The organism is Bradyrhizobium sp., assembly GCF_004799405.1.
Lineage (GTDB): Bacteria > Pseudomonadota > Alphaproteobacteria > Rhizobiales > Xanthobacteraceae > Bradyrhizobium.
The window spans coordinates 1-114,552 of the sequence record NZ_SSMW01000080.1 but is presented as its reverse complement, the minus strand read 5'-3'; the positions used below and the strand labels follow the sequence as shown (position 1 = coordinate 114,552).

Annotated in this window: 105 protein-coding genes, 1 pseudogene and 1 riboswitch (1 of these 107 only partly in view); of the genes and pseudogenes, 50 read left to right on the top strand and 56 right to left on the bottom strand. The window is 63.2% G+C overall.

All coding sequences use genetic code 11. The features are described 5' to 3' along the window. The 3 genes from E7813_RS12760 to E7813_RS12750 all read right to left on the bottom strand — a co-directional run. A protein-coding gene (locus tag E7813_RS12760; RefSeq protein WP_291574385.1) for an Hsp33 family molecular chaperone crosses the window boundary here: on the bottom strand, nt 1–805 show its 5' portion. It extends 200 nt beyond the left edge of the window; only the first 805 of its 1,005 coding nucleotides appear in the window; its start codon is at nt 803–805; the stop codon falls past the left edge of the window. Nucleotides 806–994: 189 nt separating this feature from the next. Beyond that, the gene (gene argF / locus E7813_RS12755) at nt 995–1,933 is read right to left on the bottom strand and encodes an ornithine carbamoyltransferase (protein WP_291574384.1); all 939 of its coding nucleotides are present in this window, start codon (nt 1,931–1,933) and stop codon (nt 995–997) included. After that, entirely contained in the window at nt 1,930–3,141 is a 1,212-nt protein-coding gene (locus E7813_RS12750) for an aspartate aminotransferase family protein (RefSeq protein WP_291574383.1), read from the bottom strand. Before E7813_RS12750 ends, argF begins: the two co-directional genes overlap by 4 nt. A 437-nt stretch (nt 3,142–3,578) precedes the next feature. Between E7813_RS12750 and E7813_RS12745 the strand changes: the two genes are divergently transcribed. Continuing rightward, a complete protein-coding gene (locus E7813_RS12745; protein ID WP_291574382.1) occupies nt 3,579–4,088 on the top strand; it encodes a GcrA family cell cycle regulator in 510 nt (169 codons plus the stop codon). 120 nt (nt 4,089–4,208) lie between these two features. On the opposite strand, the gene phoB is transcribed toward E7813_RS12745, so the two are convergent. From phoB to E7813_RS12690, 11 genes are all read right to left on the bottom strand, one after another. Then, nucleotides 4,209–4,913: a phosphate regulon transcriptional regulator PhoB gene (phoB, locus tag E7813_RS12740; RefSeq protein WP_291574381.1), complete on the bottom strand. Its 705-nt coding sequence runs from the start codon at nt 4,911–4,913 to the stop codon at nt 4,209–4,211. A 60-nt stretch (nt 4,914–4,973) separates the two neighbouring features. Continuing rightward, on the bottom strand, nt 4,974–5,690 hold the full coding sequence (phoU, locus tag E7813_RS12735) for a phosphate signaling complex protein PhoU (RefSeq protein WP_291574380.1): 717 nt from the start codon (nt 5,688–5,690) through the stop codon (nt 4,974–4,976). A gap of 12 nt (nt 5,691–5,702) precedes the next feature. Further along, nucleotides 5,703–6,524 carry a phosphate ABC transporter ATP-binding protein PstB gene (gene pstB / locus E7813_RS12730; protein WP_291574379.1) on the bottom strand — a complete coding sequence of 274 codons (822 nt, stop codon included), beginning with the start codon at nt 6,522–6,524 and terminating at the stop codon, nt 5,703–5,705. Further along, entirely contained in the window at nt 6,521–7,366 is an 846-nt protein-coding gene (pstA, locus tag E7813_RS12725) for a phosphate ABC transporter permease PstA (RefSeq protein ID WP_291574378.1), read from the bottom strand. Before pstA ends, pstB begins: the two co-directional genes overlap by 4 nt. 4 nt (nt 7,367–7,370) lie before the next feature. Beyond that, a complete protein-coding gene (gene pstC, locus E7813_RS12720; RefSeq protein WP_291574377.1) occupies nt 7,371–8,369 on the bottom strand; it encodes a phosphate ABC transporter permease subunit PstC in 999 nt (332 codons plus the stop codon). Nucleotides 8,370–8,576: 207 nt separating this feature from the next. Next, on the bottom strand, nt 8,577–9,587 hold the full coding sequence (gene pstS, locus E7813_RS12715; protein WP_291574376.1) for a phosphate ABC transporter substrate-binding protein PstS: 1,011 nt from the start codon (nt 9,585–9,587) through the stop codon (nt 8,577–8,579). Nucleotides 9,588–9,726: 139 nt separating this feature from the next. Then, the gene (locus E7813_RS12710; protein ID WP_291574375.1) at nt 9,727–11,025 is read right to left on the bottom strand and encodes an ATP-binding protein; all 1,299 of its coding nucleotides are present in this window, start codon (nt 11,023–11,025) and stop codon (nt 9,727–9,729) included. A gap of 33 nt (nt 11,026–11,058) precedes the next feature. Beyond that, nucleotides 11,059–12,114, bottom strand: a complete 1,056-nt coding sequence (locus E7813_RS12705; RefSeq protein WP_291574374.1) for a lysylphosphatidylglycerol synthase domain-containing protein — start codon at nt 12,112–12,114, stop codon at nt 11,059–11,061. A gap of 263 nt (nt 12,115–12,377) precedes the next feature. Further along, the gene (locus E7813_RS12700) at nt 12,378–12,893 is read right to left on the bottom strand and encodes a DinB family protein (RefSeq protein WP_291574373.1); all 516 of its coding nucleotides are present in this window, start codon (nt 12,891–12,893) and stop codon (nt 12,378–12,380) included. A gap of 37 nt (nt 12,894–12,930) precedes the next feature. Beyond that, entirely contained in the window at nt 12,931–13,227 is a 297-nt protein-coding gene (locus E7813_RS12695; protein ID WP_291574372.1) for a hypothetical protein, read from the bottom strand. Between the two features lie 5 nt (nt 13,228–13,232). Further along, nucleotides 13,233–14,624, bottom strand: coding sequence for an OmpA family protein (locus tag E7813_RS12690; protein ID WP_291574371.1), 1,392 nt, complete (start codon nt 14,622–14,624; stop codon nt 13,233–13,235). Between the two features lie 165 nt (nt 14,625–14,789). Here E7813_RS12690 and E7813_RS12685 point away from each other — a divergent pair, with 165 nt between their 5' ends. Together E7813_RS12685 and E7813_RS12680 are read left to right on the top strand one after the other, a co-directional pair. Beyond that, nucleotides 14,790–15,848, top strand: coding sequence for a polysaccharide deacetylase family protein (locus tag E7813_RS12685; protein ID WP_291574370.1), 1,059 nt, complete (start codon nt 14,790–14,792; stop codon nt 15,846–15,848). 99 nt (nt 15,849–15,947) lie between these two features. Further along, nucleotides 15,948–16,748, top strand: coding sequence for an SDR family oxidoreductase (locus tag E7813_RS12680; RefSeq protein WP_291574369.1), 801 nt, complete (start codon nt 15,948–15,950; stop codon nt 16,746–16,748). Nucleotides 16,749–16,904: 156 nt separating this feature from the next. Here the strand turns inward: E7813_RS12680 and boxB are convergent, their stop codons facing one another. From boxB to E7813_RS12655, 5 genes are all read right to left on the bottom strand, one after another. Further along, entirely contained in the window at nt 16,905–18,341 is a 1,437-nt protein-coding gene (gene boxB / locus E7813_RS12675) for a benzoyl-CoA 2,3-epoxidase subunit BoxB (RefSeq protein ID WP_291574527.1), read from the bottom strand. Nucleotides 18,342–18,416: 75 nt separating this feature from the next. Next, nucleotides 18,417–20,105 carry a 2,3-epoxybenzoyl-CoA dihydrolase gene (gene boxC / locus E7813_RS12670; protein WP_291574368.1) on the bottom strand — a complete coding sequence of 563 codons (1,689 nt, stop codon included), beginning with the start codon at nt 20,103–20,105 and terminating at the stop codon, nt 18,417–18,419. 151 nt (nt 20,106–20,256) lie between these two features. Then, on the bottom strand, nt 20,257–20,778 hold the full coding sequence (locus E7813_RS12665; RefSeq protein ID WP_291574367.1) for a DUF309 domain-containing protein: 522 nt from the start codon (nt 20,776–20,778) through the stop codon (nt 20,257–20,259). A 24-nt stretch (nt 20,779–20,802) separates the two neighbouring features. Then, nucleotides 20,803–21,621, bottom strand: a complete 819-nt coding sequence (locus tag E7813_RS12660) for an alpha/beta hydrolase (RefSeq protein WP_291574366.1) — start codon at nt 21,619–21,621, stop codon at nt 20,803–20,805. 247 nt (nt 21,622–21,868) lie between these two features. Next, nucleotides 21,869–23,425, bottom strand: a complete 1,557-nt coding sequence (locus E7813_RS12655) for a benzoate-CoA ligase family protein (protein WP_291574364.1) — start codon at nt 23,423–23,425, stop codon at nt 21,869–21,871. 122 nt (nt 23,426–23,547) lie between these two features. On the opposite strand from E7813_RS12655, the gene E7813_RS12650 reads away from it, so the two are divergent. From E7813_RS12650 to E7813_RS12635, 4 genes are all read left to right on the top strand, one after another. Continuing rightward, a complete protein-coding gene (locus tag E7813_RS12650) occupies nt 23,548–23,868 on the top strand; it encodes a DUF3658 domain-containing protein (RefSeq protein ID WP_291574362.1) in 321 nt (106 codons plus the stop codon). Then, complete coding sequence (locus tag E7813_RS12645) at nt 23,865–24,758, top strand: helix-turn-helix transcriptional regulator (RefSeq protein WP_291574360.1); 894 nt, start codon at nt 23,865–23,867, stop codon at nt 24,756–24,758. Before E7813_RS12650 ends, E7813_RS12645 begins: the two co-directional genes overlap by 4 nt. A gap of 52 nt (nt 24,759–24,810) precedes the next feature. Continuing rightward, on the top strand, nt 24,811–26,166 hold the full coding sequence (locus tag E7813_RS12640) for an aromatic ring-hydroxylating dioxygenase subunit alpha (RefSeq protein ID WP_291574358.1): 1,356 nt from the start codon (nt 24,811–24,813) through the stop codon (nt 26,164–26,166). A gap of 70 nt (nt 26,167–26,236) precedes the next feature. After that, nucleotides 26,237–27,673 (top strand): glutamine synthetase family protein, encoded by a 1,437-nt coding sequence (locus E7813_RS12635; protein ID WP_291574356.1) that lies wholly within the window; start codon nt 26,237–26,239, stop codon nt 27,671–27,673. A 225-nt stretch (nt 27,674–27,898) separates the two neighbouring features. Here E7813_RS12635 and E7813_RS12630 read toward each other — a convergent pair whose 3' ends face one another. The 6 genes from E7813_RS12630 to E7813_RS12605 form a co-directional block, all read right to left on the bottom strand. Beyond that, nucleotides 27,899–28,618 (bottom strand): ABC transporter ATP-binding protein, encoded by a 720-nt coding sequence (locus tag E7813_RS12630; protein WP_291574354.1) that lies wholly within the window; start codon nt 28,616–28,618, stop codon nt 27,899–27,901. Continuing rightward, nucleotides 28,611–29,378, bottom strand: coding sequence for an ABC transporter ATP-binding protein (locus tag E7813_RS12625; protein ID WP_291574352.1), 768 nt, complete (start codon nt 29,376–29,378; stop codon nt 28,611–28,613). The genes E7813_RS12630 and E7813_RS12625 overlap by 8 nt, the downstream gene beginning before the upstream one ends. Continuing rightward, on the bottom strand, nt 29,371–30,318 hold the full coding sequence (locus tag E7813_RS12620) for a branched-chain amino acid ABC transporter permease (protein WP_291574351.1): 948 nt from the start codon (nt 30,316–30,318) through the stop codon (nt 29,371–29,373). The genes E7813_RS12625 and E7813_RS12620 overlap by 8 nt, the downstream gene beginning before the upstream one ends. Then, nucleotides 30,315–31,232 carry a branched-chain amino acid ABC transporter permease gene (locus E7813_RS12615; RefSeq protein WP_291574349.1) on the bottom strand — a complete coding sequence of 306 codons (918 nt, stop codon included), beginning with the start codon at nt 31,230–31,232 and terminating at the stop codon, nt 30,315–30,317. The genes E7813_RS12620 and E7813_RS12615 overlap by 4 nt, the downstream gene beginning before the upstream one ends. Before the next feature lie 318 nt (nt 31,233–31,550). Then, entirely contained in the window at nt 31,551–32,723 is a 1,173-nt protein-coding gene (locus tag E7813_RS12610) for an ABC transporter substrate-binding protein (protein ID WP_291574347.1), read from the bottom strand. Nucleotides 32,724–32,992: 269 nt separating this feature from the next. After that, nucleotides 32,993–33,697, bottom strand: coding sequence for a hypothetical protein (locus E7813_RS12605; RefSeq protein WP_291574345.1), 705 nt, complete (start codon nt 33,695–33,697; stop codon nt 32,993–32,995). On the opposite strand from E7813_RS12605, the gene E7813_RS12600 reads away from it, so the two are divergent. Next, entirely contained in the window at nt 33,696–33,863 is a 168-nt protein-coding gene (locus tag E7813_RS12600; protein WP_291574343.1) for a hypothetical protein, read from the top strand. The genes E7813_RS12605 and E7813_RS12600 overlap by 2 nt on opposite strands. A 244-nt stretch (nt 33,864–34,107) precedes the next feature. Here the strand turns inward: E7813_RS12600 and E7813_RS12595 are convergent, their stop codons facing one another. Then, on the bottom strand, nt 34,108–35,049 hold the full coding sequence (locus tag E7813_RS12595; RefSeq protein WP_291574341.1) for an IS1595 family transposase: 942 nt from the start codon (nt 35,047–35,049) through the stop codon (nt 34,108–34,110). A 214-nt stretch (nt 35,050–35,263) separates the two neighbouring features. Between E7813_RS12595 and E7813_RS12590 the strand changes: the two genes are divergently transcribed. Together E7813_RS12590 and atzF are read left to right on the top strand one after the other, a co-directional pair. Then, on the top strand, nt 35,264–36,544 hold the full coding sequence (locus E7813_RS12590; protein ID WP_291574339.1) for an NAD(P)/FAD-dependent oxidoreductase: 1,281 nt from the start codon (nt 35,264–35,266) through the stop codon (nt 36,542–36,544). Nucleotides 36,545–36,855: 311 nt separating this feature from the next. Further along, complete coding sequence (atzF, locus tag E7813_RS12585) at nt 36,856–38,652, top strand: allophanate hydrolase (RefSeq protein WP_291574336.1); 1,797 nt, start codon at nt 36,856–36,858, stop codon at nt 38,650–38,652. 40 nt (nt 38,653–38,692) lie between these two features. On the opposite strand, the gene E7813_RS12580 is transcribed toward atzF, so the two are convergent. From E7813_RS12580 to E7813_RS12545, 8 genes are all read right to left on the bottom strand, one after another. Next, a complete protein-coding gene (locus E7813_RS12580; protein ID WP_291574332.1) occupies nt 38,693–39,430 on the bottom strand; it encodes a GntR family transcriptional regulator in 738 nt (245 codons plus the stop codon). Further along, on the bottom strand, nt 39,427–39,843 hold the full coding sequence (gene hpxZ, locus E7813_RS12575; protein WP_291574330.1) for an oxalurate catabolism protein HpxZ: 417 nt from the start codon (nt 39,841–39,843) through the stop codon (nt 39,427–39,429). The genes E7813_RS12580 and hpxZ overlap by 4 nt, the downstream gene beginning before the upstream one ends. A 13-nt stretch (nt 39,844–39,856) precedes the next feature. After that, nucleotides 39,857–41,314 (bottom strand): AtzE family amidohydrolase, encoded by a 1,458-nt coding sequence (locus E7813_RS12570; RefSeq protein ID WP_291574328.1) that lies wholly within the window; start codon nt 41,312–41,314, stop codon nt 39,857–39,859. Continuing rightward, nucleotides 41,262–41,444, bottom strand: coding sequence for a DUF4089 domain-containing protein (locus E7813_RS12565; RefSeq protein ID WP_291574326.1), 183 nt, complete (start codon nt 41,442–41,444; stop codon nt 41,262–41,264). The genes E7813_RS12570 and E7813_RS12565 overlap by 53 nt, the downstream gene beginning before the upstream one ends. Nucleotides 41,445–41,454: 10 nt before the next feature. Beyond that, a complete protein-coding gene (locus tag E7813_RS12560; RefSeq protein WP_291574324.1) occupies nt 41,455–43,179 on the bottom strand; it encodes an ABC transporter ATP-binding protein in 1,725 nt (574 codons plus the stop codon). Nucleotides 43,180–43,189: 10 nt separating this feature from the next. After that, a complete protein-coding gene (locus tag E7813_RS12555; RefSeq protein WP_291574322.1) occupies nt 43,190–44,101 on the bottom strand; it encodes an ABC transporter permease in 912 nt (303 codons plus the stop codon). Nucleotides 44,102–44,111: 10 nt separating this feature from the next. Then, nucleotides 44,112–45,125, bottom strand: coding sequence for an ABC transporter permease (locus tag E7813_RS12550; protein ID WP_291574320.1), 1,014 nt, complete (start codon nt 45,123–45,125; stop codon nt 44,112–44,114). A 70-nt stretch (nt 45,126–45,195) separates the two neighbouring features. After that, nucleotides 45,196–46,815 (bottom strand): ABC transporter substrate-binding protein, encoded by a 1,620-nt coding sequence (locus E7813_RS12545; protein WP_291574318.1) that lies wholly within the window; start codon nt 46,813–46,815, stop codon nt 45,196–45,198. A gap of 527 nt (nt 46,816–47,342) precedes the next feature. Between E7813_RS12545 and E7813_RS12540 the strand changes: the two genes are divergently transcribed. From E7813_RS12540 to E7813_RS12520, 5 genes are all read left to right on the top strand, one after another. Beyond that, complete coding sequence (locus E7813_RS12540) at nt 47,343–49,088, top strand: DUF3369 domain-containing protein (RefSeq protein ID WP_291574316.1); 1,746 nt, start codon at nt 47,343–47,345, stop codon at nt 49,086–49,088. Then, the gene (locus tag E7813_RS12535) at nt 49,085–49,822 is read left to right on the top strand and encodes a response regulator (RefSeq protein WP_291574314.1); all 738 of its coding nucleotides are present in this window, start codon (nt 49,085–49,087) and stop codon (nt 49,820–49,822) included. The genes E7813_RS12540 and E7813_RS12535 overlap by 4 nt, the downstream gene beginning before the upstream one ends. Nucleotides 49,823–50,030: 208 nt before the next feature. Continuing rightward, nucleotides 50,031–50,642, top strand: a complete 612-nt coding sequence (locus E7813_RS12530) for a sigma-70 family RNA polymerase sigma factor (RefSeq protein ID WP_291574312.1) — start codon at nt 50,031–50,033, stop codon at nt 50,640–50,642. A gap of 338 nt (nt 50,643–50,980) precedes the next feature. Then, the gene (locus tag E7813_RS12525; RefSeq protein ID WP_291574309.1) at nt 50,981–51,574 is read left to right on the top strand and encodes a L,D-transpeptidase; all 594 of its coding nucleotides are present in this window, start codon (nt 50,981–50,983) and stop codon (nt 51,572–51,574) included. A 54-nt stretch (nt 51,575–51,628) separates the two neighbouring features. Then, nucleotides 51,629–52,666 carry an amino acid ABC transporter substrate-binding protein gene (locus tag E7813_RS12520; RefSeq protein WP_291574526.1) on the top strand — a complete coding sequence of 346 codons (1,038 nt, stop codon included), beginning with the start codon at nt 51,629–51,631 and terminating at the stop codon, nt 52,664–52,666. A 164-nt stretch (nt 52,667–52,830) separates the two neighbouring features. Here E7813_RS12520 and E7813_RS12515 read toward each other — a convergent pair whose 3' ends face one another. Next, nucleotides 52,831–53,970 carry an acyl-CoA dehydrogenase gene (locus tag E7813_RS12515; RefSeq protein ID WP_291574306.1) on the bottom strand — a complete coding sequence of 380 codons (1,140 nt, stop codon included), beginning with the start codon at nt 53,968–53,970 and terminating at the stop codon, nt 52,831–52,833. Nucleotides 53,971–54,001: 31 nt separating this feature from the next. Next, nucleotides 54,002–55,186, bottom strand: coding sequence for an acyl-CoA dehydrogenase family protein (locus E7813_RS12510; RefSeq protein ID WP_291574304.1), 1,185 nt, complete (start codon nt 55,184–55,186; stop codon nt 54,002–54,004). Nucleotides 55,187–55,343: 157 nt separating this feature from the next. Between E7813_RS12510 and E7813_RS12505 the strand changes: the two genes are divergently transcribed. Both E7813_RS12505 and E7813_RS12500 read left to right on the top strand, forming a co-directional pair. Continuing rightward, a complete protein-coding gene (locus E7813_RS12505) occupies nt 55,344–55,889 on the top strand; it encodes a carboxymuconolactone decarboxylase family protein (protein ID WP_291574302.1) in 546 nt (181 codons plus the stop codon). 65 nt (nt 55,890–55,954) lie between these two features. Next, nucleotides 55,955–56,449: a VOC family protein gene (locus E7813_RS12500; RefSeq protein ID WP_291574299.1), complete on the top strand. Its 495-nt coding sequence runs from the start codon at nt 55,955–55,957 to the stop codon at nt 56,447–56,449. On the opposite strand, the pseudogene E7813_RS12495 reads toward E7813_RS12500, so the two are convergent. From E7813_RS12495 to E7813_RS12475, 5 genes and pseudogenes are all read right to left on the bottom strand, one after another. After that, a pseudogene (locus E7813_RS12495) lies at nt 56,400–57,648 on the bottom strand (MFS transporter). The gene E7813_RS12500 and the pseudogene E7813_RS12495 overlap by 50 nt on opposite strands. Before the next feature lie 84 nt (nt 57,649–57,732). After that, nucleotides 57,733–58,095: a nuclear transport factor 2 family protein gene (locus E7813_RS12490; protein ID WP_291574297.1), complete on the bottom strand. Its 363-nt coding sequence runs from the start codon at nt 58,093–58,095 to the stop codon at nt 57,733–57,735. Nucleotides 58,096–58,127: 32 nt separating this feature from the next. Next, nucleotides 58,128–59,372: an MFS transporter gene (locus E7813_RS12485; protein WP_291574295.1), complete on the bottom strand. Its 1,245-nt coding sequence runs from the start codon at nt 59,370–59,372 to the stop codon at nt 58,128–58,130. A 112-nt stretch (nt 59,373–59,484) separates the two neighbouring features. Further along, nucleotides 59,485–60,168, bottom strand: a complete 684-nt coding sequence (locus E7813_RS12480; RefSeq protein ID WP_291574294.1) for a DUF938 domain-containing protein — start codon at nt 60,166–60,168, stop codon at nt 59,485–59,487. 20 nt (nt 60,169–60,188) lie between these two features. Continuing rightward, the gene (locus E7813_RS12475) at nt 60,189–60,563 is read right to left on the bottom strand and encodes a metalloregulator ArsR/SmtB family transcription factor (RefSeq protein WP_291574291.1); all 375 of its coding nucleotides are present in this window, start codon (nt 60,561–60,563) and stop codon (nt 60,189–60,191) included. Nucleotides 60,564–60,740: 177 nt separating this feature from the next. Here E7813_RS12475 and soxC point away from each other — a divergent pair, with 177 nt between their 5' ends. From soxC to E7813_RS12415, 12 genes are all read left to right on the top strand, one after another. Further along, entirely contained in the window at nt 60,741–62,027 is a 1,287-nt protein-coding gene (soxC, locus tag E7813_RS12470; RefSeq protein WP_291574289.1) for a sulfite dehydrogenase, read from the top strand. Beyond that, entirely contained in the window at nt 62,011–62,685 is a 675-nt protein-coding gene (locus E7813_RS12465; RefSeq protein ID WP_291574287.1) for a cytochrome c, read from the top strand. Before soxC ends, E7813_RS12465 begins: the two co-directional genes overlap by 17 nt. Nucleotides 62,686–62,719: 34 nt before the next feature. Continuing rightward, on the top strand, nt 62,720–63,076 hold the full coding sequence (gene soxX, locus E7813_RS12460; RefSeq protein WP_291574285.1) for a sulfur oxidation c-type cytochrome SoxX: 357 nt from the start codon (nt 62,720–62,722) through the stop codon (nt 63,074–63,076). A gap of 29 nt (nt 63,077–63,105) precedes the next feature. After that, on the top strand, nt 63,106–63,600 hold the full coding sequence (soxY, locus tag E7813_RS12455) for a thiosulfate oxidation carrier protein SoxY (protein WP_291574284.1): 495 nt from the start codon (nt 63,106–63,108) through the stop codon (nt 63,598–63,600). 26 nt (nt 63,601–63,626) lie between these two features. Then, a complete protein-coding gene (soxZ, locus tag E7813_RS12450) occupies nt 63,627–63,938 on the top strand; it encodes a thiosulfate oxidation carrier complex protein SoxZ (protein ID WP_291574282.1) in 312 nt (103 codons plus the stop codon). Between the two features lie 19 nt (nt 63,939–63,957). Beyond that, nucleotides 63,958–64,824: a sulfur oxidation c-type cytochrome SoxA gene (gene soxA, locus E7813_RS12445; RefSeq protein WP_291574280.1), complete on the top strand. Its 867-nt coding sequence runs from the start codon at nt 63,958–63,960 to the stop codon at nt 64,822–64,824. 8 nt (nt 64,825–64,832) lie between these two features. Then, nucleotides 64,833–65,156 carry a hypothetical protein gene (locus E7813_RS12440; RefSeq protein ID WP_291574278.1) on the top strand — a complete coding sequence of 108 codons (324 nt, stop codon included), beginning with the start codon at nt 64,833–64,835 and terminating at the stop codon, nt 65,154–65,156. 27 nt (nt 65,157–65,183) lie between these two features. Further along, nucleotides 65,184–66,929, top strand: coding sequence for a thiosulfohydrolase SoxB (gene soxB, locus E7813_RS12435; protein WP_291574276.1), 1,746 nt, complete (start codon nt 65,184–65,186; stop codon nt 66,927–66,929). Nucleotides 66,930–66,994: 65 nt separating this feature from the next. Beyond that, complete coding sequence (locus E7813_RS12430; RefSeq protein ID WP_291574524.1) at nt 66,995–67,411, top strand: hypothetical protein; 417 nt, start codon at nt 66,995–66,997, stop codon at nt 67,409–67,411. Nucleotides 67,412–67,424: 13 nt separating this feature from the next. Next, nucleotides 67,425–67,877 carry a DsrE family protein gene (locus E7813_RS12425; protein ID WP_291574274.1) on the top strand — a complete coding sequence of 151 codons (453 nt, stop codon included), beginning with the start codon at nt 67,425–67,427 and terminating at the stop codon, nt 67,875–67,877. A gap of 53 nt (nt 67,878–67,930) precedes the next feature. Then, nucleotides 67,931–68,401, top strand: coding sequence for a heme-binding protein (locus tag E7813_RS12420; RefSeq protein WP_291574522.1), 471 nt, complete (start codon nt 67,931–67,933; stop codon nt 68,399–68,401). Nucleotides 68,402–68,463: 62 nt separating this feature from the next. Next, entirely contained in the window at nt 68,464–69,504 is a 1,041-nt protein-coding gene (locus E7813_RS12415; RefSeq protein WP_291574272.1) for an MBL fold metallo-hydrolase, read from the top strand. Between the two features lie 113 nt (nt 69,505–69,617). On the opposite strand, the gene E7813_RS12410 is transcribed toward E7813_RS12415, so the two are convergent. The 3 genes from E7813_RS12410 to E7813_RS12400 form a co-directional block, all read right to left on the bottom strand. Then, nucleotides 69,618–70,418 carry an ABC transporter substrate-binding protein gene (locus E7813_RS12410; RefSeq protein WP_291574520.1) on the bottom strand — a complete coding sequence of 267 codons (801 nt, stop codon included), beginning with the start codon at nt 70,416–70,418 and terminating at the stop codon, nt 69,618–69,620. Between the two features lie 61 nt (nt 70,419–70,479). Beyond that, entirely contained in the window at nt 70,480–71,262 is a 783-nt protein-coding gene (locus E7813_RS12405) for an ABC transporter ATP-binding protein (RefSeq protein WP_291574271.1), read from the bottom strand. Further along, on the bottom strand, nt 71,259–72,284 hold the full coding sequence (locus E7813_RS12400; RefSeq protein WP_291574517.1) for an iron ABC transporter permease: 1,026 nt from the start codon (nt 72,282–72,284) through the stop codon (nt 71,259–71,261). Before E7813_RS12400 ends, E7813_RS12405 begins: the two co-directional genes overlap by 4 nt. 153 nt (nt 72,285–72,437) lie before the next feature. After that, a riboswitch (cobalamin riboswitch) is annotated at nt 72,438–72,637 on the top strand. Nucleotides 72,638–72,750: 113 nt separating this feature from the next. Between E7813_RS12400 and E7813_RS12395 the strand changes: the two genes are divergently transcribed. The 3 genes from E7813_RS12395 to E7813_RS12385 all read left to right on the top strand — a co-directional run bounded on the left by E7813_RS12395 (nt 72,751) and on the right by E7813_RS12385 (nt 75,715). Then, nucleotides 72,751–74,991 carry a TonB-dependent receptor gene (locus E7813_RS12395; RefSeq protein WP_291574269.1) on the top strand — a complete coding sequence of 747 codons (2,241 nt, stop codon included), beginning with the start codon at nt 72,751–72,753 and terminating at the stop codon, nt 74,989–74,991. Between the two features lie 208 nt (nt 74,992–75,199). Then, on the top strand, nt 75,200–75,433 hold the full coding sequence (locus tag E7813_RS12390) for a transcriptional regulator (protein ID WP_291574267.1): 234 nt from the start codon (nt 75,200–75,202) through the stop codon (nt 75,431–75,433). Then, nucleotides 75,434–75,715 carry a hypothetical protein gene (locus E7813_RS12385; RefSeq protein ID WP_291574265.1) on the top strand — a complete coding sequence of 94 codons (282 nt, stop codon included), beginning with the start codon at nt 75,434–75,436 and terminating at the stop codon, nt 75,713–75,715. It abuts the gene before it with no gap. A gap of 7 nt (nt 75,716–75,722) precedes the next feature. Here E7813_RS12385 and E7813_RS12380 read toward each other — a convergent pair whose 3' ends face one another. Beyond that, nucleotides 75,723–75,965, bottom strand: coding sequence for a hypothetical protein (locus tag E7813_RS12380; RefSeq protein ID WP_291574263.1), 243 nt, complete (start codon nt 75,963–75,965; stop codon nt 75,723–75,725). A 75-nt stretch (nt 75,966–76,040) separates the two neighbouring features. On the opposite strand from E7813_RS12380, the gene E7813_RS12375 reads away from it, so the two are divergent. After that, nucleotides 76,041–76,229, top strand: coding sequence for a hypothetical protein (locus tag E7813_RS12375; protein ID WP_291574261.1), 189 nt, complete (start codon nt 76,041–76,043; stop codon nt 76,227–76,229). On the opposite strand, the gene E7813_RS12370 is transcribed toward E7813_RS12375, so the two are convergent. Continuing rightward, the gene (locus E7813_RS12370; protein WP_291574259.1) at nt 76,224–77,477 is read right to left on the bottom strand and encodes a hypothetical protein; all 1,254 of its coding nucleotides are present in this window, start codon (nt 77,475–77,477) and stop codon (nt 76,224–76,226) included. The genes E7813_RS12375 and E7813_RS12370 overlap by 6 nt on opposite strands. 181 nt (nt 77,478–77,658) lie before the next feature. Between E7813_RS12370 and E7813_RS12365 the strand changes: the two genes are divergently transcribed. Continuing rightward, nucleotides 77,659–78,927: an MFS transporter gene (locus E7813_RS12365; RefSeq protein ID WP_291574257.1), complete on the top strand. Its 1,269-nt coding sequence runs from the start codon at nt 77,659–77,661 to the stop codon at nt 78,925–78,927. 57 nt (nt 78,928–78,984) lie between these two features. Further along, complete coding sequence (locus E7813_RS12360; protein WP_291574255.1) at nt 78,985–80,703, top strand: amidohydrolase family protein; 1,719 nt, start codon at nt 78,985–78,987, stop codon at nt 80,701–80,703. Nucleotides 80,704–80,867: 164 nt separating this feature from the next. Here the strand turns inward: E7813_RS12360 and E7813_RS12355 are convergent, their stop codons facing one another. Then, nucleotides 80,868–82,139 carry an MFS transporter gene (locus E7813_RS12355; RefSeq protein ID WP_291574253.1) on the bottom strand — a complete coding sequence of 424 codons (1,272 nt, stop codon included), beginning with the start codon at nt 82,137–82,139 and terminating at the stop codon, nt 80,868–80,870. Between the two features lie 232 nt (nt 82,140–82,371). Here E7813_RS12355 and E7813_RS12350 point away from each other — a divergent pair, with 232 nt between their 5' ends. From E7813_RS12350 to E7813_RS12330, 5 genes are all read left to right on the top strand, one after another. Then, nucleotides 82,372–83,145, top strand: coding sequence for a class I SAM-dependent methyltransferase (locus E7813_RS12350; protein WP_291574252.1), 774 nt, complete (start codon nt 82,372–82,374; stop codon nt 83,143–83,145). Nucleotides 83,146–83,185: 40 nt separating this feature from the next. Beyond that, complete coding sequence (locus E7813_RS12345; RefSeq protein ID WP_291574249.1) at nt 83,186–83,839, top strand: ABC transporter ATP-binding protein; 654 nt, start codon at nt 83,186–83,188, stop codon at nt 83,837–83,839. Further along, nucleotides 83,836–86,298 carry an ABC transporter permease gene (locus E7813_RS12340; RefSeq protein ID WP_291574246.1) on the top strand — a complete coding sequence of 821 codons (2,463 nt, stop codon included), beginning with the start codon at nt 83,836–83,838 and terminating at the stop codon, nt 86,296–86,298. Before E7813_RS12345 ends, E7813_RS12340 begins: the two co-directional genes overlap by 4 nt. Beyond that, complete coding sequence (locus E7813_RS12335; protein WP_291574243.1) at nt 86,288–87,376, top strand: lipocalin-like domain-containing protein; 1,089 nt, start codon at nt 86,288–86,290, stop codon at nt 87,374–87,376. The genes E7813_RS12340 and E7813_RS12335 overlap by 11 nt, the downstream gene beginning before the upstream one ends. 80 nt (nt 87,377–87,456) lie before the next feature. Continuing rightward, complete coding sequence (locus E7813_RS12330) at nt 87,457–87,849, top strand: MAPEG family protein (RefSeq protein ID WP_291574240.1); 393 nt, start codon at nt 87,457–87,459, stop codon at nt 87,847–87,849. 46 nt (nt 87,850–87,895) lie between these two features. Here the strand turns inward: E7813_RS12330 and E7813_RS12325 are convergent, their stop codons facing one another. The 3 genes from E7813_RS12325 to E7813_RS12315 all read right to left on the bottom strand — a co-directional run bounded on the left by E7813_RS12325 (nt 87,896) and on the right by E7813_RS12315 (nt 93,515). Next, entirely contained in the window at nt 87,896–89,086 is a 1,191-nt protein-coding gene (locus E7813_RS12325; protein WP_291574238.1) for an ABC transporter substrate-binding protein, read from the bottom strand. A gap of 113 nt (nt 89,087–89,199) precedes the next feature. Continuing rightward, on the bottom strand, nt 89,200–92,361 hold the full coding sequence (locus E7813_RS12320) for a multidrug efflux RND transporter permease subunit (RefSeq protein ID WP_291574236.1): 3,162 nt from the start codon (nt 92,359–92,361) through the stop codon (nt 89,200–89,202). Beyond that, nucleotides 92,358–93,515 (bottom strand): efflux RND transporter periplasmic adaptor subunit, encoded by a 1,158-nt coding sequence (locus tag E7813_RS12315; protein WP_291574514.1) that lies wholly within the window; start codon nt 93,513–93,515, stop codon nt 92,358–92,360. The genes E7813_RS12320 and E7813_RS12315 overlap by 4 nt, the downstream gene beginning before the upstream one ends. A 303-nt stretch (nt 93,516–93,818) precedes the next feature. Between E7813_RS12315 and E7813_RS12310 the strand changes: the two genes are divergently transcribed. Beyond that, nucleotides 93,819–95,606, top strand: coding sequence for an acyl-CoA dehydrogenase family protein (locus E7813_RS12310; RefSeq protein ID WP_291574234.1), 1,788 nt, complete (start codon nt 93,819–93,821; stop codon nt 95,604–95,606). 191 nt (nt 95,607–95,797) lie between these two features. Here the strand turns inward: E7813_RS12310 and E7813_RS12305 are convergent, their stop codons facing one another. Then, nucleotides 95,798–96,796, bottom strand: coding sequence for a LacI family DNA-binding transcriptional regulator (locus E7813_RS12305; protein WP_291574233.1), 999 nt, complete (start codon nt 96,794–96,796; stop codon nt 95,798–95,800). A gap of 107 nt (nt 96,797–96,903) precedes the next feature. Between E7813_RS12305 and E7813_RS12300 the strand changes: the two genes are divergently transcribed. The 9 genes from E7813_RS12300 to E7813_RS12260 all read left to right on the top strand — a co-directional run bounded on the left by E7813_RS12300 (nt 96,904) and on the right by E7813_RS12260 (nt 107,458). Next, nucleotides 96,904–97,773 carry a phytanoyl-CoA dioxygenase family protein gene (locus E7813_RS12300; protein WP_291574230.1) on the top strand — a complete coding sequence of 290 codons (870 nt, stop codon included), beginning with the start codon at nt 96,904–96,906 and terminating at the stop codon, nt 97,771–97,773. Between the two features lie 106 nt (nt 97,774–97,879). Then, on the top strand, nt 97,880–99,223 hold the full coding sequence (locus E7813_RS12295) for an MFS transporter (protein WP_291574227.1): 1,344 nt from the start codon (nt 97,880–97,882) through the stop codon (nt 99,221–99,223). Nucleotides 99,224–99,225: 2 nt separating this feature from the next. Beyond that, entirely contained in the window at nt 99,226–100,098 is an 873-nt protein-coding gene (locus E7813_RS12290) for a sugar phosphate isomerase/epimerase (protein WP_291574224.1), read from the top strand. A 35-nt stretch (nt 100,099–100,133) separates the two neighbouring features. After that, on the top strand, nt 100,134–101,684 hold the full coding sequence (locus E7813_RS12285; RefSeq protein WP_291574223.1) for an AMP-binding protein: 1,551 nt from the start codon (nt 100,134–100,136) through the stop codon (nt 101,682–101,684). A gap of 197 nt (nt 101,685–101,881) precedes the next feature. After that, nucleotides 101,882–103,471, top strand: a complete 1,590-nt coding sequence (locus E7813_RS12280) for an ABC transporter substrate-binding protein (RefSeq protein ID WP_291574220.1) — start codon at nt 101,882–101,884, stop codon at nt 103,469–103,471. 125 nt (nt 103,472–103,596) lie between these two features. Next, the gene (locus E7813_RS12275) at nt 103,597–104,544 is read left to right on the top strand and encodes an ABC transporter permease (RefSeq protein WP_363331174.1); all 948 of its coding nucleotides are present in this window, start codon (nt 103,597–103,599) and stop codon (nt 104,542–104,544) included. Between the two features lie 18 nt (nt 104,545–104,562). After that, complete coding sequence (locus tag E7813_RS12270; RefSeq protein WP_291574214.1) at nt 104,563–105,456, top strand: ABC transporter permease; 894 nt, start codon at nt 104,563–104,565, stop codon at nt 105,454–105,456. Then, nucleotides 105,456–106,469, top strand: a complete 1,014-nt coding sequence (locus tag E7813_RS12265; RefSeq protein ID WP_291574211.1) for an ABC transporter ATP-binding protein — start codon at nt 105,456–105,458, stop codon at nt 106,467–106,469. The genes E7813_RS12270 and E7813_RS12265 overlap by 1 nt, the downstream gene beginning before the upstream one ends. After that, nucleotides 106,466–107,458: a dipeptide ABC transporter ATP-binding protein gene (locus E7813_RS12260; RefSeq protein ID WP_291574208.1), complete on the top strand. Its 993-nt coding sequence runs from the start codon at nt 106,466–106,468 to the stop codon at nt 107,456–107,458. The genes E7813_RS12265 and E7813_RS12260 overlap by 4 nt, the downstream gene beginning before the upstream one ends. Before the next feature lie 94 nt (nt 107,459–107,552). Here the strand turns inward: E7813_RS12260 and E7813_RS12255 are convergent, their stop codons facing one another. The 5 genes from E7813_RS12255 to E7813_RS12235 all read right to left on the bottom strand — a co-directional run bounded on the left by E7813_RS12255 (nt 107,553) and on the right by E7813_RS12235 (nt 114,089). Then, nucleotides 107,553–109,535, bottom strand: a complete 1,983-nt coding sequence (locus E7813_RS12255; RefSeq protein ID WP_291574206.1) for an acetyl-CoA carboxylase biotin carboxylase subunit — start codon at nt 109,533–109,535, stop codon at nt 107,553–107,555. Continuing rightward, on the bottom strand, nt 109,532–111,148 hold the full coding sequence (locus tag E7813_RS12250; protein WP_291574203.1) for an acyl-CoA carboxylase subunit beta: 1,617 nt from the start codon (nt 111,146–111,148) through the stop codon (nt 109,532–109,534). Before E7813_RS12250 ends, E7813_RS12255 begins: the two co-directional genes overlap by 4 nt. A gap of 227 nt (nt 111,149–111,375) precedes the next feature. Beyond that, nucleotides 111,376–112,242, bottom strand: a complete 867-nt coding sequence (locus E7813_RS12245) for a 3-keto-5-aminohexanoate cleavage protein (protein WP_291574200.1) — start codon at nt 112,240–112,242, stop codon at nt 111,376–111,378. A 39-nt stretch (nt 112,243–112,281) separates the two neighbouring features. After that, nucleotides 112,282–112,932 (bottom strand): glutathione S-transferase family protein, encoded by a 651-nt coding sequence (locus tag E7813_RS12240; protein WP_291574197.1) that lies wholly within the window; start codon nt 112,930–112,932, stop codon nt 112,282–112,284. Nucleotides 112,933–112,952: 20 nt separating this feature from the next. Next, a complete protein-coding gene (locus tag E7813_RS12235; protein WP_291574195.1) occupies nt 112,953–114,089 on the bottom strand; it encodes an acyl-CoA dehydrogenase family protein in 1,137 nt (378 codons plus the stop codon). Nucleotides 114,090–114,552 lie beyond the last annotated feature (463 nt).

Here is a 114,552-nt window from a genome sequence, read left to right as displayed (position 1 = left end):
GAAACAACCGGTAGAGCAGCCGCTCGCCCGACAGATCCGGATCGATCAGCTCGACATCCTCGACGGTCGCGATCAGCGACTGGCCTTCGATCCAGGCATCGTCTTCCGCCACGGTGTGGGTGACGGCGCCCTCCGGCGCATCGCCGGGGTGCAGGTCGGCCTGGCGCGCCCGCTCCGGCGCCTTCGGCAAGAATTGCAGCAGCATGCCGCCGGCGCGCCAGCGGTGTCTGGGGCCCTGGCCGCCGCCGCGCCATTCCTCGCCGACCGCAAGCCGCACCCGGGTCGGAATTTGTTCGGAGCGCAGAAAATATTCGTGCGCGGCGTCTTCCAGGCTGCCGCCTTCGAGCGCCACCAGTCCCTGATAGCGGCTCATGTCCGGGCCCTGATCGATGGTCATGGCGAGATGGCCGTGCCCCAGCAGCGCGCCGGAATCCTGACCGTCCTTGAGCCGCCTGGCATCGAAGCGCGCATAGGCGCGTAGGCGATCCGGCGCCTGGAAGTCCACGATCAGGAACGACACCGGGCCATCGGTCTGGGTCTGCAGGATGAAGCGGCCCTCGAATTTCAGCGACGAACCGAGCAGAGTGGTCAGCACGATCGCCTCGCCGAGCAGCTTGCCGACCGGGGCCGGATAATCATGCCGCGTCAGGACGTCGTCGAGTGCGGGACCAAGCCGGGTCAGGCGGCCGCGCAGATCGAGCGAAGCGACCTCGAACGGCAGCACCGCGTCATCGACCGGAACGGCCGACGGCGCACGGATCGGCGTTTCAAGGGAGATTTTCGTGTCCGGGGAGGGTTGGGTCATGGCGCTTTATCTGGGGTCGGCGGGCCGGAATCGAAAGGGGCGAAACCTGTCTCAACGAGTCGTCCCTGCGAACGCAGGGACCCACAATCCCGGGCGTCGATTGTGAAAAAAGATGTCTACGACATCGCGAAACCGCGAGATCACGCGGTATGGGTCCCCGCCTTCGCGGGGACGACGATGTCACTTGCATCACGCCACCGCGTCGAAGCACCAGGCCAGGATGCCCTTATGCGCGTGCAGACGGTTCTCGGCTTCGTCGAACACCACCGACTGCGGGCCATCGATTACCTCGTCGGTGACTTCGTGGCCGCGATGCGCCGGCAGGCAATGCATGAACAGCGCATCGGGTTTTGCCAGCGACATCAGCTTGGAGTTGACCTGATAGGGTTTCAACAGGTTGTGGCGGTTCTCGCCATCCTTGTCGCCCATCGAGACCCAGGTGTCGGTGACCACGCAATCGGCGCCGCGCACCGCCCGTTCCGGATCGCTGCCGAGCATGACCTTGGCCTTGGTCGCGTTGATCCAGTCCTTCATCGCCTTGTTCGGCTTCAGCTGCGGCGGGGTCGCGACATTCAGCCTGAAGTTGAACCGCTCCGCCGCATGCGCCCATGACACCAGCACATTGTTGTCGTCGCCGCACCAGGCGACGGTGCGGCCCTCGATCGGGCCGCGATGTTCCTCGAACGTCATCAAGTCCGCCATCACCTGGCAGGGATGCGACCGCCGGGTCAACCCGTTGATGATGGGCACGGTGGCAAAGGCGGCGAGCTCCAGCAGCGCCTCGTGATTGAGAATACGGATCATGATGGCGTTGACGTAGCGCGACAGCACCCGCGCGGTGTCGGCGATGGTTTCGCCGCGGCCGAGCTGCATTTCCGCGCCGGTCAGCATGATCGACTCCCCGCCGAGCTGGCGCATGCCGACGTCGAACGATACCCGGGTGCGGGTCGAGGGTTTTTCGAAGATCATCGCCAACGTCTTGCCTTCGAGCGGCTTGACCGGCTTGGCGCCCGAGCTTTTCTGCGCCTTCAGCTTCGCCTTCATGGCGACGCTGGCGGCGAGCATGTTGCGCAGCTCCTTGGTCGGAAGCTCGTTGATATCGAGAAAGTGGCGAAGGGCCTGGCTCATTGCCCCGCCGCCCGTTTCAACGCATTGCCGGACAGCGTCACGCAGGTGCGCTCGAGCCGCTGCACGGCCTGCTCGATCTCGGCTTCGGTCACGATCAACGGCGGCAGGAACCGCACGACGTTTTCGCCGGCGCCGACCGTGAGCAGCTTTTCATCGCGTAAAGCGTTGACGAGATCGCCCGACGGCACCACGGCCTTGAGGCCGATCAGCAGTCCCTCGCCGCGCACTTCGGCAAGCACGCCGGGATGGCGATCGACCACGGAGGCGAGCTTCTGCTTGAGCAGCAGTGACATCTTCTGCGCATGCTCGAAGAAACCGGGCTTGAGCATCACGTCGAGCACGGCGTTCGCGGCAGCTATCGCCAGCGGATTGCCGCCGAAGGTCGAACCGTGCGAGCCCGGCGTCATGCCGGCTGCGGCGTCAGCCGTCACCAGGCAGGCCCCGATCGGAAAACCGCCGCCGAGCGCCTTTGCCAGCGACATCACGTCGGGTGTAACGCCGAGACGCTTGTAGGCGAACAGGTCGCCGGTGCGGCCCATGCCGGTCTGCACCTCGTCGAACATCAGTAGCAGGCCGTGCTCGTCGCATAGCTTGCGCAACTCCTTAAAGAACGCATGCGGCGCGGCGCGCACGCCGCCTTCGCCCTGCACCGGCTCGATCAGGATGCCGGCGGTCTGCGGCCCGATCGCCTTCTTGACGGCGTCGAGATCGCCGAGCGCGACCTGGTCGAAGCCATCCATCGGCGGCCCGAAACCCTCGAGATATTTCGCCGACCCGGTCGCGGCCAGCGTCGCCAGCGTTCGCCCGTGAAACGCGCCGTCGAAGGTAATGATCCGGTAGCGCTCCGGATGGCCTTTGGCGGCGTGATGTTTGCGCGTCACCTTGATCGCGCATTCCATCGCCTCGGCGCCGGAATTACAGAAGAACACGAAATCGGCGAAGCTTTGCTCGCAGAGTCGTGCGGCGAGCTTGTCGCCGTCCGGGCTCTTGAACAGGTTCGACATGTGCCACAGCCTGGTCGCCTGTTCCTGCAAGGCCGCCACCAGATGCGGATGGCAATGACCGAGCGCGTTGACGGCGACGCCAGAGGTGAAATCGAGATAGCGCTCGCCATTGGTCGCGATCAACCACGCGCCCTCGCCGCGCTCGAACCCGAGGTCGGCCCTGGCGAATACGGGGAGCAGATGCGACGAAGCGCTCTTGGTCATGGCGATCACTGAAGGTTGGGGCCGGTTTTCGATACGCGCATTGCCGCGGGGTCGCATCGACGATCAGCCCGGAAAAACAAAACGTGCCGCCTTTTCAGGGCGGCACGTGGGATTCATTCTAGGCGGACCGCGAAAACTGTCAACCTGCCAAATGGAACCCGAAACACAGGAATCCGTTGGTCGCACGGAAAGTGTGGACGCGTTGAGCCGGACTCTTGCGCGGGAGTCACGGCATATTGTAGCCTTCGGGTTGTCGGGTACGACATCTCGTGCGGCGGGGTCTAATCCTTAACCAGTCCAGTGTTCGGCGTAAACGCCCGGGCGTGCTTTCCGCGCCCGGCGATGGCTAAGGGATTCTGCCTGCAGGGATTTTGGAGAATTGGACGTCGCAGCGCTGCCGCAAAAAATGGCCGGCGCGACATAGAGGGAAGAAGGCGATGACGGTGTTAACCTGGACCGACGATCGCGTCGAACAATTGAAAAAACTCTGGGAAGCCGGGCTTTCGGCCAGCCAGATTGCCGCCGAGCTCGGAAATGTGACCCGGAATGCCGTGATCGGCAAAGTCCACCGGCTGGGCCTGTCCGGCCGCGCCAAGAGCCCCTCCTCGGCAGCGCCCCGCCAGCGCAAGGCCCGCCCGGCCCAGCACATGATGCGGGTTTCGCGTCCGGCCTCGCGCGGCAATACCGCGCTGGCGCACGCGTTCGAAGTCGAGATGGAGCCGGACCCGATCGCCTACGACAATGTGGTGCCGATGAGCCAGCGGCTGTCGCTGCTGGAACTGAACGAGTCCACCTGCCACTGGCCGATCGGCGATCCCTCGAGCACGGAATTCTTTTTCTGCGGCGGCAAGGCGCTGGTCAGCCTGCCCTATTGCGCGCATCATTCGCGGATCGCCTATCAGCCGGCGAGCGACCGCCGGCGTCAGCCGCCGAAGCCGACAAGATAAACGGACCCTCGTGCTGAGGAGCGCCGCAGGCGCGTCTCGAAGCATCCCAAGCCGCCATTCTTCGAGACGCGCGCAAGTGCGCGCTCCTCAGGATGAGGTCGGTGTTTGCTCGGTGATGATTTATTCCCCCGCCTTGGCGAACCGGTCGTCCAGCGCGTAGCCGGCGCCGCGTACGGTGCGGATCGGGTCCTGCTCGCGGCCGGGGTTGAGCAGCTTGCGCAACCGGCCAATATGCACATCCACGGTGCGCTCGTCGATATAGATGTCGCGGCCCCATACGCTGTCGAGCAGTTGCTCGCGGCTGAACACCCGTCCCGGATGTTCCAGAAAAAATTCCAGCAGGCGATATTCGGTCGGGCCGAGATCGACCGGACGGCCCGAGCGGACCACGCGGCGCTTGTCGCGATCGAGTTCGATGTCGCCATAGGTGAGAATGGTGGCAAGACGCTCGGGACTTGCGCGGCGCAACAGGCCCTTCACCCGCGCCAGCAGTTCCGGTACTGAAAACGGCTTGACGATGTAGTCGTCGGCGCCGGTCGCAAGGCCCCTGACCCGCTCGCTTTCCTCGCCGCGCGCCGTCAGCATGATGATCGGCAATTGCCGCGTCTCCGGCCGCGCCCGCAAGCGGCGGCACAGCTCAATGCCGGACAGGCCCGGCAGCATCCAGTCGAGCACGATCAGGTCGGGAACGTGTTCCTTCAGCCGGGTATCGGCATCGTCGCCGCGCCCGACCGTTTCGACATCGTAGCCTTCCGCGTCGAGGTTGTAACGCAACAGCGTGGTCAGGGCTTCCTCGTCTTCCACCACCAGAATGCGCGCGCTCATATGCGTAGCCTTTCTAGTCTGCCTGGTCCGCGTCGGGTCCAACATTCAGCCGCACCCGCGTCAGTTTCCGGGTACCACGGAGGCAAATGTCGTCATGTCGCCCTTCGGGCGCTTGTCGAGGATCTGTTGCCCCTCGATCATGTAGAACACGGTCTCGGCGATGTTGGTGGCATGATCGCCGATTCGTTCGATGTTCTTGGCACAGAACATCAGATGGATGCAGAAACTGATGTTGCGCGGATCTTCCATCATATAGGTCAAGAGCTCGCGGAACAGCGAGGTGCAGAGGGCGTCGACCTCCTCGTCGCCCTTCCAGACCGTCATCGCCGCCGGCAGGTCGTGCGCCGCATAGGCGTCGAGCACGGATTTCACCTGCGACTGCACCAGATCCGTCATGTGCTCGAGGCCGCGGATCAGCTTCAGCGGCTGGAAATCGCTGTCCAGCGCGGCGACACGCTTGCCCATGTTCTTGGCGAGATCGCCGATCCGCTCAAGATCGGTGGCGACTCGCATGGCGCCGACGATCTCGCGCAAGTCCACCGCCATCGGCTGGCGCCGCGCGATGGTCAGCACCGCACGTTCCTCGATCAGGCGCTGCAGGTTGTCGATTTCAGCGTCGGCCTCGGCGACCCGCTTGCCGAGCGCGACGTCGCGGCGGATCAGCGCATCGACGGATTCGACGATCATGCGCTCGGCAAGACCGCCCATCTCCGCGACCAGCCGGGTCAATTCCTGCAGATCGCTGTCGAACGCCTTGGCGGTATGTTCGGAACCCATCTGTGTTCTCCCTTAGCCGAACCGGCCGGTGATGTAGTCCTGGGTACGTCGATCGCCCGGCGACGTGAATATCTTGTTGGTGTCGTCGAATTCGATCAGTTCGCCGAGATACATGAACGCGGTCTTGTCCGAAACGCGGGCGGCCTGCTGCATGTTGTGGGTGACGATGGCGATGGTGTAGTCGTCCGCCAGTTCCTGGATCAATTCCTCGATCTTGGCGGTCGAAATCGGATCGAGCGCCGAGCAAGGCTCGTCGAACAGGATCACCTCGGGGCGCACCGCCACGGTGCGGGCAATGCAAAGCCGCTGCTGCTGGCCGCCGGACAGGCTGAGCCCGGAGGCGTTGAGCTTGTCCTTGACCTCGTTCCAGAGCGCCCCGCCGCGCAACGCTCTCTCGACCCGGCCGTCCATCTCGGATTTCGAGATCTTCTCGTAAAGCCGGATGCCGAACGCGATGTTCTCGTAGATCGTCATCGGAAACGGCGTCGGTTTCTGGAACACCATGCCGACCCGCGCGCGCAGCAGATTGAGGTCGAGCTTGGGATCGAGGATGTTGGTGGAATCGAGCATCAGCTGGCCGGTCGCGCGCTGTCCCGGATAGAGGTCGTACATCCGGTTGAAAATCCGCAGCAACGTCGACTTGCCGCAGCCGGACGGCCCGATAAAGGCGGTGACGCGGTTGGCGCCGAGCGTCAGGTTGATGTTCTTCAGCGCATGATGCTCGCCGTAATAGAAGTTCAGGTTGCGCGCGGTAATCTTGGCCGGCGCCTCCGGCAATGTCACCGTGGGAACCGGTCCGGCGGCATGGCTCATCGAAAGTGAAACTTCACTCATTTTGCGGTCCTCTCGGCGCCAAGAATACGCGCGCCAATGTTCAGGGCAAGAACGGTCAGGGTAATGATCAAGGCCCCGCTCCAGGCGAGTTGCTTCCAGTAGGCATAGGGGCTTTGCACGAAGTTGTTGATGGTGACCGGCAGGTTGGCCATCGTCTTGGTGAGGTCGAAGCTGAAGAACTGGTTGCTCAGCGCGGTGAACAACAGCGGCGCGGTTTCGCCGGCGACGCGCGCGGTCGCCAGCAGCACGCCGGTAATGAGGCCGGAGCGCGCGGCGCGGTAGGCGATCCGCTTGATCACCAGCGATCGCGGCAGCCCGAGCGCGGACGCCGCCTCGCGCAACGGATTGGGCACCAGCAGCAGCATGTCCTCGGTGGTGCGCACCACGACCGGAATGACGATGACGGCCAGCGCCAGCGAACCGGCCAGCGCGGAGAAGCCGCCCATCGGCACCACCACCGCGCCGTATACGAACAGGCCGATGATGATCGACGGCGCGCTGAGGAGAATATCGTTGATAAAGCGGATCACCGAGGTGAGGCGGTCATTCCTGCCGTATTCGGCCAGATAAGTGCCGGCGAACATGCCAAGCGGCGCGCCGATACCGACGCCGATCACGGTCATGATGATCGAGCCAACGAGGGCATTGAGCAAGCCGCCCTCGGTCGACCCCGGCGGCGGGGTATTCTGGGTGAACAGTTGCAGGCTGATGCCGGCGAGACCGTTGTAGAACAGCGTGAACAGGATCAGCGCCAGCCAGGTGACGCCGAAGATCGCGGCGCAGAGGCAGAGCAGCCGGATCACGATGTCGTTGCGGCGGCGGCGGCGATAGATCGGGTTCATGATCTTACTTCCCGGCTTTCTTTTCCAGCCGAAGCAGCATCAGCCGCGCCGCCGCCAGCACGAAGAAGGTCAGCACGAACAGCAACAGGCCGAGCAGGATCAGGCCGGACTGATGCAGGCCGTCGCTTTCGGCAAACTCGGATGCGATCGCGGCCGAGATGGTCGTGCCCGGCGAAAATACCGAGCCGTTGATGCGAAAGGCGTTGCCGATGATGAAAGTCACCGCCATGGTTTCGCCGAGCGCGCGGCCCAGCGCCAGCATGATGCCGCCGATGACGCCGACGCGGGTGTAGGGGATCACCACGTTGCGCACCACCTCCCAGGTGGTGCAGCCGACGCCGTACGCGGCCTCTTTCAGAACCGGCGGCACGGTCTTGAACACGTCGACCGAGATCGCGGTGATAAAGGGCAGCACCATGATCGCCAGGATCAGCGCGGCGTTGAACAGGCTGAGATAGGACGGCGGACCGGCGAAGATGGTGCCGAGCACTGGAACATTGGCAAAAGTATCGATCACCAGCGGCTGAAAGTAATTGGCCAGGAAAGGACCCAGCACGAAGAAGCCCCACATGCCGTAGATGATCGAGGGAATGCCGGCGAGCAACTCGATGGCGATGCCGATCGGGCGCCGCAGCCATTGCGGACATAGCTCGGTCAGGAAGATCGCGATGCCGAGACCGACGGGAATGGCGACGATCATCGCGATCACCGCAGTCACCATCGTGCCATAGAGCGGGCCGAGCGCGCCCAGCACCGGCGGATCGGCCGACGGCGCCCAGCGGGCGGTCGTCAGAAACGAAGGCCCGAACGCCACGATGGCGGGCCATGCACCGACGATCAGGGAAATGATGATGCCGCCGAGGATCAGCAGCACCGAAATGGCGCAGACGCGCGTGATCCAATAGAAGCTGACGTCGCCCAGTTTGAAGGCATTGAGCGCGCGGGCGCGATCGTAAGGTCCAGCGGCTTCCATCACGTCGCTCTGAACGGCCATGTCTGCCACGCCAATCCCCTGTTGTTCTAATTCAAAGCGACGAGGAAGTCGCTACGCTTTTGAGCGATACGCACGGACCGCTTAACCCTTGAAGCTTCGGTATCGCCGGCCCGACGCGGAGACCCGGAATCCATACTTCCCATGGCGGTTATGGATTCCGGGCTCGGTCACTCACTCGCACCCACCAACGAAAGGGCGCGAGTGTCTGGCTCAAGATCAGCTCTTGATATCAGCCGACCAGGTCTTCTCGATCGTCTTGACCACCGACTCCGGCATCGGAATGTAGTCGAGGTCTTCAGCCATCTTGTCACCCTTCTCGAAGGCAAACTTGAAGAACTTGATGGCCTCGGCGGAGTTCGCTTTATCGGCAGGCTCCTTGTGCATCAGAACGAAGGTCGACGCTGTGATCGGCCAGGACTTGTCGCCCGGCTGGTCGGTGAGAATCAGATAATAGCCCGGGGCGTGCGCCCAGTCGGCGTTGGCGGCGGCGGCCTTGAAGGCTTCCATGGTTGGCTCAACCGTTTTGCCGCCCTTGTTCACCAGCTTGGTGTAGGTCAGCTTGTTCTGCTTGGCGTAGGCATATTCGACGTAGCCGATCGCGTTCTTGGTCTGACCGATATTGCCGGAAACGCCCTCGTTGCCCTTGGCGCCGACGCCCACCGGCCACTCGACCGTGGTGCCTTCGCCAACCTTGGATTTCCAGTCGGCGCTGACCTTGGAGAGGTAATCGCTGAAGTTGAAGGTGGTGCCCGATCCGTCCGAACGGTGAACGACCGCGATCGCGGCCGAGGGCAGATTGAGTTTCGGATTGAGCTTCTTGATCGCCGGATCATCCCATTTGGTGATGGTACCGAGATAGATCTTGGCGAGCGTATCGCCGTCCAGCACCATGTCGCCGGCGTTGACGCCCTCGATGTTCACGACCGGGACGATCGCCCCCATGATCGTCGGCCATTGCGAGAGGCCGTCCTTCTCGAGCTGAGCGACCGTCAGCGGCATATCGGTGGCGCCGAAGGTCACGGTCTTGGCCTGGATCTGCTTGATGCCCGCGCCGGACCCGATCGACTGGTAGTTCACGCCGCTACCGGATTCCTTCTTGTAGGCATCCGCCCATTTGGACAGGACGGGATAGATAAAGGTTGAGCCCGCGCCGGTAATATCGGCGGCGAACGCCGACGTCGACGCGGCGACCAGGCCGGCGGCGACGATTGCTTTCACGAAATTCATGGGATGTCTCCATCTGTGAGCGAAGCGCCAAACACGCCCGAGTGCGCTCACGCCGCCCGTTTAGGTGCGGTCGATGCTGCTTTTACGAAGCTTTGATGACAGTCGGATGACATAGCCAAGGGGTTGAAATCGCTTGCTTTTAAGTTCCAGACGGCGCCCTGGCCTGGGGAAAACAGGCGGTAAAAGTGGCACCCTTTTTCGGCACGCTTTCGATCAAGAGCCGGCCGCGATGGCGGTTAACGATATGTTTAACCAGCGATAAACCCAAACCGGTACCGCCCTGGGCGCGGCTGTCGCCGACATCCACCCGATAGAACCGCTCGGTGAGCCGCGGCAGGTGCTCGGGCGCGATCCCGGGGCCGAAATCGCGCACCATGACGCGAACTTCCGGACTGCCTTCGCCCGATAACGCCTGACTGAGCGAGACGATCACCTTGCCGCCGGACGCGCCGTATTTCAGCGCGTTCTCGACCAGGTTTTCGAATAGCCGCAGCAGCTCTTCGCGATCGCCCGCGATCAAAACCGGCGGGTCCGGCAGATCGGTATCGATTGCGACCTGGCGTTCGCGCGCCAGCGGCTCCAGCCCATCCACGACCTGGCGGATGATCGGGACGATGTCCACCAACGTATCGGGGCGGACATGGGCGGAGAGTTCGACCCGCGACAGCGACAGCAGATCGTCGATCAGCCGCGCCATCCGCGTCGCCTGGGCGTGCATGATGCCGAGAAAGCGCTCGCGCGCCTTGGCGTCGTCCTTGGCCGGCCCTTGCAGCGTGTCGATGAAGCCCGACAAGGCGGCCAGCGGCGTGCGCAATTCGTGGCTGGCATTGGCGACGAAATCGGCGCGCATTTCCTCGACCCGGCGCAGCGGCGTCTGGTCGTGGAACGTCATCAGCATGCACTTGTCGGTACCGCCGAACAAAGTCGGCACCGGCACCGGCGTGATGATCAATTCCATCCAGCGATCGACCGGCACATGGTCGAGATAGGTGGCGCGCCGGGTTTCGGCGGTGGCGATGGCTTCGCGCAGCGCCGTGATGATTTCGGGCGAACGCAGCGCGAATTGCGCGAGTTCGTTCCTGCGCAGCGCCGGCGCCAGTTGCGCCGCGGCCGCATTCAGGTGAATGACGCGGCCGGCGCGATCGAGCAGCACCGCGGGATCGGGCATGCCCGACACGATGGCGCTGACCGCCGCCGACTCCACCGGGTTGACGCCGCGGATGTCGTCCCGCGACACGATGACGTTGTGCAGTCGCCATGGCACCAGCGCGGCCGCGGCGATGCAGCCAAAGACCGCGGCGGCGCGCAGCAGCCCGAGTTCGCCGAAGACCACCAGCACGGCCAGCGCCAGCCCGGCAGTGAGCAGGATGATGGCCGAATGCCGCAACCGGTCCGGCCACGGCGAAAAGAAGGATTCAGAAGGAGCGTCTATCGCCATTGGGCCCATCTCCTCCCGTTCGGTTGGCGTAGGTCAGGCGCCGGTGTCCCTGCGCTTGCGCGCATAAGCGGCTTCACGCTTCGGCTCAACGTCGTGGGCTGCACTCGCCTGACGCAGTCGTTTCAACCGGGTGCCGAGGATAACTTCCCGAAACGTCAGCAAGATTACAGATATGACGAAAGGCGCAATATAATAGAGGACGCGAAACAGCAACATCCCCGCCAGCAGGTCTTCCCGGTCCATCTGCCACAGCCCGACCAGCATGGCGGCGTCGAACACGCCGAGCCCGCCGGGGGAATGGCTGGCGAAGCCCAGCAGGGTCGCCGACACGAAAATAATCGCGACCACGACAAAGCCGAGATTGGGCTCGTCCGGCACCAGCACATACATCGCCAGCGCGCAAAAGCCGAGATCGACAATTCCGATCACGATCTGCAGCAGCGTCAGCGGACCGCCCGGCAGCATCACGGTCCAGGGGCCGCGGCCAACCCGCCTCGGCTGCATCCAGACCCAGACCACATAGGTCACCAAAGCGAGGATGATGAGGAATGCCGCGAGGCGGTTGAACCAGGGCGGAAGCTGATCGATCGCGCTGGCCGCTTCCGGATGATAGGCGATACCCAGTCCCAGTACCGCGGCATTGCCAAGCCAGAATGTCAGGCCTGCCAGGAAGCAGACCTTGGCGACTTCGATCGCATTGAGCCCCCAGGCGGAATAGATGCGATAGCGCACCGCGCCGCCGGTAAAGACGCTGGCGCCGACATTGTGCCCGATCGAATAACTGGTGAAAGCTGCGAGCGCGTTGACGCGGTAGGGGACATCTTTGCGGCCGATCGCGCGAACGGCGAACAGGTCATAGAATGTCAGCGTGAAATAGCCCGCGGCCACAAACAGCCCGGCGAGCGCGATCGCGCTTGGCTCGGTCTGCTTGATGGCCTCGACGACTTCGTCGACATCGATGCCCCGCAGCATATGATAAAGCACGTAGCATGCGATCCCGATGACGGTGACGCTGACCGCAATACCCAGCTTATGCAGGATTTGATTCTGGCGCAGAAACGAGACCGCCCTGCGTATTGCTTCCAGCATCTAGACCTCGAATTGCGATCCCGCCGCGGTAACTGCCAGGTGAACCTTGCAAGTGAACCTCGCCAGCGCCACGCCTGCTCCCTGACCCCTGTCGTAGCGTGTTTTGAGCCGGAGTGGAATTCGCTTGATGTGAATAAAATAAAACTCCTTCAACATATTAGGAGGTATTGGCGGCGCCGGAATGCTCGGTTTTGCTGCATTCGCTCCGACCGCCCAATCCCCCGGCCGGAACCCTGCGCATGACAGGCGAAGCTTTCATGAATTCAGGCGGCGGATTTTGCCGACAACCGCTGAAAATACAATAAATCGAGTTCCGGCGCTTGGCCGACCAGCCCGGTCAGCATGGCATGGACATGACCGCGATGATGGGTCTGGTGGTTGAACCAGTGCGCCAGCGCCGGGGCCAGTTGCTGCTCGAATTGTTCCGATGACGAGACGCGGCGGTATTTGATCGTTCCGGCGATCCGCGCGTCATCGAGCCGGTCGACATAATCGACGATCCGCCGGTCTTCCGCTTCGCGCGCGGCGCGCAAGGTCTCGAAAGTCTCGAACAGGATCGCATCCAGCCGGTTCGGCGCGTCGCCCTCGCCGGTAAAGCGCTGCATCCAGATCCGATCGGTTACCAGAAGGTGATTGAGGGTGCCGTGGACCGATTTGAAGAAGGCGCCGCGATCGGCGCGATATTGTTCGGGCGTTAGCTGCGCGGCTGCGTCGTAAAGCCGCTTGTTGGCCCACGCATTGTAGTGACCGAACATCCGATAGTGGGCCGTGGGGGTCATGGATGCCTCACCTCGAGTGACAACGAACGGCGGGGGTTCAAGCCAGCGGCGCGCTGCGCGAAACCACCCGGTCGCGCAGCCACGATCCGACCGCGCAGCCCGCCAGATAGAACACGAACAGGATGAGGCCGAGATCCAGCCAGTAACCGGGACGGCCCGGGATCACGCGCGCGAGCGCCACCGCGACCAGTGCCGCCGCCAGTCCCGCGAGCCAGCGCGATGTCGGCTTCGAGACGCCCGGGCCGCGGTGAACCACCGCGATCCAGCCCATCGCCAGACCCAGCAACAGCGATGCCAGCAGCCAGCCCCAATGAAATGTCGCCAGATATGCCATCGCCGTTACCTCACCACGAAATCGATGCGGCGGTTCTGCGCTTTGCCTTCGTCGGTATCGTTTGATGCCACCGGCTGGGTGCTGCCATAGCCTATCGGCGTGAAGCGATTGGCGGGTAGTCCGGCCTTGACCAGATAGTCCGTTACCGCCTGGGCGCGCTTTTCGGACAACGTCTGGTTGAAACTAGCCTCGCCATCGGCGTCGGTGTGTCCCGCGATCTCGATGTTGGCGGTCGGACAGCGCATCGCCGTTTCGATCAGGCGGTCGAGCAGCCCGGCCGAATCCGGATCGATGGTGGCGCGTCCGGATTCGAACTGGATTTTTCCCCTGGCGAGCAAATCCGAAAACAACTGCTGACACACGGTGGCATCCACCGGCGCCGCCGCGGGCTTCACCGATACGTCGGCCTTGAATTGCCAGTCTTTCGGGAAATCCTTGCCGAGGCCGCTGCGGATCTGAACCGCCGCCGAGTCGTAGAAGGCGTCGCCCGAAAGCTTCACCTCACGGTCGGACACCACCAGCGTACCGGTCGATAACCGCGACAGCGCACCCAGTGCCGGCGCCACGGCGTTGGCGAAACCGGACGGCGCGCCGACGCTGGCCTTGAGATTGTCGACTACCTTCTCGCCGAAGAACTTGCGTCCCGCCGCCGCTGTAGCGGCATGGACGCTGTTGTCCGGCACATAGCCGGTCAGCGTCAGCGTCACGGCGACCGGATCCTTGTAGGCCTGGAAGATGTAGGGCGGCGCCTTGATGTCGTTGGCGGCGACCGAAAACCCCTCCGGCAGATTCTTCAGCGCGGCGGCGATCGCTTCCCGGCCGCCCAGATCGCGCGCCATGCCGGAAAGGCTGACATTGGTGTCCGAAATCACGATCTTGCCGTCTTTCAATTTTCCGATCTGATCGATCAGCAGCAACGCGGCATTGTCGAACCGCGGCGGCGCGCCCCGCGACAGATTCATCTGATCGGCCACCTCGACGCCGCCGAGACTCGCATGGGCGGCCTCAACCAGCTTGCCTTTGGTTGCCGGCAGCGGCGAACTGCCGCCCAGCGTAACCCGGACGACGTCGCGCTCGGCCGACCAGACGAACGGCTTGGCTTCCGGGACAAGGCGGGTTTCGTCGTTGACCAGCCGCACCCCTGGAACAGCTTTCACCGCGGCCACCGCACTGCGGCGGCCGTCTTCCGAGAAAGCATCCGCCGCAAACGTGACATCGCGGCCGGCAGCCGCGATTCTACTTTTGTCGAGCACGGTATCCTTCAACGCGGCGGTGCTTCGCGCCGCCAGATCGGCTTCAACAGGCGCCGTATTGGTCCAGGCCGCGACAATCCAAAGAACGACCAGCGGAACAACACCCGGCCACCATTTGCTGCTCCAACTGAAAAGTCCGTGCATTCGACGTCCTGCGGGGTCCGGGAACGAGAGAAAACAAACCCTTGCGAGGCTGTCAAACTGGAAATAACAGGGGTGGTCCGTCGAGCGGACAGCCCTCGGACTAACCGTTTCTTCAGCGGTTCCCCGCTAGTTTCAGAATCGCATCCCAACCGGCCTGCCCTCTCGATGAAGCAATTCCGCAACAACGTCATCCGCGCCGGACTGGGAGCGCTTTACTTTACCGGCGCGCATTATCTGCTGCGGCCGATCTTTGCCGGTGTCGGCGCCATTTTCATGCTGCACCACGTTCGCCCGGCCCGTGATGCCGAGTTCCAGCCCAATCACCACCTTGAAGTCACGCCCGAATTCCTGCGCGCGATGCTGGCGCACCTTCGGGCCCAGGATATCGACATCGTCAGCATGGACGAGGTGCATCAGCGGCTGCTCGAGCGTAACTTTTCGCGGCGTTTTGCCTGTTTCACGCTCGACGACGGTTATCGCGACAACCGCGATTTCGCGCTACCCATCATGCGGGAGTTCAAGGCGCCCTTTACCGTGTATGTGGCGAGCGATTTCGCGGAGGGCACCGGCCGGCTGTGGTGGATCGCGCTGGAGATGGCGATCGCCGGGACCTCCTCGATCGAAACCGGGATCGGCGGCGCGGCGGTCCGCCTCGATACTTCCACCCCGGCGGCCAAGCAGGCCGCGTTCGATCGTCTGCACGACTGGCTGCGCCGATTGCCGGGCGACCATAATATGCAGCGCGAAATCGCCGCCCTGTGCGCGCGTTACGGCGTCGACGAAACCGCGATCTGCCGCGAGCTCTGCATGTCCTGGGACGAGTTGAAGTCGTTCGCCAACGATCCCCTGATCAGTTTCGGCGCGCATTCCATCACCCACCGCAATCTCGCCCAGCAGACCGAGGAGATTGCGTCCCGGGAGATGGTCGTCAGCCGCGAGCGCATCGAAGGCGCGCTGCAGCGCCCCGCGATCCATCTCGCTTATCCCTATGGCGACAGGATCGCCGCCGGCGCCCGCGAATTCGCGCTGGCCAATACCGCCGGATTCAAGACCGCGGTAACGACGCGGCCGGGCATGATCTTTGCCGAAAGCGCCGGACATTTGACCGCGCTGCCGCGGGTCTCGCTCAACGGCAACTATCAGGACACCCGCATCCTGCCGGTCCTGACCTCCGGCGCCGCCACCGCGATGTGGAACGGTTTCCGCCGGATCGATGCGGCGTGATCATCTGACGCCCCCTTGAGCGAGAAGGGAAGTACCGCTTTCCTTGACTCGCTCGCTGCCCGCGCTCAAAACCGCTGACAAAATCAACGGAGGGCACGCATGTTCAAGGATCTTTTTTCGCTCAAGGGCCGCGTCGCACTGGTGACCGGAGGATCGCGCGGAATAGGCAAGATGATCGCAAGCGGATTTCTCGCCCAAGGCGCGGCGAAGGTCTATATCACCGCGCGCAAGGCGGGACCGTGCGAGGCGACCGCCAAGGAGCTTACGGCTGAATATGGCGGTGAGTGCATCGCGCTGCCGATCGATATCTCCACCATGGCCGGCATCGAGATGCTGGCGGCAGAAATCAAGAAGCGCGAGCCGAAGCTCGATATTCTCGTCAACAATGCCGGCGCCGCATGGGGTGCCGAGTTCGACGAATTTCCCGAGAGCGGCTGGGACAAGGTGATGAACCTCAATCTCAAGACGCCGTTCTTTCTGACCAAGGCGCTGGCGGCGCCGCTTCGTGCCTCCGCGACCGCCGAGAAACCCGCCAAGGTCATCAACATTGCGTCGGTGGATGGTATCTTCGTCAATCCGGGAGAGACCTATTCTTACGCCGCCAGTAAAGCGGGGCTGATTCACCTGACTCGGCGGATGGCAACCAAATTGATCAAGGAGCGTATCAACGTCACGGCGATCGCACCCGGCGCGTTCAGATCCGACATGAATCGCGCCGCCCGCGATCACGCCGACGAAGTGGCGCAGCGGGTGCCTTCCCGGCGCGTCGGCACCGATGAAGACATGGCCGGCGTCGCGATCTATCTGGCGTCGCGGGCCGGCGACTATGTGGTCGGCGCCACCATCGCCGTCGATGGCGGCGTGGTCTACGCCAATGCCGGATTGGAGATCGCGGGGTAGCGGCGCCCGTGAAAGAAGGCTCCCTCGCCCCGCTCTTGCGGGGAGAGGGTGGGGAGAGGGGCTGTCTCAACAGGTGGACTCGCGGAGGGTCCCCCTCACCCGCAATTCGCTACGCGAATTTCGACCTCTCCCCGCAGGCGGGGCGAGGTAAGCAGATCACGTCTCGATCTTCACATACTCGAAATCGCCCGGCTTGTTGTCGATGCCGACCTTGGGCGGCGAAATCCATGACGCGAATTTTCCGGTCTCGGTCACCGGAACCATCAGCGACGCGATGAAGTCGCCGTCGTCGGACGAGGGCAGCCAGTCGCTCTTGCGCTTGTTCCAGGTCGCATCGTCGATCAGCACGCCGTCCGGGGTGGCGTGAATGTCCTTGAACTCGCCGATCTGGCGATGGAATGCGACGTTGGGCAGCGTCAGTTTGAAGTTGTATCCGGCAAGCGCGATGATCTTGTTCCAGCGCAACAGGCCCTTGGCGCAGTCCTGGGTGTAGTCGTCGCGCAGCCGCATGTTGAGCGCGGTCAGCGCCGGTTCGTCGACGCGCTTGATCTTGCCATCCACCAGCTTGAGCACCGGATAGGTCTGGTTTTGTAGGCGATGATCGTCGTCGATCTGGGTCTCGCGGTAGCGGCCCTTGATGCCGGCGTTGTAGGCGTTGGCCGCGTTGGTGGAGACCTCCGAGCCGAACAAATCGAGCGACAGCGTGTAATGCAGGTTCAGCTTCTTCTGGATGGTCGGAAGATCGATCACCCCGAGCGCGCGCACTTTCGCAATATCGTTGGGATCGGCGATGCCGGCGGCCTTCATGGCCTCGCAGGTGCGCTGCACCACGCGGCTGATGCCGGTCTCGCCGACGAACATGTGATGCGCTTCCTCGGTCAGCATGAAGCGGCAGGTGCGCGACAGGGGATCGAAGCCGGATTGCGCCAGCGAGTGCAACTGCATCTTGCCGTCGCGGTCGGTGAAATAGGTGAACATGAAGAACGACAGCCAGTCCGGCGTCGCCTCGTTGAAGGCGCCCAGCATGCGCGGCGAATCGGCGTCGCCGGAACGGCGACGCAGCAGTTCATCCGCCTCCTCGCGTCCGTCACGCCCGAAGTATTTCTGCAGCAGGTAGACCATCGCCCAGAGATGGCGGCCTTCCTCGACATTGACCTGGAACAGATTGCGCAGGTCGTAGAGCGAGGGCGCGGTCTTGCCGAGATGGCGCTGCTGTTCGACCGACGCCGGTTCGGTGTCGCCCTGGATCACGATCAGGCGGCGCAGCATGGCCCGATGCTCGCCCGGGACTTCCTGCCAGGCCGGCTCGCCATAATGCTGGCCGAACGGGATGACGCGGTTTTCTTCCTGCGGCGCAAGCAGGATGCCCCAGCGATAATCGGGCATCTTGACGTAGTCGAACTTGGCCCAGCCGCGCGGATCGACCGAATAGGCGGTGCGCAGGTAAACCAGCGATTGCTGGAAACCTTCCGGCCCCATGTCGCCCCACCAGTCCATGTAACCGGGATGCCAGCCTTCCAGTGCCTTGAGCACCTGCCGATCCTCGCTGAGATTCACGTTGTTGGGAATCTTGGTGGAGTAGTCGACGTTCATGATGTTCATGGCGTGCTCCTTGGACACATTTCCCGTCATGCCCGGGACAAGCCCGGCCATGACGCAGCAAACCTACTAAACCCGCGTCATATCGAACTCTGGCTTCTGTCCGCTGCCGTAGCGGCGCAACGCACCGTGTTCGCCGACCGCGTTGGGGCGCTGGAAGATCCAGTTCTGCCACGCCGTCAGCCGCGAGAAGATTTTCGATTCCATGGTTTCGGGCCCGACAAAGCGCAGGTTGGCTTCCATGCCGGTGAGGCTGTCGGGCGAGAACGAGGTGCGTTCCTCGACAAACACCCTGACCTCGTCATCCCAGTCGATGTCGTCGAGCGCAAAGGTGACGAGGCCGAGCCGCTCGGCCTGCTCCCCATCCAGCGCCTCGCCGATTTTCGATTGTGCCGCCTCGACGTCGGACGGGTCGGCCTGGAAACGCGATTGCAGCCGCGTCAGGCCGTGGCTCATCGGATAGGGGCCGAAATTCATGGCACTCAGCGCAATCGCCGGCGGTGCGCGATTGTCGCCCTGCCGCGAGCCGATCAGCATGTAGGAGCGGTCGGCCGCGAACACCAGTTCGGCCAGGGTGCCGACAAAGCACGAGCCGGGCTCGACCAGCGTCACCAGGGTGCGCGAGGTGACGTCGATGCGCTTGAGCACCCGCTTCCAGTACTGCCTGATTTCATTGACCAGCCAGTTCGCCTTGTGGGCTTCCAGAAATGCGTCGTGAGCCAGGACATTGGCGCTCTCGCCATGCGACTTGAACACCAGCATCGCGGTCTCGAGCTCGTTGATGCGCAAATGCAGGATGGCGTCGTCGAGTTCGCGTGCGACCTGCAGCGGCCAGAACGATGCGCCCTGCGCCACCATGCCGTCGGTGTCGGCAGGCGGGCCGGAGTCGGGCGCCGCGATCGAAATGGTGGCGATGCGCTCGGCGCGATTGATATCGACGCTGACCAGGCCGTAGCGGATGCCATTGTCGTCAATGCTGCGCGTCAGCGGCTTGAGCTCGATGCCCTTCCCGGCGCCGTTGCGCTTCGAGGCGGCGGCGAATTCGCGCGTGCGCTCGGCGACCCTGGCTTCCAGCTTGCTGTTCGGCACGATCTCGTCGACAAGCCGCCACTGCACCGCGCGCTTGCCCTTGATGCCTTCCTCGATGGTGCAGAAATAATCGGCGTGATCGCGCCGCACCTTGCGCTTGTCGACGACGCGCGTCAGCCCGCCAGTGCCCGGCAGCACCGCGAGCAGCGGCACTTCCGGCAGCGCCACCGCCGCCGCGCCATCATCGGCAAGGATGATGTGATCGGTCGCCAGCGCCAGTTCATAGCCGCCACCGGCCGCGGTGCCGTTGATCACCGTGACGAAGCGCTGGCCGGAATTTTCACTGGAGTCTTCGAGACCGTTGCGGGTCTCGTTGGTGAACTTGCAGAAGTTCACTTTATGCGCGTGGGTCGCCCCCGCCAGCATCCGGATATTGGCGCCGGCGCAGAACACCCGGTTCTTGGCCGAGCGCAGCAGCACCACCTTCACCCCGGGATGCTCGAAGCGCAGCCGCTGCACCGCGTCGGCCAGTTCAATGTCGACGCCGAGATCGTAGGAATTCAGCTTGAGCTGATAGCCTTCGAACAGCCCGCCATTCTCGTCGACATCCATGGTGAGCGTCGCCACCTCGCCTGCGACATCAAGCTTCCAGTGCTTGTAGCGCGACGGTTCGGTCTGAAAGTCGATATGCTTGGCGCCGCTGGCGAGGACGCGATCTTCACCGGCCATGATCTTCACCAGACATGCGCCACCCTTGCGCGGTTTCCTGCGGTTTTTGGGACTTTGCGACTTTGGGTCTTGGCTACCTCAAGTCGCTATGCACAATAATGCATGTTTTCGGCCACGTCCAGACCACAGACAGCGAAATCTGCATTTTGCTTCACATCCGGCCGATGACCGCGATATCGATCCAGTCCGCTTCGGACAATGCAGGCTGCGCCAGTTTGGCCCGAAGCAGCGCCGCCAGCGCACCCATCGTTGCGCCATCGGCAAATCCGTCGCCTGCCGGCGTCGCCTTGCGCGTGCCGAGTTCATCGAGCCCGGCCAGGGCTTCGCGGAAAAAACGCGCCGCGGCGTGCGACTTCGCCATGCGCAGCCGGAGATTGGCGTTGGCGATCTGAATGCAGGCCCGCAGCAGGATCCGTTCGCGTCCACCTTGGGGCGCGGCGGCCCACACCGCTTCCAGGATCTCCTGCGATTCCCAGAAATATCCGGCGGTGTTCAGCGCCAGCGCATAACGCAAGGCCGGGTGACGCGCCGGCACGTGGCCGCGAAACCGCGACGGCACCAGTTTCCTCGCAACTGCCAGCGTATCGTGATCGGCCTCGGCCTCGGCGGTTTCGCCGGGAACATAGGCCCATCGCGGCAACGCAAGATCCGGGGGTGGGGGCGGGGTGCTCATGCGCACATCGTCGCGACAAACGGGTTACGCGGCGCGTCCCCGCGCGCCTTCATGCCCATCCAAAATGCGTCCAGCAAATTCCGCAATGGTCTCAAGCGTCGCCCCCGGCGCCTCCCGATGCGGCGAATGTCCCGCCCCGGGAATGATCGTCACATCGACCGGACAGTAGCACTCCTCCCGGGCAACCTCGACCTGACGGATCGTCCCATATTGATCTTCCGCTCCCTGCAGAATTGCAATGGGAACGCGGATGTAGGCGAGATATTCCGAGATATCCCAGTCGCGGAACCTGGCGTCGAGCCACGCACCGTTCCAGCCGTAGAAGGCGTTGTCGACGTCCCGGTGCCAGCGCGCCAGTTTCGACCTGAGATCCGTGGCTTCATAGGCCCGCTTGATCCCGGCGATCGAGGTCACCGAAATATCCTCCACCACAAAATGCGGTGCAATCAGCGCCAGCCCGCGAACACGATGATCCGCGACGCCCCCGGCATAGATCGCCGCGATCGACGCGCCGTCGGAATGGCCGACCAGCAGCCCGCGGCGAAAACCGATCGCATCGAGCAGCTTCGGCAACACCTGCAGCCCCTCGATATGCATGTAGTCGAGCGGACGCGGTAATGTCACCGGCGTCGAAGCGCCATAGCCTGCGCGCGAATACGCAAACACGCCGCAGCCGGTGGCGGCCTGCAGCTTGTCGGGAAAATCGCCCCAGAGCCCGGTCGAGCCGAGCCCTTCGTGCAGCATGACGATGGTCGGCGCGGCGTCCGGCGCAGGGCCGATCAAGCGGTATTCGAGGCGGGAGGCGCCGATGGAGAGGAAGCCGGTAGCTGCGAGCGCGGTCATGATGGCCGCACTGCTCGCAACAGTTCAGGTACGTTCCCTCCCCCCTTGTGGGGGAGGGTTAGGGAGAGGGGTAAGCCGCAAACACCGAACCCGCGGCCACCCCCCTCTCCGGCTCTCCCCCAGCGCACGTCGGGCCTGCCCGATTTGCGCGAAATTGAAATGCGAAACGGGGGTAAACCCCGGTTGCGTGGGGGAGAGAGCAGAGTCGAGTTCGCCGCGACCGTTCGAGTTTCAATCAAGCCGCGCATCATGGCTTCGCCGCGTCGCCATCCCGCAGCTTGAAGCGCTGGATCTTGCCATTCGCGGTCATCGGCAATGAATCCACCACTTCTATCCAGCGTGGATATTTCCACGGACCGATCTTCTGCTTGACGTGCTCCTTCAACGATTCATACAGACCATCGGTGTTGCCATCCTTGCGCAGCACCACGAAGGCTTTCGGTTTCAACAGACCTTCCGGATCGGCTTCGGGCACCACGGCCGCCTCGAGCACCGAAGGGTGGGTGATCAGCGCGCTCTCGACCTCGAACGGCGATACCCAGATGCCGGACACCTTGAACATGTCGTCGCTGCGGCCGCAGAATGTATAGCGACCCTCGGCATCGCGAATGTATCTGTCGCCGGTGCGGGTCCAGCGGCCCTCGAAGGTCCGCAGGCTCTTGCTGCGCTGGTTCCAGTAGCTCTCGCCGGAGGAGGGCGCATCGACCAGGAGTTCGCCGATCTCGCCATCGGCCACGTCACCACCGGCCTCATCGACCAGCCGCATCTTGTAGCCCGGCACCGGACGCCCCGCAGTGCCGTATTTGATATCGCCGGGCGCGTTGGAGAGAAAAATATGCAACAGCTCGGTGGTGCCGACGCCGTCGATAATGTCGATACCGAAGCGCGACTTCCAGCTATGGCCGACCGATTCCGGCAACGGTTCGCCTGCGGAGGAGCAGAGGCGCAGCCGCTTGCCGGCACGCACGTTCTTCGCCGTTGCGTCATTTAACATGGCGGCGAACAGCGTCGGCGCGCCAAAGAAGAGGGTCGGGTTGTACCCGTTCAAGAGGTCGTACATCCGGGCCGGCGTCGGCCGGTCTGCATTCAGCACGGAGCTAGCACCGACCGCCATCGGGAAGGTCAAGGCGTTGCCGAGCCCGTAAGCGAAATACAGTTTTGCCGCAGAGAGGCAAAGGTCGTCCTCCTGGATGCCAAGCACTTGCGTGCCAAACGTATCGGCGGTCGCCTGCGGACTGGAATGCAGATGCCGCACGCCCTTGGGCATGCCGGTCGAGCCCGAGGAGTAGAGCCAGAATGCCGGCTCGTCGGGATGGGTCGCCGCCGTCGTGAATGAATCGCTTTCGCGGGCGAGTTCGTCGGACAGTTTCTTGTGGCCATGGGCATCGCCGCCAGCGACGACGACGTGTTCGAGATCCGGCAACCGGCCGACGATGTCCTTGATCACCGGCAGCAGCGCTTCGGAAATGAACAGCACCTTGGCGCGGCAGTCCGCCAGCACATAGGCGTATTGATCGGCGGTCAGCAGCGTGTTGAGCGGCACCGGCACCACGCCGGCGCGGATGGCGCCGAGAAACACGATCGGAAAATCGACCGTATCGAGCATGATCATCGCCACGCGTTCCTCGCGGCGGACACCGAGGCGGCGCAGCAGATTGGCGAGGCGGCGGCTTTGCTTCTGCAAATCGCCATAGGTCAGCTCACGCACCGTATCAGTGAAGGCGAGCTTGTCTCCGCGCCCTTCATCGACATTGCGATCGAGCAGCCAGGTCGCCGCGTTATAGGAACCGGACGCGTCGCTCATTTCGCGCCCTCAAAGCTCAAGCGTGTCACGACGCCTTCTCCCCCGGTTTTAAGAATTATAGTTCATAGAAAGGCATCACACGCGCTTGCTGTCAATCCTTGGCGGCATTATGATTCCGAGCCATGCATCCTTACAATCGCAAATTAATGTCCCCTGCTGTGGTCGATCAAACCATCTTGCGCTGCTGCAAACCGCGATTTCACAAGGTTGCACGTGTCATCACTGACGTCGCCGAGGTGCTTAAGGCGCCGTTTGCTTGGGAGCGCCTGGCCTACGACGTTCCGATAACGTTCAAACCGCCGCCGGGATTGCCGGTGAACATCATCGCCGGCCGGATCAAAGCGCTCGTCAGAGCCAACAGGCTGCAAGCGGCAGGAAATCTCGATCGCTGGCGATACAGCGAAATCCGCTTGACCGGGAAGCAAACGAAAAAGCGGCGATGACCGACAATCCCGATCCCGAAACCGGCTTTCTCGAACAGCTCGGCCAGCGCGTCCGCACCATGCGCGCGCTGCGCGGGATGTCACGCAAGGTGCTGGCGAAGGTATCGGGCATTTCGGAACGCTACATCGCGCAGCTCGAAAGCGGCAAGGGCAATGTCTCGATCGTGCTGCTGCGCCGGGTCTCGAACGCGATGGGGGCGCATCTCGAGGACATCATTCCCGCAACCGATCCGGCGCCGGACTGGCCGGTGATCCGCGACCTCCTGCGCAGGGCGACGCCGCGCCAGATCGCGCAAGCCAAGGACGTTCTCTCCGGCAACGGCGCATCGTCGCAGCGGCGGATGTCTTCCGGCATCGCTTTGATCGGCCTGCGCGGCGCCGGCAAATCCACTCTGGGAAAAATGCTGGCGAAGAAAATCGGCTGGAAGTTTGTCGAACTCAACAAGGAGATCGAGGCGCAGAACGGATTGTCGGTCGCCGAGATCATCGCGCTGTACGGCCAGGAAGGCTTTCACCGCATGGAGCAGGCCGCACTGGCGCAACTGCTGACGCGCCGGGAATTGATGGTGTTGGCGACCGGCGGCGGCATCGTCTCCGAGCCCGTCACCTTCGACCTGATTTTATCTTCGTTCTACACCGTGTGGCTGAAGGCCGAGCCGGAAGAACACATGGCGCGGGTGCGCCGCCAGGGCGATCTGCGCCCGATGGCGGACGATCGCTCGGCGATGACGGAGCTGCGCACCATCCTGAAGAGCCGCGAACCGCTGTATGCACGGGCTTCGGCGGTGGTCGATACCGCCGGGCTTTCCGTGGACGCTGCGGCGGCAAGATTGATCGAGGCGGTGGCGCCGGTGTTGCAGGGCGATGCGCGGATGTTTGCGCGGGGTTGATCTGGCCGAGGTCACGGGCTTTGGATAGAATGGCCGAAAAGGACACGCCGTCATGATGAGCCAGGAACAGAACGACCTGATGACCCGCACCGGGCCCAAGGCGCCTTGCGGGAAACTGATGCGGATGTACTGGCAGCCGGCGGCGCTGGTCGATGAACTGACCGGACCGCGCCCGGTCAAGCCGGTCAAATTGCTCGGCGAGGACCTGGTGCTGTTTCGCGACGAGCAGGGACGTTACGGCCTGATCGAACGGCATTGCGCGCATCGCGGGGCCGATCTGGCGTTCGGCCGTCTCGAGCATGGCGGCCTGCGCTGCGCGTTCCATGGCTGGCTGTTCGACGTCTCGGGCCAATGCCTGCAAACACCCGCCGAGCCGAAGGATTCGACGCTGTGCAAAGGCATCGTGCAGCGCGCGTATCCCGTGGTCGAGAAAGGCGGAATCCTCTGGGCTTATCTCGGCGAAGGCGAGCCGCCGGCGTTTCCCGAGATCGACTGCTTCGTGGCGCCCGATAGCCACACCTTTGCCTTCAAGGGCCACATCAACTGCAACTGGCTGCAGGCGCTCGAGGTCGGCATCGATCCGGCGCATGCCTCGTTCCTGCATCGCTTCTTCGAGGACGAGGATCCCGCCGCCTCCTACGGCAAGCAGTTTCGCGGCGCGTCGGCCGGCAGCGACATGCCGATGACCAAAATCCTGCGCGAACACCACGATCCCATCATCAATGTCGAGCATACCGAATACGGACTGCGGCTGATCGCGCTGCGCGAGATCGACGACGAGCGAACCCACGTCCGCGTCACCAACCAGTTGTTCCCGCACGGCTTCGTCATCCCGATGAGCACCGAGATGACGATTTCGCAATGGCATGTGCCGGTCGACGACGAGAATTGCTACTGGTATGCGATCTTCACCAGCTATTCGACGCCGGTCGACAAGCAGAAGATGCGCGACCAGCGCCTCGAACTCTATGAATTGCCGGATTACCGCTCGCGCAAGAACAAATCGAACGATTACGGTTTCGATCCGCACGAGCAGGCGACCGCGACCTACACCGGCATGGGCACCGACATCAACGTGCACGACCAGTGGGCGGTGGAATCGATGGGACCGGTCCAGGATCGCACCAAAGAGCATCTCGGCCAGTCCGACAAGGCGATCGTGCAATACCGCCGCCTGCTGCGCCAGGAGATCGAGACGGTCGCCGGCGGCGGCAAGCCCTTCATGTTCCTCGACGCCGCGCATGAGCGGAGCATCCAGGGTCCCGCCACCATGGACGGGATCGGGCCGACCCGCGGCTGGGAAACCTTCTGGATGGAGGTCGACGTGAAGCGGCGGCGCAGCGCGCCGTGGGCCGCGCCGGTCCCGGCCGAGATTTCCGAAAAGATTCGCCATCTCCGGGCGGTTTGATGATGGCGCTTCTGGAGCAGGATCACCTCGCCCCGCTTGCGGGGCGAGGGAGCACCAGGGGAGTGACGCGTTGAGTTTTGTCGAGCGTCACGGCCTGTGGTCGCGTGAACAGAAAGAATCCGCCGGCAGCCTTCGCAAAATCGTCGAGGCGCAAAAGCTCGAAGTGATCCGGCTGTCGTTCCCGGATCAGCACGGCATTCTCCGCGGCAAGACGCTGGTGGCAAGCGAGGCGCTGGCTTCGCTCGAGAGCGGATGCAGCATCACCACCACGATGTTCGCCAAGGACACCTCGCATCGCACGGTATTCCCGGTGTTCACCTCCGGCGGCGGTTTCGGGATGCGCGAGATGGAAGGCGCCGCCGATGTTTTGATGGTGGCGGACCCTACCAGTTTTCGCGTGCTGCCATGGGCGTCGGCCACCGGCTGGCTGTTGTGCGACGTTTATTTTGCCGATGGGCGGCCGGTCCCGTTCGCGACCCGCAATCTCTACAAATCGGCGCTCGCAAAACTCGAAGCGCGCGGCTACGACTTCGTCGCCGGCCTCGAAGTCGAATGCCACATTTTCAAACTCGAAGACGCCAGGATGTCGCCGGAGGATGCCGGTCAGCCGGGACAGCCGCCTGCCGTCAGCCTGTTGTCGCACTGCTATCAATACCTGACCGAACAGCGCTACGACCAGATGGAGCCGGCGCTCGAGATCGTCAGGCGGGACATCGTGGCGCTCGGCCTACCGCTGCGATCGATCGAAGTCGAATTCGGCCCCAGCCAATGCGAGTTCACGTTCAAGCCGGGCAAAGGCCTCGAGCCCGCCGACACCATGGTGCTGTTTCGCAGCGCCGTGAAGCAGATCTGCCACCGCCATGGCTATCACGCCACCTTCATGTGCCGGCCGCGATTGCCGAACGTGTTCGCTTCCGGATGGCATCTGCATCAATCGCTGGTCGCGCGCGGCAGCGGCGAGAACGCTTTCATGAGCAAGGACAATGGCGGGCTGTTGAGCGCGTTCGGGCGGCATTATCTCGCCGGGCTTTTGGAGCATGCCCGCGCCTCGACCGTGTTCACGACGCCGACCATCAACGGCTACAAGCGTTACCGTTCCTATTCGCTGGCGCCGGATCGCGCGATCTGGGGCCGCGACAACCGCGGCGTGATGATCCGCGTGCTCGGCGGCGCCAACGATCCGGCAACCCGCCTGGAAAACCGCATCGGCGAGCCCGCCGCCAATCCCTATCTCTACATGGCGTCGCAAATTCTCTCCGGCCTCGACGGCGTCGATCGCGAACTGGATCCCGGCCCGTCCGCGGACACGCCGTACGAGACCAAGGCGAAGCCGCTGCCGAAGACGCTGGGCGAAGCGGTATCGGCGCTCAAGGACGATCCGTTCTTCCGCGAGGCGCTGGGCGCGGAGTTTGTCGACTACTACGTTCACATCAAGAACGCCGAAATCGAGCGCTTCCAGGCCGAAGTGTCGGATTGGGAACATCGCGAATATTTCGAGATGTTTTGAGAGGTTGCGCTAATTCGTCATGCCCGGGACAAGTCCGCCATGACGGAAGGATGCGGATCGCGGATTGGACAAATAGGGCCTCAACATCGGCAGTGAGCTCCCTCTCCCCTTGTGGGAGAGGGTTGGGGTGAGGGGTTCAGGTCTATCGATAGAGCTTAACCCCTCACCCGGATCGCATCTAACGATGCGATCCGACCTCTCCCACAAGGGGAGAGGTGGCTTTCTTCAAATCCCCAGATACCGGTGCTGCAGCTCTGGCTCCGCCATCAACTGCGCCGACGTGCCGCTCCACACCGTCCGCCCCCGCTCGATGATGGTGTGGCGATCAGCGATGCGAGTGAGATGCTCGACGTTCTTGTCGATCACCAGCACCGCTTGTCCCCGCGCTTTCAGCATCGAAAGACAATTCCAGATTTCGTCGCGGATCAATGGTGCGAGGCCTTCAGTGGCTTCATCCAGGATCAAGAGGCGCGGATTGGTCATCAGCGCACGGCCGATCGCCAGCATCTGCTGCTCGCCGCCGGACAGCGTGCCGCCCATGTTGCCGCCGCGTTCGGCCAGCCGCGGAAACAGCGCGTGGATTTTTTCGATGCTCCACGGATTCTCCGAGCCGAGCCGGTTGCCGGAGGCGGCGACGAGATTTTCGTAGACCGTCAGGTTGGGAAATATCTGGCGCCCTTCGGGGACGAGGCCGATGCCCAACTGCGCGATCCGGAACGAGGGCAGCTTGCGAACGTCCTGTCCGGCGAAGCGGATTGCGCCGGCGCGCGCCGGCGTCAGCCCCATGATGGAGCGGATCGTGGTGGTCTTGCCCATGCCGTTGCGGCCCATCAGGGCCACCATCTCGCCGGAGCGGACCTGCAGCGACATGCCGAACAGCACCTGGCTCAGGCCGTAGCAGGTCTCGATCTCTTCGACTTCGAGCAGGGCGGAGGCGTCAGCCATTGGATGTCACCACATGCTGATCGCCGAGGTAGGCGCGCTTGACTTCTTCATTGCCGCGGATCGCCGCCGGGGTATCCGAGGCAATGACGCGTCCATAGACCAGAACCGTGATGCGGTCGGCGAGCGCGAACACCGCGTCCATGTCGTGCTCGACCAGCACGATGGTCACTTCCCGCCGCAACTCCTGCAGCAGCTTGATCATGCGCGCCGATTCGGTTGAACCCAGTCCCGCCATCGGCTCGTCGAGCAGCAGCAATTTCGGCGAAGTCGCGAGCGCCACCGCAAGCTCGAGCTCGCGCTGCTCGCCGTGGCTCAACCTCGACACCACCACGCCGGCGCGCCGCTCGAGCCCGACACGCGTCAGGGCCGCCAGCGCCTTGTCGCGCAGATGTTTTTCCCGGCGGGCATCGCCCCAGAAATAGAACGAGTGCCCGTCATGCGCCTGCACCGCCAGCGCGACGTTGTCGAGCGCGGTGAACTCCGACAGCAGCGAGGTGATCTGGAACGAGCGCGCCAGTCCGAGCGCGCTGCGGCGCCAGGCCGGCAGGCGGGTAATGTCACGGCCGGCGAACCGAATGGCGCCGGAATTCGGCTGCAACTGCCCGGTGAGCTGGCTGATCAGCGTAGTCTTGCCGGCGCCGTTGGGGCCGATGATCGCGTGCAATTCTCCGCTTGCGACGTCGAGCGAGAGATGATCGGTCGCGGCGATGCCGCCGAACCGCCGCACCAGGTTTTCAACGCGAAGCAGGGGATCAGCCACGGTCGAGCCTCCCCAGCAATCCGACAATGCCGCCGCGCCCGAACAGCACGATCAGGAGCAGCAGCGGACCCATGATCAGCGCCCAGTATTCGGTGAGTTGCGACAGAAACTCTTCCAGCACAAGATAGACCACCGCGCCGATCACCGGGCCGAACAGCGAGCCCATGCCGCCGAGGATGACCATGACCATGAGATCGCCGGAGCGGGTCCAGTACATCACGGCCGGACTGACGAAGTCGGTATTGTTGGCCAGCAGCGCGCCGGCGAGGCCGCACAGGGTGCCGGCGATGACGAAGCAGACCAGCCGGTATCGCGTGGCGGGAAACCCGATCGCCTGCATCCGCGCTTCATTGGATCGCAGGCCCTGGACCACCATGCCGAAGCGCGAATTGACGATGCGCCAGACCAGGTAGATCCCGCCGAGCAGACAGCCGAGACAGAGATAATAAAACTGCACGCGGTTCGACAGATTGATCAGGCCACCGAAATCGCTGCGCTTGTAGATGGTGAGACCGTCGTCGCCGCCGTACCGCGCCAACCCGGAGGCGACATAATACGCCATCTGCGCAAAGGCCAGCGTGATCATGATGAAATAGACGCCGCGGGTGCGCAGGCTGAGCGCGCCGATCACCAGCGCAAACAGCGCCGAGGCCGCCAGCGCCACCGGCCATTGAATGAAGCCGGAGCCGGTGCCTTCAAAGGCGAGAATGCCGACCGCATAGCCGCCGATCCCGAGATAGGCGGCATGGCCGAAGCTCATCATCCCGCCATAGCCCATGATGAGATTGAGGCTGACCGCCGCCAGCGCGAAGATGACGATCCGGGTGAACAGCGTCAGCGCGAAGACGTTGCCGCTGAGCGACGTGTAAAGCGGAAGCAGCACCAGCCCGGCGACCACCAGTGCTGCGACCGCGTTGCGCGCGTTGAACGAAGCGCTCATCGCCGGTTGGCCGGAAACAGCCCCTCCGGCCGCAGCACCAGCACGATGGCCATCACCAGATAGATCAGCATCGAGGACAGCGCGGGTGCTGCGGTCGACGCGGTCGCCGAACTCAGCACCCGCCGCAGCAAATCGGGCAGGAACGCGCGGCCCAGCGTGTCGATCATGCCGACGAAGATCGCGGCCAGGAACGCGCCGCGGATCGAGCCGATGCCGCCGATCACGATGATGACAAAGGCGAGGATCAGGATGTTTTCGCCCATTCCGATCTGGACCGTGAGGATCGGCGCCTGCATCAGCCCGGCGAGACCGGCCAGTGCGGCGGCGAGCCCGAACACCAGCGTGTAGAGCAGCTTGATGTTGATGCCGAGCGCGCCGATCATTTCGCGGTTGGAGGCGCCGGCGCGGATCAGCATGCCGAGCCGGGTGCGCATCACCATCACATAGAGGAAGATCGCGACCAGCAGCGAGACCACGATGATTGCGAGGCGGTAGCTTGGATAAAACACGCCGGGCATGATCTGGATCGGCACCGTCAGCCACGCCGGCAGCGGCAGCGCCAGGCCCGCCGGGCCCCAGATCAGCCGCACCGCGTCGTTGAAGAACAAGATCAGACCGAACGTCGCCAGCACGTGATCGAGATGGTCGCGGCCATACAGGTGCCGCAGCGCCACGAATTCCAGCACGATGCCGAGCAGCAACGTCGCGCCCAGCGCCAGCAGCACGCCGACGACGAAACTTCCCGTCCACGCCACGAAGGTTGCCGTGAAATAGGCGCCCATCATGTAGAGCGAACCATGCGCCAGGTTGACGAAGTCCATGATGCCGAACACCAGCGTCAATCCCGCCGCCAGCAGGAACAGCAGCAGGCCGAACTGCAACCCATTCAGGAATTGTTCGACGACGAGCAGCATGGATCCTGAAAATAGTTGAAGAACTTTCGTGTCCGCAAACTTAGCTCAGCTCACCTCTCCCCTTGTGGGGGAGGCATAGGTCGCCTTCGGCGGCCGTTCTTGAAGAAGAGAACGCCGAAGCAAGGCTTCGGCTACGTCGCATCGACAGATGCGATCCGGGTGAGGGGTTAAGCTCTATCGATAGACCTGAACCCCTCACCCCAACCCTCTCCCACAAGGGGAGAAGGAGCACACCGCCGTTGCCGCTTGATCTCATTATCTTCCAACAAAACAGCGGCAGCGCGCGAGCGCCGCCGCCGTGCTGAATAAAATCCGCGATCACTTCATCGGGCATTTGTCGTGGAAACGATCCTGGTTGTCCTTTACGATGGTGGAGACGGTCTTGAGCGACAGCGTGCCGTCGGCATCCTTCACCACGTCCTGCAGATAGAAATTCTGGATCGGAATGTGGTTGTTGCCGTATTTGAACGGGCCGCGCAGCGACTTGAAATCGGCCTTTTCCATCGCGGCCTTCATCGCGTCCTTTTTGCCGGTGTCGCCCTTCACCGCCACCACCGCGCTGTTGATCAGTTGCGCGGCGTCATAGGCTTGCGCGCCGTAATAGGTCGGGCGCAGGCCGGGATATTTCTTGCGATAGTCGGCGACGAACTGCTTGTTCTGCTCGTTGGGCAGGTCGTTGACCCATTCCTGCGCGCCGGGAACGCCGAGCGCATTGTCCTTCTGCAGCGGCAGCGACAATTCGTCGATGGTGAAGGCGGTGTAGAGCGGCATCTGCTGCTTGAGGCCGGCCTGCACATATTGATTGAGGAACTGGACGCCGGCCGCACCCGGATAGAACACGAAGATCGATTCGGCACCCGACGCGCGCGCCTTGGAAAGCTCGGCGGAGAAGTCGAGCTGGCTCGGCCACACCGTGTATTCCTCGCCCTTGACCTCGCCCTTGAACGTGCTCTTGACGCCGGCCAGCATGTCCTTGCCGGCGGCGTAGTTCGGGCCGATCAGGAACACCGACTTGACGCCCTTCTGGTTCATGTAGAGGCCCATCGCCTCCGGGGTCTGGTCGTTCTGCCAGGACGTCGAAAATACGTATGGCGAGCACAATTCGCCCGCGAGCTGCGACGGTCCGGCATTGGCGCTGATCAGGAAGGTCTGCGAATCCACCGCGGTCTTCAGCGACGCCAGCAGCACGTTCGACCAGATGTAGCCGGCGATGAAGTCGACGTGATCGGACTGCACCAGCTTTTCGGTCTTCTGCTTGCCGACATCCGGCTTCTGGCCGTCATCCTCGTAGATCACCTCGACCGGCAGGCCGTTCATCTTGCGGCCCAAGTGATCGAGCGCGAGCTCGAACGAATTGCGCATGTCGTTGCCGATCACGGCGGTCGGGCCGCTGAACGTGCTGACAAAACCGATCTTGATGGAATCCTTGCCCAACGCAGGGCTTGCCAGCGCCAGAACCGTAGCGCCCGCGAGCCAGAATGCTGTTCTCATTGTCGTCCCTCCTCACTATTTACCGATGCCCCCTGCGAGATGGCTTGCTTTGTGCGCGAATTCTCTCGGTGGCGGCAAGCACCACCTTTGGTGTCCCTCGCAAAGGAGCATGCACCATAATTCGCAGCCGGTACGAATAGCAAGAATTATAGTGCCAATTATAACCTTGACAAAGCAGGGCATTATGACACATGAATCTTGCGCCTCTAAAATCGAATCGATTCAAGGGGCTGGCGCGCCCGATCTTATAACTGTCAGTCGATCCGCCCTTAGCGAGGCGCTTGTGGCGGAGCTTCTTGAGTTTTTTGACGACCCTGCGCGAGGCGGTCTAAGCCTTCACGAACCTGAGGCACGTTGGATAATCGGAGGAGGTATTCAGCGTGCTCTTTCGGCGAGTTGTGATCCCAAACTGACGCCATAGCCACCCTTAGATGGGTTTTAGTAGTCGCTGCACGCTTACTTATTCCATCAAGGAAGCTATCTCCGACAACGAAGACGCGATCAAAGTTTGTTGGTACTGCTGCGTTTTCGACGCCAGGCTGAGTGCGAAGTGCCAGCATGAAATTTTCTAGTGTGTGAGATGGATCAGAAAGTAAGAGTGAATCGGGCAAGTCAGGGCTGTATCCCCAACTCCAATGAGCAAGTTTATCCCGCTCTTTCATAAGTGGTCTAACCACCGCCGATAAGAATACCGAAAAGACATCGAAATGTTCAGGAGGAACGCTAGCTTTAGCGGCAGAAGTAATTAGCCGAAGTTGGGCAGCGCGACTTTCAACACCAGAATACATCGCTACCGCGGCTTGATGGTTTGTGTGTAATAAAACTCCAAGAAAAGCACCAAGAAAAATCTCAATCTCGGACCACTGCGTTATGCAATGGCATATCTTAGCAGCCAATTGCGGGCGTTGCGCCATGGTTGTACTATCGCCCCAATTTACAAGGGCATCAGGCTTTACTCGGGATAACGGCTGCATGGCAAAATCCGCTTCGTCAAAAGGCATTGAGCTTCATCCAGATGCATGGGCGCGCTTTGAGCGTGCCGCCAGTGCTGTCGCGAAAACTCCGCCGCAGCATCGGGTAAAGCCGAAAGCTAAATCAAAAACGGCTGCGAGTCCCAAAAAGAAGAAGCGCCTTGATTGAACGTCTCGCTCACGCCTCTTATTGGGTTCTTTTCGCTTCCGGCGTAGTCGTAACGGTTCTGGGAAGCCTGCATATCATTGCCGCCACCCCGGAGGCGCAACTTATTACTTGGATTGTTGGTTTCGGGCTGTGCGCTCTCGGCTGGGTCGTGCGATACGTTTTGTTAGGTCGCTGGCTACCTTAAACGGGACGCTTCTTCTTGCGCCAATAAACAAAGCGGCGCGCCTGAATATGAAACGTGTTTTTAGTCAGGCCGTCGATAGGTGAGACGTTTGCCGACGATGCCCTTCGCCAGTTGCTCGGCGCGAGCAGCATCGTTCACACCTAAAGCGGTGCGGTTATTATGGCGGAAATCAAACTCTGCGAGATAGCGGTGCAGATGCTTCTCGCTGCAATGCTGGTACGTTCCTTTCATACCGCGCTTGAACACTGAAAAGTAAGTTTCAATGGTGTTGGTCGTGATGATGGTTTCGCCATCGCGACGTGCGTATTCGTCTTTCGAATGATCGACGGTATCGTGGCGCGCAAATTCCGTGAACATCTTTTTGTAGACGGGCGCGGTGTCGGTCATCAGGCGCGCTTCTTTCGAGATATTTGCGTTAACAATCGGCGCGATCTCGGCAGCATTCGCATTCGAAACGTGGAAGCTGCGGACCTGTCCGGTCTCGCGGTCAAGCAGTGATAGAACAGCGTTCTTATGGCGTGATCCACCGCGCTTCATCTTCACGCCCTTGACGCGACCAATATAGGTTTCGTCAACCTCGACAGCGCCGCCATCTTCGCCCATGGGCGGGAGAAGGCCGCCAACGCGCATTGCCTCACGTAAGCGGTGCATCAGAAACCAAGTCGATTTGTAGCTGATGCCCAACATGCGGTGGACCTGATGGGCGCTGATGCCCTTCTTGCTGGCAGTCATCAGGAACAGCGCGGCAAGCCACTTGGTCAGCGGAATTTTGCTGCTCTCGAATACGGTCCCGACAGTGGCCGTGAACTGCTTACGGCAGGCCGGTTCGTTGCACTGGTACACGCCGGGACGATGCGCGTCGCCATCAAGCTTGGTGATCTTGTCCTGATCCGCGTTGCCGCAATGCGGGCAGACCCGACCGTTCGCCCAAACGCGCGCTTCAAGCCAATCGCGGGCTTTGGTTTCGTCAAGGAAGATCGGGTTTTTTAGTAAGTCTGTCATGGCGATAGCTCCAGAATTGAAGCAATCTTAACTCTGTCGATCTGCTTTGTCAAGGTTATAATACGCATTATAGTGCTGGTTGGGAATCAACGACCGTGGCTTTATATCCGCCAGGTGTGTGAGCAATCGGTCTGAGAATCGCGGCGATCGGCAATCTGGTCGCAGCTTTTGGTCCTTGCAGCACAGCACGCTCTGAAACCTGTAGAGGCTACGCATGACAGAGCCGCCGCACCCGACAAAACCGCATCATGTCGTGATTGTCGGCGCCGGCTTCGGCGGCTTGGAGGCGGCGTTTCGCCTCGCGGGCGCGCCGGTCCGCATCACGGTGGTCGACCGGCGCAACCATCATCTGTTCCAGCCGCTATTGTACCAGGTCGCCACTGCGTCGCTGGCGACATCGGAGATCGCGTGGCCGATCCGCTATCTGCTGCGCGATCGCCCTGAAGTGACGACCCTGTTCGCCACGGTGACCGGCGTGGATGCGGCTGGCAAGCGGGTGCTGCTCGATGACGGCGAGGCGCTATCCTATGACACGCTGGTGCTCGCCACCGGCGCCCGTCATGCGTATTTCGGTCATGACGAGTGGGAGCCGTTCGCGCCCGGCCTGAAAACATTGGAGGACGCCACCACACTCCGGCGCCGCATCCTGGTAGCCTTCGAACGCGCCGAGCGCGAGAACGATCCGCGGCGGCGGGCGGCGCTGCTGACCTTTGTCATCGTCGGCGCCGGCCCGACCGGCGTCGAACTCGCAGGCACCATCGCCGAACTGGCGCAGGACACGCTGCCGCCGGACTTCCGCAACATCGACACCCACAAGACGCGCGTCGTTCTGATCGAGGCCGGGTCCCGCGTGCTGGCGGGCTTCGCCGACGATCTGTCGACCTATGCGCAACGCTCGCTGATGAGTATCGGCGTCGAAGTGATGCTGGGACAGGCCGTCACCGCGTGCACCGCCGACGAGGTGGTCTATGGTGATAACCGGCTCGACACCACGACCATCATCTGGGCCGCCGGCGTGCGCGCCTCGCCCGCCGCCGAATGGCTTGCTGCCGCGGCCGACCGCGCCGGCCGCCTGCAAGTGTTGCCCGATCTCACCGTATCGGGCCATCCCGATATCTTCGCCATCGGCGACACCGTCGTAATCGCCGGCCCGGATGGCAAGCCGGTCCCCGGTATCGCGCCGGCAGCCAAGCAGGAGGGACAGTATGTCGCCGCTGCCATCAAGGCGCGGCTGCGCGGCGTCACACCTGCGCCGTTCCGTTACAGGCACGCCGGCAGCCTGGCGCAGATCGGCAAGCGCAAGGCGGTGATCGATTTCGGGCGCGTCAAGCTGCGCGGCACGCTGGCCTGGTGGATATGGGGCATCGCGCACATCTATTTTCTGATCGGCCTGCGCAACCGGTTGAGCGTCGCCATCAGTTGGCTGTGGATCCACGCCCGCGATCAACGCGCCGCGCGCCTGATCACGCAAGGCAGCAGCAAAGTCAGCAAGTGAATTTGCGGAAGCCGGTCGTATCAGCCACGCGGCGGAATTCGTGCTGCTCATAAAATGGGCAAATACAATGGATTGACCGGAGAGGCAGAACCGCAATCGTTGCTCCGAGGTTCATTCAAGCAATTGACAAACCAGCATCATTCTCGGAATTCGTTGTTGCGAGGCGATGTACACAATGGCACACCGCTTGCTTCGATCTGATCAAGGATTTCCGGTCCCGGAGCACCGCCCGCCATGGCAAACTTTGGCCCAGCCACTACCGGCCTGCCGCGTTTTGCGGACCGCATCTTTCGCAACGATCGGAGCACCGCGTGACTGAAACTGTCGCAGCGTTGGTCGCCGCGCACCGCGCAGGCTCCGTGTCGCCGGCACAGACCGTCGTGCGCACCTTTGCACGCATTCGCGACCACAACGATCCCGCCATCTTCATCAGCCTGCGCAACGAGACAGAAGCATTGGCGGAAGCGGAAGCCCTAACGGCGAAAGATGCCTTGCAGCTTCCGCTCTACGGCATCCCCGTCGCCGTCAAAGACAATATCGACGTCGCCGGTTTGCCTACTACCGCGGCCTGCCCGGCCTTTGCCTACGCGCCTGCGCATGACGCGACCTCGGTGGCGCGGCTGCGCGCCGCCGGCGCCATCATCATCGGCAAAACCAATCTCGACCAGTTCGCCACCGGCCTCGTTGGCGTGCGCTCGCCCTATGGCATTCCCGACAATCCGATGCGCGGCGATCTCATTCCGGGCGGATCGAGTTCGGGATCGGCCGTGGCCGTATCGGCCGGCCTCGTGCCGCTGGCACTGGGCACCGATACCGCCGGCTCCGGCCGCGTGCCGGCGATGCTCAACAATATCGTGGGCCTGAAACCGAGCCTCGGGCTGATCTCCACCGCCGGCCTGGTGCCGGCCTGCCGCACGCTGGATTGCGTGTCGGTGTTCTCGCTGACCGTCGACGACGCCATGACGGCGTTGAGCGCGATGGCCGGCCCCGACGGCGCCGACCCGTTTTCGCGGATCCGGCCGCTGGCGCAGATGAGCGCGTTTCCGTCCAATCTCAGGCTGGGCGTGCCGCGTGACGGGCAACTGATCTTCTTCGGCGACAAGGCCTCGGAGAAGGCGTACCGCGATGCGCTCGATCGCTGGACATCGCTCGGCGCCACGCTGGTCGGGTTCGATCTCGAGCCGTTCTATGAAACCGCACGGCTGCTCTATGAAGGCCCGTGGGTCGCGGAGCGCTATCTGGTGGTCCGCGACCTCCTGGCCTCATCGCCGGATTCGATTCATCCGGTGACGCGCGAAATCACCGCCGCCGGCGCGCGGCTAACCGCTGCCGACACCTTTGCATCGTTCTACCGGCTGCAGGGGTTGCGCCGGATCGCCGAGCGGGCCTTTGCCAATATCGACGCCCTGGTGCTGCCAACGACGCCGACGGTGTACTCAACGGCGCAAGTGCTGGCCAATCCGATCGAACTCAACAGCCGGCTCGGCACCTACACCAATTTCGTCAACCTGCTCGATCTATGCGGCCTGGCATTGCCGGCAGCGATCCGGCCCGACGACATCCCGTTCGGCATCACGCTATTGGCGCCGACCGGGCAGGACGCACGGCTCGCCAGCATCGGCCGCGTCTTCCACGCCGACACCAGGCTCCCGATGGGCAGCCGAAACCTGCCACAGCCGGCTTTTTCGGCGTTGAGGGCGGGCGTTGACGGCGACGAGATCGCCATCGCGGTAGTCGGCGCGCATCTGTCGGGCATGGTGCTCAACGGCGAATTGAAGGCGCTGCGCGGACGCCTGCTGGAAGCAACCTCGACCGCGCCGGACTACAAGCTCTATGCGCTTCCCACCACGCCGCCGAAACCCGGAATGCTGCGGGTGGCGGCAGGAACCGGATCGTCGATCGCGCTGGAGATCTGGGCGCTGCCGGCGGCATCATTCGGGGAATTCGTCGCCGCGATCCCGCCGCCGCTGTCGATCGGCACCGTCCGTCTCGCCGACGGCCGCGGCGTCAAGGGCTTTATCGTCGAACCCACCGCGATCGACGGCGCGCGGGATATCTCCGCATTCGGCGGCTGGCGGGCCTTTGTGGCGGAGAAGGTGGCGGTGTGACCGCTCGCTCGCCCCGCGCCTGCGGGGAGAGGTGAGAAGACTAAACCGATACCGCGTACAACTCGTATTCGCCGCGCACCAGTTCGATATGCGCGCGCATCGCGGTTGCGGCGCCGGTGCGGTCGCCGCGCATGATGGCGACCACGACGCGATCGTGCTCGGCGTGGGATTTGGCCAGGCGCCCGAGGTTGCGGAATTGCGCGCGGCGAAACGGCTGCACCCGCACCCGCGTCGCCAGCGTCATTTCGGCGATATAGCCGTTCTGCGAGCCGGCATAGATCGCATTGTGAAAGCGCTCGTTGACTTCGTGGAAGCGGTCTGGATTGCCGGCGTGGCTCAGCACCCGCAATTCCTCGTGAATCGCCTCCAGCCGGTGGCGCTCCGCCGGCAGCATCCGCTCGGCGGCAAGCCCGGCGCACAGCGCTTCCAGTTCCGCCATCGCCTCGAACATTCCGGTCAACCGTTCAATCGAGGGCCGCGCCACCACCGCGCCGCGATGCGCGCGGACGTCAATCAGGCCGCTGGCCGCAAGCTGGCGCAGTGCCTCGCGGACCGGCGTGCGCGAGACCTTGAAGCGCTGCGCGATGTCGGTCTCGTCGAGAGCGGCGCCGGGCGGCAGCGCGCCGCGTACGATTTCGTCCGCCAATTGCAGCCGCAATTCCTCGGCGCGCGTGATCTTGTCCGGATAGGGCCCGGCGCGGTCGACCCTGCGAACCGGGGTCTCGGCCCCGGCAGCAGGACGTTGCGGGGCGCCGGCTGGAAGATCGTCAAGACTCATGGCTTTTGACCCGGCGCTTTGGAAGATTCGGGCTCGTCGATGATGCTGACATGGGCGGCGACGATCCGCCAACCTTCAGTAAATCGAACCCAGGTTTGCATCTGCCGCCCCACTTTGCTGCCGGTCCAGGCGTCGCGATAGAACAGCGTCGAGGCCACCGCGGCATCGCGGCCGTAACTTGTAATCAATGTCCTTGCGGTCCTGCGCATCAATCCCATCGGCGAGCGCGCCGCGCGAAATGCCGCGATCGCGTCGTAGCCGTAGAGATTTTCGCCGATCCCGTAGCGAAGCGTGCGCGGATCGACGCGAAACAACTCGCCGAGCACCGCGACGTCGTTCGACACCAATGCCGCCTCGTAGCGCGCGAATTGCGCGGTCACTTCGGCAACGACGTCGGGGAGATCGACCTCCATCCTGCAATCTCCTTTACAGGGCTCTCGGTGGCGGCGCGCAGACCACGCCGGCGCGCTCCAGCGTGTAGGCTGCGCGCAGCGCAATATCTTCCCGCCACGGCGCGGCAATGATCTGCACGCCGATCGGCATCGGCTCGAGCGGAACGGGTACGGCAACCACCGGCAAGCCGATGAAGGAAATCGGTTGGGTGTGGATGCCGATATTGGCGCGCACCGGCAGTTCGACGCCGTCCAGCACGAAGGTCGCCTGCCCGAGTTTCGGCGCGACACAAGGCGTCGCCGGCGCGACGATCACATCGACCGACCTGAAAATCTCCAGCACCCTGGCGCGATACCAGCGGCGGAATTTCTGCGCGCGGTCGACCAGGGGCGCCGGAATCATCGCGCCCGCCAGCAACCGGTCGCGCACCGCCGGATCGAAATCGTTCGGGCGGTTACGCAGGCGATCGAGATGCAGCGAGGCGCCTTCGGACGTGGTGATGACATAGGCTGCGGCGCGGGCGCGCGCGGCTTCGGGAATTTCGATGGTACGCGCGGCGCCGAGCGCCCTGGCGACGCGGGCGACCGCCTCTTTGGCTTCGGGAAAAACGTTGGTCTGGAAATATCCGCCGGCGATCGCGATTCGCAAGTTCCCGATGTCCTGCGCCAACAGCGCGGTCACCGGCTCGGCCGGCCGCGCCGTGCAGGCCGCGTCATCCGGATCGGGGCCCTGCATCGCGTCATAGGCCAGCGCCAGATCGCCGACGCTGCGCGCGAAAGGACCGAGATGATCGAAGCTTGCGACGAACGGAAACGACCTTGCGCGGGACAGCCGGCCGTAGGTCGGCTTCAGCCCGAAAATTCCGCAGAACGAAGACGGCACCCGGATCGAGCCGTTGGTGTCGGAGCCCAGCGCGATCGGGACAAGACCGCCGCCGACCGCGCCGCCGGAGCCGCCGGACGAGCCGCCGGTCATCCGCGTCACGTCATGCGGATTGCGCGACGGGCCGTCATGCACGTTCTCGCCGGTGAAGTCGTAAGCATATTCGCCCATGTTGAGCGCGCCGACCAGCACGGCACCGGCGGCTTCCATCCGCTCGATCAGCGTGGCGTCGCGCGGCGACGGCGCAAGATCGCGATTGATCTTCGAGCCGGCGCGGGTCGGCAAGCCCCGCACATCGAACAGGTTTTTCACCGCGAACGGCACGCCGGCCAGCGGCCCGGCACTCTCGCCAGCCGCAATCGCCGCATCGACCGCTCGCGCCTTGGCGCGCGCGCGATCGGCGGTCACATCGGTGAATGCATTCAGGACAGAATCGTGTTTGGCGATCCGTGCCAGCGCCGCCTCGGTCACGCCAAGCGCTGACATCTTCCGGCCGGTCACCGCGCGTGCGATGTCCGCTGCCGACAGCCCGTCATGCCCGGCGGTCACGGCGATATCAGGCTGCAAAGACACTGGCCGGCTCGGTTTCGTCGGGAAGCGCAAATTCATCGACCAGCCGCGCCAGCCTCAGCGACACTTCGAGATTGGCCTTGACCGACGGCTTCCAGGCGTCGTCGACGGCAAGCGCCAGCGCCCTTGAGACGGCGTCGATGTAATCGTCCAGCGGATCAGCAGCCATGGCTCTCTCATCAATGAACCGGCAGCGGCGGGTGCGGAATCGCCGTCAGCAATTCTTTTGTATAGGCGTCCTGCGGATCGCCGAGGACGCGCTCGGACGGGCCCTGTTCGACGATTCGTCCGGTCCGCATCACAATGACACGATCGCACAATAACCGCACCACATTCAAATCGTGCGACACGAACAAATAGCTCATCCCCATCGACTGCTTCAAATCCTGCAGCAGATTCAACACCACCGCCTGCACCGAGACATCGAGGGCCGCGGTCGGCTCGTCCAGAATGACGAGCTTGGGATGCAGGGCGATGGCGCGCGCGATGCCGACGCGGGCCTTCTGTCCGCCCGACAATTGATGCGGGAAACGGTCGAGCAGGTTGACCGGCAGCCCGACCAGCCCTGACAGTTGCTCGCAGCGGGCGCGCAACGCGTCGCGTCCCCTGATGTCGCCGAGCTGCATGATGGGATCGACGATGGCGCGCGCCGCGGTAAAGCGCGGATTGAGGCTGTCGGTCGGATCCTGGAACACCATCTGGATGCTCTTGCGCAACGGCAGCCGCGCGAACGCATTGGGCAGGATGTCGCCGATCTCATCGCCGTCGAACATGATGCGACCCGAGGTCTGGTCGAGCAATCGCATCACCATCATCGAGGTGGTCGACTTGCCGCAACCGGATTCACCGACCAGACCGACGCTCTCGCCGCGCCCCACGCTGAAGCTGATGCCGTCGACGGCGCGGAATTGTTCGAGCTCGACCGGCGGCTTGCGGGAGAACAGCTTGGTCAGCGTCGCCGTGGCGCCCTGGCGCGGATATTCCTTGACCAGCTTTTCGACCAGCAGCAGCGGTTTTATCGCCTCGTCACCGGCCGGCGCCATGTCGGAAGCGGGGTGGACAGGCAACGCGGCTGCCTCCTCCTCCGGCAGCAAATCGCGCAAGGAGACGCCGAGCCGCGGCGTCGCGCGCATCAGCTTCCGGGTATAGGCGTGTTCCGGCCTGGCGAAGATATCGGCCGACAGCGCGGTTTCGACCACACGGCCCTTCTCCATCACCACCACGCGGTCGCAATAGGCTGCGGCGAGACCGAGATCGTGGGTGATCAGGATCGTCGACATGCCCCGCCGCCTGGTCAGCTCCACGATCAGGTCCATCACCGCTTTTTGCGTGGTGACGTCGAGGCCCGTGGTCGGCTCGTCCGCGATCAGAAGCTGCGGATTGCAGGCCAGCGCCAGCGCGATCACGACACGCTGGCACATGCCGCCAGAAAGTTCGAACGGATAGGCGTGATAGCGTTCGCGCGGACGCGTGATCTTGACCTGTTCCAGCGCCTCGATCGCCTTCTCGCCGCGATCGCCGACCGTCGACTGCTGGACGTGCTGGCGCAGCACGTCCTCGATCTGGTCGCCCACTTTGCGGATCGGATTGAGCGCGGCACGCGGATTCTGGAAGATCATCGAGATTTCACGGCCGCGCAAATCGCGCATCTGGTCTTCGGTCGCGGTTTTCACGTCGATGCCGGAGAACATCACCGAGCCTTCGGCGATCTTGCCGGCGCGGTCGAGAATCCGCATCACCGCATAGGAGGTGACGGATTTGCCGGAGCCGGATTCGCCGACGATGCCGAGCGTCTCGCCCTTGCCCACGGTGATATTGACATGCTGCACCGCCTTGACGATGCCGCGCCGGGTGGAGAATTCCACCGTGAGGTCGTTGACGTCGAGCAGCGGCTGCGCGGTCATGATTCGGTCCTCAGGTTCGCCGCTGCGGATCGACGATATCGCGCAGCCCGTCGCCGAGCAGGTTGAAACAAAATACCGCGATCATCAGCGCGACGCCGGGAAACAGCGCGATCCACCATTCGCCCGAGACCATGAAGCCGGCGCCCTCGGCGACCATGATGCCCCATTCGGCGGTCGGCGGCCGCACGCCGAGACCGATGAACGACAGCCCGGCGGCGTTGAGGATCGCGTATCCCATGGTCAGCGACATCTGCACGATCATGATCGGCATGATGTTGGGCAGGATGTGCACCAGCAGGATCCGGAATTCGCCGTTGCCCGACAGCCGCGCCGCCTGCACGAAGCCGGCATCGCGGCGCACATTGGCCTCGGCGCGGGCGACGCGGGCGTAAAGCGGGAAATTCACGATCGCGGTGGCAATGATGATGTTCTGCACGGTGTTGCCGAGCGCGGCGACGATACCCATCGCCAGCACGAACAGCGGGAACGCCATGATGGTGTCGGCGATGCGCCCGACGATGCGGTCGGTCCAGCCGCCGAAATAGCCGCCGGCGATGCCGGCGAGGCCGCCCATCAGGAACACCAGCACCACAGAAGCGACCGCGATGAAGGTATCGAGCCGCGTCGCCACGATGACGCGGCTGAAGATGTCGCGTCCCAACTGGTCGGTGCCGAACCAATGCGCCAATGACGGCGGCTTCAATGCCGCCGCGGTATCGGACGCCAGCGGATCGTGGGGAACGACGTAGGGGCCGAACACCGCCGCAAAGACAATGACGATCAGCAATCCGAACGCAAAGGCGGTAACCCGGTTCTCGCCGAGCACATAGCGCGAGTGCTCGAAGATCGCGGCAAGACCCGAGGTACGCGCAGGCGCGACAGGTTCAACGACAGGTTCGACGGTAGGCGCAACGCTGCTCACATTGGTACCCCTACCCTTCCAGCCGGACTCTCGGGTCGATCACGCCATAGAGAATGTCGATCATCAGATTGAGCAGCACGTACATCACCGCCATGGTCAGCACGAAGCCCTGCACCGGGGCGAAGTCCGACGAGATCAAGGCTTCCACCGCGTAGGAGCCGATGCCGGGCCAGGCGAATACCTTTTCGACCAGCACGTTGGCGCCGAGCAGGAACGAGAACACCATGCTCAGCGTGGTGATGACCGGCAGCATCGCGTTACGGAAGGCGTAGGTGATGATCACCGTGGAAGGCGATAAGCCGCTGGCACGCGCGGTGCGCACGAAATCCGACGACAATACCGCCAGCATCGAGGCCCGCGTCATGCGCGCGATCGGCGCCAGCGAGAAGATCGCGAGCGTCATCGCCGGCAGGATCAACTGATTGAGCGCGGAACGGAAGGTCTCGAAATCGCGCGCGATCAGGGCATCGATCAGATAGAAGCCGGTCACGGCCGGCGGCGCGCTATAGAACACATCGAGCCGTCCCAGCGGCGCGGGCGACCATCCGAGCTGGAAATAGAAGATATAGACCAGCACCAGCCCGGTGAAGAACACCGGCAGCGACACGCCCGCCGTGGTCGTCACCCGGCAGAGGTGGTCGATCCATGAGCCGGGCCTGGTGGCGGCGAGAATGCCGAGCGGAATCGCGATCACGATCGAGACGATGAGGCCGAGCAGCGTCAGCTCTGCCGAGGCCGGCAGGCGATTGCGGATTTCGGTCGCGACCGGCTGGCCGGTGGTGAGCGAATTGCCGAAGTCGCCATGCGCAAGATCGGCGGTGTAGCGGAAAAACTGCTCGATCAGAGGCTTGTCGAAGCCGAGCTTTTTGCGGACCTGCTCGATCGCTTCCTTGTTGGCGGCCGGTCCGGCGAAATAGGCCGCGGGATCGCCCGGCAGCGCGCGCGTCAGCAGGAACGTCACGATCACGACCCCGATCAGGCTCGGGATCGCGAACATCAGCCGCTTGCCGATCATGGTCAGCATGGCGGAATCTTTCTTCTCTCCAAGAGGGGTAAGCCGAGAAAACAGTGCTCGCGATTACCCATCACGCCACTCACGCCTTGACCAGCGCGCGGTAGTCGAGGCGGCGGTGGAACCAGTATTGATAACCCGAGACATTCTTCTGCATCGCGACGTTGACAAAGGGCTGGTACAGCGGGATGCGCGGAATGTCGGCGAATGCCAGGTCGACGAAGCCTTTGACGTCGGTATCGTAGGTCGCCATGTCCTTGTTCGCCGCGGCGGCGCGCGCGCCGTCGATCAGCTTGTCCATCTCCGGCGACTTATAGCTCATGGTGTTGAAGACCGAATTGTTGCCGTGATAGCACCAGTAGAAAAAGTATTCGGGGTAATCGAGCCAGCCCGAGAACACGTTGGTGTAGAGCGGCATTTCCTTCTTGTTCAATTCGGTGCGCCAATTGGCGCCGGGCACCTTGTTGATCGTGGTCTTGATGCCGATCTGCGCCAGGCTCTCCTGCACCAGCACGCAGAGCGGCTCGTTGATCCCGGCAAATCCGAGGTCGAACGAAAGCGTGGTCTCGAAGCCGTTCGGATAGCCCGCTTCGGTCAGCAGCGCCTTGGCCTTGTCGATGTCGGTGAAATACTTGGTCGGCTGCGGCCACGCGACCTCGGTGACCTTGCTGGCGGGCGCGCCGAACATCGGATTGGCGAGGCCGAACAGCACCACGTCCATGATCTTCTGATAGGGAACCGCGTAGGCCACCGCCTGTCGCACTTTCAGGTTGTCGAACGGCGGCTTGGTGACATTCATGCCGAGGTACTGGATGCCGTTCGAGAACGGCAGCGACACGATGTCGAGCTTGCCGGCCGCCTTGAGTTCCTGAAAATCCTTGTTCGGCAATTCGTAGGAGATGTCGGCATCGCCGCGCTCCAACAGGGCGCGGCGGTTGCCGGCCTGCGGCACCATGCGCCAGATCACGCGCTTGACCTTCGGCATCGGTCCGCCGACCCAGTCGTCATTGCGCTCCATGATCACTTCGGTCCCGGCGGTCCATCTTGTCACTTTGTAGGCGCCCGAGCCGGCAGTCTGCTGTTTGGTGTACTCAAGTCCCCAGGGATCCTTTTCGCTGGCGTTCTTCTTCACCAGTTCGGAATTGACCACGCAGGGCACGATCACCGCGAGATCGGGAATCGTCAGCCGGTCCTTCCTGGCAAAGTCGACCCGCACGGTGTTGTCGTCGACGACGACGAACTGCTCCGGCTTGGTCAGCGAGCCCGCGCTCATCTGAAAGGTCGGGAAGCCGCCGACGCTGACCGCGCGGTCCAGCGACCACTTGACGTCCTTGGCCGTGACCGGCGCGCCGTCGTGAAATTTGGCGTTCTTCTTCAGCTTGAAGGTCACCGACATGTCGCCGACATTCATCTCCTCGGCGAGTTCGGGCTTGAACTTGTCGCGGTCGTAATACGGCACGCCGCCGGGACCGCTTTTCATCTCATGGCTGATCAGGCGGTCGTAGCAATTCCACGACACCTCGTAGCCGGGAACGTTGGTGCCGACGCCGTGAATGTCGAGATTGTTGGGACCGCCTTCGGAGACGATCAGCAGGGTTTCGGAGCGGGCGTCGGCCTTGGCTGCGGACCAGATCGCCGGCGCAGGCACCATGGCGCCGGCGGCGACTCCGGTGACGGATTTCAGAAAATCGCGACGCTTCATGTGATGCTCCAAACGCACGGGGGAAACGGCTTTTGGAGCAACGTCGCAAGGTTCGTGCCAAACCTTAACGAGCCCCTAATGGCAGGCTAAGCTGATGACTTGGCTTTCAAATTTTTCGTTTCTGGCGACGATCCCATGCCCTTAAACGGCAGCGGGCATTGCATACAAAGAAAGAACTTTGCCTATTATGGATGCAAATATCGCAGACGCCTTTTTCTTGAGCGGCTGCGCCGCTAGCGTTCCGGATCCGCCCGCTCCAACTGGCGTAGCAGCCGGTTGCCGCGCTCGCCGGCAGAATCAAAAGCGGCCTGCGCGGACTTCTCGCCACCATGGTCAATCACGTCGAACCAGGAAGAAGGCCGAGCCGAATGCTGCGCGAGGGAGCTGCAGCGTCTCACCCGGCAGTTCGGCGAGGGCATGATGCGGGATTCAAGACCGGGACAAGGCACTACGTTTCGCATTATCATGGCGAGGGCGGCCAAGGGCGGCGCCGCAACCGAAGGTTCAGCAAGCGACGGGACCCCTCAATGGCCGAACAGGACGATCTCCTCCACCTGATCGACGATTCCGGAATCGTTCCGGAAGCCTCGACCGCGCGCAAGTGGAAGATCGCCGTCATCGACGACGACAAGGCCGTGCATGAGGGCACCCGGTTCGCGCTAAGCGATTACAATCTCAACGGACAGACGCTTGAGATCCTGTCGGCCTATTCGGCGGCCGAGGGCCGCACCCTGATGCGCGCGCATCCGGACATTTCGGCGGTGCTGCTCGACGTTATCATGGAAACCGACGCTGCCGGCCTCGACCTCGTCGAATACATCCGCAATGAAATCAAGAACGAGACCGTCCGCATCATCCTGCGCACCGGGCAACCCGGACAGGCCCCCGAGCGCCGCGTGATCGTGCAGTACGACATCAACGACTACAAGGCGAAGACCGAGCTTACCGCCGACAAGCTGTTCACCTCGCTGACCGCGGCATTGCGCAGCTATCAGCAGCTCGAGCGAATGGTCCAGACCCGGCGCGGGCTGGAAATCATCATCGACGCCGCCTCGACGCTGTACGATTTCAAATCGATGCAACGCCTTGCCGAAGGCGTGCTGACGCAGATCGCCTCGCTTCTCAATGTCGACTGCGCCGGCATCCTGGTGCTGCGCGACGGTGGCGCGGTCGGCGACGATTTTTCCGTGCTGGCAGGCTCCGGCTGCTACAGCCGCTTCATCGGCGCCGCCGGGTCGAAATCGCTCGATCCCGACCTGCGCTCGATGGTGGAGGCGGCATTCAGGCGGCGCAAGCACGAGTTCGCCGATCAGCGCACCGTGCTCTACGTTCGCACCGGCAGCGGGCGCGAGGTCGTGGTGCTGCTGCAGGCAGAGCGCGAACTGTCCGAAACCGACCGCTCGCTGGTCGAGATTTTCGGCAGCCGGCTTTCGATCGCGTTCGACAATGTCATTCTTTATCAGCAGCTCCACGAGGCCAACGCCCAGCTCGAGGACCGCGTCGCCCAGCGCACCCGCGCGCTGATGCAGGCCAACCGCCGGTTGTCGGCGCAATGGCTGCGGCTGCAGCGCGCCAACAGCTTCAAGAATGAAATTCTCGGCACCGTCGCCCACGATTTGAAGAATCCGCTGGGCGTGATCCTGGGCCGCACCGAAATGCTGATCGAACTGATCGGTGCCGGCTCGGCCAGGGAAAGCGTGACGGCCCAGGTCGACCACATCCGCGACGCCACCAAGCGTCTGACCTCGATGGTCGATCACCTGATTTCGGATGCGATGGCGGATGCCTTCGACATCACCATCCGCCGCGAGCCGGTCGATATCGCGGCATTGGTGGCCGAAGTCGCCGACGCCAACCAGCCTCTGGCCGTCAACAAGCAGCAGACCATCACGGTGTCGGCGCCGCCCAGTTGCGTCACCCTGTGCGACGCCGACCGGATACGGGAAGCGATCGACAATCTCGTCAGCAATGCCATCAAATACAGCCCGATCGGCGGCAAGATCACGATGCTGGTCAGTCGCGAAGGCAACAGCACCGTGATCCGCATCGCCGACGAAGGCGCCGGATTGTCGCCTGAAGATCTGGGGCGATTGTTCGGCCGTTTCCAGCGGCTGTCCGCCAAACCGACCGCCGGCGAAAGCTCGACCGGCCTCGGCCTGTCCATCGTCAAACGCATCATCGACATGCATGGCGGCCAGGTGACCGCCAACAGCGCCGGGCCCGGACCGGGATCGACCTTCACCATCACATTGCCCGCGACCGACCCGACATGACCCACAGTCCGCACATCATCATCGTCGACGACGAGGCGCCGGCCCGCGAGATGGTCGGCGAGTATCTCAAGATGCATGGCTTCACCGTTACCCTGTGCGACGGCGGCAAGAGCCTGCGTGCGGCGATCGAAACTTCGGTGCCGGATCTGGTGGTGCTCGACCTCAACATGCCGGAGGAAGACGGGCTGTCGATCATCCGCGACCTGAAAAGCCGCACCAATGTTCCGGTCATCATGTTGACGGCGACCGCGAGTCCGATCGATCGTGTGGTCGGGCTCGAACTCGGCGCCGACGATTACATCGCCAAGCCCTGCGAATTGCGCGAATTGATGGCGCGGATCCGCTCCGTTCTGCGGCGCAGCGCGCCGGTAAAGCCGGCGGCGCCGGAAACCGCCGGCGCCAAAGCGGCGAAGGACCAATTGGTGCGGTTCGGGACCAAATGGCTCGATCTCGAGGCGCAGGCCTTGCGCGACGACGAGGGCAATGAGCATCCGCTGACCGCTTCCGAATTCGGCCTGCTCAAGGTTTTCGCGGCAAATCCCAAGCGGGTGCTGTCGCGCGAACGCCTGCTCGAATTGGCCAACGCCCGCGACAGCGAGGCCTTCGACCGCGCGGTCGATCTGCGGATCATGCGAATCCGGCGCAAAATCGAACCGGATCCAACCAAGCCCGCGGTGATCCGCACCATCAGGGGTGGCGGCTACCTGTTCTCTCCGGTCGGCGACAAGGCCTGACGACGTACCGGAGCAATCCGCCCTCCGATTTTACCATCATTGAAATCACTGGCCTTTCGGCTCCGAATGTTTCGTCGCCGGCGCCGCGACGAAACAAATCTCCCGCCCAAGAAACCATTTTCCGCTTGTCGCGCAGACATCCCGAAACGTTCGCTGACTAACAATCCGGCCAACGAAGCGCCATCAACGGCGACACCGGGAGTCAGTCATGCAGAACGTCATCGCCATCAACGCCGCCGGCCGCCAAGGCATCGTCGCTGCCCAGGCGACTTCGGATGAAATGCTGCTGGATAGCATTGCCGATGGCAGCCGCTCTGCGATGCATATCCTCTATTCCCGTCACAATGTGCGGGTTTACCGCTTCATCCTTCGCATCGTGCGCGACGTCACCGTGGCGGAAGATCTCGTCAGCCAGGTCTTTCTTGACGTGTGGCGCACCGCCGACCAGTTCCAGGGCCGCTCCCAGGTTTCCACTTGGCTGTTGTCGATCGCCCGCTTCAAGGCGCTGACCGCGTTGCGCCAGCGGCGCTTCGAGGACATCGACCAGGAGGACGTGCTTGAAATCGCCGACGAGGCGGATACACCCGAAGCTTCACTGGACCGCAGCAATACCAGCGCGATTCTGCGCGCCTGCGTCGCCAGGCTGTCGCCGGCGCACCGCGAGATCATCAATCTCGTCTACTACCATGAGAAGTCGGTGGAGGAGGCCGGTGCGATCATCGGCATCCGACAGAGCACGGTGAAGACCCGGATGTTCTATGCCCGCAAACAACTCGCCGACCTGCTCAAGGGCGCCGGCGTGGAAAGCCTGGCGGCGTAAATAGTCGATTTAATTCAATTGGTTACGACCGGCTCGATCGAAGGAAGCAAAGCGAGCCGACGAAACAAATGAAACAATAGACGACATCACGCCGAAAAACTCGCCTGCTACAAACACAATCAGCGACGCCGACACACACGTTTCCAACCGCTCAAATACCTCCAACGACCCGGACGGGATGCCCCCCTCCGGGTCGCTCTGCGTCCGGGGCACCCCACCCGCTGCGCTCTGGCGAGCGCGCCGACCTCCAGACCATCGCATCTTTGGCGCAATCTGATGGTTCCAGTGATTTGGCGGAAGTGATAGACACGCCCCGCAACGCTATCGGGAGAGCTTAAATGACGAAGTTTCGGCACCTGATCTGGATGGTGATGGCGGCGGCCGGTCTGATGCTTTCGGCGTCGCACAGTTTCGCCCAGCAACCCGACGTCGGCGACCAGCCCGGACTTCTGGCCGACGACTCCGTCGAGCTTGATCCCGAATTCCGCAAGCAGATGGTGCTTTACCGCACCACGGAAGCTCCGGGCACCATCATCATCTCGACCGCCGAGCGCCATCTCTATTTGATCCAGGGCAACGGCCGCGCGCTGCGTTACGGCATCGGCGTCGGCCGCGACGGATTTCAGTGGCAAGGCTTGGTCAACATCACCCGCAAGGCGGAATGGCCGGACTGGACGCCGCCGCCGGAAATGATCGCACGCCAGCCCTATTTGCCGCGCTTCATGGCCGGCGGACCCGGCAACCCGCTCGGCGCGCGCGCGATGTATCTCGGGACCACCGTCTATCGCATCCACGGCACCAATCGTCCCGACACCATCGGCACCGCGGTCTCGTCCGGATGCTTCCGTCTGGTCAATGCCGACGTCGCCGATCTCTATGACCGGGTCCCGATCGGCACCAAGGTGATCATCCGGCAGAAGCCGGAACTGTAACCGCGACGCTGCTTCATCACCGATCCATTTCCCGATATTGGCGAGAAACACATGATGCGGACATTCCGAGGCGGCCTCCTGATCGGGCTCGCGGTCGCGGTCGCGGTCGCGGCGGCGGCCATCACCTATGAACGATATGACACGCGGACCCTGAAGCGGACGATGCGGCGCGGCGAAGTGCTGTGCGGCGTCAATACCGGCCTGCCCGGCTTCTCGATCCCCGACGACAAGGGCAACTGGACCGGCTTCGACGTCGATTTCTGCCGCGCGGTGGCGTCGGCGATTTTCGACGATCCGTCAAAGGCGAAATTCGTTCCGCTCGACGCCAACGAGCGTTTCAGGGAATTGCAGAACCGCAAGGTCGATATTCTGTCGCGCAACTCGACATGGAGCATGTCGCGCGAGACCTCCTATGACCTGTATTTTCCGGCGGTCGCCTATTATGACGGCGAAGGCTTCATGACGCCGTCGGCGCGCAACATCGATTCCGCGCTCGCGCTCGACGGCAGCAAGGTATGCGTGCAGGGCGGCACCACCACCGAGCTCAACCTCGCCGACTATTTCCGCGCCAACAACATCAAATATACGGAAATGAAATTCCCCAAGCTGGACGACGTGGTCAAGGCCTATGGCTCCGGCCAGTGCGACACGCTCACGGCCGACGTGTCCCAGCTCTATGCGATACGGCTGAACCTTGCCAAGCCCGGCGACCACACCATCCTGCCCGACGTCATTTCAAAGGAGCCGCTGGCGCCGGTGGTGCGGGAGCGCGACGACGACTGGATGCTGATCGTGAAGTGGACGCTGTATGCGATGATCAACGCCGAAGAACTCGGCATCACCTCGAAGAACATCGACGAGGCGTTGAAGTCGAAGAAACCCGACGTGATGCGGCTGGTCGGCACCGAAGGCGATTACGGCGAGCAGCTCGGCCTGACCAGGGATTGGGCCGCGCGCATCATCCGCCATGTCGGCAATTACGGCGAAGTCTACGAGCGCAATGTCGGCAGCGGATCGAAGCTCGGCATTCCCAGGGGGCTCAACCAGCTCTGGAGCGCCGGCGGCATTCAGTACGCGCCGCCGATCAGATAGGCCACGCTGTCGTCGTCCAGCTTGCGCCGCGCCCGACAACAACTTGTCATCACCCGCGAAAGGGGTGATCCAGTACGCCACGGCTTCTCAGTTTGATCGCCACTGCTCTGAAATACTGGGTCGCCCGGCCAAGCCGGGCGATGACACTCCTGGCATCCTCGATCTCAATAATTCTTCATCCGCGCCAGTTGATCGGCGTGAAAATTGGTGTCGCCGAACAATTCCTGGCACACCCGCGCACGCTTCATGAAGAAGCCGATGTCGAACTGGTCGGTCATGCCCATGCCGCCGTGCATCTGCACGCCTTCCTGAACCGCAAGCGTCGCGGTTGAACCGGCGCGCGCTTTCGCGACCGCGACCGCCGCACCGGCCTTTTCGAAATTGCCGTCGAGCGTCTGCAGCGCCTTCAACACCGCGGCGCGGGTGATCTCGATCTCGATGCAAAGCTGCGCGGCGCGGTGCTGCAGCGCCTGGAATTCACCGATCAACTTGCCGAACTGCTTGCGCTCCCTGAGGTAGCCGACGGTGCGGCCGAACACTTCCTCACTGAGGCCGACCATCTCGGACGCCACCCCACCGCGGGCGATATTGAGCACGCCTTCGAGCAGCGCGCCGCCTTGATCGACCTCGCCGAGCACGCCATCGGCATTGACTTCGACATTGTCGAACACAACTCGCGCCGCATTGTGCGAATCCACCATCGCGGTGCGCTCGGTCTCGATGCCTTTGCTCTTGGGATCGACCAGGAACAGCGTCAGCCCCTCGCGCTCGCCGGCGGCACCCGCGGTGCGGGCCGCGACCACCAGGAGATCGGCGGTGTGCCCGTCGACCACGAAAGCCTTGGCGCCGTTGAGCCTGAAGCCGTTGCCGGAACGCGCCGCCTGCATTTTGGTCTGCAGCGGGCGATGCTTGGCGCCTTCGTCGACGGCAAGTGCTGCCAGCAGCGAGCCGTCTGAAATCTTCGGCAGGTATTCGGATTTTTGCGCGGCACTCCCGCCGCGCGACAGCGCCGACGCCGCCACGACCGCGGTCGACAGAAACGGCGACGGCATTAGGGTACGGCCGATTTCCTCCATCACCACGCCGGCTTCGACGCAGCCGAGCCCGCTGCCGCCGAAATTCTCCGGCACCAGCAGGCCGCAAAATCCCATCTCGGCGAAAGCCTTCCACAGGTCGCGGGAAAATCCGGTCGCGTCGTTGCTATCGCGCAACTGCCGCAGATGCGACACCGGCGCCTTGTCGCTGATCAGACCCCGCGCGCTGTCGCGCAGCATTGTTTGTTCTTCGTTGAGGACGAGTGCCATGGAGAGAAATCCCGTTAGTGTTGGATGCTCGTCACGCCCCCGGCAAATCGAGGATCCGCTTCGCCACGATGCCGAGCATCACCTCGCTGGTACCGCCCTCGATCGAATTGGCCTTGGTGCGCAGCCAGGCGCGCGGCCGGGCGCCGCCTTTCGAGCGTTCGCTTTCCCATTCCAGCGCATCGACGCCGCCTGCGGACATCAGGATCTCGTAGCGGCGCTTGTTGAGCTCAGTGCCGTAATACTTCATCGCCGAGGAAAACGCCGGATGCGCCTGACCGGCCTTTGCGAGGTCGACGGCGCGTTCGGCGGCACAGGCCAGCGCCGCCTCGTCGATCTCGAAGGTCGCGATTTGTCCGCGCAGCATCGGATCTTCCAGCCGCCCCTGCTCGTCGGTGCCGACGGAATCCGCGGCGACCTGGCCGAGCGGACGGCCGACGCCGCGCTCGCCCATGCCGGAGATCATCGCGCGCTCGTGCTGCAGCAGGTATTTGGCGACGTCCCAGCCGCGGTTGACAGTGCCCACCAGGTTGGCCTTGGGCACCCGCACATTGTCGAAGAAGGTTTCGCAGAACGGCGACCGGCCCGAGATCAAGAGAATGGGTTTGGTGGATACGCCCTTTGAGGCCATGTCGAACAGGATGAAACTGATGCCATCATGCTTTTTGGCGGACGGATCGGTCCGCACCAGGCAGAAAATCCAGTCGGCAAAATTGGCGTAGGATGTCCAGATTTTCTGGCCGTTGATGATGAAGTCGTCGCCGTCGCTCTCGGCGCGGGTCTGCAGTGAAGCGAGATCGGAGCCGGCGTTGGGTTCGGAATAGCCCTGGCACCAGCGGATCAGGCCGGCGGCGATTTTCGGCAGATGTTCCTTCTTCTGCGCATCGGTGCCGTATTTCAGCAAGGCCGGCCCGAGCATCGAGATGCCAAAGGAAGTCAGCGGCGAGCGCGCGCCGAGCGCGGCCATCTCCTGGCGCATGATCTTGGTTTCTTCGGGATCGAGGCCGCCACCGCCATATTCTTTCGGCCAATGCGGCACGGTCCAGCCCTTGTCGCGCATCCGCTCGAACCAGACGCGCTGCGGCTCGGAGGAGAACTTGGTGTTGCGGCCGCCCCAGAAGGTATCTTCGTCCGAGGTCATGGGACGCCGCATCTCCGGCGGACAATTGGCCTCCAGCCAGGCACGGGTTTCACGGCGAAAATTTTCCAGGTCGGACATGATGGCTTTTCCATGCGGGATATCGGATCGACCTTAGCCGCCGCATGGGGGAATTCAATATATCTCTTGTCCGGCCATGCCATCGCGGATGTGGTCATGATCCCTGATCGGGTGTATTCGCAAAGCGGCAGCGATTGAAAAACCAGAGGAAACGGACATGCGCCTGAAGTTGCTTTCGCCTGGCGAAATGAACGAGGACCAGAAACAAACCTACGACGAATCGATCGCCGGCAAGCGCGGCAAGCCGCCGCCGCCGATGATGGCCTGGCTCAACAGTCCGGAGATGGCGCGGCACGCCACCCGTCTCGGCGGCTTCCTGCGCTTCGATACCGTGTTTCCGGCAAAACTGTCGGAGATCGCGATCCTGGTCACCGCGCGGCACTGGACGTCGCATTACGAATGGTTCGCCCACAAGCGGCTGGCACTGGCAGGCGGCATGGATCCGAAGATCATCGACGACATCCGCGACCGCCGCACGCCGCATTTCGATGACCCGAAGGGCAAGATGGTCTACGACGTCGCCAAATCGCTGCACGAGGGCCACGGCGTTGCCAAGACGCTCTATGACGACGCCGTGAAGATGTTCGGCGAGCGCGGCATCGTCGAAATCATCGGGCTGTGCGGTTACTACACCCTGGTGTCGATGACACTGAACACGTTTGAGTTCGGGTTACCCGATGGGCAAGTGTCGGAGCTCTTGTAACAAGAGACGGTCGTAATTTTCTTCGTCCCGCTACAGCGGGACGAGGCGAAAAAAGGAGAGCCGGTATGTCAGAAAATCGACCCATCATCGCGGGAACGCGGATCGGGCATGTTCACCTCAAGGTCGCCGATCTCGATCGCGCGCTGGGATTTTATTGCGGTGTGCTGGGCTTCGAGGTGACGCAACGCCTGAATTCCGGCGCGGCATTCATTTCCGCCGGCGGTTATCACCACCACATCGGATTGAACACCTGGGAGAGCAAAGGGGGCCATCCGCCGTCGCCCGGAACCACCGGGCTGTTCCACACCGCCATCCTTTATCCGACGCGGCCGGCGCTGGCGGACGCGCTGCATCGGGTGATGCAGGCGGGAATTCATCTCGACGGCGCCAGCGATCACGGCGTCAGCGAGGCGCTTTACCTGCGCGATCCCGACGAGAACGGCGTTGAGCTCTATTACGACCGGCCAAAGGAGCAATGGCCGCGCACGCCGGACGGGACGCTGGCGATGTTCACGCGGCGGCTCGATCTTGAGGATTTGCTGCGGCAGCGCGTGGCTTAGCCCTGCCGCGAATCATGATCAAAACAGCCGCGATCAGCTCCAGGCCGATGCAACCGTAAAACGGCAGCGTGTAGCTTCCCGACAGATCGCGCAGCAGACCGATGACTCCCGGACCGAACGCATAGGTGATCTGGTTGATCGCCGTGACCAGGCTGACCAGCACGCCGAATGACCGCGGGTCAAATTCGCGCTGGATGATCAGCGCCGGCAACGTGATCAAATTCCCGACCGAGAAGCCAAAGAAAGCACAGGCTGCGATCAGCAGCACTTCGTCGTGCGAATGGATGATGACCAGCAGCGCCGCGGCCTGGCTGATGAACGAGATCGCCGACGCCAGCCGCTGATTGAGCCGGTCGATCACGGTCGAGAACAACACGCGCCCGACCACCGCCAGCCACCGCGATCGACGCATGCTCGCGCCCGATCACCGGATCGAGAAATGAAATCAGGTGGACGATGAAGCCGACTTGCGCAAACAGCACCAGCGCGAACGCAACCGATACCGTCAGGAATGCGACGTCGCGAAAGGCTTGCGCGCGTATCCGTGACGCTGACGGCGCATCCGCCGCGGACCTCACCGCGAGGCCGCCGGGATTTGGCGGCTGCCCGACAAAGATCAGGATGGTGGGGATCATCAGCGCCAGCATGACAAGCGCCGCAACAATCATCGCGTCGGCAAACCCGAAGTGTCCGATGGCGGCGACCAGCAGCGGCACGCCGATAATGCCGCCGAAGCTGGCGCCGTTCAGCGCCAGGCTGATCGCCATGCCACGCTTGCTATCGAACCAGAGCCCCAGCGTATTGGTAATGATGCCAAGGCTGGTGCCGGCCCAACCCACCGCCAGCAGCGCGTCGGCGGCGTAAAGTTGCCACGGTGTGGTGACCTGGCCGATCCAGGCGCCGGCCGCCGCCATCGCAACCACGCCGGCCAGCAGGCAGTTGCGCGAACCGAATCCGCGCACCGCCTCGCTGACGAAGGCGACCATCACCGCGCCGGACAAATAGAAGAACGTGGTGCCCGCCGAAATCAACGAAGCCGGCCAGCCATACAGCCGATGCAATTCGGCGAGATAAACGCTCTGGCCGTAAAAGCCGAACCCCCAGCCGAACGTCGCCACCAGGAAGCAGACCGCGACGATCCGCCAGCCATCATACCGCAGCGAGGTCTCGTCGATCGTGATGTGACTGGACGCGTCCATGCGAGCCTTGGCTGAAGATTCGAAGACGCACGATAACCGGTCGGTGACCGCAATGCTTCGGTCGCTACCGAAGTGTCGTGGCCATCATGCCTTCGGCCTCGACGGATCGTAGAAGAAACGCTCGCGGAAAATCCTGTCGCCGCGCCATTGCTGCAAGCTCACCTCATCGATCCGGTGCAGCTTGCCGGATTTATCGGTCAATTCGAAAATCCAGTGAATGGCGACGTGATCGCCCTCGACCACGGAAGACATCGCCTTGGAATAGACATGCGTCATGCGCGCCAGAACGCCGCGCTCATGCGCAACCAGCACGTCGCGGCCGACGCGCGGCGGCGCGGCATTTTCCTGCATGCTGGAATCCTCGGTATAGTAGCGCTCGATGGCGCCGGCATGATCGCCGGCTTCGACAACGGCGATGAACTCATCGAGAAGAGCGCGCGACGGCATCGAACCTCCAACGTTTCAAAAATTACGACGGGTCAGATACTCGGATCGGGAAATTCGTCGACCGCCTGCAATTTCGAGCGCCGCCTGGCGAACGACGCCAGCGTGACGACCAGAAGTCCCAACAGCACGGGCGGAAACACCACCATGTTGACCGCCGACCAGCCGTAATTCGCCAGCACCTGACCCGACGAGAACGATCCCACCGCCATCATTCCGAACACCAGGAAGTCGTTGAAGGCCTGCACCTTGTTGCGCTCCTGCGGCCGGTGCGTTTCCAGCACCAGGGCGGAGGCGCCGACGAAGCTGAAATTCCACCCCATCCCGAACACGATCAGGGTAGCCCAGAAATGCATCGCGGTGATGCCGGATAACCCGATCGCTGCGCCCGCGGCTTCCAGCGACAGGCCGAGCGCGACGATGCGAGGCGCGCCAAAGCGCGCGATCAGCGACCCGGTAAAGAAGCTCGGCCCATACATCGCCACGATATGCCACTGAACCGCGAAATTGGAATCGCTGACGCTCAACCCGCACATCTTCATCGCCAGCGGCGCCGAGGTCATGACCAGGTTCATCATCGGATAGGAGATGGCGCCGCACAGCGCAGCCGCAATGAACTTCGGCTGCGGTGCGATCTCGAACAGCGGACGGCCGCCGTGAAGATCCGACGGCGCGGGCTTCGGCGCATCGACGCCCGACAGCACCGCCATCGCCACCAGCGCGACCGCGGCCTGCATCACGAAGCTGAAGGCAAATAAATAGGGCGGCCAGATATCCATCGTCCATTGCACGAGCTGCGGGCCGAGCACGCCGGCGAACACGCCGCCAGCCATCACCCATGCCACCGCCTTCGGACGGAACCCGGCGCTGGCGCCGTCGGCGGCGGCAAAACGGTAGGATTGCGACACCGCGCCATATAGTCCGCCGAGGAACGTCGCGCAGCAAAACAGCGCAAACGAGGCGTGCAGGATGGCGAAGGCCCCGAGCAGGCCGGTCGCCACGCCGCAGCCGGTGCCGATGAAGAAGGCGACGCGGCGGCCATAGGCGCGCGAGATCGCACCGGTCGGCAGGGTGCCGGCGGCAAGCCCCACCACATACATCGACAGCGGCACCGTCGCGAACGAGATATCCGGCGCCAGGGTCGCACCGACGATCGAGCCGGTCGCAAAAATCACCGCGGAATTGGCGCCGGTCAGCGCCTGCGCCGCCGCCAGACGCGCCACATTGGACCGCGCCCGCGCGTCGCCGGAAACCTCGTCCATTGTCGTCACGTCGATCATCGGCACTTCCGCCCGGATGTGGCCAGTTCAGCCGGAGCCACAATCGGTTCTCGATACTATGCGGCGTCCACTCAATCAATCGACGCAAACGGGCGCGCGCCATGCGTTGCGGTCAGGCCGTCTTCAGCCGCTCGAACACCAGAATCAGGTTGTTGGCGGGCAGATCGACGAGTTCCATCAAATTCAGGCCGACGCCCTCGCCGAGTCGCTTGAGATCGTCGATGTCGCGCACGCCCCATTCGGCATCGCTCTCGCGAAGGCTGCTGTCGAACACCGCGTCGCTGACCGCGGTGTGCTTGCCGCCGCGCTTGAACGGCCCATAGAGAAACAGCCGCCCGTCCGCCTGCAGATAACGACCGGCGCCTGCAAACAGACCCTCGGCCACGCGCCAAGGCGCGATGTGGATCACGTTGGCGCAGAACACCGCCAGCAATTTGCCGGGGCCGCTGCCGTCGTGCATCCGGGGACACCACGCCGGATCGGACAAATCGATCCGCAATGGCGGGCGGATGTTCGCCAGCCCTGCATGCGCCCGCCACGCATCGATGCTTTTCAGATGTTGCGCGTTGAGATCGCTCGGCCACCAGGTGATCCCGGGGTGAAGGCGGGCGAATTCGACCACATGCTGTCCGGTGCCGCTGCCGGCCTCGACGACGTCGCCGGATTTTCCGGCCACGAACCGCTGCAATACCGCCGAGATCGCCTGATGGTTGCGGTGAAACGCCGCCGCGTCGAGACGGCCGTCCGGCTCCAGCGGGCTGCCGTCCTTGCCGAATTCCACGACGTATTCAGCCATTCGTCATCTCAAAGCCGGCGTCATGTGATGTCCGCGCAGTAGATTTCCTTGAGCACTCCGAGCACCTGCAATGCGCGCGGATCGGCGACGCGATAATGCAGCGTCTGCGACGTGCGCCGGAATGTCACCATGCCATCGGCGCGCAGCCGGGCCAGATGCTGCGACAGCGCCGACGGGCTCAACTTCACCACGTCGACCAGTTCGCCGGCCGTCATTTCGCCTCGCACCGAAAGAAAACAGAGAATCAGCAATCGCTTCTCATTGCCGAGCAATTTCAAAAGCTGCGCGGCATTGCCGGCCTGCTTCGCGAGTTTTTTCAACGCCGTCGCCTCGGCAACCCCGATGCCGGCCGGAATGCTTCGCGCTGCTTTCGTGATGGTCGCGACGGCTCTCATGGTTTCATGTCCGGATCGAAAATGTTCGCGGGGTTGAACCGCACGTTGCATGCTACAGCATTCCCGGTTGTTTAGCATTGACTAAATTACCGGGTGACGATAGGTCTGACGCAACGATCAACAATGCGGCTTCGAGCCGAAATGCGAGGAAACGTGCGGCCTCCACCCTGGCGCAACATGCCCGTGGTATCCAGGCTCGCGGGCACGCGCAGTCCGCTGCTGGGCCGACGATCGTTTCTCGGGTTGGGCGCGGCGCTCACCGGCAGTTTTGCCCTTGGCGCCACGCGAGGCAATGCCGAACCGGCGCCGTCATCCCCGCCGGCGGATGCGCCGTGGTCGCAATCGATCGGCGCCGGCGTGGTTGACCGGCCCTATGGCAAGCCTGCCGATACCGAGGCCGGCGTTATCCGGCGCAACGTGCCGTGGCTCACCGCCGGGACCGAATCCTCCGTCAGCTTTTCGCCGCTGCAGGATCTGCATGGCAGCATCACGCCGAACGGCCTGTTCTTCGAGCGCCATCATGCCGGACGGCCGGACGTCGATCCGGCGCAGCACCGGCTGATGATCCATGGTCTGGTCGAGCGCCCGCTGGTTCTTTCGATGAAGGACATCATGCGCTTTCCGTCGGTGTCGCGCATCCATTTCATCGAATGCCCCGCCAATGGCGGCATGGAATGGCGCGCGGCGCAGTTGAATTCGCTGCAATTCAATCACGGCATGATCAGTTGCGCGGAGTGGACCGGCGTCAGGCTTTCGACCTTGCTCGAAGAAGTCGGTATCAAGAAAGAGGTGCAGTGGGTGCTGGTGGAAGGCGCCGACGGCGCGCACATGAACCGCAGCCTGCCGCTCGCCAAATGCCTCGACGATTGCCTGGTGGTCTATGCGCAGAACGGCGAGGCGTTGCGGCCGGAACAAGGCTATCCGCTGCGGTTGCTGGTGCCCGGCTGGGAAGGCAATGTCAGCATCAAATGGCTGCGCCGGATCAAGCTTGGCGACCGGCCCTGGTATTCGCGTGAAGAAACCTCGAAATACACCGACCTGATGCCGGACGGCACCTCGCGCGGTTTTACCTGGCTGATCGATGCCAAGTCCGTCATCACCTTCCCCTGCCCCGAAAAGCCGCTCGATGGCGCTGGACTTTACGAGATCAGGGGATTGGCCTGGAGCGGCAATGGCAGGGTCAAGCAGGTCGACGTCTCCGTGGATGGCGGCGTCAACTGGCAAAGCGCGCAATTGCATGAGCCGGTGCTGACGAAAGCGCTGACGAAATTCACGCTGCCGTGGCGCTGGGACGGCCGGCCGGCGCTGCTCGAATCCCGGGTGATCGACCAGACCGGTTATGTTCAGCCGACGATCTCGCAACTGCGACAGCAGCGCGGATCGAACTCGGTCTATCACAACAATTCGATCCAGACCTGGCAGATCAAGCCTGACGGGAGCGTGTTCGATGTTCAACTCGCGTGAACGTTCGCTGCTGCTCTGCCTGAGCCTGCTGGCCGCCGCCGGCACGGCCGCGGACGCTGCCGAGCCCGGCCATTATGGTTACGGCGTCAAAGCCACCCCCGAACAGCTTGCCGGATGGGATATCGACGCGCGCGGCGACGATGGTGTGGGCTTACCTGCCGGCCAGGGCACGGTCCAAAAAGGCTCCGAGGTGTTCGCGGACCAATGCGCGGCCTGTCATGGGACTTTCGGCGAAGGCGAAGGCCGCTTCCCCAAACTCGCGGGCGGCATGGGAACGCTCAGGGACGACCGGCCGGAACCGACGGTGGGCAGCTATTGGCCGTTTGCGCCGACATTATGGGATTACATTAACCGCGCCATGCCGATGCCTGCACCGCACACATTGTCAGCCGACGACGTTTATGCTTTGACCGCCTATATTCTGAACCTGAACGACATCGTTCCAAACGAATTCGTCGCCGACCGGAACAGTCTGCCGAAAGTCAAAATGCCCAATCACGACAGTTTCACCTGGACCGACCCCAGACCGGATACGATGGCCAAGCCGTGCATGAGCGCATGTGCCGATCCTGCCGACATCAAGATCATGTCAACGGCCGAAGGCAGAAATCTCACGCCACGCACGACCGGGCCGCTCGACACCATGCAACCGAAATAGACCTCGCAGGAAACGCGCTTTGACCAATACCCCGATGGCGAGGCCCGTCCTGATCCCGGCGCTTGCGCTGGCATTGCTGGTCGGCGCTGCGTTGCCTTCTGCACCCGCCGCCGCACAATCCGCCGTGGCCGAGGGCCAGGCGCTGGCTTTCGACCGCGGCAAGGGCAACTGCCTGACTTGCCACGAAATCAAGGGCGGCGATCTTCCCGGCACCATCGGGCCGGCCCTGAAGGATATCAAAAGGAAATATCCAAATCGCGACGATCTCGTTGCGATCCTGCACGACGAACCCAAGCGTAATCCGCAAACCGTGATGCCTCCGTTCGGAAGAAATCTTATTTTGACCGACAAGGAGATCAACGCGATCGTGGATTTCCTGCAGACCTTGTAATGGCGAGCGCGCCTCGCGGGAGACTTCGGATGACCATCACTGACAACGGGTTCACGGCCACGCGGCGCCTGGTCTTGCAGGGCGCGGGCCTAGTCATCCTGGTCGGCCTCGGCAACATTCCCCTTGGCGTTGCGCCGGCCCTGGCCGCAGCCAACGACAAATATCCGGAGGATGCGTTCAAGCAAAAGGGCGAAGCCGACGCGATCAAGTCGCTCTATGGCAAGACCGCCGAGCCGTCCGACAAGGTCAAGCTCGATGCGCCGGAGATCGCCGAGAACGGCGCGGTGGTCCCGATCTCGCTGACGACCACGCTGGCCGACGTCACCTCGATCTCGTTCCTGGTAAGCGAAAATCCAAATGCGCTGGCGGCGTCCTACCAAATTCCGCCCGGCACGGTTCCGGCCGTCGCCAATCGCCTCAAGATGGCCAAGACCAGCAACGTGATCGCGATCGTCGAAGCCGGCGGGAAGCTCTACAGCGCGACCCGGGAAGTCAAAGTCACGGTCGGCGGCTGCGGCGGCTGAGCCGGTATCTGTAAGGGAGTATTTCGATGGCATCGACCATTCGCGTGCGCGCCACCTCCAGCGGCGACACCACCGAAGTCCAGGCGCTGATCCAGCACCCGATGGATTCCGGTTTCGTCAAGGACGCCAAAGGCGAAATCATCCCGCCGCACTTCATCCAGCAATTGACCTTCGAACATGACGGCAAGAGCGTGTTCGTCGCCAACTGGGGAACGGCCGTCTCCAAGGATCCCTATGTCAAGTTCAGCTTCAAGGGCGGCAACAAGGGCGACGACCTCAAGATCAGTTGGGTCGACAACAAGGGCGCGAGCGACACCACCACGGCGAAGATCCTGTAATAACCGGATGAGCGGAGAAGTGAACGTGCGATCTGCGATCCATTTTGCCTCGGCCGCTCTCGCGCTGGCAGCGCTGGCATCGGTAGCGGCGCCGCCTGCGCTCGCCGCCGACACTCCAAATCCCGCGGCCGACGCCAGGGCGTTCCAGAAATACTTCATCGATAAATTTCCCAAGCTGAAGCTGGCGGATTTCGTCAACGGTCCCTATTCGCTGAACGAGGACATGCACAAGCAGTGGGAGGAGAAAGAGCAATTTCCGCCTTATGAGTTCTCGCTCGATATGGGCAAGGAGATGTTTTCCAAGCCCTTCAAGAACGGCAAGAGCTATGCCGACTGCTTCCCGAATAAAGGCATCGGCATTCGGCAAGACTATCCGTACTTCGACGACAAGGAGGGCAAGGTCGTCACCCTCGAACTGGCGCTGAACCGCTGCCGCGTGGCCAATGGCGAGGCGCCGTTCTCCTATGTGAAAGACGAAATGGCCGCACTCACCGCCTATATGGCGTTCACCTCGCGCGGCAAGCCGTTCGACATCAAGATTCCCAACGATCCGCGTGCGCTTGAAGCCTACGAGAACGGCAAGCGATATTTCTATACCCGGCGGGGCCAGCTCAATTTCTCCTGCGCCAGCTGCCATGTGCAGAACCCGGGCGAGCGGATTCGCGCCGAAATACTGGCGCCGGCACTCGGGATCTTGAACGCGATGCCGATCTATCGATCCGAATGGGGCGGCATGGGCACGATCAGCCGGCGCTTCACCACCTGCAACGTCCAGACCCGCGGCGTGCCGCTCGATCCCCAATCCGACGAATATCGCGATCTGGAATATTATCTGTCCTATGTCAGCAACGGGCTGCCGATTTCCGGACCGGGCGCGCGGCCATGAGAGACGTCATGAGAAACATCACGAGGATATCCCGCTTGGTGCTGGCGTCGCTACTGCTGATGGCGGCCGCGACATCGGCGATGGCCGCAGCCTCCGAGGCCGATTTCAAAACCGCCTACGCCGCCGCAGAAACCGCCAACAAGGAAGCCGGCGCGCTGCGCGACCAATGGACGGTGACGGCGACGGCGCTGGCCGCCGCGAAAAAGGCAGCCGATGCCGGTGATTTCGACACGGGCGTGTCGCAGTCAAGGGAAGCCGAAGCGCTGGCCAAGGCTTCGATCTTCCAGGCCACCAGCGAAAAAGACGCCTGGAAAGATCGTGCGATACGCTGAACTTCCCCGGACGCGCGGAGACATCGCATGACCATCCGCCGCCGTGATTTTCTCAAGTTCTCCGGTGCTGCCGCGCTCGCAGGCGGACTGCCGCGCCGCGCACGCGGCGCCGACACCACCGGCGTCTACGACCTCGAGCGCTTCGGCAATGCGCGCATCCTGCACATGACGGATACCCATGCGCAGTTGCAGCCGGTTTATTTTCGCGAACCGAGCGTCAATCTCGGGATCGGGGCGATGCAGGGACGGCCGCCGCATCTGGTCGGCCGCGCTTTTCTCGAGCGGTTTGGCATCAGATCCGACAGCGCCGAAGCCTACGCCTTCACCTGTCTCGATTTCGAAAAATCCGCGATTCGATTCGGCAAACTCGGAGGTTTCGCGCATCTGAAAACACTGATCGAGCGCCTGCGCAGCGACGTGGGACTGGAACGTTCGCTGCTGCTCGACGGCGGCGATTTGTGGCAAGGCACCGGACAGGCCAATGCCATGCAGGGCGCCGACATGGTCGAGGCCGCCAATCTGCTTGGCATCGAAGCCATGACCGGCCACTGGGAATTCACCTATGGCGAAGCCGCCTTGCGCGGCAATCTCGAGCGCTTCAAGGGCGAATTTCTGGCGCAGAATGTCTTCCTCACCGAAGAAGCCGCGTTCAACGACGCCAAGGCATTCGATGCCGCCTCCGGACGCGCGTTCAAGCCCGCCACCATCAAGGAAATCGGCGGCCACCGCATAGCGGTGATCGGGCAAGCCTTTCCATACGTGCCGATCGCCCATCCCAAACGTTTTACACCGGACTGGACCTTCGGCATCCGCGACGACGAATTGCAGAAACTGGTCGATGCGATGCGCACCAATGACAAGGTCGATGCAATCGTGCTGCTGTCGCATAACGGCATGGATGTCGACCTCAAGCTTGCCAGCCGCGTCAGCGGCATCGACGTCATTCTCGGTGGCCATACCCATGACGCTATCCCGCAGCCGATTGCCGTGAGCAATGCCGGCGGCGTCACGCTGGTGACCAATGCCGGTTCGAACGGAAAATTCCTCGGCGTGCTCGACCTCGAAATCGCCAAGGGAAAGATTAGCGACGTCCGCTACCGGCTGCTTCCGGTATTCTCGGAATTGCTCAAGCCGGATGCCGCGATGCAGGCGCTGATCGACAGGCTGCGCGGCCCGCAGGCAGCAAACTATGCCGAGAAGATCACGACATCGGACCGGTTGCTCTATCGCCGCGGCAATTTCAGCGGCACCATGGATCAAATGATCTGCGACGCATTGCGCGGCGAACTGGACGCCGAGATCGCGCTATCGCCGGGCTTCCGCTGGGGCACCAGCGTGCTGCCGGGACCGTTGACGATGGAAGACGTGCTGGCGGAAACCGCGATCACCTATCCGGAAACCTACCTCCAGCGCATGACCGGCAGCCAGATCAAGGACATCCTCGAGGACATCTGCGACAATCTTTTCAATCCCGATCCCTATTACCAGCAGGGCGGCGACATGGTTCGGGTCGGCGGCTTCACCTATACCTGCACGCCGGCGCAATCGCTCGGGCACCGGATATCGGAGTTGAAGCTCGACAATGGCCGCGCCATCGAGGCCGGCAAGAGCTACAAGGTGGCCGGCTGGGCCTCGGTCAATGATCTCAAGGGAACGCCGGTGTGGGATGTCTTTGCCCACCATCTCCGTTCCCGAAAAATGCCGGATCGGAACGTCACCGGCGTCACCTTGAAGGGCGTCGACGACAATCCGGGCATCGCAGGACAGGGATGACACATTCTAGGAGGCATCGACGGACGATCATCGGCGCTCTCGGCAATGCGCTGAGAACGGCGCTGATGCTGGCCATGATCCCGTCCGCCAGCTTCGCCCAGCAGGCGCCGCTGCCGGACAAGCCGTTCGCCGAGCACCGCGTCGTGCTGCAGATTTCGGACAATGATCCCAAAAAACAGAGCCTCGTGATCAGCGTCGCTTATAATCTGTTGAAGTTCTACGATCCCGACAAGGTTGCCATCGAACTGGTGGCGTTTGGCCCGGGCATCGATTTACTTCGCACCAACAATGCCAACCGCAAGCGGGTCGAGAGCCTGGTCGCGCAAGGTGTGCGCGTCGATGTCTGCCTCAACACGGTGGATACCGTCGAGCGCGAAACCGGCAAGCGGCCGGACATTATCCCCGCCGCGACGCCGGTTCAGGTCGGTGTCGGGCAAATTCTGTCGCTGACCGAAAATGGGTATACACTGGTGCGGCCATAAGGAGTTTCAGATCATGCGCGGCTTTCTTCGCCTGGCGATCATCGCCTTGCTCTCGATCGGGTTTGGCTCGGCCGGTTTCGCGGCCGACGGCAAACCGCATCGCGTCACCATCCAGATCGACCAGAACGATCCGCAGATCATGAACCTGGTGCTGAACAACGCCACCAACGTGATCGAATATTATCGCGCGAAGAATGAAGACGTGGACCTCGATGTCGTCGCCTATGGTCCGGGCCTCCACATGCTGCGGGCCGATACGTCACCGGTAAAAGACCGTATCAAGCGCCTCAAGGACATGGCGTTTCCCGGCAAAATCCAGTTTTCCGCGTGCAACCACACCAAGCAGGGCATGGAGAAGACCGAAGGTCACGCGATCTCCGTGCTGCCCGAAGCCACCATCGTTCCTTCGGGCGTCGTCCATTTGATGGAGCTGCAGGAACAGGGCTGGAGTTATGTCAAGCCGTAGCCGTGAAGCCTGAAAGACCCGCGATGCGATATCCGGCCGGGATCGCTGCCGTGATGCTGGCGCTGGGTGCCTGGCCTGCGACGGCCAGCGACGACGCCATCGTGGTCTACAAATCGCTGTCGCCGGAAGTGGCACTGGAGGCGGCGCAGGCCGCGCTGAAGCAATGCCGCGACAACGGATTCCAGGTCGCGGTTGCGGTGGTGGATCGTTTCGGCCAGCCGCAGGTGATGTTGCGGGATCGCTTTGCCGGCCTGCCCGCCGCCGAAACCGCAACCAGCAAGGCCTATACGGCCTTAAGTTTTCGCGCCACCACCAGCGACCTCGAGAAGTCGGTCAGGTCGGGACAGATGTCCTCCGGCCTTGCCCAATTGCCGCACATCGCCATGCTGGCCGGCGGCCTCTTGATCGAAGCCGGCGGCACGCTGCTCGGTGGCATCGGCGTATCCGGCGCGCCCGGCGGCGACAAGGACGAAGCCTGCGCCAGGGCCGGACTCGACGCCATCCGGGACAAGATCGATTTCTGAAAAAACGCGGTGAGGCTTTCGAAAATCAGCTATTGTCCGCCCAGCAACAGACGCGACCGATCATGATCTTCCGCCAGCTATTCGACAGCGTTTCTGGAACCTACAGCTATCTGCTGGCCAGCCGCGCCGGCGGCGAAGCGCTGATCCTCGATCCGGTGCTGGAGAAGGTCGATCGCTACTGTCAGCTGCTGCGCGAGCTCGACCTCAGGCTAGTCAAGGCCGTCGATACCCACCTGCACGCCGATCATGTCACCGGACTCGGCGAACTGCGCGACCGCACCCATTGCGTCACCATCATGGGCGAGCAGAGCAAGGCCGACGTGGTGGCGATGCGGGTCGCCGATGGCGACAAGGTGATGATCGAAGGCCTCAGCCTCGACGTGATGTACACGCCGGGCCATACCGACGACTCCTACAGCTATCTAATGGGCGATCGTGTCTTCACCGGTGATACGTTGCTGATCCGCGGCACCGGCCGCACCGATTTCCAGAATGGCAGCGCCCGGGCGCAATACGAATCCATCTTCGGCCGGCTGCTGAAATTACCCGATGAGACCATGGTCTTTCCGGCCCACGACTACAAAGGCGATACCGTCTCCACCATCGGCGAAGAGAAACGATACAATCCGCGGCTGCAGGTGCGCTCGATGGATGAATATGTCGAGCTGATGAACAATCTGAAGCTGCCGAATCCAAAAATGATGGATGTGGCGGTACCTGCCAATATGCATGTCGGCCTGCATCAGGACGACCTGGCCAAACAAGGCCTTGCGCTCAACGCCCGCGAGGCGATCGAAAGCCTCGGGCGGCCCGACATCCTGCTGGTCGATCTGCGTGAAAACAGCGAACGCGCCAAGCACGGCACGCTGCCGGGCGCGCTGCACGCGCCCTACCCCGCGATCGGCGAAAACCTGCAACCGGGCGGCATGTTGCGCGAAGTGGCCGCCGCAACCGGACGCCGCGTCGTGTTCTTCTGTGCGTTCGGCGAACGCTCCGCCATGGCGGTCGCCGCCGCCAGGGAGGCCGGATTGACCAACACCGCGCACATCGCCGGCGGCATCGACGCATGGAAGAAGGCCGGCGGACCGGTGCAGACGGGGTGAGCAAGCCTCGTCGTCTGCTGTCATTGCGAGGAGCGTAAGCGACGAAGCAATCCAACCTTGTTTTGCCGCTTCGTGGATAGCTTCGCTTCGCTCGCAATGACGATTAAAACTTCCTATCGCTCCACCCGCTTCAACTCCCTGACCAGCACATCCAGCGCGTCGGCCAGCATCACGCCGCCGCACACCGTCAGCCGGTCCGGGATGACGATGCGCCTGGCCGGCGGATAAAAACGCTGCAGCGCCGGATGCAGCAGAAAGGCGCTGCCGTCGTCTTCCGCGCGGTCGCCGGCCTGCGACACCAGAATGAAATCCGGTTTCAGGCTCACGATCGCTTCGAGCGAGGCGTAGCCGTCGAAGGTAATGCCGAGATCGCCGGCGGCGTTGAACAAACCGGCCTCGGTCAACAGCGAGCTGACCAGGCTGTCGCTGCCCGACACCCAGCCGCGCCGGGACAGCGGCAGCACTGAATAGCGTCTGTTCGCCACGGCCTGCCGCGCATGCGCCATCGCGTCGTCAAGCCGGGCGATTTCCGCCGCCGCGCGGTCGGGATGCCCGACGATGTCGCCCATCCGGCGAATCTGCTCCTTTACCTCGTCTAGGTTCCGCGGCACGGCGAATTCGACGAGATCAAGCCCGTTCTCTTTCAGAAGCTCTCGCGTCGAGCGCTTGTCGAACAGGCTGGCGACCACGACATCGGGCCTGAGCACCAATACGTCTTCCGCACCGCCCGACAGAGTCCGATATCGACGCGCATCGTCTGCCGCCCAGGATTGAAAGCTGTCGCGCGCGTAGCGGCTGAGGCCGAGGATTTGTGCGGGATCGGCAAGTGTAAGCAGCAGTTGATCGGTGCAGACATTCATCGACGCGATGCGCGGCAGACCCGCCGCGCGCGCCGGCATGGATGGCCCGAGCATCGCCACGGCCGCGACGGCCAACGACCGGAATAAAGCTCCTGACTGCCTGCTCATCGGATCATCAAATTTCCGCCCAGGGCACGATCACGGCCTCGCGCTGATATTCGGCACGATAGGCGCTGATCCGGAACACCTGGCCCATGACCTGTTCCGACAGCGCCTCGGCGGGAGCGCCTTGCGAAACCAGGCGTCCATCCGACAACACCAGCACCGTATCGGCAAAACGCGCGGCGAGCCCGAGATCGTGCGTCACAACGATGACCAGAACGCCTTGGTCGGCGACCAGGCGCAGGGTTTTCATGACGTCGATCTGGTGACGCGGATCGAGCGACGATGTCGGCTCGTCCGCCAGGATCACCGGCGCTTCTACCGCCAGCACACGCGCCAGCGCGACACGGCTGCGCTCGCCGCCGGACAATTCCGTGACGCGGCGTTCGCCGAACTCCATGACATCGGTGGCCTGCATCGCCCGCAGCACGGCTTCGGCATCTCGTGCCGTCAACCGCGCCGGGTCGGTTGCCCCGTGCGGATAACGGCCGAGCGCCACGATATCCCGCGCTGGCAGCGGCCAGTGCACGATATGACCCTGCGGCAGATAGGCAAACCGTCGCGCGCGTTCGCGCAAAGCGAGCGACGAGAGCACGTCGCCACCGACATGAATCACGCCATCGGACGGCACCAGTCCGGCCAGCGCGCGCAATAGCGTGGTCTTGCCGGCGCCGTTCGGTCCGACCAACGCGACCAGGTGCCCCGGCGACAGCGCAAGCGAGATATCGTTCAGCACCAAACGGCCGGTGAGCTTTACGTTGAGGCCTCGCGCGGTGAGAAAGGCCGACGCGGTCATGCGACGCCTCCACCGAGGGCACGACGCTCGCGCATGATCAGATAGAGGAAGAACGGCACGCCGATGATCGAGGTCAGCACCCCGACCTTGATGTCGCTGGTCGACGGAATGATGCGCACGGCGATATCGGCCGCCAGCAACAGCGCAGCACCCGTGAGCGCGCTGGGAATTAGCAACCGCGACGGATCGTGGCCGATCAGCGGCCGTACCAGATGCGGCGCGACCAGACCGATGAAACCGATGGTGCCGGATACCGCGACCCCGCCGCCGACCCCGAGCGCGACCCCGAGGATCACCAGCAGCCGCAACCGGCCGACATCGACGCCAAGGCTTTGCGCGGTCTCCTCACCGAGGCTGAGCGCGCGAAAGGCGTTGCGCTGGCTCCACAGAATGATCGCGCCCGCCACGATGAACGGCAGCGCCAACGTGACGTGGCGAAAACTGCGGTCCTCCAGCGAGCCGAGCAGCCAAAACGCGATTTCGAGCACCACGAATGGGTTGCCGGACAGGTTCATCACCAGCGCGGTCGCAGCCCCCGCCAGGCTCGAGATCGCCAGGCCCGCCAAAATCAGAATAAGCAATCCGGCATTGCGGCCCGCAACCGCCAGCAGCGCGAATACCGAGACGAAAGCCATGGCAATCGCCGCGACCGGCAACGCCCACGACCGCACATCGGCAAGACCAAGCGCGATCACCAGCACCGCGCCGAAGGCGGCCGACTGCGGCGCGCCGAACAGCGAAGGCGACGCCAGCGGATTGCGCAGCAGCCCCTGCAACGCCGCGCCGGAAAGACCGAGAATGGCGCCGATCGCGAATCCCAGGATCGCACGGGGCAACCGGATCTCGCGCACGATCACCTGCTGCACGTCGCTGCCGCCGCCGAACAGCGCATCGATCACGGTCAGCGGCGATAGCCGTACCGGTCCGATCCCGAGCGAGGCCAGCACCAAAAGCCCGACGAGGATCGAGAGCGCCGCCATCACGCTTACACGTCGGCGGGCGTCAATGCCGGTCGTCGCCATGACGCTCTGAATGCTCATCAATTGTCCTCAAGCGGCCACGTGCTGATACCTGATTTCAGCCGGACAACAGAGCTAATGCGGCAAAAAAGACGCACCCGTCCAGTCAAGATTGCGAGCCGGGAGTGACGGGATTGACTCTGATCTGGACAAAATTCTAGCATAATTCCCGACGGTTCCCTCACTTGGGGATCAAAAGGGAATGCGGTGCGGGGATTTCCCCAATGCCGCGGCTGCCCCCGCAACTGTAAGCGGTGAATCTTTCGTCATATGCCACTGGGAATCTCGGTCCTGGGAAGGCGGCGAAAGGTAACGACCCGCAAGCCAGGAGACCTGCCGTCAGCCGTGGTCACACGCGAAGATGTCGGTCGGGGAGTACAGACATTAGCTTCACCGGTGGTGCCCAGAGCACGATGGTGAGACTTGGTTCGCTGTGACGTGCCACTGACGTCATGCCGAGGCCCCAACCATGTCTTCCCTTATCACCGCACAGCGGCGCCACGCCTGTCTGTTTGCGTTTTTTGTGCCTGTTATTTTCCTGAGCGTTTCCGCCGCCAGGGCGCAGGACGCGCCACCTCCGACATCGTTGCCGCCGGTCGTGGTCAGCGCGCCGGTAGACGAGACCCGAACCCGTGCCAAACCGACAACCGATCAAGAGACGGGCTCGCGCCGCGCGGTGCCGGCCGCCTCGACCAGCAACACCCCCAACTCCGCGCCGACAAATGCCGCGCCAACAAACGCCACACCGCCCGTCCGGCAATTCAGCGGCATCGTCGGCGCATCGGCGACGGTCATCACCGCCGAAGATATTGCGCGCTCGCCGGCCCAGACCTTGCCGGAGATCATCGCGCAGGTCCCGGGCGTGCAGCTTCAGAGCTTGTATGGAGGCGTGGGCGGCGCAGGCACCTCGGTTGACCTGCGGGGATTTGGGGCATTCGCGACCGCCAATACGCTGCTTCTGATCAACGGCCGCCGGGTGAATGACATCGATCTGCAGGGCGTGGACTTTTCGACCATTCCGCGCGATTCGATCGAGCGCATCGAAATAACGCGGGGCAATAGCGGCGCGGTGCTGTATGGCGACAATGCCGTCGGCGGCGTCATCAATATCATTACAAAGACCGGCGTCAGCGGTCCGCCGGTGTCAGGACGCGTCGAAGGCGGTGTCGGGTCGTTCGGCCAGGTCCTGGGTGCGGTTTCGGTCACGACAAATTCGGGCCCATGGTCGACGTCCTTCTTCGGAAACGGCATCAGCTCCGACGGATATCGAGCCAATAACGCTCTCAAGCAGGAAAATGGCGTCGGCGAAATCCGCTACACTACGCCGGACTTCACCGCGTTCTTCAACGTATCCGGAGACAATCAGCACCTCGGACTCCCCGGCGGCCGTTACAACGTCGCGCCATCCTTCTTTCCGGACGCTGGCTCCAACGAACTTGTCAACGACCGAACCGGTACTAGCACGCCCTTCAACTACGCCAACCAGCAGGGCGCCAATGCCACAGCCGGCTTCACCAAGACGCTGTGGAATGGCGCCGACCTCATCGTCGATGGCGGTGTGCGCGACAAGATGCAACAGGCGGAATTCTTCTCGGGCGCGACGCCCTTTAGTTACGTCGATACTACCTTGGTAACCTGGTCGCTCACTCCCAGAATGAGCATCAAGAACCTGGCGTTCGGATTACCCTCCGCGATCTTGACCGGCTTCGACTTTTACGATGCGACCTATCATTCGAATCGGTCCGAATTCCAGGGCGCAGCACCGCTCGACGTTTATAACGGCACTCAAAAGACCTTTGCCGCCTATTGGCAACAGACCATTGGAATCCTTCCGACCACCGATTTCTCCTATGGCGCGCGACTTCAGCAAACCAGCGCAACGGCGCGAGACACGCTCAACCCGAGCGCGCCGGGATATTCTGGCGAGTCGCAGATTGCGCCGCTGGATACCACTGGAACAAACCACGCTCTGCACGTCGGCATCGAACATCGCTTCAACGAGGTTTTTTCCGTGTTCGGCCGCGCCGCCAGCGCATTCCGCGTGCCCAACATCGACGAAAGAATTGGCGCTTCAGTCACTTTCTTTCCCCCGGTGCCGCCTACTTTCAACCTGAAGACACAGACGTCAGACGACGTCGAAGCAGGATTTCGCATCAAGGCCGGCAGGTTCGAGATGCAGTCGAGCATCTACGACATGAATCTGAAGAACGAGATTCATTTCGATCCGGTGAACTTCATCGACTACAACCTGGATCCCACCCGCCGCTACGGCTCCGAAACCAGTGCGACCTACCGCGCCAGTGATACCCTGCTGTTCCGGGGCGGCTTTGCTTACACCCGCGCGGTGTACCGGGAAGGTCCGTTTGTAGGTAACGACGTTCCGCTGGTGTCGCGCTATACGGCCAGCGCCGGCGTCAGTTGGAACGCCTGGCAAAAATATCTCGTGGTCGATGCCACCGTGCGCTACTGGAGCCGCCGCCGCATGGATAACGATCAGTCCAACGATCAGCCGCTGATTCCGGCCAACGCCACCGTCGATTTCAAGCTGAGCGGAGCCTATGACCGGTACTTCTGGTCGCTGAGCATAAACAACGTATTCAATGTGCTGTATTACGACTACGCCGTCGCAAGCGCGTTCACGCCCGGCGTCTTCAGTGCCTATCCGCTTCCGGGCCGCACGTACATGCTCAAGGCCGGCGCGACATTCTGACCGGTAGAGCCTGTTCAGGCCTGCGCGAAAGGTTTTGACCCGGTCGCAGGGGCATTACCCTTCACCATGAAGACCGATTCAGGCCGAAAAGGGCGCTTTTCCGTTCGATTCCGCCCAAAGATGCCCCTTTGGCGGCCCAATGCATGGTAAGATTACAGCGCGGCTCGCCGCACCTTAATGTGCATCCCCGCGAATTTTGAGGCACTCGATGAATGACGAACCGAAAAGCGCCGCCGAACTGAAAGAAATCCGGCTGAACCGAAAGCTTGCCCAGGATGCCGAAGGCATCAAGGCGATGGCGGATATTGCGGCGGCAGACATCGCGATCCGAAAACGGACAGCGAATCTGCGGGCGATCCGGTTGGCGAAAGAAGCCGCCGACCGCGACAAGCCACCGGAACCCAAAGCCAAGGCCAAGCCCAAGAAAAAGAAATCGATTTAAATGACACAGGAAGATCGCAACCGCGCCGACGCGCGTTTCAACAAAGCGGCACGCGCGGCCAACGACGCCAAAACCGGCAGGAGCGAGCGCGACGCCGCGCTGAAAGCCGTTACCGACAACATGGCGAAGCTGAAGGCGTTGCGGCTTGCCCGCGAGGCGGCCCAGCCTACGCCGGTCGCAACGGTCAAGAAGCCGCGCGCCAAATCAAAAAAATCGGGCGAAAAAGGCCCAGCCTTGGCGGATTGGCTGGCAGGCCAGCAAAGCGGCGGCCGGCGGACCTGAACCGGTATTATACCGGCGCGGGCAACTCGATCATCGAGCGCGTCTTGGTCGCAGCGTCGTAAACCTGCACCTGAAGCATCTGATACTGGTTCTTCAACGCCATGCCCGCCTCTTCGGCGGCTTCGAGCGTGTCATGGTGCGACTTAAAGTGACCGTCGACCACCAGCGAGTAGCCGTCGGTTGGCGCTTTATCGGCGCGAATGATTTTGCGCGGCTGCTGTTCTTCTGTCTCGATCTTCGGCTTTTTCATCATGGGCTCCCGGTTGGCCTCCCTTTACACCGATCGCCGGAAAAAGGCAGGAAAGATTGTCCAGTAACGGCTAATATGCGCTCAAAGCATCCGATCAAGGGCAACAAAGTGGGCGGAACCGGCAAAAAGGGTGACAATCCCAAACCGGACGGCGGCAAATCAAGGAAGCCGGCGCCGCGACCGAGCGAGGACGACGAGATCGAGGATTGCGACATCGCGACGCCGAAACGCGATCGCAGCGACGACGACGACCAACCGCTATAGATTTCCCCGCTCGATGATCGCAATGCTTCTGATATCGAGCAGATGCGCGCCAAAACCGTTTTTCGCCAGCGTCGCCGCCAGCTTCGGGACCGCCAATAGCGATATCGCGGTCGCCGCGAGCGGCACGGCGCTGAGCCAGTCCAGCCGCACCGGCGTCAACTCCTCGCTGCTGCCGGCATAGGGCCCGCTGCCTCTCAGGAGGCGCCAGCACTCGACGATGATGTCGCGCCGTGTGCCGCCGCGCGACGCGCATCCGAGCAGCACCTGCATCGCGAGATGGGTCCGCACGCCCTCGCGGCCAGGCGGCGCTCCTTGCGGCGTTTGGCCCAGCGAGATTTCAAGCAACAGCCCGACCAGATCGACGCCGGCAAGATAGGCGCTCATCGGTTCAACCAGCCGCGGATTGCAGTCGATCAGGCGCGGTGTGGCGTCATCATCGGACAGGATGTAGTCGACCGACAAGGCACCGTGCCAGCCGAGCCGTTGTCCGATCCTCGCGAGGTGCGCGCGCACCACCGGCCGCGTCACGCTTTGCTTGATCGCCTCGCCGCCGCCCGCGCCGGCGGCGATTTGCCGGTAGGCATGAAACCCCTTTAGTTCGCCGCGGCAAAACACGGCTTGCGCTTTCTCGGTCGCGCCTGCGACGAACTCCTGCACCAGCACCTCGCCGTCGAACGCACTGATCGCATCGAGTTCGCGCATCGCCTCGGTCAATTCATCGCCGGTGCATACGCGCCAGACGCCGCGGCTGGCGGTGCCGATGGAGGTCTTGACCATGCAGGGAAAGCGGGCGGCGGCGCGCAGTTCGCCGGCGGATTTCACGATTGCCGTCGCCGGCTGCGGCAATCCCAGTTCATCGAGCAGTCGGCTGAATCCGGCCTTGCTGTGCACGGTGCGATAGTTCTCGAACTCCGGCAGCGCGAGCCCAACGCGACCCTCCAGCCGTTGCCGCACCCGCGCGAACAGAAATCCCTGTTCGTGGATCGGCAGCAACACATCGAAATGCCGCGCCGCCAGCAGCGTCTCGACGAAGCGGAGGAACCCGGCTGGATCGTCCCGCAATGCCGGACAAATGTGAAATTTTTCGACAAATCGCGAGAATCTGGCGAGGCCATACCGGCTGGGATCGCAGACTTCCACCCTATGGCCCGACAAACCCAGGATTGTGATCGCCTCCCGCGCCGAGGTCGAGGAGCCCTCGGAAACAAGCACCCGGAGCGGTTGTTGGGCATAAGCTGAACTGGCCATGCCGGACATCATTCCCGGCGGATACGGCTTTGTCTTGCGAATTCAACGGCGCCTCTGCCGGTTCCGGCGGCTCTCGCGAGGGCTGCCATGCAGCCACATTCATGGACAAATAACCGGCACAACCGATATTAAGCGTCAGGCCTCGCCGGGCCGTTACGTTCAAACGGGGTATGAATCCGAGATGGTCGACGTTCTGGCCGCACCGCCGCAAGCAAAGAGCCAGACAAGGGCCGATTCATCGCTGCGCACGCTGGCCGCGATTTCGACGGCCCATTGGGTCAGCCATTTCCACATCTTCGTGCTGCCGATGCTGTTCCCCTTTCTGAAACAGCAACTCGGCGTCGGCTACATCGAACTGGGCTTTGCGCTGACCATATATGCGGTCGTCTCCGGCGTGACCCAGGCGCCGATGGGCTATCTTGCCGACCGTATCGGCGCCCGCAAAATCCTGCTGATGGGCCTCACTCTGGGCGGCCTGGCGCTGATCATGCTCGGCCTGCATCTGAGCTATTCATGGCTGATCGCGAGCGCCGTGCTGCTGGGGCTCGCCAACAGCGTCTATCATCCGGCGGACTATGCGATCCTGTCGGCCCACATGGATGAGGCGCGGATGGGCCGCGCGTTTTCGATCCACACTTTCGCGGGCTTCCTCGGCGGCGCGGTCGCACCCGCCATCGTGGCCGCACTTGTTGCAACGGTCGGAGGCCTTGGCGCCCTGATCGTGGCCGGCGCGGTGGGACCGCTGGTGGCCCTGTTGCTCGTTATCGTCGGTATTCCCGATGCGAGCGCCGCCGACCGCAACGCCGGCGGCGCGCCGCTACCACAGCCCAGCATCGTCACGCCGACCATCATGGTGCTGACGCTGTTCTTCATGCTGCTCAGCCTGTCCAATGCCGGGATCGGTAATTTCGGCGTGGTCGCGCTGATGAGCGGCTATAGCGTATCGTTCTCGTTAGCCAATATCGCCCTGACGGCGTTCCTTGGCCTTAGCGCGATCGGCGTGCTCGCCGGCGGCTTTCTCGCCGACCGCACCCAGCGCCATGGACAGGTCGCCGCCGTCTGTTTTGCGATCAATGCCGCCATCGTGTTCGTCATAGCGACGGTCATGCTGCCCTCACTGCTGTTGACGATGGCAATGGGATTGGCCGGATTCCTCGGCGGCGTGATCGCCCCCTCGCGCGACATGCTGGTGCGCAACGCGGCACCCCCGGGAGCGGCGGGGCGGGCCTTCGGCATCGTCTCCACCGGCTTCAACCTCGGCGGCATTGTCAGTCCGCTGTTGTTTGGCTGGATCATGGACCAGAATTTGCCGCACTGGGTATTCGGCGCCTCGGTCATCTTCATGATCCTTACCGTGCTGCTGTCGCTCGCCACCGACCGCAGCCCGCAAGTCAGTTCCCGAACGCCCGACAAGGCCGATGCATCCCTGAGCATCATCGGCGGCGGTTGACAGCGCGGTGCCAGAACCCATGATGCGGCAGCAAAACCAGCATCGGGAAGAGACGCCATGACCGGCAAACCAGATCTCGTGATCCGCGGCGGCAACATCGCCGATGGACTTGGCGGCGAACTGTTCGAGGCCGACGTGGCCATTTCCGGCGGCCGCATTGTCGAGGTCGGCCGCGTCGCGGGCCCGGGCAAGGAGGAGATCGACGCCCGCGGCAAACTGGTGACGCCGGGCTTTGTCGACATCCACACCCACTATGACGGCCAGGTCACCTGGAGCCAGGACATCACGCCCTCGTCGCAGAATGGCGTCACCACCGCCATCATGGGCAATTGCGGCGTCGGTTTTGCGCCCTGCCGTCCTTCCGATCATGTCCGGCTGATCCAGTTGATGGAAGGCGTCGAGGATATTCCCGAACCGGTGCTGAGCGCGGGAATCCCCTGGGCCTGGGAAAGCTTCCCGGACTACATGAACTGGCTGTCGCAACGTTCCTTCGACGTCGATATCGGCGCGCAATTGCCGCACGCCGCGTTGCGCGTCTATGTGATGGGCGAACGCGGCGCCAACCGCGATCCATCGACCCCCGAAGACAACAAGGCGATGGCTGCGCTGGCGGGCGATGCGGTTCGCGCCGGCGCGCTTGGTTTTTCGACCTCGCGCACCCTCAACCACCGCACTTCCACCGGCGACTTCACCCCGACCCTGAAAGCCGGCGAGGATGAACTGACCGCGATCGCCGGCGCGATGCATGGCGTCGGCCGCAGCGTGCTGCAATTCGTGCTCGATCTGTCGACCATCAACGAAGACCTGCCGATGATGCTGCGTGTGGCCGAGAACACCAAAATCCCGGTTTCGTTCTCGATCACGCAGAATGACAAGGCGCCGCAGCGCTGGCGTCAGACGCTGGACATCATCCGGGATGCCTCAGCGAAGGGCCTGTCGATCACGGCCCAGATCGCCGCGCGCCCGGTCGGCCTGATGCTCGGCCTCGAATTGTCGCGCAACCCGTTCCAGACCCATCCGAGCTACAAGGCGATTGCCCATCTGCCTCTGGCGGAGCGCCTGAAGCGGCTGCATCAACCGGAAGTGCGCGCAGCCATCCTGAGCGAACATGCGACGGCGACCGACGATCCGCTGTTCTTCCGGCCGAACTACGACAAGATGTATCTGCTCGGCAATCCGCCCGACTACGAACAGCCGACGGAAAATGCCCTGGGCGCGCAGGCGCGCCGCCAGGGCAGGCAGCCGGAAGCGCTGGCCTATGACGCGATGCTCACGGACGAGGGCCGCGGCATGCTCTATGTGCCCTTCCTCAATTATGCCGACGGCAATCTCGATGCGACCCGCGAGATGCTGCGCGATCCGAATTCGGTGCCGGGGTTGAGCGACGGCGGCGCCCACTGCGGCATCATCTGCGACGCCAGTTTCCCGACCTATCTGCTGACGCACTGGACCCGCGACCGCACCCGCGGCGAAAAACTGTCGATCCCGTTTGTGGTGGCTGCGCAGTCGCGCAAGACCGCGCTCTCGGTCGGACTCAGCGATCGCGGCGTGATCGCGCCGGGCTACAAGGCCGATGTCAACGTCATCGACTATGACAGGCTGCATATGCATCCGCCGAAAGTTCACTACGATCTTCCGGTCGGCGGCCGCCGCCTGCTGCAGCAGATCGATGGCTACGACGCCACCATCGTCTCCGGCGTGGTAACCCAACGCAATGGCAATGCGAACGGCGCACACCCCGGCCGGCTGCTGCGCGGCGCGCAGAGCCTGCAGTAAGTCTCTGATCTCTGAAAGCGTTCGTTCGCTGCTTCAACGGAAACGGCGCTCCCTCTCCCCTTGTGGGAGAGGGTTGGGGTGAGGGTTACGGTCTATCGATAGTCCGTTACCCCTCACCCGAATTGCTCCGCAATTCGACCTCTCCCACAAGGGGAGAGGTGAACTCACGCGAACTTCGGTTGCGGGGCCTGGGCCATCAGGCGCGCGCGCTCGGTGTTGGGCCAGAGCAGCAGCAAGCCGAGCAGTCCCGAGGTGATCATAATAGAGGCGTTGATGGTGAAGCCGGTAAGATAGCCGTCCACCGGCGTTGCCGCGCCCTGGATCACCTTGCCCATGACGAACGGGGCCAGCACACCGGCAAGGGTATAGAGCGCGCCGTAGATCGAGATCACGGCGCCGCGCTGCGACACCGGCGTGAATTCTCCGAGCATCGGCGGGCACACCACATAGATCGCTCCGCAAAGTCCCGATCCTGCGACCAGCAGCGCGATGCGCATGCCCGAGCTATCGACATGCGCAAGCGCGAGCAGAATCATTCCTCCGACGATCAACGGGACGGAGCCGAGCACGCCGCGCGCGCCGCGGGTCGTAATGCCGCGCGCCATCAGCACCTGCGAAATCCACCCGGTGAGGAGCACGATGACGGCGCCGAACACCCAGGGCAGGATCGAAATCCAGCCGGCGTCGGTTTGCGAGAAGCCCAGACCCTCCACGATGAAGGGCGTGAACCAGGTAAGACCGAGCGACAGCGCCCAATAGGCGCCGAAGGTCGCGGCGCAGCAGCCGATAAAGGTCCGCGAGGTCAGGAGCTGGAAATAGGGAACGCGGGGGTCGGCCGCCGCCATGGCGACGGTCTGCACCAGCGGCCCTTCCTTGCCCATGATCAGCCACGCCACGGCCCACATCAGGCCGACGATGCCGAGCGCGCCGAACGCGTAGTGCCAACTATGATGGACAATCAGCCAGTTCAGCGCCGGCACCGCCAGGATCACGCCGAACGCCGAACCCTGCGACAGAATGGCTGTGGGCAGAGTCCGCTTCTCGTCCGGGAACCATTTGTAGACCGCGTGCGCCGCCACCGAAAAGGCCGGTCCCTCGCCAGCGCCGAGGATGACGCGGCAGACCAGCAGCGTGCTGAATCCGATCGTGCCCACCATCGGAAACTGCGCCAGCGCCCAGACCAGCGCCAAAGCGAGCAGCACCCAGCGCGTGGCGATGCGATTGACGATGAAGCCGACGATGATGGCCGAGATCGAGAACAGGAAGAAGAACGAGGAGCCAAGCAGGCCGAATTGCTCGGGTTGCAGTTGCAGTTCGGTTTTGATCGGCACGCCGGCGAGGCCGACCACGATCTTGTCCGCAAAATTGACCAGCATGAACAGAAACAGCAGAAACGTGATTTTCCAGGCACCTTTTGGCGTCGGCTGCGAGGTCATGGTCACTCCCCAATGATCGTTTTACGGCCCTGTTGATCGGCTTGACCGATGCTAGCCACGGGGTCTCGGGCAATGCAACTGGACATTTTGACCGGACCGGGTGCGCTGCAACTCAAGAGCCGCCCGGATACGCCCCTGCAACCCATCACGATCGCGTCGCCGACGCGATTGAGACCGTGATCTCTCACCGCGGCCTTGCTATGTTGAACGGCAATCCACGGGGTTTTCAGATATGACCATATCCATTCATCGCCGCGCGCATGTCATCAGCGTGCTTGCTTCGCTTTCGATATTGGCGGGATTGAACGCGGTTTCGGCGGCCGCGCAAGACGCCAAGGCACCGGACTATGAAGCCATCGTCGCCGCGCCGGACCGGAGCGAGACCGACCGGCAAACCGATCAGCGGCGCCAGCCCGCCAAGATGCTTGCATTCACCGGCGTCAAGACCGGGATGAAGGTGCTCGATATGGACGCCAACGCCGGTTACAGCACCGAACTTCTGGCGCGCGCGGTCGGACCGGCCGGTGTCGTCTATGCGCAGGACTCGGCCGCCGTCATCGAGCGATTCGTCAAGGACAAGTTCGATATTCGCGCGCAGAAGCCGGCGATGAAGAACGTCGTGCATGTGGTCAGGAATTTCGACGATCCGATCCCGCCGGATGTCAACGGGCTCGACCTGGTCACGTTCTTCTTTGCCTATCATGACGTGAGCTACATGCCGGTCGACCGTGCCGAGATGAACAAAAAGATGTTCGCCGCCTTGAAGCCCGGCGGCTTTCTGGTTATCGCCGACCATTCGGCGCGTCCCGGCGACGGCACCGATGTGGCGAAGACATTTCACCGCATCGAGGAAACCACGCTGCGCCAGGAGATCGAGGCCGCCGGTTTCAAGCTGGCAAGCGAGGGGGATTTCCTGCGTCATCCCGAAGATCCGCGGGACGCAACGGTGTTCCATGCGCAGATCCCGGTCGACGAGTTCGTGTTGAAGTATCAGAAGCCGTTGTGAGAGTTCGCGCCCGCCTGGCATGACACCCGGCAACGCAACCGTGCTGAGCGTTCGCAACCTGGCCAAGACCTATCGCTCGGCCGGAGAGCAGATCGCGGTGTTGCGCGGGGTCGATCTGAGCATCGCGGCCGGCGAGCGCGTGGCGCTGACCGGTGAATCCGGCAGCGGCAAGAGTACGCTGCTGCATCTGATTGCCGGACTGGATCGAGCCGACAGCGGCGAGATCCGGCTGGCCGATACGCTATTGTCCGATCTCGCCGATGCCGGGCGGGCGGCATTGCGGCGCGATCGGCTCGGCCTGGTATTCCAGCAGTTCAACCTGATCCCGAGCCTGGATGTCAGGGACAACCTGGCATTTCAGTCTCGCATTGCCGGCCGTCATGATGCTGGCTGGCATGCCGAGCTGGTGGAGCGGCTGGGGCTCGGCGATTTGCTGGGACGCTATCCCGAGCAACTGTCCGGCGGCCAGCAGCAGAAGGTCGCGATCGGCCGCGCTCTCGCCGTGAAGCCGCTGCTGCTGCTCGCCGACGAGCCCACCGGCAATCTCGATGAGGCCACCGCCGACGCGGTGCTCGCGCTTACGCGCGATCTGGTCGCTAGAACCGGCTGCGGCTTCCTGATGGTCACCCACAGCACGCGGCTCGCCGCCACGCTCGACCGCCAGCTGCATCTCAGCGCGGGGGTGATCGCATGAGCCGGACTTTGTGGATTCTCGCGGTGCTCTTGAGTCATTGGCGGCGGCATCCGATGCAGCTTGCGACGTTGCTGATCGGGTTGATTTCCGCGACCGCGCTGTGGAGCGGCGTGCAGGCGTTGAACCAGCAGGCGCGGGACAGCTACGACCGCGCGGCCGCCACTTTCGGCGGCGCGCGAACGGCCATGCTGGTCGCGCGCGACGGCACGACCTTCCCGCAGCAACTCTTTGTCGACTTTCGCCGCGCCGGATGGCCGGTATCGCCGGTACTCGAGGGCCGCGTTCAGATCGGCGGACGGTCCTTCCGGCTGCTCGGAATCGAGCCGGTCACATTGCCCGCGGAAGTCGGCAATGCACCGGCGATCGGACGCGCCGGCTTGCAATCCTTCATGACACCGCCCGGTGAAACGCTGGTGGCGCCCGAGATGCTTTCCGATCTCGATCTGCCGCAAGGCGCGAGGCCGGCGGCGACCAGCAGCATGGTGTTGCCGCCGCTTCGCGTTCAGCCGCAACTGGTGCCGGGCGTGCTGGTGGTCGACATCGGCATCGCGCAGCGGCTGCTCGACAGGCCGGATCAGGTTTCCCGGCTGTTGATTGGCAAATCCGGAGCCGGGCGCGCGGCGCTCGAAACCATCGCCGGCGACAGGCTCCGGCTGGTCGAGCCCACCGCGGAGAGCGATCTCGAACGCCTCACCGACAGCTTTCACCTCAACCTGACCGCGTTCGGCCTGCTGTCGTTTTTCGTCGGACTGTTCATCGTCAATTCGGCTATCGGTCTCGCGTTCGAGCAACGCCGGCCGATGCTGCGGACCCTGCGCGCCTGCGGGGTGTCCGCGCGCATGCTGAACACGGTGTTGGTGCTTGAACTGGTATCGCTGGCGCTGCTGGCGGGCGCGGTCGGATTGGTGTGCGGCTATTTCATCGCGGCATCGCTGTTACCCGATGTCGCGGCGAGCTTGCGCGGACTCTACGGCGCGCAAATTCCGGGTGAGTTGACGCTCAAGCCGGAATGGTGGATCGCCGGCCTCGTCATCGGCGTGATCGGCGCGCTGGCGGCCGCGACCGCGAGTTTTGCAAAGGCAATCCGCCTTCCGGTGCTGGCGGCGGCGCAACCGCAAGCCTGGCAGCAGGCGCAGCATCGGTGGCTGATCTGGCAGGGTGCGTTTGCGCTCGTCGTGTTGGCTGTCGCGGCGGGCTTCCTGTGGTTCGGCGACTCTCTAATATCCGGGTTTGCCGTGCTCGCCGCGCTATTGCTTGGCGCGGCGCTGGGCCTGCCGGTGATCCTGGAATGGGTGCTTTCGTTGAGCCAGCGCAGCGCCGGTCGTCCGCTCGCGGTATGGTTCTGGGCCGACAGCCGCCAGCAGCTTTCGGGATTGTCGCTGGCCTTGATGGCGCTGTTGCTGGCGCTCGCGGTCAATGTCGGTGTCGGCACCATGGTCGAAAGCTTCAGCCGGACCTTTACCAGTTGGCTGGACGGACGGCTGGCGGCGGATGTCTACATCAACGCATCCAGCGATGCGCAGGCCGCTGAAATCAAGGCGTGGCTCGGCGAACGTCCCGAAGTCGAGGCGATCCTGCCCGGCGGCAGGGCCGAGGCGCAGATCGGCGGCGCGCCGGTTGAAATCCTCGGGCTCGCCGATCACGCCACCTATCGGGATCGCTGGCCGTTGCTGCAATCAAGCGCCAATGCCTGGGATCGCCTTCACCGGGGCGATGCCGGTTTCATCAGCGAGCAATTGTCCCGGCGCCTGAAGCTCACGCTCGGCGATCGGATCGACGTGCCCGCCTCCGGCGGCAACTGGACGCTCGAGGTGGTCGGAATCTATGCCGACTACGGCAACCCGAAGGGCCAGATCGCCGTCAATTTTGCAGCATTGACCCGGCGTTTTCCCGGAATCCCGTTGACGCGATTGGGCCTGCGCGTCGCCCCTGCCGCCATTCCGGCGCTGATATCGGGGTTACAGGACAAATTCGGACTGGACGGAAACAACCTGCTCGATCAGGCGACGCTAAAGGCGGAGTCGACGCGGATCTTCAACCGGACCTTTGCGGTGACATCCGCATTGAACGCCTTCACGCTCGGCGTCGCCGGCATTGCGCTGCTGACCAGCCTGTTAACGCTGAGCAATTCCCGGCTGCCGCAACTGGCGCCGCTGTGGGCCATCGGAATCACGCGGCGGCGGCTGGCGGTCATTGAACTGTTGAAGACCCTGTCCGTTGCGCTGATCACCACCCTGCTCGCGCTGCCGCTCGGCCTGCTGGTGGCCTGGTGCCTGATCGCGGTGGTGAACGTGAAAGCGTTCGGCTGGCGGCTGCCGTTCAATGTGTTCCCGCTGCAACTGCTTGAACTGTTGGGCGTGGCCATGGCGGCGGCCTTGCTGGCGGCACTGCTTCCCGTGATCAAGCTGGCGCGCATGCAACCGACCAGCCTGATCAAGATCTTTGCCGATGAACGATAAGCGCCTCATATCCCGTCGCGCCTTCGCGAGCAGCGTTGCCCTTCTCGGGCTCGGCCGCAGATCGGCGCTGGCGCAGAGCTTTGCCGGACTCGGCATCGACGGGGAAGGATTCGCAACTGTCATGCCCGGTAAGGTTTTTGCGTTTCCAGCCGATCACGGGCCGCATCCGGATTACCGGATCGAATGGTGGTACGTGACCGCCAACCTGGCGGACTCCAAAGGTACCGCCTATGGCGCGCAGTGGACCCTGTTTCGCCAGGCGATGCGTGCAGGCGCGCAAGCGCAAGGCTGGGCCAACCAGCAGATATGGATGGGCCACGCGGCGGTGACGCGCGCGGACACCCATCGATACAGCGAAACCTTCGCCCGTGGCGGCGTCGGCCAGGCCGGCGTCGAGGCCGAACCCTATCGAGCCTGGATCGATTCATGGGAAATGCGCGGACTTGACGCCATGTCGGACACGACGCTGGCGCCACTCGAAATCAAGGCGTCGGGCGCGGATTTCAGATATCTGCTGCGGCTCGATACCGACCGGGCGCTGGTGCTTGAAGGCGATGCCGGTTACAGCCGGAAATCGGAACGCGGACAGGCCTCATATTATTACAGCCAGCCCTATTTCAGGGCGAGCGGCAGCGTCACCCTCGACGGCATGCCCGTGCAGGTGACCGGGCAAGCCTGGATGGACCGGGAATGGAGCAGCCAGCCGCTCGCATCCGATCAAACCGGGTGGGACTGGTTCTCGCTGCACCTCAACGACCGCGAAAAGCTGATGCTGTACCGGATGCGCCAGAGCGACGGTCATGACTATCTCTCCGGCAACTGGATATCGAAGGAAGGAAAGTCCGAGCAGATTTTTCCGGCAGATATCAAGATGATGCCGATGGCATCGACGGACATCGCGGGCCGCAAGCTGCCGACATCGTGGCGTATCGAGATTCCTGCCCGCGGCATGGCCATCGAGAGTATTCCATTGAATGCAAAAAGCTGGATGGGGACGAGCTTTCCCTATTGGGAAGGACCGATCAGTTTTTCGGGCAGCCACACGGGGCTAGGATATCTGGAGATGACCGGGTATTGAAACGAAGAACAGTGTTCCGAGAGTCGTTGGCGCGAACGCGGTATTTCGGGAACGATGTTCAAGATTTGAGGGGATCTCGCATGTATCACTTCACCGCACTCGTCACCTGCCTCGCCGTCCTGTTTTATTTCTTCACCAGCATCCAGGTCTCGAAGGCGCGCGCGGCATTCGGCGTCAAGGTGCCGGCGATATCAGGCAACCCCGATTTCGAGCGGGTATTTCGCGTGCAGATGAACACGCTGGAATGGATGCCGATTTTCCTGCCGTCGCTGTGGCTGTTCGCGATCTATATTAGCGATCCAATCGCCGCACTGCTCGGCCTGGTCTGGATCGCCGGCCGTATTCTCTACATGACCGGTTATTCGCAAGCCGCGGAAAAACGCGGACAGGGTTTTGGGATTCAGGCCGCCGCGGCCGGCATCCTCTGGCTCGGCGCATTGGGCATGATCGTCTGGCGGCTCGTTCACGGGTGAAATAACGCGTCGTCCCCGCGAGTGCCGGGACGACGCAAGGATGCGATCACTTCGTCAGCGGGCAGCCTGAATCCTTGGCCGACGGAAACGCCTTGTCGCCCGGCACCACCGCAAGCTGCTTGTAATAATCCCACGGCTTCTTGGACTCCGATGGCTTCTTGACCTCGAACAGATAGAGATCGTGCACCATGCGGCCATTTTCGAGCACCTTGCCCTGGGCAAAGGAATCGTCGACCGGCAATTCCTTCAGCTTTTTGGCGACGGCATCCGAGTCCCTGGTGCCGGCCGCTTTGACCGCCTTGAGGTATTGCAGCGTCGCCGAATAGGTGCCGGCATGGATCATGCTCGGCATCCGTCCGGTGCGCTTGAAGAAACGCTCGCCAAACGCCCGCGATTTGTCGTCACGGTCCCAATAGAAGCCTTCCGTCAGCACCAGCCCCTGGGCGGCTTCGAGGCCAAGCCCATGGACTTCAGACAGCGTCAGCAGCAGGCCGGCGAGCTTCTGGCCGCCCTTGACGATGCCGAATTCCGCCGCCTGCTTGATCGAGTTGGTGGTGTCGAGGCCGGCATTGGCAAGCCCGATGATTTTCGCTTTCGAGCTTTGCGCCTGCAGCAGGAACGACGAGAAGTCCGAGGAGTTCAGGGGAATGCGGACCGACCCCAGAACCTTGCCGCCCTTTTCCTTGACGACATCGCCGGTGTCTTTTTCCAGCGCGTAGCCGAAAGCGTAGTCCGCGGTCATGAAGAACCAGGTATCGCCGCCTGCTTCGACCAGCGCGCCGCCGGTGCCGATCGCGAGCGCATGGGTATCGTAGGCCCAGTGGAAGCCATAGGGCGTGCAGGCATCGCCAGTCAGGCGCGAGGTCGCCGCGCCGACGACGATGTCGATCTTCTTCTTTTCCTTGGACAGTTCCTGCACTGCCAGCGCCACCGACGACGTCGTCAGTTCAGTGATCATGTCGACGCCTTCGACCTCGTACCACCGCCGCGCGATGCTGACGGCGAGGTCGGGCTTGTTCTGATGGTCGGCGGTGACCATCTCGATTTTCTCACCGAGCACGCTGCCGCCAAAATCCTCGATCGCCATCCTGGCCGCTTCGACCGAGGATTTGCCGCCGTAATCGGCGTAGACCCCGGACTGGTCGTTCAGAATGCCGATCTTGACGCCCTGTGCGGACGCCGGCAACGCGAACAACAGGCCGCCCACCGCGGCGGCCGCCAACAATCCCGATTTCATATTCGCCTCCCAAGGTTCTTGTTGTGGTTATGGTATTTTATAACCCTGCGGTTGCCCAACTATTTCGCAACCGCCAAAACTATCAGACGGGCGGCGAAAGGTCGCGATTGCGGCTAAGTGGCAGGCGCCGGAGTTTGGCGCGGCTTGTTCGGGTCGGCCAGGCCGCGAACGACCATGTAGAAGACCGGCGTGAAGATCAGCCCGAACAAGGTGACGCCGAGCATGCCGAAGAACACGGCGACGCCAACCGCCTGACGCATTTCCGACCCGGAACCCGTTGACACCACCAGCGGCAGCACGCCGAGAATGAAGGCAAACGACGTCATCAAGATTGGACGCAGCCTCAAACGGCAAGCCTCGATCACCGCCTCCAGACGATCGCGGCCTTCGTTCTCGATATCGCGGGCGAATTCGACGATCAAAATGGCGTTCTTGGCGGCCAATCCAACTAGAACCACGAAGCCGATCTGGGTGAGGATGTTGACGTCCTGTCCCATGATCCGCACGCCGATGGTCGCGGCAAGCAGGCACATCGGCACGATCAGGATCACCGCGAACGGCAGGCTCCAGCTGCCGTATTGCGCCGCCAGCACCAGGAACACGAACAGCACGCAGATCGGAAATACGTAGAGGCCAGAATTGCCGCCGGTGACCTGCTGATAGGACAGGTCGGTCCACTCGTAGGAAAATCCGCTCGGCAGCGTTTGCTCCGCCAGTTGCTTCATGGTGTTGATCGCGGTCGTCGAGCTTGTCCCGGCAAGGGTGTCACCCTGCAACTCCGCAGCTGGATAAAGATTGTAGCGCGCGACCCGATCCGGTCCCGATATGTCGGTGAAATTCACCACGCTGCCGAGCGGCACCATATCGCCGGCGGCGTTGCGGGTACGCAGGCGGGCGAGATCGGCGGTCTCCTTGCGGAACGGCAGGTCGGCCTGCGCGGTGACGTGATAGGTGCGGCCGAGAATGTTGAAGTCGTTGACATAGGCGGAGCCGAAATAGGTCTCGATCGCATCCGTCACGTTCTGGATCGGCACCCCGAGCTTTTGCGCCTTGATGCGGTCGATATCGACGAACACCTGCGGCGTGTTGGCGGTGAACGGTGAAAATACCGAGGTCAGCCCCGGCGCCTTGCGGGCGGCGGCGACCAGTTCGTCGGTCGCCGCGGCCAGCAATTCGGGACCGCGGCCCTGGCGATCCTGGATGCGCATGGTGAAGCCGCCGCCGGTGCCGATGCCGGGAATCGAGGGCGGCGGGATCACGATGATGAAGGCGCCCTCGAGGGCGGAAAGCCGCTTGCGCAAATCGCCCGTGATCTTCGCGGCCGAGAGGCCCTTCTTCAGGCGGGTTTCCGGCTCTTCGAATACCGGGAACAACGCTGCGGCGTTGCTGGCCTGGGTGCGGGTGGCGCCCGACAGGCCGGCAAACACCGCCACCCGGATAATGCCGGGCGTATCGAGCGCGATCTTTTCGATCTGGCGGACGATCTCGGTGGTGCGCGCCAGCGAGGCCGCGCCGGGCAATTGCACCGAGACGATGACATAGCCGCGATCCTGCGCCGGAATGAAGCCCTGCGGCGTCGTCACCAGCAGCCATCCGGCGCTGCCGATCAATGCCACGTAGACCACGAGCATCGCCGCCGAATGCCGGATCACGAAGTCGGCGGCGTTGCCGTAGCCGTGGGACAGCCGGTCGAAGGCACGGTTGAAGACGCCGGTGAATTTTTCCCAAGCCCGCCCGACGAAATTCCAGTCCGCCGGCGGACGTTTCTCGTCGTGCGGCTGCAGGATCTGCGACGCCAGCGCCGGCGAAAGCGTCAGCGAGCAGAAGCAGGAGATCGCGGTCGCCACCGCGATGGTGATGGCGAACTGCTGAAAGAACTGGCCGGAGATGCCGCCGAGGAACGCGGTCGGCACGAACACCGCGCACAGCACCAGCGCGATCGAGACCAGCGCGCCGCCGACTTCCGCCATGGTCTTGAGCGCCGCGTCGCGCCGGCTCATGCCGTCGCGCAGATGCCGCTCGACGTTCTCGACCACCACGATCGCATCGTCGACCACGATGCCGACCGCGAGCACGAGGCCGAACAGAGTCAGGTTGTTGATCGCAAAGCCCAGCGCCGCCATCGCGGCGAAGGTGCCGACCAGCGACACCGGGATCGCCACGATCGGAATGATCGCCGGACGCCAGCCCTGCAGGAACACCAGCACGACGATGACCACCAGCGCCATCGCCTCGTAGATCGTCTTGATCAGCTCGCTGACCGACTGGGCGATGAATTCAGTCGGGTTGTAGCCGATGTTGTAGTCGAGCCCCTTGGGGAAACTGCCCTTGAGCCTGACCATGGCGTCGGAAATATTTTTCGCCGTGGCCAGCGCGTTCGAACCGGGGCGCTGCGTCACCAGCATCGCCACCGCGGTCTTGCGCAGCAGGAAGCTGTTGGTGGTGTAGTCCAGCGCCCCCAGTTCGATCCGGGCCACGTCGCGCAGCCGCACGGTGCGGCCGTCCTCGCCGGCCTTGACCAGGATGTCCTCGAATTGCTGGATATCCTTCAACCGGCCGGTGAAGGTGAGGTTGGGCTGGAAGGCCCGATCCGCGATCGGGGGCGCTGCAAGCTGGCCGCCGGTGATCTGCAGGTTCTGGGCGCGGATCGCCGCCAGCACGTCGCCGGCGGTCATTCCGAGATTGGCGATCTTGTCCGGATCGAGCCACAGCCGCATCGAATAATCGCGCGCGCCGAAAATCTGGATGTCGCCGATGCCATCGAGCCGGAGCAACTGGTCGCGCACCTGCAGCAGCGCGTAGTTGCTGATGTAGAGCTGGTCGAAGGTGTCGTCCGGCGACAGCATGAACACGACCATCAATATGTCCGGGCTGTTCTTGCGGGTGACGACGCCGTTGCGCTGCACTTCCTCGGGCAGCTGCGGCTGCGCGATCGCGACCCGGTTCTGAACCAGCACCTGCGCCTTGTCGAGATCGGTTCCGAGCTTGAACGTCACCGTGATCGTGAGCTGGCCGTTCGAGGTTGCCTGGCTGTAGAGGTACAGCATGTCCTCGACGCCGTTGATCTGCTGCTCGATCGGAGCTGCGACCGTGTCGGAAACAGTCTGCGCGGAAGCGCCGGGATATTGCGTGGTGACCACCACGGTGGGCGGGACCACTTGCGGATATTCCGCCACCGGCAGCGTGGTGTAGGCAATGGCGCCGACGATCAGCAGCACGATGGACAGCACCATCGCCAGGATCGGCCGATTGATGGAAAGCTGACCGAGATTCATGTCTTGCCGCCGGCTGGAGCGGCGGGCGCGGCATGCGGGCTCACCTTGGCCCCGACGCGAGCGCGCTGCAGGCCATCGACAATCACCCGGTCGTCGGGCTTCAGGCCCTCGCGGATCACGCGCAAGCCGTCGTCGAGCGGCCCGAGAATCACCGGCCTTGCTTCGACGGTGTCGTCGTCCTTGACCACGAAAACGATCTTGCGCGATTGATCGGTGGCGACAGCCGAATCCGGCAGCAGCAACGCTTCATAGGGCGCGCTTCCGATCAGCCTGACACGGCCGAACTGCCCGGGCAGAATGGAGTAATCCTTGTTCGGAATCACCGCGCGGCTGCGCAAGGTACCGGTGCCGAGATCGAGCCGGTTGTCGAGGAAATTCATCGTGCCGTAATGCGAGGGCTTGGTCTCGCCGGTCAGCGTCACCTCGACCGGGTTCGGCGTGTCGCGCGAGCTCGGACGCTTGCCCTCGAAATAAAGCCGGTTGTTCTTGAGATAGGTCGCCTCGTCCATGTCGAAATAAATGTAGATCGGGTCCAGCGAGACGATCGAGGTCAGCAGCGTGGAGCCGCCATCGCTGCCCTGCACGAGATTGCCGACACTGACGAGGTGGCGGCTGACCCTGCCGCTGATCGGCGCCAGCACGTGGGTGAATTCGATATTGAGCTGGGCCGCCTTGAGCGCGCCTTCGGCCTGCAATATCGCGGCATTGGCGGCCTGCAGGGCCTGACGGCGCTGGTCGACAATGGTATCGGCGACGGCCTGGGTTTGATTCAAGGTCAGCGCCCGGTCGAGTTCGCGCTTGCCAAGTTCGGCCTTGGCGCGCGCATCCGAGAGCTGGCCCTCCGCCTGCTCGGCGATCGCCTCATAGGGGCGCGCGTCGATCAGGTACAGGAGGTCGCCGGTATTGACGAAGGCGCCGTCGCGAAATTCGACGTTGTTGACGAATCCGCCGACCCGGGCGCGAACCTGAACTTCTTCCACCGCCTCGAACCGTCCGGTGAATTCGTCCCAGTCGGTCACAGTACGCTTGGTCGGCTGTGCGACCGTGACCGGCGGCGCCGCGGCTGCAGCCTGCGGCGGCGGCTTGTCCCCGCAGCCCGACAGGGTGACGGCGAGCAGAAGCGTCAGCGGACCGAGGACGCGCAAGCAAGGGATGTTGAAAAGTTCCGCTTGAGCCGAACGCCCGGATTCTTCAGTCGCGCTCAATTGCATCTCCTCTACAATTTGCCGTAATCAATCGAGGCGGCCGCGACGATAACCCGCGACAGGATCAAGATGAGACTGGCTGCCGGTCTGTTCAATACCCGTCCGGGAGCAAGCGAATAGTTATGTAGTGGTGCATCGGGCTGTGTGACGGTGTTGGAATAGCCGGCCGGAAGGCGTATTGAGCCCTAAGTGGGGTCATGGCGCGCTTGATCGCGGGCAGCGTCTTGGCCGCCGGCCGAAACGAGGTCAACCATGCACGCACCTCAATCCCAGACGTCATCCGACAAGGCCCAGGCGCCCGATTTCGATCGCGGCGCCCATCACATCGCGCCGGATTGCGCCGGACAGAACTTCTACGCAAGGGATCGCGGCCTGCGCGATCTCCTGCAGATGTACCTGGAACCGGATGATTTTCGCCGGCTTGAGCCTCACTTCGATCGTCTCGGCGCGCTCGCGGGCGGCCGGCTGGATGAACTCGCCAGGGCCGCCGACAGGCACCCGCCGGTGCTGAACGCGCGCGATCGGTTCGGCCGCGACGAGGACTGGATCGACTACCATTCATCCTACCGCGAAATGGAGAACATCGCGTTCGGCGATTTCCAGTTTCACGCCATGAGTCATCGCGCCGGCGCACTCGGCATGGAGCGCCCGCTGCCGGCGGTTGCCAAATACGCATTGCAATATCTGTTCGTGCAGGCCGAGTTCGGGCTGATGTGTCCGATCAGCGTGACCGACACCTCGATCCATCTCATCCGCAAATTCGCCAGCGCCGAACTGAAGGATTATCTGCTGCCGAAGATGCTGTCCGGCGATGTCGCCGCGATGTGGAAGGGCACGCAGTTCATGACCGAGCGGGCCGGCGGCTCCGATGTCGGCGCGATCGAAACCGTGGCCCGTTGCGAGGACGGGGTGTGGCGGTTGTCCGGCGACAAATGGTTCTGCTCGCATGCCGACGCGGACGTCGCGCTGCTGCTGGCGCGTCCCGAAGGCGCGGCCGCCGGCACCAGGGGACTCGCATTGTTCGCGCTGCCGCGCCGGCTGAAGGATGGCTCCCGCAACGCCTACCGCATCGTCCGCCTCAAGGACAAACTGGGCACCCGTTCGATGGCGAGCGGCGAAATCAGGCTTGAGGGCGCCGTCGCCTACCTGGTCGGCGAGGCCGACCGCGGCCTCAAGCAGATGATGGAGCAGGTCAACCTGTCGCGGCTGTCGCACGGCGTTCGCGCGGCCGCGATGATGCGGCGCTGCGTCAACGAGGCGCTGGTATGCGCGCACACGCGCACAGCCTTCGGCAGGACCATCATCGACTATCCGCTGCTTCGCCGCCAGCTTCTGAAGATCACGGTGCCGACCGAGCAGGCGCTCTCGATGTTCCTGTTTGCCGCCAGCTCAATGGATCGCGCCAACGCCGGCGCAAAGGAAGCGGAGAGCTGTTTGCGCATCCTGACCCCGCTGCTCAAGTTCCGCGCCTGCCGCGACAACATTCCGGTGGCGACCGGCGCGATGGAAGTGCGCGGCGGCAACGGCTACATCGAGGAATGGGTGAATGCGCGGCTGGTCAGGGATGCCCATATCGGCGTGCTCTGGGAAGGCACCAGCAACATCAACGCGCTCGATATCATCACGCGTGCGGTCGGCAAGAGCCGCGCGCATCGCACGCTTGAAGCAGCGCTTGCGAACTTGCTCGATGCAGCGACGCCGATACCGCCATCGTTCCGGGATCGCCTGCGTCTGGCACTGGGGCGAACGCTTGCTTTCGCCGAGCGGGTCGCGGCGAAGCCCGCTTTGGAGGAGACCGCGCGGCAAGCCGCCAGCGCGCTTTATCACGTCACCAGCGCCATCCTGATGACATCGGAAGCAGCCCGGCCGAAAGCCGACGCGCGCCGGGCCTTGTATGCGCGGTTTGTCCTCGAGCACCGCCTCAGTGCGCAGGATCCGCTTGCGCCCGCGACCGGCGAATGGGAACGCCAAGCCGCGGAGATCTTGTTTTCGCAGCGTGAGGTTTCGATCGGCGAAGTTGTCGGGTTGCTTAGCGACTAGGGTCTGTCCCGTCTTGATTAGTTACCTCGATCGCGCGCCGACCGAGGTGCGCCCCCTCTCCCATAGGGAGAGGGTTGGGGTGAGGGGTTACAGTCCATCGTTAGGCCGCAACCCCTCACCCGGATCGCTACGCGATCCGACCTCTCCCAATGGGAGAGGTGAACCGAGCGCGCAGTACACGCCAATCTCCGTCACCCGCTATCGCGCAGCACCAGCTCAAAACCGAGATCGACATGGCGCGGCCCATCGCGCGTCAGCATCAGCTTCGCGGCGGTGCGGCCGATGGCGTCGCCGTGAACGCGGATGGTGCTCAGGCTCGGCGCGATCAGCCGGCCCATTTCCAGATCGCCGAGACCAATGACGGCGACCGGCTGCGCCGAGGCGGGACCGCTGCGCTGCAATCCGGCGGCGCGGAGGCCGGACAGAAAGCCGATGGCATGGGCATCGTTGGCCGCGAACACGGCATCGACGCCGGGCAACTCCGCCAGCGCGGCGACGCTGCCCGAGGCATTGCGCTCGAGGACCAGGCGGCGCGGCTCGTTGGCGCCGGCGGCGAGCGCCGCATCCCTGAATCCATTCCAGCGCCGCGTCGCGCGGGGATCATCGCCGCCGATGAAGGCGAGATGCCGGCGGCCCTGCGCCACCAGATGCCGCGCCACGGTCTCGCCGGCGGCGTAATTGTCAAATCCGGCCACGGCGTCGATCGGCGACGCCGGAAGCTCCCAGGTCTCGACAATGGGAATGCCCGCGCGGCGCAGCAAGCGCGCGCCGTCGTCGGTCGCAGGCGATCCCACCATGATGATCGCCTCGGGGCGGCGCGACAGCAGTGCGGCGAGCATGCGGTCTTCGCGCATAGCGTCGTAACGCGACTGCGCCAGGATCACCGCATAGCCGAGCGGCTCCAACTCGTCGGACAGGCCCTGCACCGTATCGGCGAAAATCGAGTTGGCGATGGTTGGCACCAGCACGCCGACCGAACGGGTGCGTGCGCTCGCCAGCGCCCCGGCAAGCTGGTTCGGCACATAGCCTAGTTCCCGCATCGCGGCTTCGACCCGGCCCCTGGTCTCGGGCGCAACAAGGCCGGGCAGTCGCACCACGCGGCTGACGGTGATCGACGATACGCCGGCGAGTTTGGCCACGGCGGATAGCGTTGGGGCGGAATGCGGCGCGTCGGGTTCGGCGGTGGTCATCGACAGGAGATTAGCGAAGGCATGCCGGAAATGCACGATTTGGCTTGTGTAGCGCAAATGACAGCGCTATCATTTCCCTGCCGGTTCAAGTCAGGAGAGGCACGGGAATGATTTCGGAACGGGATGTGCAGGCCTACCAGCGCGACGGCGTCATCGTGGTGCCGGATGTACTGGGCGCCGATACGCTGGCCCAGCTTCGGACGGTGATCGCCGAACTGGTCGCGGGATCGGCCAGGACGCTTGAGCACACCGACGTCTACGACCTCGAGCCCGGTCATACCGCGGAGAGCCCCCGCGTCCGCCGCATCAAGACGCCGCACAAGGTTCATCCGCTGTTCGACCAGATCGTGCGCAGCCCGGCCGTGCTCGATATCCTGAAGAAGCTGATCGGCCCCGGCCTGCGGCTGCACGGCTCCAAGCTCAACATGAAGTCGGCGCATTATGGATCGCCGGTGGAATGGCATCAGGACTGGGCATTCTATCCGCATAGCAATGACGACATACTCGCGATCGGCGTGTTGCTCGACGATACCGATCTGTCCAACGGGCCGATGCTGGTGACGCCGGGGACGCACACCGGAGAAGTCTGGAGCCATCACGGCGAGGACGGCTGCTTTGCCGGCCTGATCGATCCCGACACTATCAAAGCCGAGATCGAACGCGCTGTCCCCTGCATGGGCCGGGCCGGCAGCATGTCGTTCCACCATGTCCGCGCCTTGCACGGATCGGCCATGAACACGTCGGATCGTCCGCGCAACTTGCTGCTGTACGAAGTCGCGGCGAGCGACGCCTGGCCGCTGATGGGGGTGAGGGATTTCGACGAGTTCAACAGCCGCCTGCTGTCGGGCGATCCCGTGGTGACGCCGCGATTGGCCGACGTGCCCGTGCGCATGCCGCTGCCGCCCGCCAAGCGGCAGGGGTCGATCTATGAAACCCAATCCGCGGCAAAGAAATCCTACTTCACCCGCGCGGCGTGAATTCTGCGAATGCGCGCCCGCGGGCCTGCGTCGGCGCCGACGACCGATAGCCGACAAGCAACGACAACAATGACCAAGACAAAAAAGCAAAACGGGGGAGACAACGATGACGGAGACCACAGCCGATAATACGTTGCGCTCGCGCTGGCGCGTGATCCTGGCAGCCAGCATCGGGTCCGCGCTCGAATGGTATGATTTCTTCCTTTACGGCACCGCCGCGGCATTGGTGTTCGGCGATCTGTTCTTTCCGAAAAGCGATCCGGTGGTCGGCACGTTGCTGGCCTTCCTGACTTTCGGCGTGGGATTCGTGGTGCGGCCGCTCGGCGGCATCCTGTTCGGCATCATGGGCGACAAATTCGGGCGCAAGCCGGTGCTGGTGGCGACCTTGCTGATGATCGGCATCGGCACCACCGCGATCGGCCTGCTGCCGACCTACGCGCAAGTCGGGTATTGGGCGCCGGCGCTGCTGGTCGCCATGCGCGTTATCCAGGGACTGGGAGCCGGCGCCGAGTACGGCGGTGCGGTGATTTTCCTGGTGGAGAACGCGCCTCCGCGGCATCGCGGCTTCTGGGGCAGCTTCGCGCCGCTCGGCGTTTCCATCGGCAATCTGCTCGCGGCCGCCGCTTTCGCGCTGGTGACGCTGTTGCCGCGCGACGACTTGATGTCGTGGGGCTGGCGCCTGCCGTTCCTTGCCAGCTTCCTGCTGATTCTGGTCGGCATTTTCGTTCGGCTGCGGGTGGCGGAAACGCCCGTGTTCACCGAGGCGGTGGTGGCGCGCGGCAAGATCGAACGCAATCCGGCGATGCAGGCGTTGCGCCGGCATCCGCGCAATTTCATGGTGGTGCTCGGTGCGCGGCTGGCCGAAAACGGGCTCGGCTATTTGTTTCCGGTGTTCGGCCTGAGCTATGTCATCAATACCCTGGGCGTGCCGAAATCCGACGCGCTGAGCGCGCTGATGCTCGCTTTCGTGGTCGAACTGTTCGCCATTGTCGGCTTCGCTACACTCTCCGACCGCATCGGGCGTCGCCCGGTCTACATGTTCGGCGCGCTGGCCGGCATAGCATTTGCTTTTCCGTTCTTCTGGCTGGTCGGCACCAAAGAGTGGATTTGGATCGCGCTCGCCTTCGTCATAGCGCGGGCGGTGGTGACCGCGGCGATGTTCGGCCCGCAGGCCGCGTATTTCGCCGAACTGTTTCCGCCACAACGCCGCTTTGCCGGTTTTGCCTTCGCACGCGAGTTGGGTTCGCTGCTGGCCGGCGGTCCGGCGCCGTTCCTCGCCGCCTACCTGGTGGCAATCTCCGGAAGCTGGTGGCCGGTGGCATGCTACGCGGCTTTATTGTCCGGGCTGACGGCGGTGGCGATCTGGTGCGGTCCGGAGACCTACGAGGAAAGCATCACGGTCGACAACACCGCGGACGGCGCGATCCAGGCGGCCGCAGTGCCAGCCTAGGGATGGCGCAGCAACTCCGCATCCTGCAATCGCTGTGGGCGATGGAGCGGCGGCGGGCGGATGAGGCCGAGTGGCCGCTGCAGACCCAGCTCGCGATGATCCGCGACGCCGGCTTCGACGGCGCCGGCGTCCGTTTCATCGATCCGGCCTTTGCCGAGGAAGTCACTGGCTTCCTGCGCGGACACGGCATGATCTGGCAGGCGCAGTGCTACCCGACCAATGTCGACGACCTGAAGCCGGTGCTGGAACTGGTCGCGCGGCTTGGGGCCGATCACGTCAACCTGCAGCCGAACGTGCGGCCGTACCGGATCGAGCAATGCATTCCGTTGCTTGACGGATGGCGGAGGCTGGCCGATGAGGCCGGCATCGCTGTGCATGTGGAAACCCACCGCGACCGCATGACCACGGATTTATTCCTTACGCTGCAACTGCTGGATCATTTTCCCGATCTGCGGCTGACGGCCGACGTCTCGCATTACCTGGTGGGCCGCGAATTCGCCTGGCCGGTGGACGAAGTCAATCACGGGCTGATCCACCGCATTCTCGACAACAGCTGGGGCATTCATGGACGGATCGCCAGCCGCGAACAGGTGCAGGTCTCGCTCGGCTTTCCGCAGCACCAGGGCTGGGTCGGATTGTTCATGGACTGGTGGGAATACGCCATCCGCTCCTGGCGAAAACGCGCCGAGCCCGATGCGGTGCTGACCTTCTTGTGCGAACTCGGTCCGCCGCCTTACGCCATCACCGGGCCGGACGGCGCCGAACTATCCGATCGCTGGCAGGACGCGCTTGTCATGAAAGACATGGTGAAGGCGTTGTGGCAGCGCATTATTGACGAAGAGGCGTCCGCCGCAACACAATACGGCGCACGCTAGGCGGCCGGCAGCCGCATCGAACCTTCGGAGACACCATGTACACCGGCAAGCATGCCCATCTTCGTCCGCTGCAACCCGCCTTCATCATGGCCGGTTCCGGCGAGACCGTGACCTACGCCGAACTGGAGGCGCGCAACAATCGCCTGGCGCACCTGTTTCGCAAGCTCGGTCTGAAGCGGCTCGACCACTATGCGATCTTCATGGAGAACAACAGCCGCTACATCGAGGCCTGCGGCGCGGGCGAGCGGTCCGGATTATATTACACCTGCGTCAATTCATACCTGACGGGAAACGAACTCGCCTACATCGTGGGCAACAGCGAATCGCGCGTCCTCATCACATCGATGGCAAAACTCGAGGTCGCCCGCGAAGCCCTCAGGCAGTGCCCCAAGGTCGAGCTCTGCATCGTGGTCGATGGCCCAGGCGAGAGCGACCGCATTGTCGGCCTGCGCGAAGCCACCAGCGGACTGCCCAAGACTCCGATTGCGGACGAATGTATCGGCACCGCGATGCTTTATTCGTCGGGCACCACCGGCCGGCCAAAGGGCATCCTGCGCCCGCTGCCGGAAAACCCGCCGACACAGCAGACGCCGCTGTTCGATTTCCTGCAGAAGCTTTGGCAGTACCGCGAAGGCATGATCTATCTGTCGCCGGCGCCGCTGTATCATTCGGCGCCGCAGGCCGCCGTCGGTCTGACCATCCGCACCGGCGGCACCGTCATCATCATGGAAAGCTTCGATCCGGAGCGTTACCTCGAACTGGTCGAGAAATGGGGCATCACCCACAGCCAGCTGGTGCCGACGATGTTCTCGCGCATGCTGAAACTGCCGCAAGCCACGCGATCGCGCTACGACCTGTCGTCGCTCGAGATCGCGATCCACGCCGCCGCGCCTTGTCCGGCGCAGGTAAAGGAAGACATGATCAAATGGTGGGGACCGATCATCCACGAATATTACGGCGCCACCGAAGGCCTCGGATTCACCGCCTGCAACAGCGAGGAATGGCTCGCCCACCGCGGCACCGTCGGCAGGATCATGCTCGGCGATCTCCACATTCTCGATGAAGATATGAGGCCCTGTCCCGTGGGCACGCCGGGCACGGTCTGGTTCAAGACCGCCACGCCGTTTGAATATTTCAACGATCCGAACAAAACCAGGGAGGCCCGCTCGCCGGACGGCAGCATGAGCACCGTCGGTGACGTCGGCTATGTCGATAGCGACGGCTTTCTCTACCTGACCGATCGCGCGACCTTCATGATCATCTCGGGCGGCGTCAACATCTACCCGCAGGAATGCGAGAACCTCCTGATCACCCATCCCAAGATCGCGGACGCCGCGGTGTTCGGCGTCCCCAATGCCGACCTCGGCGAGGAAGTAAAAGCCGTGGTGCAGCCGATGCCGGGAATTTCGCCGGGGCCGGATCTCGCGCAGGAACTGATGCTGTTCTGCAGCCAGTCGCTGTCGCGCCAGAAGGTGCCGCGTTCGATTGACTTCGAGGCGGAACTGCCGCGGCTTCCGACCGGGAAACTCTACAAGCGGCTGTTGCGCGACCGCTACTGGGGCGACAAGACGTCACGGATTTTGTAAAGGCGCGCCGTATTTCGGTGAAGCGATTGCGCCGCCAAGCGGATTGCAGCTCGATCCTGATCCATCATCGCACCGGTTTGTATTAGTCCGAAGGACCAATGCCGCCGCCGGTCTTGCCGGTTGCGCGCACGACCTGCCATGCTATCGTTCAGGACAATCGGCCCATCTGAAGCCGGAAAATATCGAGGGAGAGAACCATGCGGAGCGTGCGAGCGCTTGCCGCCGTCGTGTTGTATCTGGCGGCTTTCAATCCAGCGTTTGCAGCTGAGAAGCAGGGCGGCATCCTGCGGATGTATCACCGGGACAGCCCGGGCAGCGCTTCGATCCACGAGGAAGCCACCTATTCCGTCAACATTCCCTTTATGCCGGTGTTCAACAACCTCGTGATGTACAAGCAGGACGTGGCGCAGAACAGCCTCGATTCGATCGTGCCGGATCTGGCCGAGAGCTGGGCCTGGAGCGGCGACAACAAGACCCTCAGCTTCAAGCTCAGGCAAGGCGTCAAATGGCACGACGGCAAACCGTTCACCTCTGCCGACGTCAAGTGCACCTTCGACATGCTGATGGGCAAGTCGACGCAGAAATTCCGCAAGAACCCGCGCAAGTCCTGGTACGACCAGGTCAACGACGTCTCGACCAACGGCGACTTCGAGGTCGCGTTCAACCTGAAGCGGCCGCAGCCCGCGCTGTTGGCCCTGCTCGCTTCCGGCTATACGCCGATCTATCCCTGCCATGTTTCGCCGGCGGACATGCGCACGCACCCGATCGGCACCGGTCCGTTCAAATTCGTCGAGTTCAAGGCCAACGAATCGATCAAGCTCACCCGTAACCCGGACTACTGGAAGAAGGGCCTTCCGCATCTCGATGGCATCGAATTCACCATCATCCCGAATCGCTCGACCGCGATCCTGGCGTTTGTCGCCGGCAAGTTCGACATGACGTTCCCCACAGAGGTATCGATCCCGCTGCTCAAGGACGTCAAGACCCAGGCGCCGAACGCGGTATGCGTGGTCGAACCGATCAACGTCAGCACCAACATCATCGTCAACTCGTCCTCGCCGCCGTTCGACAATCTGGACATTCGCCGCGCGCTGGCGCTGGCGCTCGACCGCAAGGCGTTCATTTCGATCCTGTTCGAAGGCCAGGCGGATATCGGCGGCACCATGCTTCCGGCGCCGGCGGGGCTGTGGGCGATGCCCAAGGAAATGCTGGAAACGATTCCGGGCTATGGGCCCGACGTCAAGGCCAACCGCGAGGAAGCCCGCAAGCTGATGCAGAAAGCGGGCTTTGGGCCGGACAAGCACCTGCAGGTCAAGGTATCGACGCGCAACATCGCGGTTTACCGCGACCCCGCCGTCATCCTGATCGACCAGCTCAAGGACATTTACATCGATGGCGAACTCGACGTGGTCGAGACCGCCAACTGGTTCCCGAAGATTGCGCGCAAGGACTATGCGCTCGGCCTCAACCTCACCGGCAACGCGGTCGACGATCCCGACCAGTCGTTCTACGAGAACTACTCCTGCCACTCCGAGCGGAACTACACCAATTACTGCAACCCCGCCATCGAGAAGCTGTTCGACCAGCAATCCCAGGAGACCGATGTCGCCAAGCGCAAGAAGCTGGTCTGGGATATCGACAAGCAACTGCAGGAAGACGTCGCCCGCCCGATCATTTTCCACGGCCGGCAGGGCAGCTGCTGGCAGCCCTATGTCAAGGGCGTCACCATCATGGTGAACAGCTCCTATAACGGCTATCGTTATGAGGATGTGTGGCTGGATAAATAGCGCCATCCTTTTAAAAGCCGGTGTAGAACCTTTCTCGCCGGCCGGCTTCTGACAACCTCTCGCGCATTCGGTTCGCAAAGCCGGTATGTTCTTTTTGCGGAATGCGCGCCAACGGGAGCAGCCAGTTGTTTGCCTATCTGGTGCGTCGCCTCACGCTGATGCTGGTGACCCTGTTCGGGATCTCGGTCATCATTTTCGTGCTGCTGCGGATCGTGCCCGGCAACATCGTCGACATCCTGTTCGACGCCGCCGGCTATGTCGATCCCGCCGACAAGGCGAACCTGACCCGGGAACTGGGGCTCGATCAGCCGATCGTCGTGCAGTATCTGCACTGGATCGGCGGACTGCTGCACGGCGACCTCGGCTATTCCTTCGTGTCCGAGAAGCCCGCGCTCGACGAGATCCTGCCGCGCATTCCGATCACCGCAAGGCTGGCCGGCCTCGCCATCATGTTCTCGGCCTCGATCGGCATTCCGCTTGGCGTGATCAGCGCCGTCAATCAGGGCTCGCGGCTCGATTATGTCCTGCGCGTCGTCAGCCTGAGCGGCCTGTCGCTGCCGTCGTTCTGGCTTGGCCTGCTGATCCTGATGGCGTCGGTCTCGCTGTTCGGATCGATGCCGATCTTCAATCCGAATCCGAAAACTTGGACCGAGGCGTTCGCGATCTATTGCGTTCCGGCGATGGCGGTCGGCTTTCGCAGCGCCGCGCTGACAATGCGCATCACGCGCTCCTCGATGCTCGAGGTTTTGCGGCAGGATTACATCCGGACCGCCCGCGCCAAGGGCGCCTCCAGGGCATCAGTCAATTTTCACCATGCGCTGAAGAACGCGATACTGCCGGTGATCACCGTGATCGGCATCGAGGCGGCGTTCCTGATCGGCGGCTTGATCGTCACCGAGACCGTGTTCAATATTCCCGGCGTCGCCCGCTTCCTGGTCGAGGCGCTGCGATGGCGCGACTATCCGATCGTGCAGAACCTCGTGATGCTGATCGCCCTAGTCGTGGTGACGGCAAACTTCATCGTCGACATGCTCTACGCGGTGCTGGACCCGCGAATCCGGTACACCGACTAGGCCAACAGGGAAACCAAATTGGACGCGATCAACTACGATAGCGAACTGCGACGCGCCGGAGCCCATTCCACCCATGGCTGGCGCAAGCTGGCGTTCCTGGCGCAACGTCACGTGCTCGGCGCCATCGGCCTGACCATCATGGTGATGTTCGTGCTGGCGGCGGTGTTTGCCGATCTGATCTGCCGCTTCAGTCCGCTTTCCGTCGATGCGGTGCACGCGCTTGCCGCCCCCAGCGGCCTGCATTGGCTGGGGACCGACTCGTTTGGCCGCGATGTCTGGAGCCGGATCATCCATGGCGCGCGCATTTCGCTCGCCGTCGGCATCGGTTCGACCGCGCTCGGCTCATCGATCGGCGTGATGGTGGGGCTTACGTCGGGCTATCTGTCGGGCTGGGTCGATCTGGTGTTTCAGCGGGTCACCGATATCCTGCAGGCGTTGCCGCTATTGGTCCTCGCGCTGGTCATGACGGCGGCGCTGGGGCCGTCGCTGCCGAACGTGATTCTCGCGATCGCGATCCCGCTTGTCCCCACCGTTTCGCGCGTGATCCGCGCCAACACGCTGGCGCTGCGCGAGCTTCCGTTCGTCGAAGCCGCCAAATCGATCGGCATGAGCGAGACGCGGATTGCGCTTCGTCACGTGCTGCCCAACACGCTGGCGCCGTTGATCGTGCTGGCCACCGCCCAGCTCGGGTCCACCATTCTCACCGAAGCCTCATTGTCGTTCCTCGGCCTCGGCATTCCCGAGCCGTACCCGTCCTGGGGGCGCATGCTGTCGGAATCGGCGGCGGAATATGTTCGCACCGCCCCTTGGCTGGTGATTTTCCCGGGGGTCGCCATCAGCCTTGCCGTGTTCGGCACCAACCTGTTTGGCGATGCGCTGCGCGACATTCTCGATCCGAGGCAGCGCGGCTGATGAGCGAGGTTCAGGCGGAAGCCAAGGTTCTCGAGGTGAAGGGCCTGCAGACGATGTTCTTCACCAATTCCGGGCTGTTCAAGGCGGTCGACGACGTCTCTTTCACCGTCGGCCGCGGCGAGACGCTGGCGATCGTCGGTGAATCCGGTTGCGGCAAGAGCGTGACCGCGTTGTCGATCATGCGGCTGGTGCCCGATCCGCCGGGGAGGATCGTGGGCGGTTCGGTCGTGCTCGAAGGAACCGGACTGCTCGATCTCGACGAAAGCGAGATGCGAAAGATCCGCGGCAACCGGATCTCGATGATCTTCCAGGAACCGATGACCTCGCTCAATCCGGTGATGCGGATCGGCGACCAGATCACCGAGGCGGTGCGCTTGCATCGAACCATGAGCCGGAAGGACGCATGGAAAAAAGCCGTCGAGATGTTGCGCCTGGTGCGGATTCCCGTGCCCGAGCGGCGGGCGCTGGAATACCCGCACCAGCTCTCCGGCGGCATGCGCCAGCGCGCGATGATCGCGATGGCGCTGGCGTGCCGGCCGGCGCTGCTGATCGCCGACGAGCCGACCACCGCCCTCGATGTCACCATCCAGGCGCAGATACTGGCGCTGGTGCTCGAGCTGCAAAAAGAGCTCGGCATGGGACTGATCCTGATTACCCACGACCTCGGTGTGGTCGCCCAAACCGCGCAGCGCGTCATCGTGATGTATGCGGGCAAAAAGGTCGAAGAGGCCGATGTCGAGACCCTGTTCGCTCAGCCGAGGCATCCCTACACCCGCGGGCTGATGGCCTCAATCCCGACCGTGCCCTCGCTCAGCACCAAAGAGAATGAACGGCTGGTCGAGATTCCCGGCATGGTGCCGTCGCTGACCAACCTGCCGGCCGGTTGCGCCTTTGCGCCTAGATGCGAACTGGCGATTGCGCGCTGTCGCGAGCAATATCCTCCGTTGCAGGACTGGGGCGGCGATCACCTGGCGGCATGCTGGCGCGCAGCGGAAACCGCGGGCCCGCCATGAGCGAGACGCGCGCGCTGCTCGAGATATCGGACCTCGTCAAACACTATCCGGTGCGCGGCGGCATCCTGCGCCGCAGGGTCGGCACCGTGCATGCCGTCGATGGCGTCAGCTTCGCGCTGGGCGTCGGCGAAACGCTGGGGCTTGTCGGCGAGTCCGGCTGCGGCAAATCCACGGTGGCGCGCAGCATCCTGCGGCTGGTCGAGCCGACCAGCGGCAGCATCCGGCTCGACGATTGCGACATCACCCGTCTCGGCAAGGCCGAATTGCGCGAGCACCGGCGCTCGATGCAGATCATCTTCCAGGACCCGTTCGCCTCGCTCAATCCGCGCATGACGGCCGGCGATATCGTCGGCGAACCGCTCAGCGTCCACGGCATCGCGTCCGGCAGCGTCAAACGTGAACGGGTCGCCGAACTGTTCGATCAGGTCGGGCTGAGGCCCGATCAAATGCAGAACTACCCGCATCAGTTCTCCGGCGGCCAGCGCCAGCGCATCTGCATCGCGCGGGCGCTGTCGCTGGCGCCGCGCCTGATCGTATGCGACGAGCCGGTATCGGCGCTCGACGTATCGATCCAGGCCCAGGTGATCAATCTTCTGATCGACCTGCAGCGCAAGCACGGCTTCTCCTATTTGTTCATCGCGCATGATCTTGCCGTCGTCGCCCATATCAGCCACCGCGTCGCGGTGATGTATCTCGGGCGCATCGTCGAGATCGCCGAGAAGACCGAATTGTTCGCCAACCCCCGGCATCCCTATACGCAAGCCTTGCTCGCCTCCGTTCCGGTCGCCGATCCCAAGGCAAGGTCGCTGAAGCCGCTGATCGACGGCGACGTGCCGAGCCCGATCAATCCTCCCTCGGGGTGCGCCTTCCACACCCGCTGCCGCTATGTGATGGAGCGCTGCAAGGTGGAGACGCCCAGACCGGCCGACAGCGGCGCGCAGCATCAGGTGGCGTGCTGGCTCAACGAGGGAACGGGGCGGAAGGCGTAGGATTGCCCACCGTCATTGCGAGCGAAGCGAAGCAATCCATTGATCCGCAGAAAGTCTGGATTGCTTCGTCGCTGCGCTCCTCGCAATGACGGGACTAAGCTTGCGCGTCCCGCTCGATCTCGACCACGACCTTCCCGGTGGTCACCTGCTCGCCTTCCGCAACGTCGATGGCGGAAATCGTGCCCGGGATCGGCGCAGTGTGGACATGTTCCATTTTCATGGCTTCCAGCGTCATGACGGGTTGACCGGCGGCGACGCGCTCGCCCTGCCGCACCAGCACGGCAACGACACGGCCGTTCATGGCCGCGCGGACCTTGCCGTCGCTGCCCGTGGCCGCCGACGCTGCCGGCGCGGCGCGCGCGAGATCGCGCACCGCATGCGTGACGCCATGATGCAGGAAATAGAGCCGGTCGCCGTCCCGGTAGAACCTGGCCGACTCCATCAGGCCGTCGATGCGAAAGCGTATGGTGTCGCGGCCGAGTTCATCGATTTCGAACCTGTAATCGCGGCCATCAAGGCTCGCGACATACCCGCCATCGCGCTCACGCGCGATTTCGAGATCATGGATGCCATGATCCACCTCGATGCGCGCGGGAAGCGGAAATGCCGCCGCCAGCGAGCGTCCGTTCCGCCACGGCGACGCATGAGGATCGCTGACATAAAGCAGCAATGACGCCAGTGCTGCATCCGACGGCGCATCGGTCTGCGGCGCCAGCAGATCGCCGCGACATTTCCCGATGAAGGCCGTCGTCGCTTCGCCGGCTGCGAATACGCGATGCCGCAGGCAATCCGCCAGAAACGCCTGATTGGTGGTGATGCCGAACGCGACAGTCTGCTCAAGTCCGTGGATGAGCTTGCGCCGCGCCTCATCCCGGGTCGCGCCATGACCGACGAGCTTGGCGATCATCGAATCGTAAAACGGCGGGATCTCGGAGCCGGATTGCAGCGCGTGCTCGACGCGAAGCCCATCCGGCATCCGCCATAGCGCCATCTTTCCCGATTGCGGCATGAAATCCTGCGCGGCGTCCTCCGAGCACAGCCGCACCTCGATCGCATGACCCGAAAACCTGATGTCCTGCTGCCGGACTCCGAGCGGCTCGCCGGCGGCGACCCGCAATTGCAATTCGACCAGATCGAGTCCCGTAATGGCCTCGGTGACGGGGTGCTCGACCTGCAGGCGCGTGTTCATCTCCATGAAATAGAATTCGCCGTGGGTATCGAGCAGGAATTCCAGCGTGCCGGCACCCTCATAGCGAAGCGATTTGACCGCGGCGACGGCGATCGCGCCGATGCGCGCCCGCAATTCCGGCGATACCGCCGGGGAAGGCGCTTCCTCGATCAGCTTCTGGTGCCGCCGCTGCACCGAGCAGTCGCGCTCGCCCAGATGGATCGCATCGCCGTAGCGATCGCCGAACACCTGGATTTCAATATGGCGGGGATCGACGATCGCGCGCTCCAGGATCACGCCGGCGTCGCCGAACGCGCCTTGCGCCTCGGATCGAGAGCTGCGCAACGCATCGGGAAATGCCGCAGCGTCCACAACCAGCCGCATGCCGCGACCGCCGCCACCGGCGACCGCCTTGATCATGACGGGAAAACCGATCTTTTTGGCCTCGGCGAGCATCACGGCGTCGCTCCGGTCGTCGCCCTGATAGCCGGGCACGCAGGGCACGCCGGCGGCCTGCATGATCTTTTTCGCCCCGGCCTTGTTGCCCATCGCCTGAATCGATTCCGGCGACGGCCCTATAAACACGAGGCCAGCCTCGCGGCAGGATCGCGCGAAATCCGCATTCTCGGCAAGAAACCCATAGCCGGGATGAACGGCATCGGCGCCGCTGGCCTTGGCCGCGGCAATGACCGCGTCTTTCCTGAGATAGGATTGCGCCGGCAGCGCCTCTCCAATGCGGATGGCTTGATCTGCTTCGCGCACATGCAGCGCATCGGCATCGGCGTCGGAATAGACCGCGACCACGCCATAGCCGAGACGGCGCGCGGTGCGGATGACCCGGAGCGCGATCTCGCCACGATTGGCGATCAGAATTTTACCGAATGGCGTGCGCTTCAACCCATTGCTCATGGCCGGGCGACCGAAAACTGCATGCGCTGCGGAATGCGGGCCTCGGCCTCGCGGCAGATCGCCAGCACTTGCGCCAGCACGCTGCGGGTGTCGCGCGGATCGATCACGCCGTCGTCGAGCACCCGCGCGCTGGTCGAGAACACATCCATCTGGCCGTCGAACACGCCAACGATCTGCGCCTTCATCGCCTCGATCTTGTCTTTTTCGATCGGCTTGCCGCGCCGGATGGCGGCGGCTTCGGTCACGATCGCCATGGTCTCGGCGGCCTGCTCGCCGCCCATCACGGCAGTCTTGGCGTTGGGCCACGAAAAGCAAAAGCGCGGATGAAATCCGCGCCCGCACATGCCGTAATTGCCTGCGCCGAACGACGCGCCGCAATAGATCGTGATCTGCGGCACGGTGGCGCTGGTCACGGCCTGGATCATCTTGGAGCCGTGCTTGATCATGCCGGCTTCTTCATAGGCCTTGCCGACCATGTAGCCGGTGGTGTTGTTGAGATAAAGCAGCGGCGTCCGCGACTGGCAGCACGCCTGAATGAAATGCGTCGCCTTGTTGGTGCCGTCGGGGTCGAGCGGCCCGTTGTTGGTGATGATGCCGATCGCGTGACCCTCGATGCGGGCGTGTCCGCATACGGTGGCGGGGCCGTAATTGACGCCGATTTCGGTGAAATCGGAATCGTCGACGATCCGCGCGATCGCCTGCCGCATGTCGACCGGCCGCTTGTGGTCCATCGGCATGATGCCGAGTAGTTCTTCCGGATCATGGCGCGGCGGACGATGTGGAGCTTCGGCTGCATCGGGCCGGTCCCATTCCAGCTTGGCCATGATGTCGCGCGCGATGCGAAGCGCGTCGCGATCGTCCTCGGCAAGATAGTCGCCGAGCCCGGAAATGCTGGTGTGCATCTCGGCGCCGCCGAGCTCTTCCTCGGTCGCGATCTCGCCGGTCGCCGCCTTCAGCAGCGGCGGCCCCGCCAGAAACGCGCGGGTGCGACCGCGTACCATCACGATGTAATCGGAGAGTCCCGTCTGGTAGGCGCCGCCGGCGGTGGATGACCCATGCGTCACCGTGACCACCGGCAGACCTGCTGCCGACAGCCGCGCCAGGTTGCGAAAGATGTTGCCGCCTCTGACAAAATCCTCGACGCGGTAGCGCAACAGGTTGGCGCCGGCGCTTTCGACCAGTTGCACGTAGGGCAATTTGTTCTCGAGCGCCAGTTCCTGCACCCGCAGCGTCTTGTCGAGACCATAAGGCTGCAGCGCGCCGGCATCGATGCCGGAGTCGTTGGCGCTGACCATGCAGCGCACCCCGGACACGAATCCGATGCCGGCAATCAAGCCGCCGCCGGGGACACTTTTGTCGGCGTCGGGAACATCGAACCTGTAGCCGGCCAGTGTCGACAGCTCGATGAAGGGCGAACCGGGATCGAGCACCAGCGCCACCCGTTCGCGCGGCAGCAATTGCCCGCGCTTGTGGAAGCGATCCTTGGCGGCGGCCGAAGCCGCGCGTGCGCGTTGTTCCAGGGCGCGCATCCGCGCAATCAGCGCCAGCATGCCGTCGCGATTGGCCTGGTAGGCGGTGCTGGACGGGGCGATGGTGGATTCAAGGATGGTCATGGATACCGATCATTATTGTTACCTCACCTGTATCAACAGCGGCAGCGAGCTCCCTCTCCCCTTGTGGGCCGAGACGAGCGAAGCTCGCTCTTAGAGGGTTGGGGTGAGGGGTCACGGTCTATCGTTTGGCACCGTAACCCCTCACCCGGATCACATCTGCGATGCGATCCGACCTCTCCCACAAGGGGAGAGGTGGACTGAACTCGCAGCGATATTGACGCGTGACACTAGCGCCTGATTCCAAATATTCGCCGGGCTTCGGCCGGGCTTGCGATCTCGCGTCCGGCGCGGCGCGCGCAGGCGGCGATGGTTTCGATCAATTGTCCGTTCGAGGTCACCTTGGCGCCGTCGGGCTGATAGAACGTATCCTCAAGCCCGGTGCGCAGATGACCGCCGAGATCGGCGCAGCGCTGATGCAGCGGCCAGATTTCCGCCCGTCCGATCGCGGTGACCTGCCAATGGGCTTCCGGCAATTTGAGTTTCAGCAGGATCGGCAGCAATTCCGGATCGGCCGGCATGCCCGAGGCGACGCCCATGACGAAATTGTATTCCAATGGCCCGGAATACATGCCGGTCTGCCGGTACATCCCGACGCAGCGCACGATGCCGACGTCGAAACATTCGAATTCCGGAATCGTTTGTGCGGCCTTCATGACGTCGAGATAGTCCTGCACTTTCTCGACCGCGTTATCGAACATCATCGGCGGCCAGGCCCAGGTGTTGTCGCTCTTTACTTTAAGATAATTCAGCGAGCCGGCATTGCAGGCCGCCATTTCCGGCCGGGTCTCGCGCACGCAATCGAGCGCGCCGGAATAATTCGGCCCTGAGGTGCCCGTGGTGTGATTGATGACGACGCCCGGACAGGCCTCGCGGATCGCCTGCTGGATCTCGCGGGAGACGCTGACGTCCCATGACGGCAGATGCCCCTTGTCCGGCGCCTGCTGGCGCAGATGGATATGCATCACGCTGGCGCCGGCGTTGAAGGCCGCCTTGGCCTCGCGCGCCATTTGCTCCGGCGTCACCGGGACATGATGCTGCTTCGGGTCGGTCAGCACGCCATTCAGCGCGCAGGTGATGACAGCCTTGTCGCTCATGGATTGACCTTCGCTATCCGGGCAGCGCAAGCTAACCCTTCAGAGACGCCGCGCAACCTTTTGCTGCTCGCCGGCGAGATTTTCCGCGGCGACCGCCCGCTGGTATCCGTCGCGCATCTGAAGGCGTTGCCAGTAGGCGGCGACGTTGGGCCCGAAATCCTTTGCCAGCCCGATCCGTTCGGCAAGCCGCAGCGCGTAGCCGATGGCGATATCGGCCGCGGTGAAACGATCGGCGCACAGCATCTTGGCGTTGGCGGTCGCGGCCTCGACCGCCCGCAGCCGGCCGAGGAACCACTTGGCGTAGTCGGTGGCGACTTGCGGACTGCGCCTCTCCTCCGGCTCGAGCTGGCTGTAACGCAGCACGAGTGCCTGCGGAAAGGTCAGCGTCGCATCGCTGAAATACATCCAGTTCAGAAAGGCGCCATAGGCCGGCTCGTCGACGCCGACAATCAGCGGCGTCGGTCCGTAGCGGGTGCCGAGGTAGTGACAGATGCCCGAGGATTCCGTCATTCTGGTTTCGCCGTCGATCAGATAAGGAACGGTGCCGAGCGGATTGACGGCGAGGTACTCCTTGGCGAATACCCGCGGCGGGAATGGCAGCATTTTCAGCTCATAGGGCAGCCCGAGTTCTTCCAGCATCCACAGCGGCCGGAACGAGCGCGCCGCGGCGCAGTGATACAGCGTGATCATCAGGCGTTTCCTTTTTTCCGTCACAGTCCCAACTGGCGGCTAGCGAGATCCTTCATGATCTCCTCGCTGCCGCCGCCGATCGCATTGACCTTGACCTCGCGATAGATGCGCTCGACCTTGATGCCGCGCATATAGCCGGCGCCGCCGAAAATCTGCACCGCTTCGGAAGCGCAGAACGCCATGGTCTGGGTCGCCTGGTTCTTCAGCATGCAGATTTCGGCGACCGGATTTTCGCCCTGATCGAGCCGCCACGCCAGCATTTCCAGCATCGCCTGCGACGCCGCGACCCGTTGCGCCATGTCGACCAGCTTGTGCCGGATCACCTGATGCTGCGCCAGCGGTTTCCCGAACGTATGCCGCTGTTTGGCGTATTCCATCGCGTCATCGACGCAGACGCGCGCCGCCGCGGTGCAGCCGGCCGCCATGGTCAGCCGCTCGTGGTTGAAATTGTGCATGATGATCTTGAAGCCCGCCCCTTCCTCGCCGAGCAGGTTGCCGGCCGGGACCCGGCAATTGTCGAAATACAATGTCGCGGTATCGGACGACCACCAGCCCATTTTCTTGAGCGGCGTGCGCGCAAGACCCGGCGTGTCGCCCTCGATCACCAGCAGGCTGACGCCGCCGGGGCCGGGGCCGCCGGTCCGCACCGCCGTGGTGATGTAATCGGCGCGCATGCCTGAGGTGATGAAGGTCTTCTCGCCGTTGACCACGTAGACATCGCCGTCGCGGCGCGCTGACGTGCGCAGATTGGCGACGTCGGAGCCGCCGCTGGGTTCGGTAATCGCCAGCGCCGAGATTTTCCGGCCCGACAGGATCTCCGGTAACACCCGCGCCTTGAATTCCGGACTGCCGGCACGCGCAATCGGCGGCGCGCCGATCGAGTTGCTCTTGAGGCTGGCGCTGACCCCGCCGGCGCCGGCCCGCGCCAGTTCCTGGACCGCGACGATCCACATGAAGCGGTCGACTTCGGTGCCGCCATACTCCTCCGGGAAACCCAAACCCAGCAGCCCGATTTCGGCGGCTTTCTCGTACAGCACGCGAGGAAATTCGCCGGCCTCGTCCCATTGATGGGCGTAGGGCTCGATCTCCCTTTCGACAAAGCGGCGCACCACCTCGCGATAGGCCTCGTGCTCGGCGGTATAGAATGGGCTGCCCATTCGCTTGCCTCCCTGGCGCTTCTGTCGTGGTGACGGCTCGATGGCCGGAATTATCAACAAATCCGGGCTCCACGCCAATGGTATAGCTTTATTCCGATTTTCAGAAATAATGCTTGCCATCCTACCCAAATCAGCAATATACCCTCTACGTTCCGTCCCTCTCGGAGGGGCGTATTCGCGATCGTCACGGACGCGGGACGGGATGCGGTGGACGCTGATGGCGCTTTGACGAATGCGCGTGATGCGGACGGCGAAGTCGTGTGGTCCTGACACCCCGACGCTGGTGTCAAGTCGGCGGAATTATCCGCCGGCGACGGTGGCAAAAAAGCCCGGTCACCGGGGAGAGCGCGAAGGAAACCGTAAAACCATTGTGCGGGGAATGCCGGGTGATTTCCGGTGTGACCGTGGTGACTTTGCTGGCATGGCTTGTTTTTCTGCCCTGCCAGGCTGCGGGCGCATTGGG

Excerpts from the sequence above, each read along its gene's own strand:
- E7813_RS12265 (WP_291574211.1), top strand. The coding sequence starts at position 105,456 with ATGAGCGAGGTTCAGGCGGAAGCCAAGGTTCTCGAGGTGAAGGGCCTG.
- E7813_RS12630 (WP_291574354.1), bottom strand. The coding sequence starts at position 28,618 with ATGGCTGACGCCTCCGCCCTGCTCGAAGTCGAAGAGATCGAGACCTGC.
- E7813_RS12655 (WP_291574364.1), bottom strand. The coding sequence starts at position 23,425 with ATGAGCGACGCGTCCGGTTCCTATAACGCGGCGACCTGGCTGCTCGAT.
- E7813_RS12440 (WP_291574278.1), top strand. The coding sequence starts at position 64,833 with ATGAGAAACATCACGAGGATATCCCGCTTGGTGCTGGCGTCGCTACTG.
- E7813_RS12745 (WP_291574382.1), top strand. The coding sequence starts at position 3,579 with ATGACGGTGTTAACCTGGACCGACGATCGCGTCGAACAATTGAAAAAA.
- E7813_RS12300 (WP_291574230.1), top strand. The coding sequence starts at position 96,904 with ATGATTTCGGAACGGGATGTGCAGGCCTACCAGCGCGACGGCGTCATC.
- soxZ (WP_291574282.1), top strand. The coding sequence starts at position 63,627 with ATGGCATCGACCATTCGCGTGCGCGCCACCTCCAGCGGCGACACCACC.
- E7813_RS12465 (WP_291574287.1), top strand. The coding sequence starts at position 62,011 with ATGTTCAACTCGCGTGAACGTTCGCTGCTGCTCTGCCTGAGCCTGCTG.
- E7813_RS12610 (WP_291574347.1), bottom strand. The coding sequence starts at position 32,723 with ATGAGAACAGCATTCTGGCTCGCGGGCGCTACGGTTCTGGCGCTGGCA.
- soxC (WP_291574289.1), top strand. The coding sequence starts at position 60,741 with ATGCCCGTGGTATCCAGGCTCGCGGGCACGCGCAGTCCGCTGCTGGGC.
- E7813_RS12365 (WP_291574257.1), top strand. The coding sequence starts at position 77,659 with ATGGTCGACGTTCTGGCCGCACCGCCGCAAGCAAAGAGCCAGACAAGG.
- E7813_RS12695 (WP_291574372.1), bottom strand. The coding sequence starts at position 13,227 with ATGGCATATCTGGCGACATTTCATTGGGGCTGGCTGCTGGCATCGCTG.
- E7813_RS12415 (WP_291574272.1), top strand. The coding sequence starts at position 68,464 with ATGATCTTCCGCCAGCTATTCGACAGCGTTTCTGGAACCTACAGCTAT.
- E7813_RS12700 (WP_291574373.1), bottom strand. The coding sequence starts at position 12,893 with ATGACCCCCACGGCCCACTATCGGATGTTCGGTCACTACAATGCGTGG.
- boxB (WP_291574527.1), bottom strand. The coding sequence starts at position 18,341 with ATGAACGTCGACTACTCCACCAAGATTCCCAACAACGTGAATCTCAGC.
- E7813_RS12280 (WP_291574220.1), top strand. The coding sequence starts at position 101,882 with ATGCGGAGCGTGCGAGCGCTTGCCGCCGTCGTGTTGTATCTGGCGGCT.
- E7813_RS12330 (WP_291574240.1), top strand. The coding sequence starts at position 87,457 with ATGTATCACTTCACCGCACTCGTCACCTGCCTCGCCGTCCTGTTTTAT.
- E7813_RS12375 (WP_291574261.1), top strand. The coding sequence starts at position 76,041 with ATGCGCTCAAAGCATCCGATCAAGGGCAACAAAGTGGGCGGAACCGGC.
- E7813_RS12605 (WP_291574345.1), bottom strand. The coding sequence starts at position 33,697 with ATGCAGCCGTTATCCCGAGTAAAGCCTGATGCCCTTGTAAATTGGGGC.
- E7813_RS12290 (WP_291574224.1), top strand. The coding sequence starts at position 99,226 with ATGGCGCAGCAACTCCGCATCCTGCAATCGCTGTGGGCGATGGAGCGG.
- E7813_RS12425 (WP_291574274.1), top strand. The coding sequence starts at position 67,425 with ATGCGCGGCTTTCTTCGCCTGGCGATCATCGCCTTGCTCTCGATCGGG.
- E7813_RS12260 (WP_291574208.1), top strand. The coding sequence starts at position 106,466 with ATGAGCGAGACGCGCGCGCTGCTCGAGATATCGGACCTCGTCAAACAC.
- phoB (WP_291574381.1), bottom strand. The coding sequence starts at position 4,913 with ATGAGCGCGCGCATTCTGGTGGTGGAAGACGAGGAAGCCCTGACCACG.
- E7813_RS12545 (WP_291574318.1), bottom strand. The coding sequence starts at position 46,815 with ATGAAGCGTCGCGATTTTCTGAAATCCGTCACCGGAGTCGCCGCCGGC.
- E7813_RS12355 (WP_291574253.1), bottom strand. The coding sequence starts at position 82,139 with ATGACCTCGCAGCCGACGCCAAAAGGTGCCTGGAAAATCACGTTTCTG.
- E7813_RS12490 (WP_291574297.1), bottom strand. The coding sequence starts at position 58,095 with ATGCCGTCGCGCGCTCTTCTCGATGAGTTCATCGCCGTTGTCGAAGCC.
- E7813_RS12410 (WP_291574520.1), bottom strand. The coding sequence starts at position 70,418 with ATGCTCGGGCCATCCATGCCGGCGCGCGCGGCGGGTCTGCCGCGCATC.
- E7813_RS12570 (WP_291574328.1), bottom strand. The coding sequence starts at position 41,314 with ATGAATTTGCGCTTCCCGACGAAACCGAGCCGGCCAGTGTCTTTGCAG.
- E7813_RS12650 (WP_291574362.1), top strand. The coding sequence starts at position 23,548 with ATGCATCCTTACAATCGCAAATTAATGTCCCCTGCTGTGGTCGATCAA.
- E7813_RS12240 (WP_291574197.1), bottom strand. The coding sequence starts at position 112,932 with ATGATCACGCTGTATCACTGCGCCGCGGCGCGCTCGTTCCGGCCGCTG.
- E7813_RS12710 (WP_291574375.1), bottom strand. The coding sequence starts at position 11,025 with ATGGCGATAGACGCTCCTTCTGAATCCTTCTTTTCGCCGTGGCCGGAC.
- E7813_RS12680 (WP_291574369.1), top strand. The coding sequence starts at position 15,948 with ATGTTCAAGGATCTTTTTTCGCTCAAGGGCCGCGTCGCACTGGTGACC.
- E7813_RS12660 (WP_291574366.1), bottom strand. The coding sequence starts at position 21,621 with ATGACCGCGCTCGCAGCTACCGGCTTCCTCTCCATCGGCGCCTCCCGC.
- E7813_RS12580 (WP_291574332.1), bottom strand. The coding sequence starts at position 39,430 with ATGAGTCTTGACGATCTTCCAGCCGGCGCCCCGCAACGTCCTGCTGCC.
- E7813_RS12325 (WP_291574238.1), bottom strand. The coding sequence starts at position 89,086 with ATGAAATCGGGATTGTTGGCGGCCGCCGCGGTGGGCGGCCTGTTGTTC.
- E7813_RS12250 (WP_291574203.1), bottom strand. The coding sequence starts at position 111,148 with ATGACCATCCTTGAATCCACCATCGCCCCGTCCAGCACCGCCTACCAG.
- E7813_RS12305 (WP_291574233.1), bottom strand. The coding sequence starts at position 96,796 with ATGACCACCGCCGAACCCGACGCGCCGCATTCCGCCCCAACGCTATCC.
- E7813_RS12500 (WP_291574299.1), top strand. The coding sequence starts at position 55,955 with ATGTCAGAAAATCGACCCATCATCGCGGGAACGCGGATCGGGCATGTT.
- soxB (WP_291574276.1), top strand. The coding sequence starts at position 65,184 with ATGACCATCCGCCGCCGTGATTTTCTCAAGTTCTCCGGTGCTGCCGCG.
- E7813_RS12685 (WP_291574370.1), top strand. The coding sequence starts at position 14,790 with ATGAAGCAATTCCGCAACAACGTCATCCGCGCCGGACTGGGAGCGCTT.
- E7813_RS12525 (WP_291574309.1), top strand. The coding sequence starts at position 50,981 with ATGACGAAGTTTCGGCACCTGATCTGGATGGTGATGGCGGCGGCCGGT.
- E7813_RS12320 (WP_291574236.1), bottom strand. The coding sequence starts at position 92,361 with ATGAATCTCGGTCAGCTTTCCATCAATCGGCCGATCCTGGCGATGGTG.
- E7813_RS12235 (WP_291574195.1), bottom strand. The coding sequence starts at position 114,089 with ATGGGCAGCCCATTCTATACCGCCGAGCACGAGGCCTATCGCGAGGTG.
- E7813_RS12360 (WP_291574255.1), top strand. The coding sequence starts at position 78,985 with ATGACCGGCAAACCAGATCTCGTGATCCGCGGCGGCAACATCGCCGAT.
- pstA (WP_291574378.1), bottom strand. The coding sequence starts at position 7,366 with ATGAACCCGATCTATCGCCGCCGCCGCCGCAACGACATCGTGATCCGG.
- phoU (WP_291574380.1), bottom strand. The coding sequence starts at position 5,690 with ATGGGTTCCGAACATACCGCCAAGGCGTTCGACAGCGATCTGCAGGAA.
- E7813_RS12640 (WP_291574358.1), top strand. The coding sequence starts at position 24,811 with ATGATGAGCCAGGAACAGAACGACCTGATGACCCGCACCGGGCCCAAG.
- E7813_RS12430 (WP_291574524.1), top strand. The coding sequence starts at position 66,995 with ATGCTGGCCATGATCCCGTCCGCCAGCTTCGCCCAGCAGGCGCCGCTG.
- E7813_RS12350 (WP_291574252.1), top strand. The coding sequence starts at position 82,372 with ATGACCATATCCATTCATCGCCGCGCGCATGTCATCAGCGTGCTTGCT.
- E7813_RS12340 (WP_291574246.1), top strand. The coding sequence starts at position 83,836 with ATGAGCCGGACTTTGTGGATTCTCGCGGTGCTCTTGAGTCATTGGCGG.
- E7813_RS12620 (WP_291574351.1), bottom strand. The coding sequence starts at position 30,318 with ATGAGCGCTTCGTTCAACGCGCGCAACGCGGTCGCAGCACTGGTGGTC.
- E7813_RS12245 (WP_291574200.1), bottom strand. The coding sequence starts at position 112,242 with ATGAGCGACAAGGCTGTCATCACCTGCGCGCTGAATGGCGTGCTGACC.
- E7813_RS12515 (WP_291574306.1), bottom strand. The coding sequence starts at position 53,970 with ATGGCACTCGTCCTCAACGAAGAACAAACAATGCTGCGCGACAGCGCG.
- E7813_RS12475 (WP_291574291.1), bottom strand. The coding sequence starts at position 60,563 with ATGAGAGCCGTCGCGACCATCACGAAAGCAGCGCGAAGCATTCCGGCC.
- E7813_RS12645 (WP_291574360.1), top strand. The coding sequence starts at position 23,865 with ATGACCGACAATCCCGATCCCGAAACCGGCTTTCTCGAACAGCTCGGC.
- E7813_RS12420 (WP_291574522.1), top strand. The coding sequence starts at position 67,931 with ATGCTGGCGCTGGGTGCCTGGCCTGCGACGGCCAGCGACGACGCCATC.
- E7813_RS12565 (WP_291574326.1), bottom strand. The coding sequence starts at position 41,444 with ATGGCTGCTGATCCGCTGGACGATTACATCGACGCCGTCTCAAGGGCG.
- E7813_RS12385 (WP_291574265.1), top strand. The coding sequence starts at position 75,434 with ATGACACAGGAAGATCGCAACCGCGCCGACGCGCGTTTCAACAAAGCG.
- E7813_RS12295 (WP_291574227.1), top strand. The coding sequence starts at position 97,880 with ATGACGGAGACCACAGCCGATAATACGTTGCGCTCGCGCTGGCGCGTG.
- E7813_RS12390 (WP_291574267.1), top strand. The coding sequence starts at position 75,200 with ATGAATGACGAACCGAAAAGCGCCGCCGAACTGAAAGAAATCCGGCTG.
- E7813_RS12705 (WP_291574374.1), bottom strand. The coding sequence starts at position 12,114 with ATGCTGGAAGCAATACGCAGGGCGGTCTCGTTTCTGCGCCAGAATCAA.
- E7813_RS12595 (WP_291574341.1), bottom strand. The coding sequence starts at position 35,049 with ATGACAGACTTACTAAAAAACCCGATCTTCCTTGACGAAACCAAAGCC.
- E7813_RS12485 (WP_291574295.1), bottom strand. The coding sequence starts at position 59,372 with ATGATCGACGTGACGACAATGGACGAGGTTTCCGGCGACGCGCGGGCG.
- E7813_RS12690 (WP_291574371.1), bottom strand. The coding sequence starts at position 14,624 with ATGCACGGACTTTTCAGTTGGAGCAGCAAATGGTGGCCGGGTGTTGTT.
- E7813_RS12530 (WP_291574312.1), top strand. The coding sequence starts at position 50,031 with ATGCAGAACGTCATCGCCATCAACGCCGCCGGCCGCCAAGGCATCGTC.
- soxY (WP_291574284.1), top strand. The coding sequence starts at position 63,106 with ATGACCATCACTGACAACGGGTTCACGGCCACGCGGCGCCTGGTCTTG.
- E7813_RS12665 (WP_291574367.1), bottom strand. The coding sequence starts at position 20,778 with ATGAGCACCCCGCCCCCACCCCCGGATCTTGCGTTGCCGCGATGGGCC.
- E7813_RS12550 (WP_291574320.1), bottom strand. The coding sequence starts at position 45,125 with ATGCTGACCATGATCGGCAAGCGGCTGATGTTCGCGATCCCGAGCCTG.
- pstS (WP_291574376.1), bottom strand. The coding sequence starts at position 9,587 with ATGAATTTCGTGAAAGCAATCGTCGCCGCCGGCCTGGTCGCCGCGTCG.
- E7813_RS12520 (WP_291574526.1), top strand. The coding sequence starts at position 51,629 with ATGCGGACATTCCGAGGCGGCCTCCTGATCGGGCTCGCGGTCGCGGTC.
- E7813_RS12750 (WP_291574383.1), bottom strand. The coding sequence starts at position 3,141 with ATGACCAAGAGCGCTTCGTCGCATCTGCTCCCCGTATTCGCCAGGGCC.
- E7813_RS12405 (WP_291574271.1), bottom strand. The coding sequence starts at position 71,262 with ATGACCGCGTCGGCCTTTCTCACCGCGCGAGGCCTCAACGTAAAGCTC.
- E7813_RS12255 (WP_291574206.1), bottom strand. The coding sequence starts at position 109,535 with ATGAGCAATGGGTTGAAGCGCACGCCATTCGGTAAAATTCTGATCGCC.
- E7813_RS12370 (WP_291574259.1), bottom strand. The coding sequence starts at position 77,477 with ATGGCCAGTTCAGCTTATGCCCAACAACCGCTCCGGGTGCTTGTTTCC.
- E7813_RS12535 (WP_291574314.1), top strand. The coding sequence starts at position 49,085 with ATGACCCACAGTCCGCACATCATCATCGTCGACGACGAGGCGCCGGCC.
- argF (WP_291574384.1), bottom strand. The coding sequence starts at position 1,933 with ATGAGCCAGGCCCTTCGCCACTTTCTCGATATCAACGAGCTTCCGACC.
- hpxZ (WP_291574330.1), bottom strand. The coding sequence starts at position 39,843 with ATGGAGGTCGATCTCCCCGACGTCGTTGCCGAAGTGACCGCGCAATTC.
- E7813_RS12335 (WP_291574243.1), top strand. The coding sequence starts at position 86,288 with ATGAACGATAAGCGCCTCATATCCCGTCGCGCCTTCGCGAGCAGCGTT.
- E7813_RS12510 (WP_291574304.1), bottom strand. The coding sequence starts at position 55,186 with ATGTCCGACCTGGAAAATTTTCGCCGTGAAACCCGTGCCTGGCTGGAG.
- E7813_RS12615 (WP_291574349.1), bottom strand. The coding sequence starts at position 31,232 with ATGCTGCTCGTCGTCGAACAATTCCTGAATGGGTTGCAGTTCGGCCTG.
- E7813_RS12480 (WP_291574294.1), bottom strand. The coding sequence starts at position 60,168 with ATGGCTGAATACGTCGTGGAATTCGGCAAGGACGGCAGCCCGCTGGAG.
- E7813_RS12285 (WP_291574223.1), top strand. The coding sequence starts at position 100,134 with ATGTACACCGGCAAGCATGCCCATCTTCGTCCGCTGCAACCCGCCTTC.
- E7813_RS12560 (WP_291574324.1), bottom strand. The coding sequence starts at position 43,179 with ATGACCGCGCAGCCGCTGCTCGACGTCAACGACCTCACGGTGGAATTC.
- E7813_RS12540 (WP_291574316.1), top strand. The coding sequence starts at position 47,343 with ATGGCCGAACAGGACGATCTCCTCCACCTGATCGACGATTCCGGAATC.
- boxC (WP_291574368.1), bottom strand. The coding sequence starts at position 20,105 with ATGGCCGGTGAAGATCGCGTCCTCGCCAGCGGCGCCAAGCATATCGAC.
- E7813_RS12310 (WP_291574234.1), top strand. The coding sequence starts at position 93,819 with ATGCACGCACCTCAATCCCAGACGTCATCCGACAAGGCCCAGGCGCCC.
- E7813_RS12505 (WP_291574302.1), top strand. The coding sequence starts at position 55,344 with ATGCGCCTGAAGTTGCTTTCGCCTGGCGAAATGAACGAGGACCAGAAA.
- E7813_RS12590 (WP_291574339.1), top strand. The coding sequence starts at position 35,264 with ATGACAGAGCCGCCGCACCCGACAAAACCGCATCATGTCGTGATTGTC.
- E7813_RS12395 (WP_291574269.1), top strand. The coding sequence starts at position 72,751 with ATGTCTTCCCTTATCACCGCACAGCGGCGCCACGCCTGTCTGTTTGCG.
- soxX (WP_291574285.1), top strand. The coding sequence starts at position 62,720 with ATGGCGAGGCCCGTCCTGATCCCGGCGCTTGCGCTGGCATTGCTGGTC.
- pstB (WP_291574379.1), bottom strand. The coding sequence starts at position 6,524 with ATGAGTGAAGTTTCACTTTCGATGAGCCATGCCGCCGGACCGGTTCCC.
- E7813_RS12380 (WP_291574263.1), bottom strand. The coding sequence starts at position 75,965 with ATGAAAAAGCCGAAGATCGAGACAGAAGAACAGCAGCCGCGCAAAATC.
- E7813_RS12600 (WP_291574343.1), top strand. The coding sequence starts at position 33,696 with ATGGCAAAATCCGCTTCGTCAAAAGGCATTGAGCTTCATCCAGATGCA.
- E7813_RS12400 (WP_291574517.1), bottom strand. The coding sequence starts at position 72,284 with ATGGCGACGACCGGCATTGACGCCCGCCGACGTGTAAGCGTGATGGCG.